The sequence below is a fragment of the Nocardia sp. NPDC003999 genome, from assembly GCF_053604885.1.
On sequence record NZ_JBSGIB010000028.1, the window covers coordinates 1 to 80,781 of the forward strand.

Here is an 80,781-nt window from a genome sequence, read left to right on the forward strand (position 1 = left end):
CGCTGCAGTTGTGTCAGTGGCCGCTTGCTCCTTCGTCGCGTACGCGGCGGCCGCGCAAACGCGAGCCGGGCCGCGAACGGAACAGGCCCGGTCTCGCTTCGCTCGAAAGACGTGGTTGGGGTGCGCTGGGCGCGTTGGTGGTCGAGGCCGGGCGGGGCGCGCGGTTCGGGAGTTGTGCTGGCTCGGCCACGGCTTCGTCGCGCGTGAGTTGTCGCCCCCTTTGTGGCTCGCGAACGGCGGATGCTCGGTCTCGCTTCGCTCGAAAGACGTGGTTGGGGTGCGCTGGGCGCGTTGGTGGTCGAGGCCGGGGCGGGGCGCGCGGTTCGGGAGTTGTGTTCGCTCGGCCACGGCTTCGTCACACGTGCGAGTTGTCGCTGCCGGAGTCGTCGGGGAACCCGGGTCGGCGGGGCTGTTACGGCTGCGGGCTCGGTTGCAGGGCGTCCCAGCCGTCGGCGTGGCCGTCGTGGCGTTGGGCGAGACCGGCCATGCGGGAGCGCTCCTGGGAGCAGTGCAGGGCGTCGAGCAGTTGCACGCGCCGCAGGATCAGCGGCTCGAACTCGTCGGTGCCCGGGCCGCTCACCTGCGGTGCGGGGGAGTAGCCGTCCTGCGCGGCGATCGCGCAGACGGCCTGTACGTGCCGGGGCGGGATGCGCAGGTGATGCCGCAGCACGGCGGGAGCATCCGGTGCCAGCCCCGTCGCGCGCGCCAGCGCGGCCGAACACGCCTCCGCGTCGTCGAAGCTCGACGCGACCACGACCAGGTCCGCCCGGTCCGGGTCGAGAGCGGTGTCCCGGTCCCGCCGGAACAGTCGTCGCCACAGTCCCGGCGTCGCCTTCACCTTCATCTCAGCTTCTCCTTACCCTCGCCTGTCATGCTGGCCGGGCGTTCGTCCGCGCGTGCGACTCGTTCCCGGTTCGCGCATCCGGCTCGTACCGGCCCTGCCTGGTCGAGAGCCCGCTCTCCCTGCGTTTTCCGACACGGAGGAACGAGTTTCGTACCCGGCTACTGCCGTCGTACTACGACGAGTCATACTTACCCCCGTGACGACCGCAGTAGGGACCCCAGGATCGGCCATTACCCAGCGTGTGCATTCGCTGAACCGGCCCAACATGGTCAGCGTCGGTACCATCATCTGGCTGTCGAGCGAGCTGATGTTCTTCGCCGGCCTGTTCGCGATGTACTTCGTCGCCCGCGCCCAGGCGCACGGTAACTGGCCGCCGGAGCCGACCGAGCTGAACCTGAAGCTCGCAGTGCCGGTCACGACCGTGCTGGTCGCGTCGTCGTTCACCTGCCAGATGGGCGTGTTCGCCGCGGAGAAGGGCGACGTGTTCGGCCTGCGCCGCTGGTACGTCATCACTCTGATCATGGGCGCGTTCTTCGTCGGCGGCCAAGGCTACGAGTACATGAACCTCGCGCACGAGGGCACCACGATCTCCAGCAGCTCCTACGGCTCGGTGTTCTTCATCACCACCGGCTTCCACGGTCTGCACGTCATCGGCGGTCTGATCGCGTTCGTGTTCCTGCTCATGCGCACCAAGGTCAGCAAGTTCACCCCCGCGCAGGCCACCGCCGCGATCGTCGTCTCCTACTACTGGCACTTCGTCGACATCGTGTGGATCGGGTTGTTCGCCACGATCTACTTCGTCCGCTGATCGTGGTCGCCGCGCCGCCTCGGCGGGCGCGGCGCGACCCGAGATCTTTCGCACAAGTCGGTTCCGTCTACTCCAAAGGGACACAGATGAGTTCATCTCCCCCGTCAGCGCCAGAGCCCGCCAGCCCCGGGAACGGCCAGGCCAGCAAGACGCGCAGGCAGCGGCGCGTTCGCCGTCGCATCGCGGGCGGACTTGCGCTGCTGGTGGGCCTCGTCGGAGCAGGCTTCCTGGCATCGGCCCTCACGCCGGACCCGCAGCGGGCCACCGCGCACGAGGACCAGTCCGCGCTCATCCGCGAGGGCGAGCAGCTCTACGACACGTCCTGCATCACCTGCCACGGCGCGAACCTGCAGGGTGTGGCCGACCGTGGTCCCAGCCTGATCGGCGTCGGCGAGGCCGCGGTCTACTTCCAGGTGTCCTCCGGCCGCATGCCGATGGCCCGTAACGAGGCCCAGGCGCAGCGCAAACCGCCGAAGTTCGACGCCCACCAGACCGACGCGCTGAGCGCGTTCGTGGCTGCCCACGGCGGCGGTCCGACCGTGGTCCGCGACGCCAACGGCGAGGTCGCCCAGGAGTCGATGCGCGGCGACGACATCGCCCGCGGCTCGGAGCTGTTCCGCATGAACTGCGCGTCCTGCCACAACTTCACCGGACGCGGCGGCGCGCTGTCTTCCGGCAAGTTCGCGCCGCCGCTGGAGCCGGCGAGCGAGCAGCAGATCTACGCCGCGATGATCACCGGCCCGCAGAACATGCCGAAGTTCTCCGATCGCCAGCTGAGCGCGGAGGAGAAGCGCGACATCATCGCCTACGTCAAGAACGCGACCGAGGAGCACAGCCCGGGCGGCTGGGATCTCGGCGGGTTCGGTCCCGCGACCGAGGGCCTCGCCATCTGGGTGGTCGGCATCACGCTCGTCGTCGGCGCCGCGATGTGGATCGGATCCAGGTCATGAGCAATAGCGAGAAGGAGCGAGACGACATGGGTCGGCCGGATGAGGGCCACGACGCGCATCTGTCGAAGGAGCAGTCGGTGAACGCCAACCCGGCGGAGCCCACCGAGGCGGACCTCGACAAGATGTCGCGTGACGAGCTGGTCAAGCTCGGTACCGAGCGCGACGGCGTCGACGTCGCCTACCGCCGCGAGCGCTTCCCGATCCCCGGGACCCGGGCGGAGAAGCGCGCCGAGCGCGCGGTCACCTTCTGGTTCGCCGTGTCCGGCATCGCGGCCGCGGCGCTGGTCGGTGTGTTCCTGTTCTGGCCGTGGGAGTTCAAGGCCAAGGACGAGGAGGGCCACGGGCTCTACTCGCTGTTCACCCCGCTGGTCGGCCTGACCTTTGGCATCTCGGTGCTGGTCATCGGCGTCGCGGTCGTGCTGATCCGCAAGCTGTTCATCCCCGCCGAACTCTCCATCCAGGAGCGGCACGACGGTCCGTCGCCGGAGGTCGAGCGCCGCACCCTGGTCGCCGAGCTGCAGGACGCGCTGGACACCTCCACGCTCGGCCGCCGCAAGATGATCACCCGCACCGCGGGCGCGGGCGTCGGTGTACTCGGCGTCGGCGCGCTGCTGGTGTTCGTCGGCGGTCTGATCAAGAACCCGTGGGCCAAGGGCGACAAGTCGCCGCTGTGGGTCTCCGGCTGGACCCCGGACTACCCGGGCGAGACCATCTACATCCGCCGCGACACCGGTCGCCCGGAGGACGTGGTGCTGGTGCGTCCGGAGGACCTGGACGCGGGCGCCATGGAGACGGTGTTCCCGTGGAAGGAGAAGTGGCGCGGTGACGAGCACGCGACCCTGCAGTCGCTGCGCGGCATCCGCAACGCCGTCATGCTGATCCGCCTGCGTACCGAGGACGCGCAGAAGGCGATCAAGCGCAAGGGTCAGGAGAGCTTCAACTACGGCGACTACTTCGCCTACTCGAAGATCTGCACCCACCTCGGCTGCCCGACCTCGCTGTTCGAGCAGCAGACCAACCGGATCCTGTGCCCCTGCCACCAGTCGCAGTTCTCCGCGACCGAGTGGGGCAAGCCGGTCTTCGGTCCCGCCGCTCGCGCGCTGCCGCAGCTGCCGATCACCGTCAACGCTGAGGGCTTCCTGGTCGCCAACGGCGACTTCATCGAGCCGCTCGGCCCGGCCTACTGGGAGCGCCGTTCATGAGTCCTTCAGTCGCAGCCCAAGCCAGCGAGGCGGACGAGCGCTACCGCGCCGCCGCGTTCATGAAGCGGTCGATCAACAAGGTCTTCCCGACGCATTGGTCGTTCCTGCTCGGCGAGATCGCGCTCTACAGCTTCATCATCCTGCTGCTGTCGGGCGTCTACCTGACCTTGTTCTTCGATCCCTCGATGAGCGAGGTCGTCTACAACGGCGCCTACCAGCCGCTGCGCGGCGTGACCATGTCGCGCGCCTACGAGACCGCGCTGAACATCACCTTCGAGGTCCGCGGCGGTCTGTTCGTCCGGCAGGTCCACCACTGGGCGGCCCTGCTGTTCGCGGCGTCGATCATCATCCACCTGTTCCGTATCTTCTTCACCGGCGCGTTCCGCAAGCCGCGTGAGGCGAACTGGGTGATCGGCTCGCTGCTGCTGATCCTGGCGATGTTCGAGGGCTTCTTCGGTTACTCGCTGCCCGACGACCTGCTCTCCGGCACCGGCCTGCGGGCCGCGTTCGGCGGTATCACCATGAGCATCCCGATCGTCGGTACCTGGATGCACTGGCTGATCTTCGGCGGTGACTTCCCCGGCGAGATCATCATTCCGCGGCTCTACATCGCGCACGTGCTGTTGTTCCCCGGCATCATCCTGGCGTTGATCGCCGCGCACGTGGCGCTGGTGTGGTACCAGAAGCACACCCAGTTCCCCGGCCCAGGCCGCACGGAGAACAACGTGGTGGGCGCCCGGATCGTGCCGGTGTTCGCCGCCGACCAGGGCGCGTTCTTCGCCTTCACCCTCGGCATCGTGGGCATCATGGGTGGCGTGTTCCAGATCAACCCGATCTGGAACCTGGGTCCGTACAACCCGTCGCAGGTGTCGGCGGGTTCGCAGCCGGACTTCTACATGATGTGGACCGACGGCATGGCGCGATTGATGCCGCCGTGGGAGCTGTACCTGGGCCGTTACACCGTGCCCGCCGTCTTCTGGGTCGCGCTGATCATGGGCCTGGTGTTCACGGTGCTGATCGCCTACCCGTGGATCGAGAAGCGGCTCACCGGCGACAACACCGCGCATCACAACCTGTTGCAGCGTCCGCGTGACGTCCCGGTCCGGACCGCGATCGGCGCGATGGCCATCGCGTTCTATGTGGTGCTCACGCTGTCGTGCGTCAACGACATCCTCGCGCTGAAGTTCGACATCTCGCTGAACGCGACCACCTGGATCGGCCGCATCGGCCTGCTCGTCGCCCCGCCGGTGGCGTACTACCTCACCTACCGGTTCTGCCTCGGCCTGCAGCGCAGCGACCGGGCGGTGCTCGAGCACGGTATCGAGACCGGTGTGATCAAGCGCCTGCCGCACGGCGAGTACATCGAGGTGCACCAGCCGCTCGGCCCGGTCGACGACCACGGCCACCCGATCCCGCTGGAGTACCAGGGCGCGCCCGTGCCGAAGAAGATGAGCAAGCTGGGTTCGGCCGGCAAGCCCGGCACCGGCAGCTTCCTGCGCGCGGATCCGCGGGACGAGAGCGCCAAGCACTTCGAGATCGAGCACGCCGAAGAGCACAAGCAGCTGAAGGTGCTGCAGCAGGCGCAGGAGGCGGCGAACGGCAAGCACGGCCACTGACGCCCCGGCCACGGAAAGGCCCCGAGTCGAATACGACTCGGGGCCTTTTCGCGTCTATGCCGCCTATGTCAGAGGCGTGGCGCCGCGCGGCGTGCGGCCTCGATTGCCTCGAATTTGGCAAGGTTGTGCCGGGCGTCGGCGAGCGCGTCGTGCGCGTCCGGCGGGATCGGCGGAAGTTCGGGACGGCCGTGCGACTCCCAGTGCTGGCGCAATTCGTTGGTGTAGCGCGGCAGCGCGTTGGGCAGATCGACCATCGAGCCCCACAACTGGCACAGGGCGACGTGATCGTAGGCGGACACCCAGGCCCACAACTCCGGCTGCACGGTCGGCCGCGGCACCAGGAACGCGTACAGCTCGTCGCGGATCCGGTCGCGGCTGCGCCACAGCGGAGAGGAGGGCGAAGGCAGCTGCGGCAGTACGAATTTGCGCACCCAGGGCCCCGCACGTTCGGCATCGAATTCGGTGGACACCGCGTAGTACTCCCGGCCGTCCTCGCAGACGACGCCGATGGAGACCAGATCGATGGTCACTCCGTCCTCGATGAATTCGCAGTCATAAAAATATCTCAAGCACTGTGCCTCTCTGATATCTGCGCTGGCAGGGATTTCGGCAGCAATTGGGTGCGGAATGGCTGGTGTTCTCGTATGCAGTGTAGAAGGTCGTGCACGGAGGGTACGAGCGCGAGGGCCGTGTGGCAAGGAGAGAATCCTGCCCTGGAAACTGGATAGAAGAATCCTTCGGAAATGGATTTTCGTCATATCGCCGGTATCAAGTCGGGCAACCGAAAATCCTCGAATTCCGCGATGGCGCTGAAGACGACAAATCGAACCACACGGTGTTGCTCCGCGGCGGCACCCGCTGGGCAGAACACATTCACCCTGGGTGGAGCGATTCCAGCCCTGGGACTGGGTGTCCCCACGGGGCGTGCGGTCCGTATTCTGAACTCGTGAACTGGACCGTCGACGTACCCATCGATCGCCTGCCGGAACTGCCGCCGCTGCCCACCGAGCTGCGCAGGCGGTTGGACGACGCGCTGGCGCGGCCCGCGCTGCAGCAGCCGTCCTGGGATCCGGAGCAGGCGGCCAACATGCGCACAGTGCTGGAGAGCGTCCCGCCGATTTGCGTGCCCGCCGAGGTGGAGGAGCTGCGTGGCCAGCTGGCCGAGGTGGCCCGCGGTGAAGCGTTCCTCCTGCAGGGCGGCGACTGCGCGGAGACCTTCGCCGACAACACCGAGCCGCACATTCGCGGCAATATTCGTACTCTTCTGCAAATGGCGGTGGTGCTCACCTACGGCGCGAGCCTGCCGGTGGTGAAGGTCGCGCGGATCGCGGGCCAGTACGCCAAACCGCGCTCCTCGGACACCGATTCGCGCGGGCTCAAGTCCTACCGCGGCGACATGGTGAACTCGCTGGTCGCCGACGCCGCGCTGCGCGAGCACGACCCGTCGCGCCTGGTCCGGGCCTACGCCAACGCGAGTGCGGCAATGAACCTGGTGCGCGCGCTGACCGGCGCGGGCATGGCCGACCTGCACAAGGTGCACGACTGGAACCGCGACTTCGTGGCCAAATCGCCCGCTGGCGCGCGCTACGAGGCGCTGGCCGAGGAGATCGACCGCGGCTTGAGGTTCATGACCGCGTGCCGGGTGAACGACCCGAGCCTGAAGTCGGCCCGCATCTACGCCAGCCACGAAGCGCTCGTGCTGGACTACGAGCGCGCCATGCTGCGCCTGAGCGAGAACGCGATCGGCGAGCCGGTGCTCTACAACCTGTCGGCGCACTTCCTCTGGATCGGCGAGCGCACCCGCCAGCTCGACGGCGCGCACATCGCGTTCGCGGAACTGCTGGCCAACCCGATCGGCCTGAAGATCGGCCCGTCCACCACGCCCGAGCAGGCCGTGGAGTACGTCGAGCGGCTCGACCCGAACAACGAGCCGGGCCGGCTGACCATCGTGTCCCGCATGGGCCACAGCAAGGTCCGCGACGTGCTGCCGCCGATCATCGAGAAGGTGCAGGCCACCGGTCACCAGGTGATCTGGCAGTGCGACCCGATGCACGGCAACACCCACGAGTCGTCCACCGGCTTCAAGACCCGCCACTTCGACCGCATCGTCGACGAGGTGCAGGGCTTCTTCGAGGTGCACCACGCGCTCGGCACGCATCCCGGCGGCATGCACATCGAACTCACCGGAGAGGACGTCACCGAATGCCTCGGCGGCGCCCAGGACATCTCCGACCTCGATCTGTCCGGCCGCTACGAGACCGCCTGCGACCCCAGGCTGAACACTCAGCAGTCGCTGGAGTTGGCGTTCCTCGTCGCCGAAATGCTGCGCTGAGGTCCGATCCCCGGCCGCGCGGTCTTCCCTGACCCGCGGCCGGTGCGCTTTCCGCTAGGGAAGGGCCACGATGGTGACCGTGTCGCCCGCCTCCAGGTTGACCCCGATGGCCGGAGTCTGTGAGACCACCAGGGAGCTGTCCGCGCGCGCCAACTGCTTCACCTCGACCCGCAAACCGAGACTCTCCAGCTTGGCGCGGGCGTTGGCCACGGTCCACCCGCGGACGTCGGGCATCTTCAAAGCGTTGGAGATCAGCAGGACGACGCCGTCGCCCGATTGGATGGTTGCGCCCGCGCCCGGCTGGGTGCCGATGGCCTTGTCCGCCTCGACGCTGCGGTCGAACTGAGGTTTGGTCTCACGCACCGCGATGCCGGCGGCGGTGAGGATCTTGGTGGCTTCGTCGGTCGACTTGCCGCGCACGTCGGGAACCTTCACCGGCTGGGAACCCTTGCTGCGGTATACCTTCACCTGCGCGCCAAGAGGCAGCACGGTCCCCGGGTTCGGTTCCACCCGGGCGACCGTCCCCTTGGGCGCGGTATTGGACACCTCGCCCGCGTCGACCGGTTGCAGGCCGTTGTCCCGGATCAACTGGTTGACCTTCGACACCTGGTCACCCGCTTTGACGTCCGGCACCTTCGGCTTGCCGTTGGAGACCAGGACGGCGACCGTCGACCCTTTGGTGATCTTGGATCCGGCCGAAGGGTCGCTGCCGACCACGCCGCCGACCGGGATCGCGTCCGACGCCTTCTGGCGGATCTCGGTCTCGAAGCCGGCATTCTGCAGGGTGGCGACCGCCTTGTCGGTGTCCAGCCCCGCGATGGGTGGCACCGCCGAATAGCGGCCGACACCGAGCCACCAGCCGCCGATGCCGACCAGCAGTGTGAGAACCGCGACGATGGCCACCCACACCCAGACCGTGCGCCGCGAGCGGTTGATGTCGTCGGAATACGGCGGATACGGCGCCGCGGGATGCGCTTGGCGCACCGGTTGCGGCCGGTCGTAGGCATCCGGCGCGTCGTGGTCGATGCGGGGCCGCTGGGCGGTGACCACTCTGGTGTGCTGCACCGGCTGCGGCGGGTGGGCAGACGCCCCGGCGAAGCCGGGCTGGTCGTCGCGATCCGGCTGCACGGCTCGGTAGCCGGCGCTGAGATGCTCGGCGGAGTCCTGCGGCGCGGGCACCCGATAGGCGGGTAGCCGCAGCTCGGCGCCGATCAGCCGCAGCGCGGCCGCCATCTCGTTCGCGTCCGCGAACCGGTGCGCGGGTTCGCGCGCGGTCGCCTTGGCGACCAGTTCGTCGAACTCGGGCGGTACCCCGGAGATGAAAGCGCTCGGACTCGGCACATCGTTCTCGATGCGTTGATAGGCCACCGAGATCGACGTGTCGCCGGTGAACGGAACCCGGCCGGTGAGCAACTCGAAGATCAGCACGCCGAAGGAGTAGACGTCGCTGCGCGAGTCGGCGGAACCGCTGGTGACCTGCTCGGGCGACAGATAGGCGGCGGTGCCGAGGATGACGCTCGCCGATGTGGTGTTCGCCGCCGCCACCGCGCGCACCAGACCGAAATCGGCGATCTTCACCTCGCCCGCGTCGGAGATCAACACGTTCTCCGGCTTGATGTCGCGGTGCACCAGTCCCGCGGAGTGCGCGACGCCGATGGCCGCGAGTACGGGTTCGGCGACAGCGCGCACGGCGTGCGGCGGCATCGGGCCGCGTTCGCGCAGCAACTCGCGCAGCGTGCCGCCCTCGACCAGCTCCATGATCAAGAAGGGGTGATCGCCGTCGATGCCCTGGTCGTACACCGCGACCAGAGAAGGATGCTTGAGTTTGGCGACCGCGCGCGCCTCGAACTCGAATCGGGACAGGAACTGGGGGTCGCCCGCGAACTTCGGATCCATCACCTTGATGGCGACCGGCCGGTCCAGGCGGGTGTCGACCCCGCGGAAGACCATCGACATTCCGCCGCGGGCGATCGGCGCATCGATCCGATAGCGCCCTTCCAGCATCTGGCCGATCAAGAGAAGTCCTCCGGCTTTCACAAAGTCAGCCGCTCCGTGCGGCCCCCACGATGGTATCGACTCGCACCACCCCGGGTGTCTCACGACGTGCGGCGCGCGACCGTCTACCGTTGTCCGGGTGAGTGCATTTCCCTGCAGTGACGACGTCCTTCCGCAGTCGGTGACCCTGGTGTCGCTGCCGGAGGTGGCCGAGCGACTCGGGCTTGTGGTAACCCGGGTGCACCAGATGTTGCGCGACCATCAATTGATCGCCGTCCGCAGAGAAGGCGTGGCGGGTGTCCCCGAGCGGTTCTTCGACGACACCGGCGCGGTCGTGAAGCCGCTGCCCGGCCTGATCACCGTGATGCGCGACGCCAAGTACACCGACGAGGAGATCCTGGAGTGGATCTTCACCGACGACGACACCCTGCCCGGCAAGCCGGTCGACGCCCTGCACGGGCCCCTTGCCCGCGAAGTCCTGCGCCGGGCCGCCGCGGATCCGTTCTGAGTTTTTGGCCGCGCGGGCGCGGCGTGTTCGCGGCCCTCTTGTGGCTCGCGGGCCGCGAACGGAACAGGCTCGGTCTCGCTTCGCTCGAAACCTGTGGTCGAGGTGGTGTGCTTGCGTCCGGTGTGACCTCGCTACCAGGGGTTTCGCTGTTGCCGCGGGCCCGAGGTCCGCGCTGGTGGGATTGCTGCCCCTGTTGTGCCGGTTCTACCGGGCTTGCGCGGCGCATGCGCGGTCTCGCTGCGCTCGAATCCTGTGGTTGAGCTGGTGTGCGTCGGGTGGTGACCTCGCTACCAGGGGTTTCGCGGTTGTCGCAGGGCTGATTTCCGTGGGGGTGGCATCGGTGCGGCTGCTGTGCCTGTTCTATTGAGCTTGCGTGGTGGTGCTCGGTGTCGCGTCGCTCGGATCCTGTGGTCGAGGTGTGTGTGGTTGTGTCGGGTGGTGACGTCGCTACCAGGGGTTTCGCGGTTGCCGAGCGGCCTGGAGGTCCTCGCTGGGGGCACCGCGGCGCGGCGTGTCGGTTCGGCCGCGCTCGGAGGTTGGGCTGGTGCTCTTACGTTGGACAGGGCGAGGCCTCGTTGGCGGTGGCGGGGCGCTGATGGTGGCGTCTTGTCTGGGCCGTCGCTCGGAGGAGGGATGGATCGTGAAGCTGCAATCGGACCAGTGCCGAAAGAATCGGGGCCGTGGTCAGCGGGTGAGGCGGCCACGGAGTGTGGCGGTGGTGAATTCGGTGGCGGCTATGCGGAGGCGGTGGTGGCGGGGGACTACCGCGCGGTGGCCGAAGACGGCGTAGTCGCTGCGCTCGATGTGGTGCAGGATGTCCGAGTAGAGGGTGGCCGCGGTGCGGATGGCGGGGCGTACTCGCGGTTCGAGCAGGTCGATGCCGGGTTCGGCGCGGCGGTAGAGGTCGCGGTTGACCGCGATGAGATGGGCGAGGGCACGTCGGACGCGCGGATCGGTCCGGCCGGTGCGGCGACATTCGAACAGCAGGGCGTCGTCGACGCCGAACGCGGCGAGGGCGTCGGCGGGTAGGTAGACGCGGTCGCGGTCGAGATCCTCCGCGACGTCGCGCAGGAAGTTGGTCAGCTGGAACGCCTCGCCCAGCGCGGCGGCGGCGGGCTCGGCCGCGGACACCGGGACGACCGTGCCGAGCACCGGCAGCAGCTGCAAGCCGATCGCGGCCGCCGAGCCGCGCATGTATTCGCGCAGCTGCGCCATGGTGGCGTAGCGATTACGGAACGCCGGGGCGCCAGGCGCGTCCATTCGCATGGAATCCAGGAACGTCCAGAAGTGCTGCGCGGCAATGTCGTAACGGTGGATGGTGTGGGTGACCGCCGCCAGGACGAGGGCGCGCGGCCGCGGACCCGATTCCCAGCTCCGGTCGTTCTGCCGGTCGGCGGAAGAAGCGTGCGGTGCCGCGCTCGCGCTGCCGGGGCGCGATTCCAGTGCGGCCCGCAGGTCCCGTTCGATCAGATCGAGTTCCGCGGCCGGGTCGCGATCGTGTGCCGCGGCGGGACGGCCCGCCCGGTCGACGACGTCGTCCACCATGCGCGCGAACGCGTACAGCGCGTGCACGGCGGGTCGTCGTTCGGCCGACAGCAGCCGGGTGGCCAGGAAATAGGTGCGGCCATGGGTGGCCGCGATCTGCCTGCACTCGCGGTAGGCGAGCGGCAGCAGCGCGGAACCCGGTAGGCGGTCCTCGGTCATGGTGTGGCGGCGCGCGAAGCGGTGGCCTCGCCGGGCGTGGCCGCGACATCGCCCGGCGGCGTGGCGCGCAGGCGCAGCGGGTCCACCGTGCGCAGCGACAGCGCCGCCACGACCGCGGCGAACGTGGCGGCGACGACGTGCCAGAAGTTGTACAGGCCGATCGAACCGTCCGGCTGGAAGACCAGCATGAGCCAGGTGCACAAGCCGACCAGCGCCATCAGCGTCGTGGTGGACAGCGCGAACCCGGCGGCCAGCGCCAGCGGCCACGAGTAGTACCAGGGCAGTGCGGCGGGCGACAGGATGACGATCGCGACGAACGCGATGAGGATGCCGAGCACCGCCTCCCGCTCGCTGTGCCGGAACCGCCACCAGGTCCACGCGAGCACCGCGACCAGGGCCAGCGCGCACATCGCGCGGGTCACCTCGAGCACCGATTCCAGCCGCAGCGGGGTGATCCAGGTGACCGCGTGCGCCATCACGGTCGGCAGCGACAGCCAGTTGATGATCTTCTTGGACCCGGACAACGCCGTCAGCCAGCCGATGCCGACGCCCGCGATGGCCGAGGCGGCGACGAAGACGACCGCGAACACGCTCAGACCGAGCCCCGCGATCTTGCCGAACATGAGTGCGGGATGTGGCATGTCCTCGGTGGGCTCCGCGGCGTCGCCGGGTTGCTCACTGGCGGGCAGGTGCGCCGGGTCGCGCCCGACCCGCTGCGCGGCGCGGCGTTCGCGTTCGTGCAACATCCAGATCCAGACCAGGAACGGCAGCGCCACACCCGCGGTGGCCTTGATGGCCACGCCGATGGCGACGACGACGATGCCCGCAACATGGTGGCGCTCCAGCACCAGCGCGATACCCGCGCACATCAGGCCGACCATCAGCATCTCGTTGTGCACGCCGCCGATCAGGTGGATGAGTACCAGCGGGTTGAGCACCGCCAGCCACAGCGCGACGGTCGGCTTGCCGCCGAGGTGCTTGGTCAGATACGGCACCGCCCACATCATCAGCGCCAGGCCGGGCAGCATGACCAGCCGCATCGCGATGGTGCCCGCCACCACGTTGTCGCCGGTCACGGCGGTGATCGCGCGCCCGAGCAGCAGGAACACCGGGCCGTACGGCGCGGTGGTGGTGGTCCACACGGGGCTCACGTTGTCCAGCAGCACACCGGGATTCGCCACCGGACCGACCTGGTATGGGTCGAAGCCGTCGCGCAGCAGCGCGCCCTGTGCGAGGTAGGAGTAGGCGTCGCGGCTGAACATCGGCACGGCGAACAGCAGCGGCGCGATCCAGATGCCGACGATGGCGCGCAACTCGTTCAGCGTCACCTCGGCGTCGGTCCGGTCGCCCGTGCCGATCGTGGCGCGCCCGAGCCGCACCCACGCGGTGATCATGAGCAGCACGCCGATCCAGATGCAGATGGTCGACAGCGCGTAGCCGTGGCCGAACCGCAGCCAGGACAGGTGCATGGCTTCGAGCAGCGGGTCCCGCTTGCGGACGCTGCCCGCGCCGAACCCGCCGAACATGATCATGATCGCGCCGAAGAAGCCGAGCAGTGCGGCATGGCCCTCGGGGCTTCTGGCGAAGTCGGCGGAGGTGCGGACCCACCACAGGACACCGCGAGGGGTGGCCGATTCGCGACCTGCGGAGGCGGGCGACGAGGAGCGGACGTCACCGGCGGAGGCGGCCTCTGCGGTGCGCGTTTCGGGGGATGCCATCTGGTGTCGGTCCCCCCGAATGGTCGGCGGTCGCAACCGCGAGCGAATAGGTCGGCGCTTAGTTTACGGCGTCGCCTCGAACACTATCCGGCTGGTGCGCGGGGTTCCAGGCGAAGTGGGCGCGATCGCGCGGGCAATACGGTTTGCCGCCAGTTTTCCGGAGAGCAGGGCGGTCGGCACGCCCACGCCAGGAGTGGTGCCGCAACCAGCGATAACCACGTTGTCGCTGGAACGCGGGAAATTGCTCGGCCTGAAGGGACCGGTCTGGCGGAAGAGGTGAGCGGCGGAGAACGGTGTGCCCGCGAGCATGCCGCGGTCGAGCCACGTCCGCGGTGTGTCGAGCCGGTCGACGGCGAAATGCTCGGCGATGCCCCGATAACCGCGCGCTTCCAGCACGGCGAGCAGCTCGCGGAGATAGGCGGGGCCGAGACGCGGCCAGTCCAGCGGCGCCGCCGAAAGATTCGGGCACGGCGCCAGCAGGGAGAACGGCTCGTGACGTCCGTCTGCGCGTTCGATGAACAGGCTCGGATCGGTCAGCGCGGGCCGGGTCAGCAGCAGCGAGGGGTCGCTCATCAGCCTGCCGTGGCCCCGGCGGGCCGTGATCTCGGCGAATGTCCGATCCCAGGCCTGCCCGAACTCGATGGTGTGGTGGGCCTGCACCGGCCAGTCCGCCGCGACGGCGGCGGGGACGGTGCCGTGCGCGACGACCGCCGACGGCGAAGCGCGCAGCCCGCGCCGGGGCCGCACGCCGAGCCGGTCGAGCGAGCCGAGATCTGCGGTGAGCACCAGCGCGTCACAGTCGAACGAACGCCCGTCGGCGGTGCGAGCGCGCCGGGCGCGGCGGTCCGCGTAGTCGATCCCGACCACTTCGGCGTTCAGTTCCAGCGTGCCGCCCGCCTCGGTGAACGCCTGCGCCAGCGCAGCGGCGATCGCCCGCATCCCGCCCTCGGGGAAATACACGCCGAGCGAGGTGTCCATGTGCGGGATCGCGCCGTACACGGCGAGCGCCCGCGCGGGCGGCATGCCCGCGTAGAGCGCCTGGAAGGTGAACAGTCGCGCCAGGCGCGGGTCCCGCAGGAACCCGCGCACCCGGGGACCGAGCCTGCCGAAGCCGCCGAGTCGCACCAATTCGGCCAGGGCGCGGCGCTTCTCGGGGACGCGCACCATATCCAGCGGCGAGTCGAAGTTGGTGTCCATGAACTCGGTGAACTCGGCCGCGTAGATCCGCGCCAGCCAGGCGCGCAGCCGCCGGTATCCCCGTGCCTCGGCCGGGCCGCAGGCCCGCTCGACTTCCGCGGCCATCGCGTCCGGATCGGCGAAGACCCTGATCTCGGCGCCGTCGGCGAACCGGGCGTGATAGCCAGGAGCCAGCCGGTGGATGCGCAGCGGGGGCACGCAGGTCTCCGGGGCGCGGCCGACGGCGGCGAGCGCGTCGGTGATCAGTTCGGGCAGCGTGAGGACGGTGGCGCCGGAATCGATGTCGTAGTCGGCGCCCCGGTAGCGTCCGACCCGGCCACCGGGGTGGTCGGCCCGCTCGAGCAGCGTCACCGTGCGACCCGCACCGGTCAGATACAGGGCGGCCGAAAGCCCGGCCAGTCCCGCACCGACCACCACGACGCGATCGGTCGGTCCCGCAACGGTTCTCATCGGAGTCTCCTCGCCGTGGCGCTCACGCGGCACGCTTGGTGGCGGCCAGCGCCATGGCGCGCAGCCGTTCCTTGGCCGCGGGCGTCGCCGAGCTGGCCTCGATGGCCGCCAGGCCGGTGTCGGTGAGTTCGGTGATGCGGCGCTCCACTTCGTCGACCGCGCCGAGTTCGACCAGCAGAGCGCGCAGCCGCTGCACCTGCTCCGCGCTCAGGTCGGTGCCGATGCTCGAGCGCAGCAGCGCGGCCGCGGCGGGATCGGCGTCGTCGGCGCGTCGCAGCGCTTCGGCCAGCAGCACGGTGCGCTTGCCCTCGCGCAGGTCGTCGCCGGAGGGCTTGCCGGTGACCGCCGGATCGCCGAACACGCCGAGCAGGTCGTCGCGCAGCTGGAAGGCGATCCCGATCGCGGTGCCGAACTCGCGGTAGGCCTCGATCAGCTCCTGACCAGCGGCGGCGATCGCGGCGCCGAGATGCAGCGGGCGTTCGACGGTGTAGGCGGCGGTCTTGTAGCGGTTGATCCGCAGCGCGGCCTCGACCGATTCGTCGCCGCCCGCCTCGCCGCTGATGTCGAGCAGCTGGCCGCCGAGCACCTCGGTGCGCATGTCGGCCCACACCGGCGCGAACCGGGCGATGGCCGCGGGCGCGAGGCCGGACGCGTGCACCATGTCATCGGCCCAGGACAGCGCCAGATCTCCGATCAGGATGGCCACGCTGGCGCCGAAGTGCGCCGAGTCGCCGGACCATCCGCGGTCGCGGTGGCGCTGCTCGAAGTCGACGTGCACGGTGGGGAATCGGCGGCGGGTGCGGGAGGAGTCGATGATGTCGTCGTGGACCAGCGCGCACGCCTGGACGAGCTCGAGCGCGGAGCACGCGGTGAGCACCGCGGCGGCGTCGGGGGCGTGCGGATCGCCGCCCGCTCCGAGCCAGCCGGTCCACGCGAACGCCGGCCGGGTGCGTTTCCCGCCGCGGAGCACGAACTGCTCGAGTGCGTCGGTGGCCTCGACGAAGACCGGCCCGAGGCGCTCGGTCGTCGAGCGGCGGGTGGCGAAGAAATGGGTCAGGGCGTCTTCCACGGCGGTGACGAAGGCGGGGGTGCCCGGCTGCGGCACCGCTGGGCGCGGCGTCTGAGTACCGGTTGCGGCGGACAGAGGAGCCTCCAAGGTCGTGCGGATGGTGGACGCACGGGGTCGCGGAGGGTGCCCGGGCGCTGCGGATGATTCGGGGCCGAGCGAGGGGCGGTCGCGCGTGTCGCTCGGCGTGGCGAACAACTCGCCCGATGCGAAGAATACGCGGAGGGTCCGAGCGACCCGACAGGGCCGCCACCGGCCACCTCTACACTGAACCGGTGACTTTCGACAACGTGCGGGGCGGCTCGACCCCTGGCCGGGCGTCCCGGACGCACCCGAACGTCTCCGCCACACCGTCGGTCGTGGAGAGTCTGCGGGCGCACGCGGGGCACGCGGTGCCGTTCTCCGTGGAGTTCAATCCGCCGCGCGACGCCGCCGCCGAAGCGCGGCTGTGGCGCGCCGTCCGGCAGTTCGAGTGCATGCACCCCGCGTTCGTATCGATGACCTACGGCGCGGGCGGTTCCACTCGCGACCGCACTGTCCGCGTGACCGGGCAGCTGGCGCAGGAGACGACGCTGCTGCCGGTCGCGCACCTGACCGCGGTGGAGCACAGCGTCGCGGAGCTGCGCTCGCTGGTCGGCGCGTACGCCGACTCGGGCATCCGCAACATCCTGGTGCTGCGCGGCGACCCGCCCGGTGACCCCCTCGGCGAGTGGCACAAGCATCCCGACGGCGTCTCCTACGCCGAGGAGCTGGTGCGCATCGTGCGCGACCTCGGCGATTTCCACGTCGGCGTGGCCTCCTTCCCACAGGGCCACCACCGCTCGCCGGACCTGGCGACCGACACCGCGTTCCTGGCCGCGAAACTGCGTGCGGGAGCGGAGTATTCGATCACTCAGATGTTCTTCGACGTCGAGCACTATCTGCGTCTGCGCGATCGTCTCGTCGCGCTCGACCCGATCGAGGGCGCGAAGCCGATCATTCCGGAGCTGATGCCCATCACGTCGCTGCGCACGGTGCAGCGCGCCGAGGAGCTGTGTGGCAGGCCGCTGCCCGCCGCCGTGCTGGACCGGCTGCGCAAGGCGGCGGGCGACGACGGTGAGGAGAACGCCGCGGCGGTGCGCGCGGCGGGCATCGAGATCGCCACCGAGATCGCCCAGCGGCTGATCGACGAGGGCGCGCCCTGCCTGCATTTCATCACGCTCAATTTCGCCAAGGCGACCAGTGAGGTACTGACCAACCTCGGTTACGGCGTCACGGCTACTCCGGTCAGCGCCTGACCGCGCACGGGGTCCTCTGATCACGGCGCGTCGAGCCGGCGGTGTTCAGCGGTGCGCGTACGGGTGGTCGTCCGGAATGCGTGTCGAGTCGAACGGCCGATCACCGGTCGGGCGGTCGTCCGGAACGTGCGCGTCGAGCCGAGTGGGCGATCACCGGTCGGGCGAGTGTCCGGAACACGCGTCGGGCCGAATCGGCGTTCAGTGGTAGCGGGCGGTGCTCCGGTGCCGGTGCGGCCGAGCCGAGTCGGCGATCACCGGTCTGGTGAGTATCCGGAACACGCGTCGAGCCGAGTCGGCGTTCAGCGGTAGCGCGCGGTGCCGGTGCCGGTGCGGCCAGCCGGACGCCGATCGACGGAACCCGGGCGAGATGATCCCGGAGTCTGCCGGTGCGCACGAGGACGCACCGGCAGGGCCCTGGTCAGGCGGCGCGAGCCGCGCGCAGTCCCCATGCCTCGGCGAGCAGCCGATACGATTCCAGCCGATCGGCGTGCTGATGAGTGATCGTGGTGACGAGCAACTCGTCCGCCCCGCTGACGCGTTGCAGCGCGGCGAGCCGTTCCGCGACCGTGCCGGGTGATCCCACGAACTGGGTGGCAAGGCGGTCGTCGACCAGACGCCGCTGCTCCGCGGTGAGCGGCGCGATGGTCGCCGGATCGGGATAGTCGGCCGCTCCCGCCCCGCTGCGGATGCTGTGCACCCAGTGACCGTAACTGGCGGCCAGCCGCTGTGCGGTCGCGTCGTCCTCGGCCACGACCACGTCCGCGGAGATCACCACGTACGGCTCGGCCGAGTCGGCGGACGGGCGGAACGCCGCGCGATACGCCTCGATCGCGTCCAGCGCGGTGCCCGGCGAGACGTGATATGCCGCGGCGAACGGCAGCCCCAGCCGCCCGGCCAGCTCCGCGCTCTCGCCGCCGGTACTGCCGAACAGCCACAGCCGTACCTGTGCGTTCTCACCGGGAACAGCGTGCAGCGCAACGCCTTCCGGGCTGACGAAACTACCGGCCAACAGGGCGCGCACCTCGCCGATCTGCTCGGCGAAATCCAGCGGCTCCGCGCCGCGCTGCTGCAACGCGCCCACCGAGGCGATGAATTTCGACCGGTCCAGGATGCGGCCCGGGTCGAACGGCGGCGGAACGACCACGCCGTCGCGGATCTCGGTGCGCCCGGTCACCGCGTCGACCACCGGTTTACCGCCCTTGTTGCGCCCGGCTTCGGCCCCGAACTGGCTGCGCCGATGACCCGACCGGCCCAGCCCCAGGTCGAGCCGGCCCGGGTACAGCGCGTCGATCGTGCCGAACGCCTCCACGATCGAGGCCGAGGTGTGATGACCTACCTGCACGGCCGCCGAACCCACGCGGATGCGCTTGGTGGCCGCGGCGACCAAGCCGATCAGGGTGATCGAGGAGGAACTGGCCACCCTGACGAAGTGGTGCTCGGCCAGCCAGTACCGGTGGTAGCCCCACTGTTCGGCGTGCTGGGCCAGATCGACGGTGTTGCGCAGCGCCTGCTGCGCGGTGGAGCCCGCGCTGATCGGGGACAGGTCCAGGATCGATAGGGGAACGGACCCGCTCACGCCGCACGCCCCTGCCGCGGATCCTGCTCGCCCGCTTCGATGGCCACGCGCAGCCGGTTCTGCGCGGGCGCCACCGGGCAGGTCGCGAAATCGGTGAACGCGCACGGCAGATTCGCCGCGCGGTTGAAGTCCAGCACCACCGTGCCGTCCGCCTCCGGTGCGCCCACGGTCAGTGACCGTGCGGCCGGGTAGGTCGTCACACCGCTGGTCGCGTCGGTGAACAGCACGCGCAGGTCGTTCCGGTCGCCGAACGCGACGACCCGTTCGGTCACCTCGCCGATGCGGAATTCGATGGTGCCCGCGGCGCTGTGGTGGTGTTCGAGTCCCTCGATCACCGCGCCGGTGACCACGGTCCGCTGTTCCTCGAACGGGGTGAACCGCCCGGAGAGCACCCAGCGTGGATCGGGTCGATACGACGGGATGCCGTCGAAGGTGAGCAGGGCGGGGGAGGCCGGGTCGTGCACCCGGACGGCGTAGCGACCTGCGCGGCGGATCACCTCGAGCACCCGGCGCTCCTGCCGGACGTGCAGTCCGGGCGCGCCTTCGGCGGGGGTGACGATCTGCACGCCGGCGATGCCGAGCCCGTCGTACTCCAGCCGGTCGGCGGGCTGGGCGGTGATGAACACCTTCTCGTCGGTGACCCACCAGGTGCCGGGGACATCCGGCAGCCGCTCGGGGCGGTCGGTGAGCCAGTGCAGCCCGGTCAGGCTGAGAAAGCCGAGCGGGTCGCGCAACTGGTCCTCGCGCGCGTGGTGCCAGCGCGCCCACTCGGTCTCGAAAACGCTGGTGATGCTGGTGGTCATGACGCTATGGCTCCTTCGTGGGCGGTGGTGCGACGGTGGGGATGGCGCAGGCCGAGGTGGTCGCGCAAGGTGGTTCCGGCGTACTCGGTGCGGAAGCTGCCGCGCTCCTGGAGTTCCGGGACGACCCGGTCGACGAACTCGTCGAGCCCGTGCGGGGTGAGGTGCGGGACCAGGATGAATCCGTCGGCGGCGTCGGATTGCACATAGGTGTCGATCTGCTCGGCGACCGACGCGGGCGTGCCGATGAACTGCTGGCGCGCGGTGACCTCGATGATCAGCTCCCGGATGCTTAGCCCGCCCGCTTCCGCCTTGGCCCGCCAAGCCTCGGCGACCGCCCGGGGGTCCTTGGCGTGCCGTACGCGGCCGCGGGTGACGGTGACGTCGTCGGCGGGCTCGACCTCCGGCAGCGGGCCGTCCGGGTCGTAGCCGGAGAGGTCGCGGCCCCAGACCTGCTCGAGGAAGGCGATCGCGGTCTGCGGACCGACCTGCTGCAGGCGGATGTGCCGGGCGCGCTCCTCGGCTTCGGCCTCGGTGTCTCCGAGGACGAAGGTCGCGGCCGGGAGGATCTTCAGCTCGTCGGGGGTGCGCCCGTATTTGGCCAGGCGGCCCTTGAGATCGGCGTAGAAGCGCTGCCCGTCCGCCAGGGCGCCGTGGCCGGTGAAGATCGCGTCGGCCGTGGCCGCGCCGAATTCCCGGCCGTCGTCGGAGTCGCCCGCCTGCAGCAGCACCGGGTGGCCTTGCGGGCTCGGCGGGAGCACGAATCGGGCGGCGATGTCGAATTGCGTTCCGCGATGCCGGGTTTCCGGGATGTCGCGGGCGAACACCCCGGCCTCCCGATCGACGACCAGGGAGTCCGCGGCCCAACTGTCCCACAACGCCCGGGTCACCTCGACGGTCTCGGCCGCGCGGCGGTAGCGCTGCCCGTGCTCGAGATAGCCGCCGCGCCGGAAGTTCGCACCGGTGAACGCGTCGGAGGAGGTCACGACGTTCCAGGCCGCGCGCCCGCCGGAGAGGTGGTCGAGCGAGGCGAATTGCTTGGCCAGCTCGAACGGTTCGTTGTAGGTGCTGTTGATGGTGCCGGCAAGGCCGAGCTTCTCGGTCACCCCGGCCAGCGCGTTGAGCACGGTGAAGGTGTCCGGCCTGCCCACGACGTCCAGATCGTGGATGCGGCCGAGGTGTTCGCGCAGACGCAGTCCTTCGGCGAGGAAGAAGAAGTCGAACAGGCCGCGCTCGGCGGTCCGCGCCAGATGCTCGAACGACGCGAAATCGATCTGGCTGCCCGACTCGGGATCGCTCCAGACGGTGGTGTTGTTCACGCCGGGGAAGTGGGCGGCGAGGTGGACGGGCTTGCGGGGCTTGTCGGTCACGACAGCGTGCCTTCCGTGCTGGTGGCGTAGCGGCTCGCCGGGCGGGGCAGGCCGAGGCGAGCGCGTAAAGTGCCCGCGGGCAGCGGTTTCCGGTCCAGTGCGGGCAGCTGGCGCACGGCGGCGGGAAGCGCGAGGGGGCGCAGGACCACGCCGTCGGCGGCCTCGGCGGCGGCCACGTCCGCGAGCAGTTCACGCAGCGTCGCGGTGGTCCCGACGTGGCGCAGGGCGGTCGGCGCGGGGGTGCGGACCGGGTCGGCCCAGCTGTCCAGAGTGTGGACATCCACGCGTGCCGTGTCCGGGGAGTCCGCCAGATGGATGTCCAGATCCAGCAGCACCTGCACGCTGTCGGGGTCGCGTCCCGCGGCCGTCAGCGCGGCACGCACTTCGGTGCGCCGCGTCCGTGCCGCGTCGAGATCCGCCGCGTCGATCCGGATCAGGTCGGCGCGGCGCAGCGCGACCTCGGTGTCGGCCGCGCCGTCTGCGCGCACCGCGACGATCGGCTGACCTTGGGGCGAGCGCGGAGTGATCGATGGCCCCTTCACCGCGAAGTTGTCGCCGGTGAAGTCGATGTAGTGCAGTTTGTCCCGGTCGACGAAGCGGCCGGTCGCGGCGTCGCGGATCTCCGCGTCGTCCTCCCAGCTGTCCCACAGCCGGGTGACGACATCGATCGCCTCGTCGGCCTCGTGCCACAGCGCGGCCGCCTCCTGTGCCGGTTTGCGTCCGAACGCCCGCGCCTGCTCGTCTCCTTCGGAAACGGTGACCTCCCAGCCCGCCCGGCCGAGCGTGGCGAAATCCAGGCTCTGGAACGCCTTCGCCAGATGGAACGGCTCGGTGTGGGTGACCGGCGCCTGCGGGATCAGGCCGACGCGGTGAGTGGCGGCGGCGACGCGGGCGGCGATCGCGACCGCGTCGAGCCTGCCCCGGGTGGCGCCGGAGCCGCCGGGCTGCAAGCCGAACGAGTCGGGCAGGAACACCGCGTCGACGCCCGCCCGCTCGGCCGCGACGATCAGATCGACCCAGTACCGCCCGGTGAACAGGTCTTCGGCGCGTGAGTCGGCACGCCGCCAGGACGCGGGGTGCGCGCCGGTCCCCGCCGCCTCGACGGCGAGGAAGAGGCCGGAATCCGTCATCAGGCCGTGCCCTCCGCGTCGATCTGCTGCCGCAGCGCCGGGTGCGTGCCCGCTCCTGCGACATCGGGGGCCGAGAACAACGCCTGCTGCCACAGCGCGGCGCGTATGCCGGGCGAGGAGCGGACGACGCGGCGGTCCCGCTCGGCGCGGACCGGTGCGACCGCGTGGACCCGCGCGTTACCGGAGATCTCGGCGGCGCGCGGGGCGCGCAGGCGGGTGCGCCACCAGCGGGCCGGGTCGGCTTCGAAGGCGGCGGGGTCGGCTGGAACGTCCGGCGCGGCGGCCGGTTCGGCGTCGGCGTCGGGCTTCCGGTTGAAGGCGGAGTACACCATCAGGGCGATCCTTTTCGGTCGGTGCCACCATGTGCTCGGCTTGTGGCCGGTGGTGGGCTCCGGTGAGCGGGGAGGGGTAATCGCGGAGGACGAGACGGCGGGTTCCGGGCGGCTGCGGCACGGAGCCCAGCGCCGCCGGTTCAGCACGCGGCTGTGGCGGTAGGTCGGATTCGGCATCAGGACGCGCCTTTCGCCAGGGCGGGCGCCGGTATGGCCGACAACAGTTCACGGGTGTACTCGTGGCGCGGATCGCCGAAGATCTCGGCGGTGCGGCCGGATTCGACGATGCGGCCGTGCCGCAGCACCGCGACGTGATCGCTGATGCGGCGCACCACAGCCAGATCGTGCGAGATGAACAGGTAGCTCAGCGACAACTCGGCCTGTAGCCGGTCGAGCAATTCGAGAATCTGCGCCTGCACCGAGGCGTCCAGCGCGGAGACCGGTTCGTCGAGCACCAGCAGTTCCGGATGCAGCGCCAGCGCCCGGGCGATGGCGACGCGCTGACGCTGTCCCCCGGACAACTCGGCGGGCCTGCGCTGGGCGAAACCGGGCGGGAGCGCGACCTGCGCGAGCAGTTCCGCCACGCGGTCGCGGCGCTGCGCGCGGTTCCCGATGCCGAACGCGCGCAACGGTTCCTCGACGATCGCACCGACCCGCCAACGCGGATCCAGTGAGGCGTAGGGGTTCTGGTACACCACCTGGAAGCGTTTGCGCAGTGCGCGCAGCCGCGACCCGCGGGCCCGCGACAGCGACTGCCCGTCGAAGGTGACCTCGCCGCGGTCGGGTTCGGTGAGCCGCAGCGCGATCCGCGCGGTGGTGGACTTGCCCGATCCGGATTCGCCGACCAGCGAGAGGGTCTCGCCGCGACCGAGTTCGAAACCGACCCCGGCCACCGCCGTCACGCTGTCGCCCCCGTGCGCCCGGAAGGTCTTGTGCACCTCGCGCAAGACCAGTAGCGGCTCGCCCGTCCTGGGCTTGGGCTCGCGGTAGCCGTCGGCGGGCGCGAGGCTGGGTGAGGCGGCGAGCAGGCGCTTGGTGTACGGGTGGTGCGGCGTGGCCAGCAGTTCGGCGGTGGCGCCGCTTTCCACCACCTCGCCGCCGTTGAGCACGACCAGGCGGTCCGCGCGTTCGGCGGCGACGGCCAGATCGTGGGTGATCAGCAGCACCGCCGTGCCGCGCGCCGCGATCTGCTCGGCGAGCCGATCCAGTACCCGGCGCGCGACGGTCGCGTCGAGCGCGCTGGTCGGCTCGTCGGCGATGACCAGGTCCGGTGCGCAGGCCAGCGCCGAGGCGATCAGCACCCGCTGGCGCTGCCCGCCGGAAAGCTCGTGCGGGTACTGGGTGGCCCGTAGTTCGGGCCGGTCCAGTCCGGCGTCGGTCAGCAGCTCGATCGCCCGCGCCCGTGCCGCTTTGCGGTCGGCCAGTCCGTGTACCAGCAGCGATTCGGCGACTTGGTCGCCGATTCGCCGGACCGGATTCAGCGACAGCCCGGGGTCCTGCGGGACGAAGCCGATGCGCGCTCCCCGAAGCCGACGCAGCGCGCGTTCGGAGCCGGTGTCGACCACGGCGCCGTCGAAGGTCACGGTGCCACCCGCGATCTCGGCGTTCGCGCCGAGCAGGCCGATCACGGCGTGGGCGAGCGTGGACTTGCCGGAACCGGACTCGCCGACCAGCGCCACCACCTCGCCGCGGGCCACGGTGAGTGACACACCGTCGAGCGCGGTGACCGGGCCGGTGTCCGAGCGGTAACGAACCCGCAGGTCCTCGACGTGCAGCAGTGGAGATGCCGGGGCGCTCACGCGCGTTCTCCCTTCCCGATCGCGCGGCCGAGGCGCTGCGCGGCGAGCACGACGGCGATGATGACGAGACCGGGCAGGGTGGTCATCCACCACGCGGTCGCGAGATAGTTGCGGCCCTCGGAGATCAGCGTGCCCCACTCGGGCGTGGGCGGCTTCGCGCCGTAGCCGAGGAAGCTCAGCGCCGACACGGCCAGCACCGCCATGCCGAATTCCACCGCGGCCAAGGCGAGTACGGGCTGGATGGAATTGGGCAGCACGTGCCTGGCCAGCACCGTGTACCAGCGTGCGCCCGCGGCGTGGGCGGCCTCCACGTACACCGCCTGGCGCACCCGCAGCACTTCCGATCGCATCACGCGGGCGAAATTGGCCACCAGCGAAATGCCCACCGCCAGCGCTACGTTGCGGGTGCCGAAGCCGAGCGCGGTGACCAGCGCGAGCGACAGCAGCAGCGAGGGCACCGACAGCAGCACGTCGACCAGCCGCATGACGATGGCGTCCACCACGCCGCCGACCGCGCCGGACAACAGCCCGAGCAGCGCCCCGGCGACCAGCGCTATGCCCACCGCGGCCAGGGTGGCGGTCAGCGAGAGCCCGGCGCCGTGCACCATCCGGGTGTACAGATCGCGCCCGAGATTATCGGTGCCGAACCAGTGTCGAGCGCTCGGGCTCTGCAACTTCTGCGCGGGCACGCCGGTCAGCGGGTCGCCACCGGCGAAGACCGACGGCGCCAGCGCCCACCCCACGGCGAGCAGCGCGACGGCGCCCGCCACCAGCAGTCCGGCATTGCCGCGCAGAGTCTTCCACCGCACGGCCGGTCGTCGCAGACCGGTCAGCACCGCTGCGCGCTGTTCCTCGGTGACGTCAACCACGGGTCCGTACCCCCTCGGCGAGTGGTGCGCCGAGCAGGAGCCCGGCGTTACGAATGACGGGAGCGTGGTCAGGCACGGACGATCGCCTCCTCGGCGGTGTCGGCGGCGGTCTGCTCGGACTCGCCGCGCACACCGCGAGAGCGGGCGGCGATGCGCGGGTCGAGCAGCGGATACAGCAGGTCCACCGCCAGATTCACGCTGACGAACACCACTGAGGTGAGCAGCACGATGCCCTGCACCACGGGGATGTCCTGCGCCAGCACCGCGGTCTGGGTCAGCCGCCCGACGCCTTGGCGGGCGAAGACGGTCTCCACCACCACCGATCCGGCGAGCATGTTGCCGACCAGGACCCCCGCGATGGTGAACGCGGGCACACTGGCCGGGCGCAGCACGTGCGTGCGCCGCACCCACCAGCGCGACCCACCCTTGGCCAGGGCCACGTCGACGAACGGCTGACGCCAGGTCGTCTCCAACCCGGCGGTGAGCACTTGTGCGATGACCGCGCCGATCGGCAGGGCCAGGGTGAGTGCGGGCAGCACCGTGCCGGCGAAACCGTGTCCGCCGAATGCCGGAGCCAGCCGCAATTGGAACGAGAACACTTGCAGCAGTAGCAGTCCGGTCCAGAAGGTCGGCACCGAGACGCCGAGCGACGGCAGCGCGGCCAAAGCGTTGCGCAGCCAGGGCCGCCGGGTCTGGGTGGCCGCGAACGCCAGCGCGACGCCGCCGACGACCGCGAAGAGCAATGCGGTGCCGGTCAATTCGAGCGTGGCGGGCAGCGCGTCACCGATCGCGCCGGTGACCGGCTGCCCGGTCGCGATGGAATGCCCGAGGTCGCCGCGCACGGCGTGCCCGAGCGCGGTCGAATACTGTTCCCACAGCGGCCGATCCAGCCCGTAGCGGGCCTGCATCTCGGCGATGGCGGCCTTGTCCACCGGCGTGCCTGCGCCGCCGCCGTCGGCCGCGATCGAGATCGGGTCGGCGGGCAGCAGGTACAGCACAACGAACGACAGCGTGAACGCCGCCCACAGCACCCAGATCGCCTGCAGTGCCCGCAGGGCCAGATAGCGCGCCATGACTACCGTCCGCTCAGCCAGGTGTCGAAGAACTGCAATCGGGCGGAGGCTTCGAACTTCAGATCGCGCGTGTTCGCGCTCGCGCCGATCGCCTGGGACAGCTCGACGGTCGGCAGCTGCAGTCCAGCGTCGAGCACCTGTTCCTGCGCGGTGCGGATAAGCCCGTTGCGTGTCGCGGCGTCGACGGTGCTGACCTGCCCGTTCAGCGCGTCGTCCAACGCGGGTACGGGGCCGCGCGCGTTGAGATTGCGCCCTTCGAGGCCGAAGGTGGTGCGCAGGATGTCACCGTCGGCGCGAGTGGTGTTGCCGTAGAAGGAATCGAAATCCTTGCTGCTCTGGCGCGCCGTGGCCTCCGCCGACGACACCAGGTCCAGCTTCAGCTCGACGCCGACCTGCCGCAACTGCTGCTGCACCAGTTCGAGGATCGCCTGGTTGCCCGCGAACACCTGGCTGAACAGCACCGAGAACGACAACCGCTCGCCGTTTTTCGTCCGGACGCCGTCCGCGCCGGGCAGCCACCCGGCCTGATCCAGGAGCGTGCGCGTCTTCGCCGGGTCGTAGGCCAGACGCGCGGAGAGGTCGGTGTAGCCGGGTGTGGTGCTGGCGAGTGTGCTGGTGGCGGGCTTGAATTGCGGGCCGAGCACGGTGTCGACCAGTTGCTTGCGATCGATGGCGGGCAGCAGGGCCCGGCGCACCGCCGGATCGCGCAACGGACCTCTGGTGACGTTGAGCTGCAAGCCGAACGGCACACCCGGGTTGGCGGTGCTGAGCACCCGGCCACCCGCCGCTTCGATCTGCGGAGCGTCCTGCGGCAGCGCGTCGCTGATCGCGTCCAGCTGCCCGGAGGCGAGACTGCCGGTGCGGACGCCGGATTCGGGCACCACGGTGAACTCGATCTTGTCCAGGTAGGCCTCGCCCCGATGGGCGAACACCGCCGAACCCCAGTGGTAGCCGGTCCGTTTGGCCAGCGTCACCGCGGCGTCCTGGCGGTAGGCCGCGTAGGTGAACGGTCCGCTGCCGACGTTGTCGCCGAGACAACGCTGCTCGGCAGGCTTGGCCGTGGTCACGTCGGCCAGGATGCCGAGCGCCGCGGTCGAGGACGCCTGCAGGAACGGTGCGTTGGGCTTGCTGAACTCGACCCGGGCGGTGAGCCGGTCCACAGCCGTGGTCCCGACGTAGCCGGTGAGGTAGCTGCTGCCCAGCGGCGCCTTGCCCGAGCCGATCTTCACTACCGAATCGAACGTGTTGCGCACCGATTCGGCGGTGAGCGGCGTGCCGTCGCTGAAGGTGACGCCGTCGACGAGGTGGAAGGTGAAGACCTTCGCGTCGGGGCTCGTCTCCCAGCTCTGCGCCAGCCACGGCTTCAGCTCGCCGGTGGCCGGGTCCTGGTCGGTCAGCGAATCCACGATCTGCCGGGCGACGTACAGCGTCTGATTGGTGCCCGCCTGGGCGGGATCCGAGCAGGTCGGTGCCTGCGACAGGCCGTAGCGCAGTACACCGCCCGGCTGGGGCGGGCCCGCGTCGCCGCCGGGCGCGGCCGAATCACTGCCGCAGGCGGCCACGGTGGTGGCCGCGGCGAGCGCGCCGGCCAGCGCGACGATTCGGTGACGGGTTCGGATCACGGGGCAACTCCAGATACTTCGGGGCGGGGGAGCTCCTCGCCCTGGTCGGGGTCGGTATCGGCGACACCGGTCGCCAACGGTCGGCTGGGGATGCGGCGGCGCAATTCCGGCGCCACCTCGGCTTGGAACAGCTCGAGGCCGTCCAGGTACTGCCGCTCGGGGCGGCCGTCGCGTTCGGCGGACAGGTGGATCACCTCGTGGCCGAGGTGCTCGTGCTGGCGGCCGACCTTGTCGATCACCTGCTCCGGGCTGCCGATCAGCGCCGAACTGCGGGCCACGTAGTCGTCGAGGGTCTCGAACACCACCGGCAGCCCGCGTTCGCGCGCCAGCGCCAGCCGCGCTTCGAAGATCGGCGCGTAGGCCGCGAGCGCCTCCTGCGAGGTGCGCGACACCTGGAATCCGGCGGTGCCCGCGCCGACCAGCGCGTCGGCGGGGTCGTGGCCGTGGAACGCCCAGCGCTCCCGGTAGTGGCGCACCAGCTCGGCATACGGCTCGATCGGGTTGGTGACGTTCGCCGAGAACAGTGGATCACCGTGGCGCGCGGCCAGTTCCACCGATTCGCGGCTGGTGGCGCTGCCGTGCCAGATCCGGATCTTCGGCTGCCACGGCCGGGGCAATGCTTTGGCCTCGCGCAGCGGCGGACGGAAGCGCCCCGACCAGGTCACGCTGTCACCGGCCCACAGGGCGCGGAACAGTTCGTAGCCTTCGCGATTGCGGGCCCACTGGTCGTCGGGCGTGACGTGGTACAGCTGCGCCTGTGCGGCGCCGTTGCCCTTGCCGATGATCAGCTCGAGCCGCCCGCCGGACAGGTTGTCCAGCGTGGAGTAGTCCTCGAAAGCGCGCACCGGGTCGAGCAGGCTCAGCGTGGTCACCGCGGTGAACAGCGTGATCCGCGAGGTGAGGGCGGCCAGGTGGGACAGGATGACCGGCGGCGCGGCGGACAGGAACGGCTCCTCGTGCCGCTCGCCGACGGCGAACCCGTCGTAGCCCAGTTCCTCGGCCAGCCGCGCCTGGCCGACGACGTCGCGCAGGCGTTCCCGGGTGCCGGGCAGGCGGCCGGTCCGCGGGTCGGGTACCCGGGTCACCAAGGTGAACAGCAGGAACTTCACGCGATCGCTCCCAGCGCGGGCAGCTGCTTCTCGAAGGGATGCGGCCCGATCTGTTCCGCGGGCAGGTCCGGGTCGTAGAGCGCGCGGTAACCGGCGGCGAGATAGAGGCCGACCGCTTCGGGCTGACGCGGTCCGGTGGTCAGGTAGATCCGCCGGTAGCCGCGGCGCGCGATCTCGGCTTCCAGCTGCTCGAGTACGAACAGTCCGAGCCCTTGCCTGCGGTGCTCCCGCGAGGTCCAGATCCGCTTCAGCTCCGCGGTGTGCGCGTCGTAGCGCTGGAAGGCACCGCCCGCCACCGCTTCTCCGTCGCGGGTGACGACCAGCAGGGCGCCGTGCGGCGGCGCGAACGCGGTGGCCGGGTGCTCGCGCAACGAGGCGTGCACCTCGCCGGGCGTGCGACCGTAGCGGCTGCTGTACTCGAGGGCGAGTTCGGCAAGCAGGGGCGCGGCCAGGGGGTCGTCCTGGGCCACCCGGTGCACGCGCAGCGTCGGGGTCGAGAGCGGTTGTGTCATCGGCTCAGCGCTTCTTCGGCAGGCCGGGCGGGTTGATCCGCGATTCGGTGACCGTCTCGCTCTGCAGGCCCCAACGGTCGATCACCTGCTGATATGTGCCGTGCTCGATGGCGTAGGCGAGCGCGTGCTGCACGGCGGTGATCAGCCCGTTGTCCTTCTTGGTGAGCACCGCGATCTCGCCTTGCAGCGCCTCGCCCGCACCGGAGAAGGTGCCCACGATCCTGGTCTGCTTCGCGGTGGCCGCGTGGTAGATCGCCGTCGGGTTCGGGCCGAGGTAGCCGTCGAGCCGCTGCGAGGCCAGCGCCAGGTAGTAGTCGGTGGTCTGCTGGAAGTAGGCGATGTCGATCGGAGGCAGGCCCTCGGCCCGGTTCTGCTCGTTCCACTTCACCAGCAGCTGCTCCTGGTTGGTGCCGCTGCCGACCCCGATCCGCTTGCCCGCCAGGCTCGTCCGATCCTTGTATGCCAGCTTGCTCTGGATCGGCACCTCCAGCGCGACGTTGTCCTTGCGGTAGGTCGCGAAGTCGTACTTCTCCTTGCGTTCCTCGGTGACGGTGACGTTGGAGATGAACGCGTCCACCTCACCGGAGTCCACCCGCACGAAGTTCTGCGACCAATCGGCCACCTGCGCATCGAGTTTCAGGCCGAGGATGTCGGCGACCAGCGAGGCGAAGTCGATCTCCGAGCCGACCACCGTCCGGTCGTCGGTGGCGTAGAACCGCAGCGGCGGCGCTGCCCCGGACGTGCCGGTCACGACCAGCGTGCCGCGGTCGCGGATCGCCTTCGGCACCTCGGCGGCGATGGCATCGACCTTGGCGGCCCGAACGCGGCCGGACTGGGCGGGGGAGAGGTCGAAGGTGACCGAACCGGCGGGCTGCGCGGCGTTGTCCGCCTCGGGTTCGGTGCAGCCGGTGGCCAGCAGCACGACCGCGGTCGCGGCGGCGGTGACCAGGGCGGAGAACTTCATCGGATACCTGTTCGTCAACGGACTCGGGAAAGGAACGCGCGAGTGCGCGGGTGTTCGGGATGGTCGAGAACGACCGAGGGCGGGCCCTGCTCGACGATGACGCCCTCGTCGAGGAACACCACGGTGTCGGCGACCTCACGGGCGAAGCCGATCTCGTGGGTGACGATCACCAGCGCGGTGCCGCCGTGCGCCAGATCGCGGATCACGTCGAGCACTTCGCCGACCAGTTCCGGGTCCAGCGCGGAGGTGGGCTCGTCGAACAGGATCACGCGGGGGCGCAGCGCCAGCGCGCGGGCGATCGCCACCCGCTGCTGCTGCCCGCCCGACAGCCTGCGCGGATACGCGTCCGCCAGGTGCCCGATGCCGACCCGATCCAGCAGCAGGCGTGCCTCGCGCTCCACCTCGGTCCGATCGCGCCGCTGCGCGGACAGCGGTGCGAGCGTGACGTTGTCGAGCACGGTCAGATGCGGGAACAGATTGAACTGCTGGAAGACGAAGCCGATCCGGGAGCGCTGCTTGCGCACCGCGTGGTCGGGCAGCGCGTGCAAGCGGTCGCGCCGCAGCCGATATCCGATCAGCTCGCCGTCGATGTGCACGGTGCCCGCGTCCAGCGTCTCCAGATGGTTCACCACGCGCAGCAGGGTCGACTTGCCCGACCCGGACGGGCCGATCACGGCCACCACCTCGCCGGATCGCACGGTGAGATCGATGCCGCGCAACACTTCGTGCGAGCCGAAGGATTTCCGGACGCCGCGGACCTGCACGGCGGGTGTGGCGCTCATCGGGTCGCTCCGCGCGGTGCGGCGGGACCGGCCTCGGCGACCTCGCGCAGCTTCCGCCACGCGCGTTGCAGCGGCGTCGGCGGCGGCGTGCGGTGCGCGCCCTTGGCGTAGTGGCGTTCGATGTAGTACTGCGCCACCGAGAGCGCCGTGGTGAGCACGATGTACCAGACCGTCGCGACCATCAGCAGCGGCACCACCCGTCCGTTGCGCCCGTAGATGACCTGGACCTGGTAGAACAGCTCGGCGATCGCCATCACCGACACGATCGAGGTGCCCTTGAACAGGCTGATCACCTCGTTGGCCGCGTTCGGCAGGATCGAGCGCATCGCCTGCGGCACCACCACCGTGCGGAATTGCCGCAGCCGTGGAATCCCCAAGGCGGCGGCGGCTTCCAGCTGACCAGCGTCCACCGAGATGAACCCGGCCCGGATGATCTCGGCCGAATACGCCGCCTGATGCAGCGCCAAGCCGATCACGGCGGCGGTGAAACCGCTGATCACCCCGTTCACCTCGAAGGTGAACAGCGCGGGCCCGAACGGGATGCCGACCGAGAGGGTCCGATACAGGTAAGCGATGTTGAACCAGAACAGCAGCTGCACGATCAGCGGGATCGAGCGGAATGCCCAGATGTAGACCCACGCGATCACCCGCAGCACCGGGTTGTTCGACAGCCGGGCGATCGCGAGCGCGGTGCCGAGCAGAAAACCCAGCGCCGTGCCCCACGCGGTCAGCTCCAAGGTGACCCGCAGCGCCGACAGCACCGACTCGGCCGTGATGTACCGCGCGAACGTCGGCCAATCCCAGCCGGGATTGGTGGCCAGCCCGTGCACGAACTGGGCGAGCAGGATCAGCGCGACGGCACTGATCACCCAGCGCCAGGGATGCCGGGTCTTCGCGACGGTCGGCGTCGTGCCGGTCTCGGCGGGGGCCGGTGTTCCGGTCGGGTCCGGTTCGGTCGGCGCGGCGGCCTCGGGGGCGGCGTCCGGCGCGGTGGACGCGCTCATGACGGGTCCTCGATGATCACTTCGGTTCCTCCATCGGTCCCGGCGGAAGCACCCGCACCCGGTGACCGGGGGGTTGCTGCGACGTCGACGAGCCAGGTCTCTCGGTCGCTCTGGATGGTTGGCGCCGACCCCCCTTCAGCGGATGTCAGGGGCGAGCCGAATCATGATGCCCAGCAAGGGAAGCCTGGAACAAGAGAAGTAATCACCGTGAGCGTAGATCTTGTCGACGCCGATTCATCGGATCTTTGTAGTAACCGGGCGTGCGCTGCTCTGCCGAGGGCGAGGTGAGTTTCCGCGCTTCGCCGATCCAGGGCGCGTGGCGCCGGACTGGGATGGTCCGATGCAGCATACGGCTATCGCCGACGCGGGGGAACGCCGGTGGGCGACGCGGAGGTCCGTTCCGGGCAAACAGGACTCGCCACGAAATTGCTGTGTGCAATCTCGGCTGCTGATTGCGTTTGCCGGAGTACTGTCCCCCTCGATCGTTCCGCCGATGAGGAGGTTTCGTGACCATATTGCGCCGTCTGACCCAGTTGTCCGCTGTCGCGACCAGTTCGATCGCCTTCGTGCTCGCCGGGCCGGGGGTCGCGTTCGCGGCTCCGGATGCCACGATTCCCGCGTTTCCCGAGGACTCCGTGCCGATCGCCGCCCCCGGTGACCTGTTCGGCGCGTATCAAGCCGCGCTCGACGCGTTGCGCGCGCTCGGTATCCAGCCGTTCGCGTACCCGAGCGCGTCGGCGTTCTGCCTCGACAACACCACGGCCGGTCTGGCGCCCGCCGTGGCAGGCGCCATTCCGGGGCCGTGGCCGAAGACCACCGTCCAGATTCCCGGCCAGGACCTCAGCGCCGTCAAGGCCGGGCAGGCCATGTTCACCTTCGTGCCCTACGGGCTCGGACCGGACGGCCCGAATACCGCCGGAATGCAGGTGAGCTGGCTGAATCTGAGTACCGGCCGCAGCGGCACCGCCGCCATGGGGCCGCTGCCCGAGGTCGCGCGTTCGATGGTTCCCGCGGCCGTTCCGCCGGACCAGCGGCCCGCGGCCGAGCAGGCGATCCGGGACTTCCTCGTCGCGTCCCTCCCGATGGGCGGGGTGCGCGCGGTCCCGGTGGACACCGGGAAGGGCACCGTGCTCGCCGCGATGTTCGGCACGGTGCAGAACGGCGCCAAGTCCTGCTTCTTCCTGCCGACGGTGGGAATCACCCCGGTGCCATGAGATTTCCGTCACCGCGGCACGGCTGCTCAGGGAAGCGGCCGACCTTTCCAGCGCGCCGTGCCGCGGCGACGGGCCAGGTGTGACCGCACCCACAAAAGCAGATACACCGCCACCGACACCGGATGCGCGACGGCGGCAGGCAGATCCGAAGGTTTCAGCGGGCCGCCGGTTTCGGTCGAGCGGGCCAGCAGTCGCCCGGCGACGGCGGCGAGCCAGCCGGCCAGGCCCGCCCGGCGGTACGCCCCGCGGCCGAACACCGCCACTGCGGGCGGCACCCAATAGGCAAGGGCGGCAACCAGTCCCACCGCCGCTCCACCCGTTATCGTGCCGTCGTAGGCCGACCAGAGCCAGCGGGAGTAGCCCGCGTCCAATTCCGCGGCGTCGCGATACATCCTGGTGCGGGCCAGCGGTCCCGCGGCCACCAGAACCGTGGAATGACCGGCTCGCCGCAGCGTACGGGCGATGTCGAGGTCTTCGGTGACGCTTCCGGCCACCGCCGTGTGGCCGCCCACCGAGCGGTACGCGGCGTTGTCGAACACGAGGAACTGCCCGCAGGCCACCGCCGTGGCGGGCCGCAGGCTCCGGTCGACCGCGGTGACCGGCAGCGTCGAGGCCCACGACCAGCACAGCAGGGGCTGCACCAGCGCCTCCGCCACCGAGCCTGCCACCTGCAGCGGCCAGGGGGAGACCAATGCGGCGCGTCGTTCGCGCAGCGCGCCGACCGCCGCCGCGAGCGCCGTCGGGGCCAGCCGCACGTCGGCGTCCAAGAAGATCAGCACCGGCGTCGACACCTCCTCGGCCAGCCGGACGCAGGCGGCGGCTTTTCCGGTCCAGCCGGGGACCGGATCGGACTCACTGTGCAGCAAGGTGAAACGCGGGTCGCCGTCGATCGCCGCGCGGGCCGCGGCGCCGGTGTCGTCGGTGGACGCGTCGTCGAGGACGCGTACCGCCATGCGCGGCACGCCCACCTGGGCGCGCAGGTCGCCGATCAGCTCGGGTAGCCGGTCGGCCTCGTCGCGCGCCGGGATACAGACCGTGACCGGTTCGATCACCGTCGTCGGGGTGTTCGTCAACCGCCGTACGGTGATCCGGTTGTACAGCGCGATGCCCGCGCCCAACACGGCGACCGCGGCGGCGAAGGACGGCAGGATCGAGTTCGCGCGCAACGTCTTCGGCAGGTCGGCACTCACCATGAGGGCCACGCTATCGCGGCACACCGACCTGTCGCTCAGCGATTCTGCGTCACCGAGCGCCACCAGCGGCTGAGCGAGAAGCCGACCTCCGGCGCGCCGGGCGCGGCGGGGTTGCGGTCCATGTACGCCATGGCCGCGACGATGGCGGCCACCGCGAGCGTGATGCCGCCCGCGATGCCCGCCCAGCCCGCGAACGAGCGGGTGTTCGGGTCGGCGTAACTGACCTCGGCGCGCAATGTGGAGACATCGCCGGGCGGCAGCTTCCAGGAGACGACGTTGTCGCCCTCGCGGCTGCCGTTGGTCTTTGCGACGCGGGCCGGGAACGCGATGGTGAACTGCACGTCCGAGCCGTGCGGCGGCACCGATTTCAGATCGACCCGCCCGCTCAGGCTGACCAGGTCGCCGGTGCGCTGGAATTGCAACTGGAACATGCCCTGAGTCTGCTCGGACAGCCCGCCGAGCTGCTGCACCTCGCCGAACGACAGATCCTCGAAGAAGACCTGGCTGCCCATATATCCGTCCTGGGCGTACGGCTCCACCCGCACCTTGGCGACCAGCGTCTCGGGCGCCTTCAGCTGCGGGCCCTTGTCCCCGGCGTCGGCGGGCACCACGGCGGCGACGATCCGTCCGGACACCCGGTCGTTGGACGAGACCCCCATCGAAACCTGGACCCGCAGGCACGCTGCGAGCATCGGGACCAGCATCGCCGCGAGCAGGACGACCGAAGCGGCACGCGCGGCACGGCGTGGGACCCGCCGCAGCGGGCGATCCGGGGTATCGAGCTTCGTGGTGACGGGACTCGGCTGCACGGGTGACATCGTGCCAGGCCGTCCGCCCGGAATGAAACGCGCCACTCATCGCGCGCGTCGGCGCGCCGAGTGCGGGGAATCACGCCGGGTCAGCGGCGCGCGCGAGCCAGGACGACGAGCAGGGGAACACCGAGCACACCCATACCGGCGAAACCGTATCCGGCCGACGGCAGGAGACCGAGGAACACCGCGTGGGCCAGCGCCGACCCCAGCCAGGTCCACAGGAAGAAGGCCACCGGTACGGCGACCGCGATCGCGCGGCCACCCGGTCGCGCTACCCGTACGGGATCCGGAGCCGCTCGCTCCCAGAGCGCCAGCAAGCAGCCCATCACGAGCGCGACAGCGAACCAGCCCAGGTAGTTGGTCACCGGAATCAGGTCCAGCCCGGGCAGGCCGGAGTGGGTGTCACACCAGGCCCACTGCCCGTCGGTCACCATCTGCGAATCCAGGAAAAGATCCCAGCCCACCGCGCCCACCGCCGTCGCGAGGACCCGCGTGACCGTGTGCCGTGACAACAACCTGGCCACCACCCACACCGGATACATCCCGCCGGTCCAGGCCAGCGGGACGAGCAGCGGGACCGTGAGCAGAGCGGGCCCGAGCCGGTCGGTCGCGTACTCGTAGCAGCCGAACGGAATGCCGGTCGCGGTACCGATCACCTCGGCGGTGAGCCCGACGCCGGAGACGATGATCAGGAAACCGACGGCATAGCGTAACCCCCTGGTCGCGGTCGCGTGCGCCAGCGCGGCGGCGGCGGAGAGCAGCACGACCGCGACGGTGACACGGTCGCGCGCACCACCCGCGGCGAGTGGGTAACCGATCTGCGCGACGATCGTCAGCACGATCAAGGCGAGTGGCAGCAGAAAACGCGCGGAGCGGTATCGGAACCGTTCTGTCGCCTCGGGCGGCAGTTCGCCCGAATCCGTCATCTTCGCAGCCACCGCGACAACCTGGGCCGGTTCAGGTCGCGCAGCGCGAGTGCGGCGGCCGTCCGTCCGCTGGCGCCGGAGACGCCGCCGCCGGGATGGGTGGACGCGCCCGTCAGATACAGTCCCGGCGCGCCGGGCACCCGCTGCCCCGCCAGCTCGGGCAGCGGACGCCACAGCATCATCTGGTCCAGCGACATCTCCACGTGCATCACGTTGCCGCCGACGAGCCCGAGTTCGCGCTCCAGGTCCACGGGTGTCTGTACGTGTCTGCGCAGCACCGTCTCCGCGAAACCGGGCGCGTAGGAATCGACTTCGGCGATGATCCGGTCGCCTTCCCGCTGCGCGAGGCCGGCCCAGTCCGCCCCGGAGGCCGGTCGGTACGGGTGCCATTGCGCCCACAGCGACAACTGGTGCTCGCCGGGCGGCGCGATGGTCGGATCCACGGCGCTGAAGCTCATGGCCAGCACGACCGGTCGCGGCGGGAGGTCACCCGCCAGCGCCGCGCCGTGCGCACGACGCAACTGCGCGCGATCGGACACCAGCAATTGCAGGCCGCGGGCGGAGTGATCGATCGGACTGCCGGGATAACGGGGCAGCGCCGAAGTGGCGGCCCGCACCACCATCCCGATCCCGGGACCGACGCGGATGCGCGTGCGCCAGTCGTCGAGCACCGCGCCGTCGAAGCCGCCGTCGCGGAGCAGGTCCAGAGTGGTCAGCACGTGGCAGCCCGCGATCACGGTGCTCGCGCGCAACTCTCGGCCCGAGGCGGTGCGCACCCGCCAGCGGTCCCCGTCGCGACGCAGGGCGGACACCGCGTCGCCCGCGGTCACCACCCCGCCGTCGGACCGCAGCCGCGCCACCAGCGCGGTGGTCAGCGCCCCGCTGCCGCCGACCGCGCGCCCCGGCGGCAGTGTGTGCATGAGCGCGGCGAAGCCGACCATCGGCGCCGTGCCCGGCTCCGACATCGGCGGCCCGGACTGCGCGCCGAACCAGGCCAGCGACGCCTTCAACCGTTCGTCCTCGAAGAACGCGTCCAACAGGGCGTCGCCGGATTGCAGGAACTCGCGCGAGAGTGCGCTGCCGCCGTTCCTCGCGTCCAGTCCCCAGAACGACCGCACCAGCCTGCCCGGCGTAGGTGCGCCGCCGAACGCCCGCATCACCCTGGCGCTGCGCGGACCCCACACCCGGACGAACCGGCGGTAGGCGTCCGCGTCCCGCGGGCCGCAAGCCGAGGCGATGGAGGCGCAGGTCGCATCCAGGTCGCGATGGAACACCAGGGCGGGGCGATCCGCGTGCGCGGGCGTGAAACCCCATGGGTCGCAGTCGATGTACCGCAGGCCGAAACGGTCGAGTTCGAGATCCTCGACGATGCCGGTGTGGCGGATCATGATGTGCGCCGACGAGCCGCGATCGACCCGGTGGCCGGGGAACCGCTCGACCGTCGACACCGCTCCGCCGAGGACCTCGTCGCGTTCGAGCACTTCGACCTCGTGCCCGGCGCGGGCGAGGTAGCACGCGGCCACCAAGGCGTTGTGGCCCGAGCCGACGACGATCACCGTCACGTGATCCTCACAGCGGCAGCCGCCTGCCGAGGATCGCGAACGGCCGGTTGTCGCCCGCGAAGACGAAATTGCGGACCACATCGGTGAATCCCTGCCTGCGATACAACCGCCAGGCGCGGTTGTCCTCACCGGCGACCTCCGGCGTCGACAGCAGCACCGCCCGCTCGGTGCGGTCGCGCAGCAGCCGTTCCAGCAGCGTGCCGCCGATGCCGCGGCCCTGCGCGGCTGGATGCACATGCAGCTCGGTGAGCTCGAAGTAGTCCGAGAGCAGTTCGCGCGCGGAATGTTCCGGCCAACCCGAACGCCGCATTCCGCTGTGCACCTGCTGATGCCACCACTGGTGCGCGGCGCCGCGATAGCCGTAGGCGATCGCCACGATCGGCGCGTGGCGCAGATCGATCCGGCCGGAGTCGTCGGGCAGCACCGCGGCGACCGCCTGCCAGCCGGGCCGGGTGGTGTGCTCGGTCCACATCGGCGCGCGATGGTTCTCGGTCCCGCGCGGATAGTCCATGGCGGCCACGTAGACCGCCAGCGCGTCGTGCAGCCGGGAGCGCAGGGCCGCCACCGAGAGATCGATGACGGCGGGTGCGGGAGTGTGATTGGGCTTGACGGCGGTCATGGCTCTCGTCGGTCGCGCGGACGCGGAAAGTTGTCGGTGGGCGTCTCTATATTGAAGCTCAATTCAAACGTTCGAATACCTGTTCGGTCCGGGCGGTGCTGGAAAGCGGTGGGGCACGCCGTCTCCAGCGCCGCATACGGGCCAAGGTACGCGAGGGTGGAGGGACGGCGATGTCTGGTCGAGTGGAACATCCGGGCCGGCCCGGCCGGGCCGGCAAGTTGCTGGAGCGCGCGGACGGGTTGCTCATGCAGGCGGCGGGGGAACGAGATCCGCGGGAACGGTTCCGCACCGCCTACCTGGCGGCGCTGCGCGGGGCGGGCGCGGTGATCGCGCTCACGGGCGCCGACACCGCGCCGAGGGCGCGCTCGCGCAACGCGTGGGTGCTGATGCAGCGCGCCGCGCCGGAATTCGTGATGTGGGCGGACTACTTCAGCGCGCGGTCGGAGATCCGGGCGGCACTGGAGGCGGGCCTGGACCGGAATGTCGACGAACACGAGGCGGACGAGTTCTCTTCGCGGGTGGCGGCATTCCTCCACGACGTGGAAGATCTCCTCGCGGCATCGGCCCGGTTGCGGCCCGCCCCTGGAATGACCGGCGGTATGACCGCTTAGTTATCGGCGTGTTGGCCTACCTTCACCTTCGCCCCGGCGACGGGCGGGCTGGTTACGGACTGGCTCTGACTGTGCCCATGAGGCGTACCTCCGCCTTCGCTCCGGCCATGCGCGGGCTGATGACGGACTCCGTCCGACTGTGCCCATTAGGCGTACCTCCGCCTTCGCTGCGGCCGTGCGCGGGCTGATGACGGACTACGTCCGACTGTGCCCATTAGGTGGTCTGGCCCTGATCGAACTCGTATCATTGGTGACAGATGGCCGCCAAGGTCGGCTATCTGTCGTCTACCCGGAGGCGACAGCCACGTCCTAGTGCCGGGGGAGGTACCGTGCCACTCTCCGAGCACGAGCAGCGCATGCTCGAACAGATCGAGAGCGCTCTCTATGCTGAGGATCCCAAGTTCGCCTCGTCCGTCCGCGGCGGACGGCTACGTTCGACCTCGAGTCGTCGCAGACTCCAGGCCGCGGCGTTGTTCGTCCTCGGCCTCTTTCTCCTCGTCGCAGGCATCGCAGCGCCCGTGAAGCCCGGCGGCTTTCCGATCATCAGCCTGATCGGCTTCATCGTGATGTTCGGTGCAGGCGTGCTCCTGCTGCTGGGCACCTCCAAGAGCATCGCCAAGAACGACCGGTCCGGCGGGCAGGCGTCCTCCGGCGGCGGGCGAGGGCGCCAGCGCAAGTCCGGCGGTTTCTCCGAGCGTATGGAGGATCGCTTCCGGCGGCGGTTCGAGCAGGAATAGCTCGCCCGTAGCCTGACAACTTCAGCACGACCGGCGACGCCGCACCGCGATGGTGCGGCGTCGCCGGTTCGTGTGTGTAACCGATCACGCCGCGAATGATCTTCGGGTCCGACTTCCCCCTCGCCCCACACCTCCCCACGAACTTCCCCACTTCGCCCCCTCCGGTGCCACACCAGGGGGTTTGCTGGGTGTTTTCGGGCGTTTGTCGCCTGGGGCGGCGCGTGTCGGCAGAACTCGCGAAAGTTCTCCACGCCGGTGATAGCTGACATGACCTGCGGAATCGTCTGAGTCGGGAGCCAGATCACCGCTTGTTTCGATTGAAAGTGGGGGAAAGTGGGGTAATGTGGAGCGCGCAGTACTGAAGGGCCGACCATCGAGGTGATCGAATAGGGAGGTATCGAGATGTTTCTCGGTACCTACACACCTCGCTTGGACGACAAGGGGCGACTCACGTTGCCTGCGAAGTTTCGAGACGATCTGGCGGGAGGGTTGATGGTCACGAAGGGGCAGGACCACAGCCTTGCCGTGTACCCGAAAGAGGAGTTCACCGCGCTCGCCCGGCGGGCCGCGGCCGCGTCTCGAAGCAATCCGCAGGCCCGTGCGTTCGTCCGGGCACTCGCGGCCGGAACGGACGAGCAACGTCCGGACGCGCAGGGCCGGATCGTGTTGTCCGCCGACCATCGTCGCTACGCCAACCTGGACAGGGATTGCGTGGTGATCGGTTCGGTCGACTTCCTGGAGATTTGGGACAAGCAGGCGTGGGAGTCCTACCTCGCCGAGCACGAGGAGGACTTCTCGCAAGCCAGAGACGAGTCGCTGGGCGGAATCTTCTAGCCGCGGGCGCGCGAGTGCCACGCGGTCTCTGCCCGGACGCGGACCCTGACGTACTTCCCCGACGCCAGGTGCCGAAAGTTCGGTCAGAGACCACGGGGCATTCGTGTCCGTATGGAAAGCACTGTGTATCAAGGCGACCCGTGTGCGGTGCGCGACGACGCGAGGCAGACTCCGGGAGGTCTAGGTGAACCGTGAACAGCGCGGTCCCCGCCATGTTCCGGTTCTGCTGGAGCGAGCCGACGCGCTGCTCGGTCCGGCCTTGGCCGAGCCGGGCGCGGTCTACGTCGACGCGACACTCGGCCTCGGCGGTCACGCCGAGCATTTCCTGAGCACCTACCCGGGCCTCCGTCTCGTCGGGCTCGACCGCGACACCACCGCGTTGAAGCTGGCTGGCGAGCGGCTCGAGCCGTTCGCGGACCGAATCACGTTGGTGCACACCCGCTACGACGGCATCGTCGACGCGTTGGCGGAGGCCGGCTTGCCAGCCACCGGTTCGGTCTCGGCGATCCTGATGGACCTGGGCGTCTCCTCCATGCAGTTGGACGAGGCCGACCGCGGCTTCGCGTATTCCGTCGACGCCCCGCTGGACATGCGGATGGACCCGACCAGCGGGCCCACCGCCGCCGATGTGCTCAACACCTACAGTCACGGCGATCTGACCCGGGTACTGCGGACCTACGGAGAGGAACGCTTCGCGAGCCGGATCGCCGCCGAGGTGATCCGGCGTCGGCAGAGCAAACCGTTCCACACCAGCGCCGAGCTGGTGGAGCTGCTGTACGCCACGATTCCCGCGGCGACGCGCCGCACCGGAGGGCATCCGGCCAAGCGCACGTTCCAAGCGCTGCGGGTGGAGGTCAACGGGGAGCTCGACTCGTTGCGAGCCGCGCTGCCCGCCGCGCTCGCCGCGCTGCGGGTGGGCGGCCGCATCGTCGTCATGTCCTACCAATCGCTGGAGGACAAGGTGGTCAAGCACGAGCTCACCGCCCACACCGCGTCCAGGACGCCGGTGGGCCTGCCGGTCGAGCTTCCCGGCATGGGACCGGAGTTCCGGATGCTGACCCGTGGCGCGGAGAAGGCGACCGAGCAGGAGGTCGAGGACAACCCGCGGGCGGCCCCGGTACGCATGCGCGCCGTCGAGCGGATCCAGGAGGCGCGGTGAGCGATCAGTGCCCGCATCGCGCCGGCCGGGTGCGGATGTCCCGCAGCGGTAGCGGAGGCCGGATGAGACAGCGGAGCGCTGTGCTCGCCCGGCATCCCCGGAGGACAGAGGAGGGGAATCTATGAGCGTGCGGACGAGGACCGTCGAAGCGCCGGGCCGGGTCGCCCGGCGGGTCCAGGACGCCGAGCGGGTGAAGTCGGGCGCGGCGCAACGCGCCTATGCCCGGCGGCGAATGCGCGAAAGTGGTTCGGACAGCGCGTTCCTGCCCACCGTGCGGCGCTCGGCGATGGCGGCGCGCATCCCGTTCGTCACGGCGATCATCGCCCTGCTCGGTTGCGGCCTCGCGCTGACCTTGCTGCTGACCACCCGTGCCGCCGAGGACAGCTATCAGCTCGGCGACGCGCGGGCGACGAACCGGCGGCTGGCCGACGAGCGCGCGGCCCTGCAGCGCGAGGTCGAGGTCGCCGATTCGGCCCCCGAACTGGCCCTGCGGGCGCGTGAACTGGGCATGATCCCGGCCAAGGACCCGGCTCGCCTGCTGGTCGGTCCCGACGGCTCGGTCACGGTGATCGGCAAGCCCGCCCCGGCCGAGGGCACTCCCGTGCCGCCGCTGAACGCCTCGCCTTCCGCGCGGTCGCCGAGAGGGGAGCGGGTGGTGCCGGTCACCACCACGCCCGGTGCTCCGGCGCCGGGTCAGCCGAACACGGGATCGCAGAACAACGCGCAAGTGAACTCGGCGCCCACGGCCGCGAGCCCGGCCCCGACTTCGGCGATCAACCCGCCGCAGCCCGGAGTGCCCGCGGCTTCGGTCACACCGCAGGTCACTTCGCCCCAGCCGCCCGCGGAAGCGTCGCCGCAGCAGGAAGCCGCGCAGGCCCCGGAGGCGGTGCCCGGCGGAGCCCCGCAGTGACGCATCCCAGGCCCGCGCCGCGCAGGCGCGGGCCCTCGGCGCCCCGCACCACGGGCGGGCCGCGGCCACCGCGCTCAGCTGTCTCGGACGGCCCGCTCCGGTTGCGCCTCGGCGTCGGACGAGTGGTCATGTTCGTCGCGCTCGCGGTCGTCGCGCTGCAACTGCTGTGGGTGCAGAGCGTCGCCGCGCCGGGACTGTCGGCCCAAGCGGCCAGCCAGCGCACCACCCATCAGCCCGACCCGGCCATCCGCGGGCCGATCACCGACCGCTACGGCAAAGCGCTGGCCTTCACCGTGTCGGCCAAGGCGCTGCATTTCCGGCCGGTCGCGGTCCGGAAGGAACTGGCGGACGCCAAGGCCAAGAACGACAAGGCGCCCGATCCGGATCAGCGGCTGCGCGACATCGCGCGCACCATCCACGAGAAGCTCGGCAAAGACGCGCCCGCGGAAGCGGACCTGCTGGCCAAGCTGAACAGCGACGAGCAGTTCGTGTTCCTCGCCCAAAATGTCGATCCACGCATCGCGGACGAGATCACCGATAAATATCCGCAGGTGGGCTCCGACCAGCAGAGCCCACGGGTCTACCCCGGCGGGTCGCTGGCGGCGAATGTCGTCGGCGCTGTCGGTTGGGACGGTCACGGGCAGATCGGGCTGGAGTCGTCGCTCGACTCGGTGCTGGCCGGTACCGACGGATCGCACACCTACGATCGCGGCTCGGACGGCGCGGTCATTCCCGGCAGTTGGCGCGACGAGCAGCCCGCGGTCAACGGGTCCGCCGTGGAGCTCACCTTGGACTCCGATCTGCAGTACTACGTGCAGCAGCAGGTACAGCAGGCCAAAGACGTCTCCGGTGCGGGTTCCGCTTCGGCCGTCGTCCTGGACGCCAAGACAGGGCAGGTCCTGGCGATGGCCAACGACAACACCTTCAATCCCGACCTGGGACCGCAGAAGTGGGCCAATGCCCAGCTGAGCAACCCGTCGGTCACGGACGTGTTCGAGCCCGGCTCGGTGAACAAGATCGTCACGGCGGCCGCGGCCATCGACTACGGCCTGACCGATCCCGACGAGGTGCACCAGGTGCCCGGCGCGATCCAGATGGCGGGTGTCACGGTGCACGACGCGTGGTCGCACGGCGTCGAGCCCTACACGACCACCGGAATCTTCGGCCGCTCTTCCAATGTGGGCACGCTGATGCTCGCGCAGCGCGTGGGCGAGGATCGCTTCGCCGACATGGCGCACCGGTTCGGGCTCGGGCAGCGCACGGGCATCGGCCTGCCGGGCGAGAGCGCGGGACTGATGCCGGACCGGGATCAGTGGTCCGGCGGCACCTTCGCCAACCTTCCTATCGGCCAAGGTCTTTCGATGACGACGCTGCAGATGGCCGGGATGTATCAGGCGATCGCCAACGACGGTGTCCGCATTCCGCCGCGGATCCTGCGGGCGAGGATCGCGCCGGACGGCGCCCGCACCGAGGAGACCCAGCCGGACGGCGTGCGGGTGGTGAGCAAGCAGACCGCCGCCACCTTGCGGACGATGTTCCAGGCGGTGGTGCAGCGTGACCCCATGAACGCCAACCAGAACGGCACCGGATGGCCCGCGGCCATCACGGGCTACCAGGTGGCGGGCAAGACCGGTACCGCGCAGAAGGTCGATCGCAATTGCCGGTGCTACTCCACGTCGTCGTTCTGGATCACGTTCGCGGGCATGGTTCCCGCGGAGAATCCTCGGTACGTGATCGGCCTCATGCTCGACGCGCCCGTGCGCAGTTCGGACGGCTCCGGGGGCGGTTCGGTGGCTCCGCTGTTCCACAACATCGCCTCGTGGGCCCTGCAGCGCGACCGCATCCCGCCGTCCGTCCAGCCGTCCAGGCAATTCGTCTTGCAGGCAGGGTGATCGATCCGCTCCGGGGATGTGCGGTCGGTAGCGAAGACATCGGATCGGTGTGGAGGAAGCAGCAGGTGAGTGCGGTGTTCGAGGGGCAAAGGCCGACGACGGCCCGCCGTGCGCGCCGCGTCCTCGCCCGGCGGCGTCCGAGTGCCGCGTGGCGCGGTCCGGGCCGGGCGGGCGAACCCGTAGGGTGCGGTGGGCGACCTCCCCGGCGTTGCGACGGGGCGCATGGTCCCGCCGTGACCGGTCGCCGGTAACCTGACACGTCGATCGCCGCCCCCGAAAGGAGCCTGGTTTCTGTGCAGTCCGGTCAACCGCGCGCATTGCGGCCAGAGCATTCGCCGTCAACGCCGCTGGCGTCGCTGGCCGCCGTCATCGGGGCCACGACGAGCGCCGAATCGGACGTGGCGGTCACCGGCATCGAGCAGCGCTCGGATGCCGTGCTACCCGGTGACCTGTTCGCCGCACTGCCCGGGGCCCGCGCGCACGGGGCGCGTTTCGCGCGCGACGCCGTCTCCCGCGGCGCGGTCGCGGTACTGACCGACGCGGCGGGTGCGGAACTGGCCGGTCCGCTCGAGGTGCCGGTGCTGGTGCGGGAGAATCCGAGGGCGGTGCTCGGCGAGCTGTCGGCCACGATCTACGGCAATCCGTCCGAGCGGCTGCGCATCGTCGGGATCACCGGAACCTCGGGCAAGACCACGACCTCCTACCTGGTGGAGGCGGGCCTGGCCGCCGCGGGGCTGTCCACCGCGCTGATCGGCACGATCGAGACCAGGATCGGCGGCAGGCGGGTGCCGAGCGCGCTGACCACTCCGGAGGCGCCGCAGCTGCACGCGATGTTCGCGCTGATGGTCGAGCAGGGCGTGGACGCGGTGGTGATGGAGGTATCCAGCCACGCGCTGACGCTGGGCCGGGTGGACGGAGTGCGGTTCGCGGTGGGCGCGTTCACCAATCTGTCCCAGGACCACCTCGACTTCCACGCCGACTTCGAGGACTACTTCGCCGCCAAACGCAAGCTGTTCGAACCCGATTCGCCGGTCGCGGCCCGCACCGCCGTCGTCTGCGTGGACGACGAGTGGGGGCGGCGGCTGGCCGCCGGCCTGCCGAACCCGGTCACCGTCTCGACCACCAGGACCGCCGCCTGGAGCGTCACCGGCGCGGTGTCGGCGCACGGCGGCGAACAAGACTTCACCGCGGCCGGTCCGCAGGGCGAAACTCCCGTACGCCTTCGGCTTCCCGGCCGCTACAACGTCGCCAACGGCCTGCTCGCGGTGGCGGTGTGCGCCGCGGCGGGCGTCGAGCCGTCGATCGCGGCTCCGGCGCTGGCGACCGTGGACGTGCCCGGCCGCATGCAGCGGGTGGAGCGCGGACAGGACTTCTTGGCGATCGTCGACTACGCGCACAAGCCCGCGGCGTTGGAGTCCGTGATCGCCACGCTGCGTGGTCATCTCGCGGCCGACACCGCGGGACGGCTCGCGGTGGTGGTCGGCGCGGGTGGCGACCGGGACGCGGCGAAGCGGCCGCTGATGGGCGCCGTAGGCGCGCGGGGCGCCGATCTGCTGATCATCACCGACGACAACCCGCGCACCGAGGATCCGGCGGCCATCCGCGCCGCCCTCGGCTCCGGTGCACTGGAGGTCCCGGAGGCCGAACGCGGCGAGGTGCGGGAGATCGGAGACCGAGCGGAGGCCATCGCCGCGGCGGTGGCGTGGGCGCGCCCCGGTGACGTGGTGCTGATCGCGGGCAAGGGACATGAGGCAGGGCAGGAGATCCAGGGCGTGAAGCACCCGTTCGACGACCGCGACGTACTCGCGGCCGCATTGGAAAGACGCAGTCCGCAAGGTAACCACGCGGAGGACTTGACGGTTTCATGATCGAGATGACACTGCGGGAGATCGCGGAGGTCGTCGGCGGCACGCTGCACGACGTCGCAGACCCGGAGGTGCGAGTGACCGGCGCGGTCGAATTCGACTCGCGCCGAATCGGTTCCGGCGATCTGTTCCTGGCGCTGCCGGGTGAGCGCTCCGACGGCCACGACTACGCGGGCGCGGCCGTCGCCGCGGGCGCGGTGGCGGTGCTTGCGGCGCGGCCGGTGGGCGTGCCCGCCATCGTGGTCACGCCAGGCGGCGGCCACGTGCCGTCGAGTTCGGTCGCGCTCAGCCACGATGCGGACGGATCCGGCGCCGCCGTGCTGACCGCGCTCGCCGCGCTCGCCCACGCCAGCGTGTCGCGTCTCGCCGCCGACGGCGGGCTCACCGTCGTCGGCGTCACCGGCTCGTCCGGCAAGACCTCCACCAAGGACCTGCTGGCCGCCGTCCTGGCGCCGCTGGGCACGGTGGTGGCCCCGCCTGGGTCGTTCAACAACGAACTCGGCCACCCGTGGACGGCGTTGCGCGCCGACGCGGGCACCCGCTTCCTGGTGCTGGAGCTGTCCGCGCGCGGGCCCGGGCACATCGCGGCGCTGGCCGAGGTGGCGCCGCCGAGCATCGGCGTGGTGCTCAACGTCGGCACCGCGCATCTCGGCGAGTTCGGCAGCCGCGAGGCCATCGCCAAGACCAAGGGCGAGCTGGTCGAGGCGCTGCCGCCCACCGGTCTCGCCGTGCTCAACGCCGACGATCCCCAGGTCGCCGCGATGGCCTCGCGCACATCGGCGCGGGTGGTGACCGTCGGGCAGGCCGCGACCGCCGACGTGCGGGCCACCGACATCCGGCTCGATGACCAGGCCAGGGCCGCGTTCACCGTGCACACGTCCGCGGGCAGCGCCCAGGTGCGCCTGGCCGTGCACGGCGAGCACCACGTGGGCAACGCGCTGTCGGCGATCGCGGTCGCGCTGGAATGCGGCGCCGATCTGGACACCGCCGTCGCCGCGCTGTCCGACGCGCGCGCCGCGTCCGCCCGCCGGATGGACGTACGGACCACCGCGGATGGGATCACCGTCGTCAACGACTCCTACAACGCCAATCCGGACTCGGTCCGCGCCGCGCTCAAAGCGCTGGTGAGCATGGCGCGCGCGGCCGAGACGCCGCGGCGCAGCTGGGCGGTGCTCGGCGAGATGGGCGAACTCGGCGAGGAATCCGTCCTGGAGCACGACGCCATCGGGCGGCTCGCGGTGCGGTTGGACGTCAGCCGGGTGGTCGCCGTCGGCACCGGCAGGCCCGCCCGCGCGCTGCACCAGGGCGCGGTGATGGAAGGGTCCTGGGGCGAGGAATCGGTCCTCGTGCCCGACATCGCGGCCGCGATCGCGCTGCTCGAGCAGGAAGTGGCCCCCGGCGACGTGGTGCTGGTCAAGGCATCGAAGTCGGTCGGCCTGTGGGAGGTCGCCGAGCATCTGACCGACCCGGCCGCCGTGGCCGCACGCGGCGGCGCGGCGGACAACGGGGTGGGACAGGACACGGAGGCAGCAGGATGAGACAGATTCTCTTCGCCGCGGCGATCGCGCTGACGGTCTCGATCCTGCTCACCCCGCTGCTGATCCGGTTGTTCGCCAAGCAGGGCTTCGGGCAGGAGATCCGGGTCGACGGTCCCGCCAGCCATCAGGCCAAGCGCGGTACGCCGACGATGGGCGGCGTCGCCATCCTGGTCGGCATGTGGGCCGGTTACCTGGGGTCCCACCTGATCGGCATCGGTTACGACGCCGACGGGCCGTCGGCGTCGGCGTTGCTCGTGCTCGGGCTGGCCACGGCGCTGGGCGCGGTGGGTTTCGTCGACGATTTCATCAAGATCCGCAAGCAGCGCAACCTGGGCCTGACCGCGGCGGGCAAGTATCTCGGCCAGCTGTCCTCGGCCGTGATCTTCGGCATCCTCGCCTTGCAGTTCCGCGGCGGCAGCGGGCTGACGCCCGCCAGCAGGCACCTGTCCTACGTGCGCGACATCAGCACGGTGACCATGGGCGTGGTCGTGTTCCTGGTGTTCGTCTGCTTCGTGGTGGTCGCCTGGTCCAACGCGGTGAACCTCACCGACGGACTCGACGGGCTGGCCGCCGGATCGATGAGCCTGGTGCTGGGCGGATACGTGATCATCACGTTCTGGCAGTACTACCACGCCTGCGAGACCAAGCCCGAGACCGGCTGCTACAACGTGCGCGATCCGCTGGATCTCGCGCTGGTCTGCGCTGCGGGCGCGGCGGCGTGCGTCGGGTTCCTGTGGTGGAACGCCGCACCGGCCAAGATCTTCATGGGCGACACCGGTTCGCTCGCGCTGGGCGGCCTGCTGGCAGGCCTGTCCATCACCACCCGCACCGAGCTGCTGATGATCGTCATCGGCGCGCTGTTCGTCGCCGAGACGGCGTCGGTGGTGCTGCAGGTCGCCGTCTTCCGCACCACGCGCAACCGGCTGTTCAAGATGGCGCCGTTCCACCATCACTTCGAGCTCAGCAAATGGGCCGAGACCACGGTGATCATCAGATTCTGGCTGCTGGCCGCGATGGCCTCCGCCGTCGGGCTCGGGCTGTTCTACAGCGAATACCTCTCCGCGGTCGGGTGAACGAGATGGTCGAACATTCGCCGCGGGCTCTGCGCACCCCAGGGCCCATGCTGGAATTCCTACGCGGACGCGACGTTCTGGTCGCGGGCTGGGGCGTGTCGGGACGCTCGCTGGTGGAACCGCTGCGCGACATCGGCGCGCGTCCGGTGGTGACCGACGGCGGCGCAGCGGCCCTGGCCGAGGCGGCCGGGCTCGGGCTGGACGTCGCCACCACCGCGGAACTGGAGAACGCGGACTGGAGCCGGTTCGCGCTGGTGATCACCAGCCCGGGCTGGCGGCCGGACTCGCCGGTGCTGGCGTCCGCGGTCGCGGAGGGTACGCCGGTGTGGGGCGACGTGGAGTTCTCCTGGTGGGTCGATCAGGCCAGGATCTACGGTCCGGTGCGCAAATGGCTGGTCGTCACCGGCACCAACGGCAAGACCACCACGACCCAGATGACCCACGCGATCCTGCGCGCGGCGGGCATCGCCAGCGTCGCGTGCGGCAACATCGGCCTGCCCATCCTGGATGCGTTGCGGCGCAACCCCGGTCCGCAGGTGCTCGCGGTGGAGCTGTCGTCGTTCCAGCTGCACTGGGCGCCGTCGGTGCGTCCGGAGGCGGGTGTCGTGCTGAACGTGGCCGAGGATCACCTGGATTGGCACGGCGGCCTGGACGCCTACGCCGCGGCCAAGGCCAGGGCGCTGGTCGGCCGGGTCGGCGTGGTCGGCCTGGACGATCCGGTCGCGGCCTCGCTGGCCCGCAAGTCCAAGGCGCGCCGGACCGTCGGGTTCCGGGTGGGCGTGCCCGCCGACGGCGAGCTCGGCGTGGTGGACGGCAAGCTGCTCGACCGCGCGTTCACCAAGGCCGCGATCCTGGCCGAGGTCGGCGACATCAGCCCGCCCGGCCCCGCCGGCGTCGCCGACGCACTCGCCGCCTCCGCGTTGACCAGGGCGATCGACGTCGCGCCGCAGTTCGTCCGGGAAGGCTTGATCGAGCACAAGGTCGGCCCGCACCGCGCGGCGTTCGTCCGCGAGCTGTCCGGCGTCGAGTTCGTCGACGACTCCAAGGCCACCAATCCGCACGCCGCGCGCTCATCGATCCTGGCGCATCCGCAGGTGATCTGGGTGGCCGGTGGCCAGCTGAAGGGCGCGCACGTCGACGACCTCGTCGAGGAGGTCGCCGACCGCCTGGTCGCGGCGGTGCTGATCGGCGCCGACGCACCGGTGCTCGCGGCCGCGTTGGCGCGACACGCGCCCGAGGTCCCCGTCGTCGAGCTGATCGCGGGAGACGATGCAGGGATGGGTGATGAAGCGTCGAGGGCCGCCGCGGCCGACGCTGTCATGGCGCGGGCCGTGCGAGCGGCCGCCGGGTTCGCCCGCCGCGGCGACACCGTGCTGCTGGCTCCGGCCGCCGCGTCGCTGGACATGTTCGCCGATTACACCCACCGGGGTCGCAGTTTCGCCCAGGCGGTGCACGCCCTGGAAGACGGTGACCTCGGAACCACCGATATCGGGGGTTTGCGATGACTGCCGACCGGGGCGGGCGGGGTATCGACACCCGCCCCGGTCGGTCGAGTCGCTTTCGCGGACGCGCAAGCATCCTCCGCCTCCGCTGGTTCGCTGTGACAGTGGTGCTACCGGCGCGGGCCGCGGGTGCCTCGTGACTTCGGGCAACGGCAGGCGGTGGACCGGTAAGGCGGCCCGGACCTCGGGCGCACGAGAAGCCGGGACGCCATCCCGGCGTGGCCGCGGCGTAGGGACGGGTCCCGGTTCGTGGCTGGCACGGCCGCTCGCGTCCTTCCATCTCGTCGTCACCATCGCCACGCTGCTGACGGCCCTCGGACTGGTCATGGTCCTGTCCGCGTCCGGCGTCGTCGAGTACGCCGAGGGCGGGTCGGCGTACTCCCTGTTCATCCAGCAGACGTTGTTCGCGGCGATCGGCGCGGTGCTGTTCTATCTGGCCCTGCGCGTTCCGCTGCGCCTGTTACGCCAGGCGTCGTTCCCGCTGTTCGCGATCTCGGTGCTGGCGCTGGTGCTCGTGCTCATTCCGGGCATCGGCACCAGCGTGCAGGGCGCGCGCCGCTGGCTGATCCTCGGTCCCGTCTCGGTGCAGCCGTCCGAGGTCGTGAAGGTGACCTTGATCGTCTGGGGCGCGCACTTGCTGGTTTCCCGGCGAGCGATGGGTTCGAGTCTGCGCGACATCCTGGTGCCGCTCGTCCCGGCGGGTGTGCTGGTCTGTCTGTTGATCGTGGTCCAGCCGAATCTCAGCACCACGGTCGCGGTGGGCATCATCCTCGGCGCCTTGCTGTGGTTCGGCGGACTTCCGATCCGGCTGTTCGTGACGATCGCGGTTTCCGGCGTCGTCGCCGCGGGCGTGCTCGCCATGTCCGCCGGTTACCGGTCGAATCGGGTCCGGTCCTTCTTCAATCCGGGCTCCGATCCGCAGGGCGACAACTATCAAGCTCGACAGGCCCTGTATTCCCTTGCCGACGGAGGGATCTGGGGCAGGGGCCTGGGACAGAGCCGGGCCAAGTGGAGCTACCTGCCGAACGCCCACAACGACTTCATCTTCGCGATCATCGGGGAGGAGCTGGGCTTTCTCGGTTGCGCACTGGTGCTGGGCCTGTTCGCCTTGTTCGTCTACACGGGACTGCGCATCGCCAGCCGGTCGGCGGATCCGTTCCTGCGGCTGCTGACCGCCTCCGCGACCACGTGGATCGCCGGACAGGCCATGATCAACATCGGGTATGTCGTCGGTCTGCTGCCGGTCACCGGGCTGCAGCTGCCACTGGTGTCCGCCGGCGGCTCATCGCTCGCGATCACCTTGCTGATGTTCGGGCTGATCGCCAACGCGGCCAGGCACGAGCCGGAAGCCGTCGCGGCGCTGCACGCCGGACAGGACGGTCGTTTCAGTAGGCTGTTGCGGTTGCCCAAACCCGAGGTGTACGCGCCGGCTCGGGCGAGCGCCCGACGTGGCCGGGCGCCGCGGCCGTCCGATCGCGGATCCTCGGCGCTGCCGCAGGGCAGGCGGGGGCGTGCGGAACCGGCGCGCCGCCGCTCGCCGGAGAGTCGCGGCACCAGCTCGGCGCGTGCCACCAGGGCTTGGGAACCCAGTTATCCGGTCAATCACGCAAGAGAACGGGGAAGATCCAGGTGATCTCGGTAATCGTCGCGGGCGGCGGCACGGCGGGCCACATCGAACCGGCACTGGCGGTGGCCGACGCGTTGCGGCGGCTCGACGATTCCATCCGGGTGACGGCGCTGGGCACCGAACGCGGTCTGGAGACCCGCCTGGTTCCCGAGCGCGGCTATCCGCTCGAGCTCATCCCTCCGGTTCCGCTGCCCCGCAAGCCCACCGCCGATCTGCTGCGGTTACCCGGTCGGGTGCGCGCCTCGGTGGCGGCCACCAGGGCGGTCATCGATGCGGTCGAGGCCGACGTGATCATCGGTTTCGGCGGGTACGTTGCGCTTCCGGCGTATCTCGCCGCCGGCGCGGGTGTGCTGCGCCGCAGACGCCCGGTGCCGGTGGTGGTGCACGAGGCCAACGCCAAGGCCGGTATCGCGAACAAGGTCGGCGCCCGCCGCGCCGCTCGGGTGCTCGCGGCGGTCCCGGACTCCGGCCTGGCGGACGCGCGGGTGGTGGGCATTCCGGTGCGCGAATCGATCACCGGACTGGACCGCGCCGCACTGCGGGCCGAGGCGCGGGAGCACTTCGGCCTTCCGTCCGAAGGCCCGGTGCTGCTGGTCTTCGGCGGTTCCCAAGGCGCGCGGACGCTGAACGACGCGGTCTCGGGCGCCGCGCCCCAGCTGGCCGCCGCGGGCATCTCGGTGCTGCACGCGCACGGGCCCAAGAACACCATCGACGTGGACGGATCCGCCGCGGACGGCGCTCGCTACGTCGCCGTGCCGTACCTGTCCCGGATGGACCTCGCCTATGCCGCCGCCGACGCGGTGGTCTGCCGATCGGGCGCGATGACCGTCGCGGAGGTCTCGGCGGTGGGGCTGCCCGCGTTCTACGTGCCGCTGCCGCACGGTAATGGGGAACAGGAACTCAACGCTCGGCCCGTGGTGCGCCAGGGCGGTGGCAGAATTGTCCCCGACTCCGAGTTGACGCCGAAGTACGTGATCGATGAGGTGATTCCGCTGCTCATGGACTCCGCACGGCTGACCGAGATGGGCCGGGCCGCCGCAGGCGCCGGGCACCGCGACGCCGCCGACGAGGTGGCGCGGATCGCGCTGGAGGTGGCGCGCCGATGAGCGACACGACCGCAGATCGGGTGGTCCAGGACGCGGGCGTCGAACGGACCGCGCTGCCCCCGGAGCTGGAGCGTGTGCACATGGTCGGCATCGGCGGGGCCGGGATGTCCGGCATCGCGCGGATCCTGCTCGCACGCGGCGGCGCGGTGTCGGGGTCGGACGCCAAGGAGAGCCGGGGCGTGCTGGCGCTGCGCGCTCGCGGCGCTCAGGTGCGGATCGGGCACGACGCCACCGCCTTGGACCTGCTACCCGGCGGCCCGACCGCGGTGGTCACCACTTACGCCGCCATTCCGAAGACCAACCCGGAGCTGGTCGAGGCCAACCGGCGCGATATCCCGGTGCTGCTGCGCCCCACGGTGCTGGCCTCGCTGATGCGGGGGCATCGCACCTTGCTCGTGTCCGGTACGCACGGCAAGACGTCCACGACCTCCATGCTCATCGTGTCGTTGCAGCACTGCGGGTTCGATCCGTCGTTCGCGGTGGGCGGCGAGCTGAACGAGGCGGGCACCAACGCCCACCACGGCACCGGTGACATCTTCGTGGCCGAAGCCGACGAGAGCGACGGCTCGCTGCTGCAATACGACCCGGACGTCGCCGTGGTCACCAACATCGAGTCCGATCACCTGGATTTCTTCGGCTCCGACGAGGCCTACGTGCAGGTCTTCGACGACTTCGCCGACCGCCTCGCCGCGGGCGGCCTGCTGGTGGTGTGCCTGGACGATCCGGGCTCGCTGGCGCTGGCCGAGCGAGTCGGTGCGCGCTTGGCCGAGCGAAACGTCCAAGTCCTCGGCTACGGCTCCGGCGAACTCGCCGACGCGCCGGTCCCGGTGGGCGCCCGGCTGCACAGTTGGGAGCCGCGGGACGTCGGCGGCATCGCGCAATTCCAGCTCACCGACGAGGCCGCGCCGCGCACGCTGCGCCTGTCGGTGCCGGGCAGGCACATGGCGCTCAACGCGCTCGGCGCCCTGCTCGCCGCCCGGGCCACCGGCGCCGATGTCGGCGAGATCATCCAGGGCCTGGAAGGGTTCGGCGGTGTGCACCGCCGGTTCCAGTTCGCCGGTCGGGAGAACGGGGTGCGGGTGTTCGACGACTATGCCCACCACCCCACCGAGGTGCGCGCCGTGCTCGGCGCCGCCGCCGAACTGGTCCAGCAGGAGGCGCGCGACGGAGCCCGGTCCAGGCAGGGCCGGGTCATCGTGGTCTTCCAGCCACATCTCTACAGCCGGACCGCGACCTTCGCCCAGGACTTCGGCTCCGCGCTCAGTCTCGCCGACGAGGTCGTCGTGCTCGATGTCTACGGCGCGCGGGAGAAGCCGCTGCCGGGCGTGAACGGAGCGCTGGTGGCGCAATCGGTGACCAAGCCGGTGCACTACCAGCCGGACATGTCCCGGGTCGGGCGCCAGGTCGCGGGGCTGGCGTTGCCGGGCGACGTGGTGATCACCATGGGCGCGGGCGACGTGACGATGCTGGGCGGTCAGATTCTCGACGGATTACGGGCGCGTCCCCAGCACGGACGGTGACCCGGCGTGCGCGGGGTCGGGTCGGCGCGCGCGGCCGGGCGCCGCGCGGGTGATCGGTTCGGCGAGCTCGACTGGCGCCGAATTCGCCTGTGGGGATTGCTGAGCGTGTGCGTCCTTGCAGTGCTCTGTGTTCTCGCCTGGTTCACCCCGGTGCTCTCGGTGCGCACCGTGCGAATCGAGGGGGCGGTGGCGGTGCCCGAGCAACAAGTGCGGGATGTGCTCGAAATTCCTTCCGGCCGCTCGATCTTGCGGATCGACACCAATGCCGTGGCACGCCGGGTGGCGAGCATTCCGAAGGTACGCACGGCACGGGTGCAGCGGGTTTTTCCGTCCACGGTTCGGGTGACGGTCGTCGAGCGCGCCGCGGTGTTGTTCTACGACAGCAGGGAAGGCGCGCATCTGCTGGACGCGGACGGCGTGGAATTCGCGGTCGAGCCGGCTCCGATCGGCGTGCCGAAGTTGATCACCGATCATCCCGGCGGCGCCGATCCGGTGACCAGGGCTGCGGTCTCGGTGATCGCCATCGTGCCGCCTGCGCTGGCGGTTCAGGTGAGCGAGGTTGTGGCACGGTCCATTTCGGATATTTCGCTGAATCTGAAGGGCGGCCGCACGGTACTCTGGGGCGGGAGCGACGACGCCGAACGAAAGGCGGCGGTCGTGTTGCCGTTGTTGACGCGCCCCGGAACGGTGTTCGATGTGTCGAGTCCCAATCTGGTCACGGTAAAGTGATCCACACCCATTGCGCCCAGGTAATTTTCGGCGGTCCGGGAGTTGTTCCGGCGCCGAGACGGGAGCCGGGGGGCAACCGTTCACCATACGACGTGTGGAGCGGCGAGACGAGCGGGATCACGCAAGATTCTGGCTCTCGTTTCGGCGCGCCTGCGCGCGTATCGCGTCGGCTGCGAATAGCGTTCCGCACCAGTCGGATACTTGACATAACGCTAACCCTATGGTTGAGCTTTAGGGTTTGCCCGAGCCGCGGTTCGCTCCTCGTAGCGACCCGACCCCCGGACCGGGCCGAAAAGGCGGTGTGCCGAGCATCCGGAAACGACAGGCTTTAGATCGAAGGAAGGCGAGAGCCCATGACGCCCCCGCACAACTACCTTGCGGTGATCAAGGTCGTCGGTATCGGCGGCGGCGGTGTGAATGCCGTCAACCGGATGATCGAGCAGGGACTCAAAGGTGTCGAGTTCATCGCGGTCAACACCGACGCCCAAGCGCTGCTGATGAGCGATGCCGACGTCAAGCTCGACGTCGGCCGCGAGCTGACCCGAGGTCTCGGAGCAGGCGCGGACCCCGAGGTCGGCCGTAAAGCCGCCGAGGACCACAAGGACGAGATCGAAGAGGTGCTCAAGGGCGCCGACATGGTCTTCGTGACGGCGGGTGAGGGCGGCGGCACCGGCACCGGTGGCGCCCCGGTCGTCGCGCAGATCGCGCGCAAGCTCGGCGCGCTCACCATCGGCGTGGTCACCCGCCCGTTCTCCTTCGAGGGCAAGCGGCGCGGGAACCAGGCCGAGGTCGGCATCAATCTGCTGCGCGAGTCGTGCGACACGCTGATCGTCATCCCGAACGACCGGCTGCTGCAGCTCGGCGACGCGGCGGTGAGCCTGATGGACGCGTTCCGCTCCGCCGACGAGGTGCTGCTCAACGGTGTGCAGGGCATCACCGACCTGATCACCACCCCGGGTCTGATCAACGTCGACTTCGCCGATGTCAAGAGCGTGATGTCCGGCGCGGGCAGCGCGCTGATGGGTATCGGCTCGTCGCGCGGCGAGGGCCGCTCGGTGAAAGCGGCCGAGGCGGCGATCAATTCGCCGCTGCTGGAAGCCTCCATGGACGGCGCGCACGGCGTGCTGCTGTCGATCGCGGGCGGGTCCGATCTCGGGCTGTTCGAGATCAACGAGGCGGCTTCGCTGGTGCAGGAGGCCGCGCACATCGAGGCCAACATCATCTTCGGCACCGTGATCGACGACTCGCTCGGCGACGAGGTGCGGGTCACCGTGATCGCGGCGGGCTTCGACGGCGGCGGCCCGGCCCGGCGCACCTTCGAGACGTCGGGTCGCAGCACCATCGGCACGGCGCGGTCCGGTGAGATCGGGCAGAGCCGAACCAGCGAGTTGACCGCGCGAAGCAGCGACAGCACGCCGAGCACGTCCGTCACGGGTACGGCTGGCCGCGGCACGTTGCCGAGCTACCGGGACACCGAACGGCCGCGCACCCTGGGCGAGCCGTCGGTGACGAGCGGCACGCGACCGCACATCACGCCGCCGGATGCCGACGACGATGACGACGACGTGGACGTGCCGTCGTTCATGCGGAGGGGCTAGGCGTACCTCCGCCTTCGCTCCGGCCATGCGCGTGCTGCGTACCTCCGCCTTCGCTCCGGCCATGCGCGTGCTGCGTACCTCCGCGTTCGCTCCGGCCATGCGCGTGCTGCGTACCTCCGCGTTCGCTCCGGCCATGCGCGTGCTGCGTACCTCCGCCTTCGCTCCGGCCATGCGCGTGCTGCGTACCTCCGCCTTCGCTCCGGCCATGCGCGTGCTGAAGACGGACTGCGTCCGGCAGCGCCCATTAGGCGTACCTCCGCCTTCGCTCCGGCCATGCGCGTGCTGCGTACCTTCGGCCTTCGCTCCGGCCATGCGCGTGCTGAAGACGGACTGCGTCCGGCAGCACCCATCAGGCGCTGGAATCCGGTTCCGGCGCGGGCCGGGACCGAGCTGGAAAGAGCGATCCCGGCCCGCGCCGGGACGCGTCGGAGGGATACGCCGAAGCGGTCCCGAAGCACGACTGTGCACAGGAATTCGGGGGACGCCGGTGCGGGGGCCGGCCGGGCGGGACCGGGCGCCGAGGCGCCCGATACGACGCGACTGATTCCGTCCCGGGGGAATATTCGCTCTCTACCTGGGCATTTCGACGCCCTTCACCGAGCGCCACTACGCTCGTCGCCATGACTATCGCGCCGACCATCACTGTCCGACGGGTCACCACGACCAGGTCCGGAGGCTTCTCGGCGCCACCCTACGACTCGTTCAATCTGGGCGACCACGTCGGCGACGATCCGACGGCCGTGCGGCGCAACCGCGACCGGCTGGCCGAGGGCATCGGCCTGCCGCCGGAGCGCCTGGTCTGGATGGAACAGATCCACGGCCGCAACGTGGAGATCGTCGACGGGCCGCGCGCCGAACCGGTCCCGGCCACCGACGCGCTCGTGACCACCGTGCCGGGTCTCGCGCTGGTCGTGCTCACCGCCGACTGCGTGCCCATCCTGCTGTCCGACGACGAGGCGGGCGTGATCGCCGCGGTGCACGCGGGGCGGATCGGCGCTCGCATCGGCATCGTGCCGCGTGTGCTCGACGCGATGGTCTCGGTCGGCGCGCGCCTGGATCGGGTCGGCGCGCTGCTCGGGCCCGCCGCCTCCGGCCGTCAGTACGAGGTTCCCGCCGCCATGCGCGCCGACGTCGAAGCGCATCTGCCCGGCAGTGCGACCACCACGGTCCGCGGCACGCCGGGCCTGGATCTGCGCGCGGGCATCTCCCGGCAGCTCACCGAGGCAGGCGTCGGCGCGATCGCGGTGGACCCGCGGTGCACCATCGAGGACCGCACCTTGTTCAGCCATCGCCGTGGCGCGCCGACCGGCCGGATCGGCGGGGTGATCTGGATGGAGGCCGCCGCGTGACCGCGCGAATCGCCCGTCTGGTCGACGCGCCGTGCGCCGGGGAGGCGCGCGCATGAGCGCCGAAGCCGGGGCCGCGGTGGACGGCGCACTCGCCGCCAGGACCGCCGAGCTGTCGGACAACCTTGCCGGTCTGCTCGCTCGCATCGACGCGGCGTGTCGCGCCGCGGGTCGGTCGCCGGATTCGGTGCGGCTGCTGCCGGTGACGAAATTCTTCCCGGCTTCGGACGTGGCGATCCTGCATCGGCTCGGCCGGCGCGAGTTCGGCGAGTCGCGGGAGCAGGAGGCGGCCGCCAAGGTGGCGGCGTTACGTGAGGAAGACCTCTCCGGCATCCGCTGGCACATGATCGGGCGGTTGCAGCGGAACAAAGCGCGCAGTGTCGCCCGCTGGGCGCACACGGTTCACTCGGTCGACAGCGAACGTCTGGCAACCGCTCTGGACGCCGGCGCGGTGGCTGCGCTGGAGGCGGGCGAACGCACCGAACCGCTGCGGGTGTTGCTCCAGGTGAGCCTGGACGACGACCCCGCGCGAGGGGGTGTCACGGCCGCTGATCTTCCCGTGCTCGCGCAACGGATTGCGGACGCTCCGGGATTACGTTTGTCGGGTCTGATGGCCATTCCACCCTTGGGTTCGGAGTCCGATGCCGCATTTGCGCGACTTGCGATGTTGCACACGTTGTTGGTCGCCGATCATCCGGACGCGACAGAGCTTTCCGCGGGAATGTCGGGTGATCTGGAATGCGCGATCGAACATGGTTCGACGGTTGTGCGTGTCGGTACCGCCTTGATGGGTATGCGACCGATAACCTCGGGCTAGCAAAGAAACCTCATCAGTCACATTCGACACATATGCTGGGATCTGACGAGGGCTGAGCAAGACTTCAACACCCGGCCGCCACCGGGGCCGAAGGAAGGTCGACCAATGAGCACGCTGCACAAGTTCAAGGCGTACTTCGGCATGGTTCCGCTCGAGGATTACGAAGACGACTACGTCGACGATCGCGCTCCCCGAGGGGTGGACGAGCGCGGCGCTCGCAGGCCCCGGCCCCGTGACTACTCCGACCGCGACGGCTACGTCGATCGCTACGCCGACGATCGGTACGGCGCAAGCCGTTTCGACGACGTCGACTATCCCGAGCCCGCGTACAAGTCGCCCTACAAGGCGGGTTACTCGGTGTCGCGGCGCGACGACTACGCCGACGAGCCCTACGGCGACGACCGCTACGATGCGCCCCGGCGTCCGACCCGGATCGACTCCGCGCCGTCGGGCCGGTTCCGCGCGGGCGGGAGCCCGCCTCCGCTGCGCGGTACGACCCGTGGCGCGCTCGCCGTCGATCCCGACGCCGAGGAGCGCAGGCTGGAGGAGCGCGTGCGTCCCGAGCCCGCCCCGGTGCGGCGGCCCGGGATCTTCGAGGACGGAGGCCCCTTGTCCAAGATCACGACGCTGCGCCCGCGCGATTACAGCGAGGCTCGGATCATCGGCGAACGCTTTCGCGAGGGCAATCCGGTGATCATGGACCTGGTGGATCTGAGCAACGCCGACGCCAAGCGGTTGGTCGACTTCGCCGCGGGCCTGGCCTTCGCGCTGCGCGGATCGTTCGACAAGGTGGCGACAAAAGTGTTCCTGCTCTCACCGGCCGATGTCGACGTATCAGCGGAAGAACGCAGACGCATCGCGGAAACCGGCTTCTACAACCAGAAATAAGCTCGTGATCTGGGGGGTGGAGCAGACCGGTCGCAGGTTGTGCGGCGCGGTCATTTTGCGCGAAGCGATTTTTGCGGCAGAGTGAACTCGTGGCCTTGTTCGCGGTGCTGTACTTCGTACTGTTCATCTTCTGGCTGTTGCTGATCAGCCGGGTGATCGTCGAGTTCATCCGTAGCTTTGCCCGAGACTGGCGTCCTACCGGTGTCGTGGTCGTCGTCCTGGAGGTGATCTTCACGATCACCGATCCTCCGGTGAAACTGCTCAGGCGCTTGATACCTCCGGTGTCACTGGGCGGAATTCGCCTGGATCTGTCGATAATGGTCCTGCTTTTCATCGTCTTCATCCTGATGTCGATCGTGGGCAGGCTCGGGCAGCCGGTAGCTCCGGTGTGACAGAATGGGCCGTGAAGACAGCTTGCTAGATCTGCTAGATCTCCAAAAGACGCGTGAAGGGATCCTTCCATGCCGCTGACCCCAGCCGATGTGCACAACGTCGCGTTCAGCAAACCGCCGATCGGGAAGCGCGGCTACAACGAGGATGAAGTCGACGCGTTCCTGGATCTGGTGGAGCAGGAGCTCTCGCGTCTGATCGAGGAGAACGCCGATCTGCGCCAGCGGGTCGCCGAACTCGACGCGGAATTGGCCGACGCGAAGAAGAACCGCGGCCCGGCCGGAGTGAACAGTCCGAAACCGCCGATTCCGCAGGCCCCGCCGCCGCAGCCGGAACCGATCAAGCCCCCGGTTCCCGTCGCCCCGCCCGCTCCGATGCCCGCCGCGCCGGTGGCCAAGGACGCGCCGGGCGCGGACGCGAACCTGCAGGCCGCCAAGGTGCTCAGCCTCGCCCAGGAGATGGCGGATCGGCTGACCAGCGACGCCAAGAGCGAGGCGGAGAGCTTGCTGTCGAATGCCAGGGCGAATTCCGAGCGACTGGTCGGAGACGCCAGGACGCGGTCGGAGGCCATGATCGCCGACGCCCGTCAGAAGTCGGACGCGATGCTGACCGACGCGCAGAGTCGTTCGGACAGCCAGCTGCGCCAGGCCAAGGAGAAGGCCGACGCGCTGCAGGCGGACGCCGAGCGCAAGCACACCGAGATCATGGCGACCATCACCCAGCAGCGCAGTGTGCTGGAGAGCCGGATCGAGCAGCTCAAGACGTTCGAGCGGGAGTACCGGGTGCGGTTGAAGTCCTACCTGGAGTCGCAGCTGGAGGAGCTGGAGAACCGTGGCTCGGCCGTTCCGGTCGACGGTGGCGAAGCCTTCGCGGATGCCAACACGGCGAACAACCTCGCGCCGGCGTCATTCGCCAAGGGCGGCAAGTAGCGCGCCGCGCCCCAGCACAGCAGTTCGCATACCGTTTAGAGGAACTGTCGAGCCGCCCGGCATGCCTTGGGGGTCACCATGCTCGTCTTGACACTCGTCCTTGCCGCGATCGGCTTCGCCCTGCTCGTGGCCGCGCTCACCACCGGATCGGTGATCTGGGCGTGGGGCTGCATCGTGGTGTGCGTCATCGGCGCGATGCTCTTGTTGGTGAGTGCTTTGTCCATGCGGAGTCCGGATAGTGATTCCCCGCCGCCTCCTGGTCGTCATGCCAAACGCTGACCTGCCTCACAAAGTGAGTTGACCGCTCGGGCTAGAATCAAACATGAATACGGCGTCGATCCGGCCATCACCGGGGAGCCTTCGGAAGAACGGCGGCACGGCCTGCGGGCCGGGCGCTCAGTAGAACCGAACGGGTGAGCCCGTCACAGCTCGCGAATGAGAGGTCCGGTGTCGCCACGCCGGACAAGCGGGGTGGTACCGCGGTTTCGGCGCACCGGGCGCCGTCATCGTCCCCGTGCCAACGACTCGGCACGAGGAGACGTATCCGCAATGGCGGACCAGACTTCCAGCAACAGCGCGTACCCGCGCGTCGACCTGAGCGTCGGCAGCGGGGCGTCGTTCCCCGAGATGGAGCGCCGCGTGCTCGACGCGTGGGCGGCCGCCGACACCTTCCGCGCGAGCATCGAAAACCGTTCCGGCGCAGCCGAATTCGTCTTCTATGACGGGCCGCCCTTTGCCAACGGTCTGCCGCATTACGGACATTTGCTCACCGGATACGTCAAAGACCTCGTCCCGCGTTTCCAGACGATGCGCGGCAAGCGGGTCGACCGGCGATTCGGCTGGGACTGTCACGGATTGCCCGCGGAAATCGAAGCCGAAAAGCAGCTCGGTATCACGGACAAATCACAGATCGACGCGATGGGGCTCGCGGAATTCAACGCGGCCTGCAAAACATCGGTGCTGCGCTACACCGGGGAATGGCGCGACTACGTGACGCGCCAGGCTCGCTGGGTCGACTTCGACAACGACTACAAGACGCTGGACACCGACTTCATGGAGTCGGTGATGTGGGCGTTCAAATCGCTGTACGACAAAGGGCTGATCTATCAGGGCTTTCGGGTGCTGCCCTACAGCTGGTACGAGCAGACGCCGTTGTCGAATCAGGAAACCCGCCTCGACGACGCCTACAAGATGCGCCAGGACCCGGCGGTCACCGTCGACATGGCGTTGCGCGTGCCCGCGGAGCATCCGCTGCACGAACTCGACGGCGCCAACGCGCTGATCTGGACCACGACGCCGTGGACGCTGCCGTCCAACTTGGCGATAGCGGTGCATCCCGACGTTCGCTACGTGCACCTGCGCGCGGCCGACGGCAAACGCTATGTGCTCGCGGCCGAACGGGTTTCGCACTACGCGCGGGAGTTCGGCGCGGAGCCGGAGGTGCTCGCCGAGTTCGATGGCGCCGCGCTGGCGGATTTGTCCTACGCGCCGCCGTTCGACTTCTTCCTCGGCCATCCCCACGCCCACCGCGTGCTCACCGCCGACTACGTGACCACCGACTCCGGCACCGGCATAGTGCATCTCGCACCCGCCTTCGGTGAGGAGGACATGGACGTCGCCTCCGCGCACGGCATCGAGCTGGTGCAGCCGCTGGACCCGGGCGGCAGGTTCACCTCGATGGTTCCGCCGTACGAGGGCCTGATGGTGTTCGACGCGAATCCGGTGATCATCAAGGACCTCAAGGCCGCGGGAAAGCTGTTGCGGCACGAGACGATCGAGCACTCCTACCCGCACAGCTGGCGCTCCGGACAGCCGCTGATCTACATGGCCGTGCCGTCCTGGTTCGTGGCGGTCACCAAGTTCCGCGATCGCATGGTGGAGCTGAACAAACAGATCACCTGGGTGCCCGAGCACATCCGCGACGGCCAGTTCGGCAAGTGGCTGGAAGGCGCGCGCGACTGGAACATCAGCCGCAATCGATACTGGGGCAGCCCGATCCCCGTGTGGGTGTCCGACGATCCGGCCTACCCGCGCGTCGACGTGTACGGCTCGCTGGACGAGCTGGAGCGCGACTTCGGGGTGCGCCCGGCCGATCTGCACCGCCCGATGATCGACGAGCTCACCCGGCCGAATCCCGATGACCCGACGGGCCGCTCGACCATGCGCCGGGTGCCGGAGGTGCTGGACTGCTGGTTCGAGTCCGGCTCGATGCCGTATGCCCAGGTGCACTATCCGTTCGAGAACAAGGAGTGGTTCGACAGCCACTTCCCGGGCGATTTCATCGTCGAGTACAACGGCCAGACCCGCGGCTGGTTCTACACGCTGCACGTGCTGGCGACGGCTCTGTTCGACAGCCCGGCGTTCAAGACCGTCGCGGCGCACGGCATCGTGCTCGGCGACGACGGCCTGAAGATGAGCAAGTCCAAGGGCAATTACCCGGACGTCAACGAGGTGTTCGACCGGGACGGCTCGGACGCGATGCGCTGGTTCCTGATGAGTTCGCCGATCCTGCGCGGCGGCAATCTCATCGTCACCGAGCGCGGCATCCGCGAGGGCGTGAGTCACGCGCTGCGACCGCTGTGGAACGCGTGGACGTTCCTGCAGCTGTACGCCTCGAAGCCCGGTGTGTGGCGCACGGATTCGCCGCACGTGCTGGATCGATACATCCTGGCGAAGCTGGCGCGCACCAGGGACGTGATCACCGAGGCGCTGGAGACCTACGACATCGCGGGCGCCTGCGATGAGCTGCGCTCGTTCGCCGACGCGCTGACCAACTGGTACGTGCGGCGCTCCCGCTCGCGGTTCTGGAGCGAGGACCGCGACGCGGTGGACACCCTGCACACGGTGCTCGAGGTGGTCACCCGGCTGGCCGCGCCGCTGCTGCCGCTGATCACCGAGGTGATCTGGCGCGGCTTGACCGGCGGTGAGTCGGTGCACCTGGCCGACTGGCCGAAGGAGGGCGAGCTGCCGGACGATCCGGAGCTGGTCGCCGCCATGGACGAGGTGCGCCTGGTGTGCTCGACGGTGCTGAGCCTGCGCAAGGCGCAGAACCTGCGGGTGCGGCTGCCGCTGGCCGAGGTCACCATCGCCGCGGCCGACGCCGAGCGGCTGGCGCCGTTCGCCGACATCGTCGCCGACGAGGTCAACGTCAAGAAGGTCGATCTGACCACCGACGTGGACGCGCACGGCCGGTTCGAGCTGGTGGTCAACGCCCGCGCCGCGGGGCCGCGGCTGGGCAAGGACGTGCAGGCGGTCATCAAGGCGGTGAAGGCCGGTGACTGGGCCGAGGACGCCGACGGCACGGTCCGGGCGGCCGGCATCGCCCTGCTGCCGGAGGAGTACACCCAGCGTCTCGTGGCGGCCGAGCCCGAGTCGACCGCGGCGCTGCCCGGGAACGCGGGTCTCGTGGTGCTGAATTCGGTGGTCACCGAGGAGCTGGAGGCCGAGGGCTGGGCGCGGGACCTGATCCGCGACCTTCAGGAGACCAGGAAGTCCGCCGGGCTGGACGTCTCCGACCGCATCACCGTGGTCCTGGACGTTCCGGCGGACCGGGCCGCGTGGGCCGAGACGCACCGTGACCTGATCGCGGGGGAGATCCTCGCCACCACGCTGACCTTCGGCGACGCCGGAGCGGAGGCCGCCGATCTGGTCGGCGGAGTGCGGGCGCAGATCGCCAAGGCCTGAGCGCCGGGTTTCGAGCCGGGGCGGGACCGAAAGGTCCCGCCCCGGTTGCTGTTCGAGCGGTCTTGGTGCCGTTTGTTCCGAGCCGATCGGTGGCAGCGATCCGAGCCTGCCGGAATCGGTCCGCTCGATGTTCTCGGCGGGGCCGGACAGGTCCGGGCGCGGTCTGTTCGGTCGCCGATGCCCCGGGTCGCTCACCTGGCGCCCGCGTACCGCACGCGACCGGCCGGCAACACGATGGCAGGGTTTTCCGATCTCAAACCTGGCATTCACGGCGAGTCTGGTGATTTAGATCACATGCTGAGAATTTGCTGATTCCCGACAATTCGCCGATATCCCAGGCACAATCTGCGGTGTCGCTGCTGTTACCCAGGTGATCTCCGGGGCTGCAGTTTCTCTTTTCAGTGTGTCCTACTTGGAATTTGGCCGTGCTGGGAATGTGACCGGCGCGGGTGGCCGCGGCTCCGCATCGGAGGCCGCTGCTGATGCCATGTATTAGCCAGGCTGCCGATCGGCGGCCAGTCAACCGCGCCCATGGAAGGGGCGAGCACGTGCCGAGAAAATCGTTGCACCGCATCGCACTCGGATTCCTGCTCTCGATCATCACGATCCTCCTGTTCGCCGGACCCGCCTGGGCCGACACCGGCAGCGCCTCCGGCAGCGGGCCGGGCAGCGCGTCGTTCGGCTCGGCGGGTAGCGGCAGTTCCTCGTCCGGCAGCGCCAGCGGCTCGGCCGACCTGCCGATACCCAGTGTGTTCGGCGTCGGCGCGCTGGCCGCGGCGACGACGCAGATCGGCAAGCCGTACGAATGGGGTGGGACCGGCCCCGACAGCTGGGACTGCTCGGGCCTCGTGCAGTGGGCGTACCGTCAGGTCGGCGTGAGTCTTCCGCGGACCACTTGGCAGCAGGCGAAGGTGGGCGCGCCCGTCCCGCGGGGCTCGCTGTCGCTCGGCGACGTGATCGTGCTGAACAGCGATGGCTCGCACGTCGGTATCTATGCCGGAAACGGCCGGGTGCTCAACGCGTACGGTCAGGGCGTGCCGGTCGGCTTCACTCCGCTGGACGAATTCGACATCTACGCCATCCGTCGCTTCTGAGCGCGGCTACTCCGGCGCAGAAACGGCCCCGACCCGCGAATTCGGGTCGGGGCCGTGGCGAATCGGCCGCGGGCGTCACATGCACCCCAGCCCGCCGGTAGGAACCGAATGGGCGGCGTGGACCGGGACCGGTGCGCCGACACCGGAAGCCGCCCTCGTCACCCTCCGGTGTCAGGCGCGCCGCCGCATTCCGGTGTGCGGGAGCCGCGATACGGCCCGGACGTGCGCTAGTCGCCGAGCCCGTCGGCGAGGGTGCGCAGCAGCGGTCCGTACTGCTGATGGGCCAGCGCCGAGGCGAATTGCGCCACCAAATAGTCGGCCGGGTTGCCGGTGTCGTACCACCGGCCGCGGATCACCTGGCCGAAGACCGGACTGTTCGCCGCGTGCACGTTGATCGCGTCGGTGAGGTACACCTCGCCGGTGCGGTGTTCGTACCACTCTTCGGTCTGCCTGCGCAGCTCGTCGATGATGCCGGGGGTGACGACATAGCCGCCGATCGCGGCGAAGGACGACGGCGCGTCCTTCGGCTTCGGCTTCTCGCGCAGGCCGGTGATGCGCAGCAGGCCGTTGCCGTGGTCGTCGGCGACCACCGGCACGCCGTAGCGCTGCGACTCGGCGGGATCCATCGGCATCAGCGCGAGGACGGGGGCTCCGGTGGCCTCGTAGGCGTCGATGAGCTGCTGAGCTCGGGGCACCTCGGCGACGAACACGTCGTCCGGCCACAGCACCAGCATGGGCTCGTCGCCGAGGTTGCGGGCGGCGTTGAGCACCGGGGTGCCGTTGCCGTACGGCCCGTGCTGGTCGAGGTAGGTGATGTGGCCGAGCCGGGACAGCTCGCCGACCTCCTCGACGGCATCGGCGAACGCGGTCTTGCCGTCCGCGCGCAGCTGGGCGACCAGCGCGGGATTGGGTCGGAAATGGTCCTGGATCAGTGATTTTCCGCTGCTGACCACGATGGTGATGTCGGTGATGCCCGAAGCGACCAGCTCGCGGACCGTGTGCTCGATCACCGGCTTGTCGCCGACCGGCAGCATCTCCTTGGGGATGGCCTTGGTCAGCGGAAGCAGCCGGGAGCCGATACCGGCGGCCGGGATGACGGCCTTGCGGATATTCATGGGTCCGATCATCACATATCGGACCGTGGGTCAGGCCCCGTCCCCACGGCACGTCGGCGGTTATTTCGAGACCGCCCGGTACTTGTTCCGGCACGGAAAAGCGCAGATCAAAGCCGTCGCGACCGGGCCGGACGGTCCCCGGGGCGCGAGACGGAGGCGGCCCCGATACCGGCAGGTAACCGGCAGCTAGCGCACAGCCACCTGACAGCGTCACCGCCTGCTCCGCACTGTCGGTGGACGGGCGTACATTGCAGCCGTGCGTACCGAGAAGCCGAGCGTCGAGTGCCCGGTCGCGCCCTCGACCGGGGTCGGGACCACCCGCGCCGAAAGCTCGGTGGGTCGGCGGGCACCGGTGCTCGCCGACGCGGACAGCGCCGCTCGTCGCTGGGTTCTGCACATCGACATGGACGCGTTCTTCGCCTCGGTCGAGCAGCTGACCCGGCCGACGCTGCGGGGCAGGCCGGTGCTGGTCGGCGGGACCGGCGGGCGCGGCGTCGTCGCCGGAGCCAGTTACGAGGCGCGCGTGTTCGGCGCCCGGTCGGCGATGCCGATGCATCAGGCGCGCCGGTTGGTCGGCGTCACGGCGGTGGTGGTGCCGCCGCGCGGCGCCGTCTACGGCGTGGTCAGCGGGCAGGTCTTCGACGCGTTGCGCAGCCGGATCCCGGTGCTGGAGACGCTGTCGTTCGACGAGGCGTTCGGCGAACCGGCCGAGCTGGCCGGCGCGACGGTCGCCCAGGTGCACGCGTTCTGCGCGGACTTGCGCGCGGTGGTGCGGGAACGGACCGGGTTGACCGCCTCGGTGGGCGCGGGCACCGGAAAGCAGCTGGCCAAGATCGCCTCCGGCTTGGCCAAACCCGATGGGATCCGGGTGATCTCGCCGGTCGAGCAGCCGCGACTGCTGGCAGGTCTGCCGGTGCGCAAGCTGTGGGGGATCGGCCCGGTCGCGGAGAGCCGGTTGCGCTCGTTGGGCATCGAGACCGTGGGCGCCTTCGCCGCGCTGCCGGAGTCGGAGGCGATGTCGATTCTCGGCGGCAGCGTCGGCGCCGCGCTGCACCGACTGGCGCGCGGCATCGATGACCGTCCGGTCGCCGAACGCACCGAGGCGAAGCAGATCAGCGCCGAGACAACCTACGAAACCGACATCGTCAGCCTGGAGCAACTGCGTCCGGCCATCGAGGACATGGCCGTCGCGGCGCACCGGCGCCTGACCGGTGACGGGCGCGCCGCGCGCACGGTGGTGCTCAAATTGAAGAAGTCGGATATGAGCATCGTCACCCGCTCCTACACCCTGCCCTACGCCACCGAGGATTTGGCCACTCTCGCCGCCGCCGCGCAGCGTTCGGCGCTCGATCCGCGGGAGCTGGGCCCGATCCGCCTCGTCGGCGTCGGCTACGGCGGCCTGTCGACCGTCCGTCAGGAATCGCTGTTCCCCGAACTGGATCGCGGCCCGGTCCCCGAGATCGCCGCGGTCGAAACGGAATCCGAACCGGCGCACGCCCCCGAACTCGGCGATGCCGCGCACACCGCGCCGGTCCTACCGGTCGCCCTCTGGCGTCCCGGCATGGACGTATCGCATCCCGAGCACGGTCACGGCTGGGTGCAGGGCGCCGGGCTCGGCGTGGTGACCGTCCGCTTCGAAACCCGTTCCACCGGTCCGGGTCCCGCGCGCACCTTCGCCGCCGACGATGCCGCCCTCACCCGTGCCGATCCGCTGGGCAGTCTGCTCTGACGGCCGGGGCCCGAGGCTCGACATCGCCGGGCCGGACGCGTACGTTCGCTGCCGACGACCATCGCCGGTCCGATGTGGATCCGGGTGCCGCCACCCGGGGCCGGTAGCCTGGGACCTCGTGCAGCGCCGCCGGTTCGGGGGCGGCTGCCATGGTGGAACACGACACGGACCTCTCGAACGCAAAGGACGAGCAGTTGAAGCTTCGTAAGACTGGACGCATCGCGATCGCCGGACTGGCCATCGTCGCCGCGCTTGGCCTGACCGCCTGTGGTGGCGACGACAAGGACAGCAAGCCCGCCGCCAAGACGTCGACCAGCGCCAAGGCGTCGGCGACCGCGAGCGCGAACCTGCCGCCGGTCCCGACCCCCGCGGAGCTGAACACCGCCCTGGCCCGTGCGCTCGACCCGTCGGTGCCCGCCTCCGAGAAGCTGGACAACGTCCAGGGCGCCGAGGCCGATCCGACGCTGCCGGACCGCTTGTCGCAGGCCGCGGCCGGCGCCGACGTGAAGATCGTGGTTACCGACGTCACCTCCTTCGGCGACAGCGTGAACGCGAAGGCCAAGTTCATCCTCAACGGCCAGGAGAACATCGTCGACGTGCCGTTCGTCGCCGACAACGGCAAGTGGAAGATCCAGAAGACCTGGGCCTGCACCATGCTGACCAACCTCGGTCAGCAGTCGGCGGCCTGCAGCTGAGTTCACCCGACGGGCCGGTCGTCGCGCTTCGCGGCGCCCGGCCCGTCGTCGCGTGAAATGCTCTGCCGCATTTTGTAGTACGCGCAGGTCAGAGCATGCGCAGAATCGCGTACATCGAGGTGGCGTGCGCGTACAGTTCGCCGTCTTCGGCGCCGACCAGGCGGGCCTCGGCGCTGGCCGTGGTGGTGCCGACGTGGATCGCGGTGCCCTCGCAGCGCAGCGTGCGCGTGTCGCTGCGCACGGCACGATGGATGTCTATGCCGATCTTGACCGAGGTGGAGCGCGTGCCGCCGGCCAACTGCGTCAGTACCGCCGAGCCGAGGGCCGCTTCGAGCACCGTCGCCACGAAGCCGCCGTACACCCCGCCCGCCGGGTCGAGCAGTTGGTCACCCGGCTCGCCCTCGAAAACCACGGTCCCATCGCCGACCTGGGCCAGCCGGAAACCCAGCGCGCTCAGAATCGGTGCGCCCGGGAATCGTCCGTCGAGCGTTCCCTGCAAGATCTCCCGTCCGGTCATACCGAGCGGGTCGGGTGTCTTCTCAGCCGGTGGCCGCCCCGCGTCGGTGCGGGCGCGAAGGGGTCTGGGCGCGGTCATACATCGACGCTACGGAGAAGGCGAAGCCCGCAGAAGTGTCGGATCCGACACCTTCGCGACCAATTCCGACGAACTCGAGTCGCCGGAAAGCGGGAAGCTCACGGTGTGGACCGTGTTTCGCTCGCTTGGGAGCCGGATTCGCTGGTGACAGGGCGCGATGTGCGCCGCGCGCGACGGGTTCGTAGCAGGGCGTCGGTGGTGAATATCACCAGCGCCGCCCAGATGAGGGCGAAACCGGCCCAACGGGAGGCGGGCATCGGCTCGTGCGCGACCGCGACGCCCCAGGCCATCTGGAGTGCGGGGGTGAGGTATTGCAGCAGGCCCATGGTGGACAACGCGACGCGCTGGGCCGCGACGGCGAACAGCAGTAGCGGAACCAGGGTGACCGGTCCGGTGGCCACCATCAGGGCGGTATGCGCGGGGGCGGAGGCGAATTCGCTGTGCCCGGCGAGCGCGAGCGCGATCGCGAACGCCAGCGCGAAGGGTGCGGCGACGACGCCCTCGGCGGCGATGCCGCGCAGCGCGTCCAGCGGGATCACCTTCTTCACCAAGCCGTAGGTGGCGAAAGAGCAGGCCAGGGCCAAGGCGATGATCGGTGGTCTGCCGTAGTCGACCGTGAGCACGGCCACCGCGGCCGCGCCGAGCCCGAGGGCGGCCCATTGGGCGCCGGTCAGCCGCTCACGAAAGAGCACCACACCGAACGCGACGGTGACCAGAGGGTTGATGAAATACCCGAGCGCGCACTCCACGACGTGGCCCGAGGTGACCCCATAGACGTACACGCCCCAGTTGAGCGCGATCGCGGCGGAGGCCACGGCCGCCAGCCGCCAGACTCGGCCGTCGATGCCGCGCAGTTCGCGGATCCGGCCGCTGACGGCGAGCACCGCGAGCACGACCACCAGCGTCCAGACGATCCGCTGCGCCACCACTTCACCCGGACTGGCGAACGCCAGCAGCCCGAAGAACGCGGGGAAAAGTCCCCACAAGAAGTACGCGCTCGCTCCGAACGCTACACCGGGGATGGACCTGCTTCGCCGCACGATGACGAACGTAGTTGTCCCGTAGCCTTGCGGTCATGTCGATTACCGTGCAGGCATCGGGCGCGACCGGGCTCACCGCGACCGAGGTCGAGCAACGTCGTCACGACGGACTGACCAACGACGTCCCGGATCGCGCGAGCCGATCGGTTCGCGACATCGTGCGCGCGAACGTCTTCACCAGGATCAACGCCATCCTCGGCGTCCTGTTCGTGCTGGTGCTGGCCACCGGATCGATCATCGACGGCATGTTCGGCCTGCTGATCGTCGCCAACAGCGCGGTCGGCATCATCCAGGAGATCCGCGCCAAGCGCACCCTGGACCAGCTGGCCATCGTCAGCCAGGCCAAGCCGACCGTCCGCCGGGACGGCAGGGCCGTCGAGATCGCGCCGCGCGAGGTGGTGCTCGACGACGTGATCGAGCTCGGTCCCGGCGACCAGATCGTGGTGGACGGCACGGTAGAGGAGTCCGCGCAGCTCGAGGTGGACGAGTCGTTGCTCACCGGCGAGGCGGACTCGATCGAGAAGGCGGTCGGCGCCACGGTGATGTCGGGTAGTTATGTGGTGTCCGGGTCCGGCGCCTACCGCGCCACCAAGGTCGGCCGGGACGCCTACGCGGCGCGGCTGGCCGAGGAGGCGAGCAAGTTCACGCTGGTGCACTCCGAACTGCGCAGCGGTATCGACAAGATCCTGAAGTTCATCACCTACCTGCTGATTCCCGCCGGACTGCTGAGCATCTACAACCAGCTGGTCTCCAGCAAGGAGTCGTGGCGGCCCGCGCTCACCGGCATGGTGGCCGCGCTGGTGCCGATGGTGCCCGAGGGGCTGGTGCTGATGACGTCGATCGCGTTCGCGGTCGGCGTGGTGCGGCTGGGCAGGCGCCAGTGCCTGGTGCAGGAGTTGCCCGCGATCGAGGGGCTGGCCCGCGTCGACGTGGTCTGCGCGGACAAGACCGGCACGCTGACCGAGAACGGCATGCGGCTGTCGGACCTGAAGACGCTGGACACCTTCGACGACACCGAGGTACGCACCGCGCTGGCCGCGCTCGCGGCCGACGACCCGCGCCCGAACGCGAGCGTGCAGGCGATCGCCGAGGCTCTGCCGGACGGTCCCGGCTGGCAGCGCACCGCCGTCGCGCCGTTCTCCTCCGCCAAGAAGTGGAGCGGTTGCTCCTACGGCGAGCACGGCGACTGGCTGCTCGGCGCGCCGGACGTGCTGCTCGACCCGGGATCCGCGGACGCGCGGGTCGCGGAGGAACTCGGCGCATCCGGCCTACGCGTGCTGTTGCTGGCGCGCGGCGACCGTCCGGTGGACGCCGCGGACGCCCCGGGGGGCGTGCGGCCCGCCGCCTTGGTCGTGCTGGAGCAGAAGGTCCGGCCCGATGCGCGCGACACACTCGATTACTTCGCCAGCCAGAGCGTCTCGATCAAGGTCATCTCCGGCGACAACGCGGTGTCGGTCGGCGCGGTGGCCTCCTCGCTCGATCTGCCGGGCGGTGACCACCCGATCGACGCGCGGGAATTGCCGGAGGACGGCGACGAATTGGCCGCCGTGCTGGACGGCAACACCACCTTCGGCCGGGTACGTCCGGATCAGAAGCGCGCCATGGTGTCGGCGTTGCAGTCGCGCGGGCACACGGTGGCCATGACCGGCGACGGTGTGAACGACGTGCTCGCCTTGAAGGATTCGGACATCGGCGTGGCGATGGGCTCGGGCAGTCCGGCGACCAGGGCGGTGGCGCAAATCGTGCTGCTGGACAACAAGTTCGCCACGCTGCCGTACGTGGTCGGCGAGGGACGCCGGGTGATCGGCAACATCGAGCGGGTCTCGAATCTGTTCCTCACCAAGACCGTGTATTCCGTGCTGCTCGCCTTCCTGGTCGGCATGGCCGGCATCGGCTCGCAGATCTTCGACTACGAGCCCATCGGCTACCCGTTCCTGCCGCGCCACGTCACGATCGCGGCCTGGTTCACCATCGGCATTCCGGCGTTCATCCTTTCGCTCGCGCCCAACAACGAGCGTGCCCGCACGGGTTTCGTGGGGCGCGTCATGCGGTTGGCCATCCCCTCGGGCGTGGTGATCGGCGCGGCCACCTTCGTCTCGTACCTGATCGCCTACGCCGGGCCGCACGCCACCGAGGAGCAGAAGGTGCAGGCGGGCACCACGGCGCTCATCACATTGATCATGATCGCGGTGTGGGTGCTCGCCATCGTCGCGCGGCCGTACGTGTGGTGGAAGGTGATGCTGATCGCGGTGTCGGTGGCGGCGTACGTGTTCCTGTTCACCGTTCCGTTCACCCGCGAGTTCTTCAAACTCGACCCCTCCAACCTCGCGCTCACCGGTGCGGCGGTGGTCTGCGGCGTGGTCGGGATCGTGCTCGTCGAGGCGGCCTGGTGGGTGAGCGCGGCGCTGCGCGGCGAGAAGCCGCAACTGCTGCCCAGCTCGCCCGGCGGAGCCGACTGACAGACTGGACGCCTGACTCGCCGCGCCACGAGAAGCCTTGTGCGAAGCGGCCATTCAGACTTGGAGTACCTTCTGGAGATTATGGAGGTACTGCTGCACCAGATCGACGCGTTCGCCGACGCACCGTTCTCGGGCAACCCGGCCGCGGTGATGCCGCTCCCGTCGTGGCTGCCGGATGCGTTGCTGCAACAGCTGGCCGAGGAGAACAACCTCGCCGAGACCGCGTTCTATACCTCACGGTTACCTCCAGAGGCGGGCGTGCCGCCGGGTGAGTGGCCCGCCTTCCACCTCCGGTGGTTCACCCCGAGGGTGGAGGTCGCGCTCTGCGGGCACGCCACTCTCGCCAGCGCCGCGCAGATCCTGGCCGACATGCACCCCGGTGAGGACCGGGTGAGCTTCTACACGCGCAGCGGCTGGCTGCACGTCGACCGCACCGACGACGACGAGTTCGTCCTCGATCTGCCTGCCGTGCCGAGCATTCCGGTGCAGCCCGATCCGGCGCTCGTCGCGGCGCTCGGTGTGCGTCCGGTGGGCGCGTATTCCGGCACCGACGAGGTGATCGTCGTGGCGACCGAACAGGAGGTGCGCGATGCCGCGCCCGTGCTGGCGGCGTTCCCCGCGCTGCCGCGCGCCGCGATCGTCACCGCGCCCGGCGATTCGGTCGACTTCGTCTCCCGGGTCTTCGCCCCGGCCGTGGGCGTCCCGGAGGACCCGGTGACCGGGTCCGCGCACGCGCAGCTGGTTCCGCTGTGGAGCGAGCGGCTCGGCCGCACCGAACTGCACGCCAGGCAGCTGTCCCGCCGCGGCGGAAGCTTGCGCTGCGAACTGACCGGCGACCGCGTGCTGTTGTTCGGACGGTGCCGCCGCTACCTCGACGGCGTCGTCACCCTGCCGGACTAGCTCCGGCCGCTCACGGCTCCGGAACCGGTCCGTCGTCGGGGCCGGGCGCGACGACGTCGCGGTAGTCGGGCAGCAGCGGGGCCACCGCGAAGCTTCCCGCCACCGCGTCGGCGGGCAAAGCCTGGACCGCGCGGACATCGTTGTGCCCGGACAGGTTTCGCAGTCGCGCCGGGGTGTCACGCACGACGAGCCCGACGACACAGCCGCAGCCGCTCCGCAGTCGTGCGGCCGAGAACGCGACCACGCGGGCGGAGCGGTCATCGACGGGGCGGGGAAGCAGCCAGGCCGCGTACGACGCCGAATCCGCCGCCGCCTGAACGCCTTCCGGTACCGGCACGGCCACCAGCGGCGTCTGCACGCCGGGCGCGGGCACCCGGTAGAGCACCTGCGCGATCCGCAATCCGCCGCTGTGCTGCGGAATCTCGCCGGGCACCAAGGGTTCGACGAACGACACCAGCGCCCAACGCGGTTCGTCGCCGCCCGTGTCCAGCGAGTCACGAGACCGGGCGAGGTAGTCCGCGACCTGCTCACCCTGGTCGGGCCCGAGCCGGTCGGTGGACACCGGGGCGCGGTACGGCGGTTGCAGCGCGCCGAGCGCGAAGACGAGTGCGATCAGCGCGACGGCCGCCGCGCCGAGCAAGATCCCGCGCCAGGGCGGCACCCGGCGGTCAGGCATCGCGCAGGACGTCCAGCGCGTGCTTCAGGTCGTCCGGGTATTCGCTGGTGATCTCCAGGTAGCGGCCGTCGGCGGGGTGCTGGAACCCCAGCGACCGAGCGTGCAGCCACTGCCGTTGCAGCCCGAGCCGCTCGGCCAGCCGCGGGTCGGCGCCGTAGGTGAGATCACCGCAGCACGGGTGGCGGATCGCGGAGAAATGCACGCGGATCTGATGGGTGCGGCCGGTCTCCAGGTGGATGTCGAGGAGGCTGGCCGAATGGAACGCCTCGACCGTGTCGTAGTGCGTGACGCTGGGACGGCCGTCTGCGGTGACGGCGAACTTCCAGTCGTTGCCGCGGGCCCGCCCGATCGGGGCGTCGATGGTGCCGCTGCTGGGGTCCGGATGCCCCTGCACCAAGGCGTGATACCGCTTGTCGACGGTGCGCTGCTTGAACGCGCGCTTGAGCACCGTGTACGCGTGCTCGGACTGTGCGACCACCATCACGCCGGAGGTGCCGACGTCCAGGCGGTGCACGATGCCCTGCCGCTCGTGGGCGCCGGAGGTGGAGATGCGGTATCCGGCGGCGGCGAGTCCGCCGACGACGGTCGGGCCGCTCCAGCCGACGCCGGTGTGCGCGGCCACGCCGACCGGCTTGTCGACCGCGACGATGTCGTCGTCGGCGTAGAGGATCTTCATGCCTTCCACCGGTTCGGCCTCGATGGTCAGCTCCCGCTTCGGCTCCGGGAAGATCACCTCCAGCCAGGCTCCCGCGGTGAGCCGGTCGGATTTGCCCGCGGCGACGCCGTCGAGCTGCACCGAACCCTCCTCGGCCAGCGTGGCCACCGCGGTGCGGGACAGGCCGAGCAGACGGGACAGGCCCGCGTCGACGCGCATGCCGTCGAGCCCGTCGGGGACGGGCATGGTCCTGGTCTCCCTCATGCCGCGCTGCCCTCGCTCGCGCCCGTCTTGCCGTGGCCCACCCGGGTGCCGTTCGGTTCGAAGCCGAACACGGTGAGCACGACCAGCAGGATCGCGCCGCACACGATGGCCGAGTCCGCGACGTTGAACACCGGCCACCAGCCGATCGCGACGAAATCCACCACGTGCCCCTGCAGCGGGCCGGGCGCGCGGAACAGCCGGTCGCCCAGATTGCCGACCGCGCCGCCGAGCACCATGCCCAGTCCGATCGCCCACCACAGCGAACGCATGGTGCGGCCGATGCGCACCACGCCGATGACGACGGCGGCGGCGACCAGGGTCAGCAGCCAGGTCATGCCGGTGGCCATGGAGAACGCGGCGCCGGGATTGCGCACCAGGCTCAGGCGCGCGAAGTCGCCGATGATCGGTACCGGATCGCCCGGCGTCAGCTTCGCCACCGCGAGGGTCTTGGTGAGCAGATCCAGGCCGAGCACGACCGCGGCGAGGACGAGTAGCGTACGCAGCCGCTGCGGCGGAGCCGGCTCGGTCGTCGGGTCGGCGGTGTTCGCTGGGTTTTCCTCGGGCGGCCGGTCGTCACTCACACCGACCATCATCTCTCGAGCGGAATCGAGTCCGGTGCGCGCGTCCGATTGCCCCGGCCCGCGCCCGCGGCGTTCGCGTGCCACGCCGATCGGTTCGCGGTCGAATGTCCCAGCTGACACTCAGGAATCGGTCGTACCCTGTTGCTCGTGACGGTGTTGTCTTCCCCCCGCCTGGCCCGAAGCGCGAGCCTAGCCCGGAGCGCGCGCTCGGGTGTGCTGCTCATGGTGCTCGCGCTCGGGCTCTCGGCATTCGGGGTCGGTTGCGGCGACGGCGCCGAGTCGAGCGGTGAGGCCGACGGAACGGAGCCGCTCGGCATCGGCAAGGAAGTGACCGTGCCGATTCCGGCCGCGGTGACCACGGTCGAATCGGCCGGTGCGGAGCCCCGATCGATGCTGCGGCCGGAGTATCCGGCGGGCACCGTGCAGCGGGTCACGCTGTACACCGCCCATCACATCCAGCAGCAGATCGATGGGCAGCCCAAGCCCGACTTCTCCACCCCGGCGCTGACCATTCCCATGACCGCGGAGACCACCGTGGAGGGCATCGATCTCACCCTTGGCTCGGTCACCTCGCCCGATCCCACGCTGGCCAAAGCGCTCACCAAGATCGGCGGCTCGCACGCGGGCTTCGACCTCAGCGATCTGGGCGCGATCACCGCACTGCGGCTCGAGCCGGCGCCCGACGCGTCCAACACCGCGCGCGCCGCGCTGGAGCAGGCGTTCTACCAGGCCGTCTACCGTTCGATCGCGTTTCCCGACCAGCCCGTCGGCGAGGGCGCGGTCTGGACGGTGCGCCAGGAGGTCAGCGGCGGCGTCCTGCTCGACCAGGTGACCACCGCGACGCTGAGCAAACGCGACGGTGACCGGCTCACCATCGAGCTGCACGTCACCCAGAAGCCGAAGTCGCCGGTGTGGAACCTGCCGAACAACGCGGGCACGCTGGACATCGACGACTACGTCATGCAGGGAGCGGGCACCATCACGGTGGATCTCGGCTTGCCGCTGCCGGTGGCCGGGTCGATCACCGTCGGCGGGCACCAGGCCTACCGCGATCCGCACAGCGACAGCACGCTGCAGCAGGCGATCGAGACGCAGGTGTCGTGGACCGAATGATCCGTGCGTGCGGACTGCTGGCCGCGGTCGCGCCCCTCGTCGTCGCCACCGGATGCGGCTCGGGGGACCACGCCGCACCAGGACAGCCCGAGCTTCCCACGCTCGGATCCGTCGTGGCCGCGGCCCCGGTGACCACCGCCCCCGAGACCGATTCCACTCGGCTGCGCGGGCTGTTGCTCGCCGACAGCGATCTGCCCGCCGGTTTCACCGCGCTCGCGCCGCCCGCCGACACCGGCGGAGGCGCTGCCGGCGCCTCGCCGACGAATCCGGCCGAATGCGTGAAAGTGCTCGCGCCGCTCGGTGCGCAACGCTCCGGCGCGCTAGCGCGGGCGTCCACGCAGTACACCGGGCCGAATTTCTCCAGCATCGATATAGACGCGGCCAGTTATCCACCGGACGCGGTCGCGGCCGCTTTCTCGGAAGTGCAGGAAATCCTGCGTCGCTGCGCGCACTATGCCGGGGCCGACGGCTCCGACATTCCGATGGACTACCGCGTCGGCGGGCTCGTCCAGCCGCCCGCGGGCGATGCCTCCGCGCCCTTCCAAGTGCGCACTACCAGTGACGACCTGACCCTCCGCTCGTCCGTCGCGATCGTTCAGGTGGGGAGCACGTTGGTGCAGGTCGCGGTGACCGCGCCGGAGGCGGTGGACCCGGGTGTGCTCAGCGCGCTGACCGCGGCCCAGGTGCGCAGGCTGCAGGGCGTCGCCGGACCGTGATTTCCTGCGATCCGGCCGAATCGCGCCTGTCGCCGGAATAGGCTCGGCATGATCCGACACAACGCCTCGACCGGAGGTTCCCCATGTCTGATGTCAAACCCGTTCCCGATGGATATCCGGTGGTGTCGCCCGGGCTCGCGGTCGACGGCGCCGCGGCGGCGATCGATTTCTACAAGAACATTTTCGGTGCGACCGAGCGTATGCGGATGCCCGGTCCGGACGGCAGAATCGCGCATTGTGAGCTGATGTTCGGCAATTCCGTCGTCATGCTCGGCGATTCGGCGCCCGATATGGACTTCCTCGACCCGAAGACGGTCGGCGGCACCCCCGTCAACCTGTATGTGTACGTCGAGGACGCCGACGCCGCTTTCGCCGCCGCGTTGTCCGCGGGCGCCAGGGAACTCACGCCCATGACCGATCAGTTCTACGGCGATCGCAGTGGCGCCTTCGAGGATCCGTGGGGACACCGATGGACGGTGGCCACCCACGTGGAGGATGTGCCGCCCGACGAGATGGACCGCCGGATGGCCGAGCGGTTCGGCGGTTCCTGATCCCGGCGGATCTGCTCATTCGGCGACGACCGAATCCCCGTTGACCCGGATGCCTTTCGGGGCGAGTGGTTTGCTCGCCGGGCCGTGGGCCACCGAACCGTCCAGCGCGAACTTGCTGCCGTGGCAGGCACAGTTGATGGTGCCGCCGGACACCGTCGCGACCTTGCATCCCGCGTGCGTGCACACCGAGGAGAGCCCGACGAAGGTGCCCGCGCTGGGCTGGGTCACCACGGTGTCGCCCACGATCACGCCGCCGCCGACGGGAATGTCGGCCGTCTTGGCGAGCGCGTTCGCGGGACTGTTCGCATCGACGGGCCGGTCTGCCTGCGCTGCGGTGGCGTCATGCGGCGCGGGAGCGTCGTCGCCCTTGCCATGGGCGGTGCAGGCGGTGACCGCCGCCGCGGCGGCGACGCCCGCACCGGCGACGACCACACTGCGGCGGGTGCGGAGTTGTTCGTGGAATGTCATGTCGGTCGGATCTCCCTCGAAGGCGCGGCCGGCCTTGCGCCGGTTTCCGCTTCGCCTTGTTCACGGAGATAGTGATCAGGCGGTTCAATCGACGATCCGATTCGATTCGTATGACAGAGCGGCGGACCCGGACCCCCTCATCTGTTTGTGGCCGGGTCCGCCGTTCTTTGTGGTTACCCGCGGGCGATCGATTCGAACACCTTCGGGTCGACGAGGGTGGAGGTGTCGCCGAGTTCGCGTCCTTCGGCGACGTCGCGCAGGAGTCGGCGCATGATTTTGCCGCTGCGGGTTTTGGGGAGTTCGGGGACGATGTGGATTTCGCGTGGTTTGGCGATGGGGCTGATCTCGCGGGCGACTTCGGTTTTGAGGTCGTCGATGAGGGTGTCGGTGGGTTGGGCTTCGGCGGTGAGGATGACGAAGGCGACGATGCCTTGTCCGGT

The 80,781-nt window shown here is 70.0% G+C and carries 72 protein-coding genes and 1 riboswitch; of the genes, 38 read left to right on the forward strand and 34 right to left on the reverse strand.

From position 1 onward, the window contains the following. Positions 1–412 precede the first annotated feature (412 nt). Positions 413–844 carry a hypothetical protein gene (locus ACWESM_RS33085; RefSeq protein ID WP_355079579.1) on the reverse strand — a complete coding sequence of 144 codons (432 nt, stop codon included), beginning with the start codon at positions 842–844 and terminating at the stop codon, positions 413–415. A 196-nt stretch (positions 845–1,040) separates the two neighbouring features. Between ACWESM_RS33085 and ctaE the strand changes: the two genes are divergently transcribed. The 4 genes from ctaE (at position 1,041) to qcrB (ending at position 5,420) form a co-directional block, all read left to right on the forward strand. Continuing rightward, entirely contained in the window at positions 1,041–1,652 is a 612-nt protein-coding gene (gene ctaE / locus ACWESM_RS33090) for an aa3-type cytochrome oxidase subunit III (protein ID WP_039797061.1), read from the forward strand. Between the two features lie 86 nt (positions 1,653–1,738). After that, entirely contained in the window at positions 1,739–2,602 is an 864-nt protein-coding gene (gene qcrC, locus ACWESM_RS33095; RefSeq protein ID WP_355079581.1) for a cytochrome bc1 complex diheme cytochrome c subunit, read from the forward strand. Positions 2,603–2,628: 26 nt separating this feature from the next. Beyond that, positions 2,629–3,804: a cytochrome bc1 complex Rieske iron-sulfur subunit gene (qcrA, locus tag ACWESM_RS33100; protein ID WP_355079687.1), complete on the forward strand. Its 1,176-nt coding sequence runs from the start codon at positions 2,629–2,631 to the stop codon at positions 3,802–3,804. After that, positions 3,801–5,420: a cytochrome bc1 complex cytochrome b subunit gene (gene qcrB / locus ACWESM_RS33105; protein WP_452495131.1), complete on the forward strand. Its 1,620-nt coding sequence runs from the start codon at positions 3,801–3,803 to the stop codon at positions 5,418–5,420. The genes qcrA and qcrB overlap by 4 nt, the downstream gene beginning before the upstream one ends. Before the next feature lie 68 nt (positions 5,421–5,488). Here qcrB and ACWESM_RS33110 read toward each other — a convergent pair whose 3' ends face one another. After that, positions 5,489–5,989 (reverse strand): polyadenylate-specific 3'-exoribonuclease AS, encoded by a 501-nt coding sequence (locus tag ACWESM_RS33110; RefSeq protein ID WP_355079585.1) that lies wholly within the window; start codon positions 5,987–5,989, stop codon positions 5,489–5,491. 377 nt (positions 5,990–6,366) lie between these two features. Here ACWESM_RS33110 and ACWESM_RS33115 point away from each other — a divergent pair, with 377 nt between their 5' ends. After that, on the forward strand, positions 6,367–7,752 hold the full coding sequence (locus ACWESM_RS33115; RefSeq protein WP_355079587.1) for a class II 3-deoxy-7-phosphoheptulonate synthase: 1,386 nt from the start codon (positions 6,367–6,369) through the stop codon (positions 7,750–7,752). A 54-nt stretch (positions 7,753–7,806) separates the two neighbouring features. On the opposite strand, the gene pknB is transcribed toward ACWESM_RS33115, so the two are convergent. Then, complete coding sequence (pknB, locus tag ACWESM_RS33120) at positions 7,807–9,768, reverse strand: Stk1 family PASTA domain-containing Ser/Thr kinase (protein ID WP_364437197.1); 1,962 nt, start codon at positions 9,766–9,768, stop codon at positions 7,807–7,809. A gap of 118 nt (positions 9,769–9,886) precedes the next feature. On the opposite strand from pknB, the gene ACWESM_RS33125 reads away from it, so the two are divergent. After that, the gene (locus ACWESM_RS33125; protein WP_355079591.1) at positions 9,887–10,255 is read left to right on the forward strand and encodes an Rv2175c family DNA-binding protein; all 369 of its coding nucleotides are present in this window, start codon (positions 9,887–9,889) and stop codon (positions 10,253–10,255) included. 684 nt (positions 10,256–10,939) lie between these two features. On the opposite strand, the gene ACWESM_RS33130 is transcribed toward ACWESM_RS33125, so the two are convergent. The 4 genes from ACWESM_RS33130 to ACWESM_RS33145 form a co-directional block, all read right to left on the reverse strand. Beyond that, positions 10,940–11,959: a phytoene/squalene synthase family protein gene (locus ACWESM_RS33130; protein WP_355079593.1), complete on the reverse strand. Its 1,020-nt coding sequence runs from the start codon at positions 11,957–11,959 to the stop codon at positions 10,940–10,942. After that, on the reverse strand, positions 11,956–13,677 hold the full coding sequence (locus ACWESM_RS33135; protein ID WP_355079595.1) for an alpha-(1->6)-mannopyranosyltransferase A: 1,722 nt from the start codon (positions 13,675–13,677) through the stop codon (positions 11,956–11,958). The genes ACWESM_RS33130 and ACWESM_RS33135 overlap by 4 nt, the downstream gene beginning before the upstream one ends. Before the next feature lie 63 nt (positions 13,678–13,740). Beyond that, complete coding sequence (gene crtI / locus ACWESM_RS33140; RefSeq protein WP_364437191.1) at positions 13,741–15,324, reverse strand: phytoene desaturase family protein; 1,584 nt, start codon at positions 15,322–15,324, stop codon at positions 13,741–13,743. Positions 15,325–15,346: 22 nt separating this feature from the next. After that, positions 15,347–16,480, reverse strand: coding sequence for a polyprenyl synthetase family protein (locus ACWESM_RS33145; protein WP_397281772.1), 1,134 nt, complete (start codon positions 16,478–16,480; stop codon positions 15,347–15,349). Between the two features lie 185 nt (positions 16,481–16,665). On the opposite strand from ACWESM_RS33145, the gene ACWESM_RS33150 reads away from it, so the two are divergent. Beyond that, positions 16,666–17,667 (forward strand): methylenetetrahydrofolate reductase, encoded by a 1,002-nt coding sequence (locus ACWESM_RS33150; RefSeq protein WP_355079598.1) that lies wholly within the window; start codon positions 16,666–16,668, stop codon positions 17,665–17,667. Positions 17,668–18,085: 418 nt separating this feature from the next. Here ACWESM_RS33150 and ACWESM_RS33155 read toward each other — a convergent pair whose 3' ends face one another. The 14 genes from ACWESM_RS33155 to ACWESM_RS33220 all read right to left on the reverse strand — a co-directional run bounded on the left by ACWESM_RS33155 (position 18,086) and on the right by ACWESM_RS33220 (position 32,609). Next, positions 18,086–19,243, reverse strand: a complete 1,158-nt coding sequence (locus tag ACWESM_RS33155) for an LLM class flavin-dependent oxidoreductase (RefSeq protein ID WP_355079600.1) — start codon at positions 19,241–19,243, stop codon at positions 18,086–18,088. Beyond that, a complete protein-coding gene (locus ACWESM_RS33160) occupies positions 19,240–20,046 on the reverse strand; it encodes a DUF1684 domain-containing protein (RefSeq protein WP_452495135.1) in 807 nt (268 codons plus the stop codon). Before ACWESM_RS33160 ends, ACWESM_RS33155 begins: the two co-directional genes overlap by 4 nt. Continuing rightward, the gene (locus ACWESM_RS33165; RefSeq protein ID WP_452495137.1) at positions 20,043–21,413 is read right to left on the reverse strand and encodes an NtaA/DmoA family FMN-dependent monooxygenase; all 1,371 of its coding nucleotides are present in this window, start codon (positions 21,411–21,413) and stop codon (positions 20,043–20,045) included. The genes ACWESM_RS33160 and ACWESM_RS33165 overlap by 4 nt, the downstream gene beginning before the upstream one ends. Further along, the gene (locus ACWESM_RS33170) at positions 21,410–22,543 is read right to left on the reverse strand and encodes an LLM class flavin-dependent oxidoreductase (RefSeq protein WP_397281765.1); all 1,134 of its coding nucleotides are present in this window, start codon (positions 22,541–22,543) and stop codon (positions 21,410–21,412) included. The genes ACWESM_RS33165 and ACWESM_RS33170 overlap by 4 nt, the downstream gene beginning before the upstream one ends. Beyond that, positions 22,543–22,875: a hypothetical protein gene (locus tag ACWESM_RS33175; protein ID WP_355079607.1), complete on the reverse strand. Its 333-nt coding sequence runs from the start codon at positions 22,873–22,875 to the stop codon at positions 22,543–22,545. Before ACWESM_RS33175 ends, ACWESM_RS33170 begins: the two co-directional genes overlap by 1 nt. Before the next feature lie 176 nt (positions 22,876–23,051). Continuing rightward, the gene (locus ACWESM_RS33180; RefSeq protein WP_452495139.1) at positions 23,052–24,674 is read right to left on the reverse strand and encodes a dipeptide ABC transporter ATP-binding protein; all 1,623 of its coding nucleotides are present in this window, start codon (positions 24,672–24,674) and stop codon (positions 23,052–23,054) included. Continuing rightward, positions 24,671–25,468 (reverse strand): ABC transporter permease, encoded by a 798-nt coding sequence (locus tag ACWESM_RS33185; protein ID WP_452495163.1) that lies wholly within the window; start codon positions 25,466–25,468, stop codon positions 24,671–24,673. Before ACWESM_RS33185 ends, ACWESM_RS33180 begins: the two co-directional genes overlap by 4 nt. Before the next feature lie 143 nt (positions 25,469–25,611). Then, the gene (locus ACWESM_RS33190; protein WP_355079611.1) at positions 25,612–26,616 is read right to left on the reverse strand and encodes an ABC transporter permease; all 1,005 of its coding nucleotides are present in this window, start codon (positions 26,614–26,616) and stop codon (positions 25,612–25,614) included. Positions 26,617–26,618: 2 nt separating this feature from the next. Continuing rightward, a complete protein-coding gene (locus ACWESM_RS33195; protein WP_355079613.1) occupies positions 26,619–28,238 on the reverse strand; it encodes an ABC transporter substrate-binding protein in 1,620 nt (539 codons plus the stop codon). Beyond that, on the reverse strand, positions 28,235–29,347 hold the full coding sequence (locus tag ACWESM_RS33200; protein ID WP_364437168.1) for an LLM class flavin-dependent oxidoreductase: 1,113 nt from the start codon (positions 29,345–29,347) through the stop codon (positions 28,235–28,237). Before ACWESM_RS33200 ends, ACWESM_RS33195 begins: the two co-directional genes overlap by 4 nt. Next, the gene (locus ACWESM_RS33205; RefSeq protein ID WP_364437165.1) at positions 29,344–29,859 is read right to left on the reverse strand and encodes a GNAT family N-acetyltransferase; all 516 of its coding nucleotides are present in this window, start codon (positions 29,857–29,859) and stop codon (positions 29,344–29,346) included. Before ACWESM_RS33205 ends, ACWESM_RS33200 begins: the two co-directional genes overlap by 4 nt. 4 nt (positions 29,860–29,863) lie before the next feature. After that, a complete protein-coding gene (locus ACWESM_RS33210; RefSeq protein ID WP_355079619.1) occupies positions 29,864–30,823 on the reverse strand; it encodes an ABC transporter substrate-binding protein in 960 nt (319 codons plus the stop codon). 14 nt (positions 30,824–30,837) lie between these two features. Further along, complete coding sequence (locus ACWESM_RS33215) at positions 30,838–31,605, reverse strand: amino acid ABC transporter ATP-binding protein (protein ID WP_355079621.1); 768 nt, start codon at positions 31,603–31,605, stop codon at positions 30,838–30,840. Beyond that, positions 31,602–32,609 carry an amino acid ABC transporter permease gene (locus ACWESM_RS33220; RefSeq protein ID WP_356965186.1) on the reverse strand — a complete coding sequence of 336 codons (1,008 nt, stop codon included), beginning with the start codon at positions 32,607–32,609 and terminating at the stop codon, positions 31,602–31,604. Before ACWESM_RS33220 ends, ACWESM_RS33215 begins: the two co-directional genes overlap by 4 nt. A 27-nt stretch (positions 32,610–32,636) precedes the next feature. Continuing rightward, positions 32,637–32,730, reverse strand: a riboswitch (SAM riboswitch). A 385-nt stretch (positions 32,731–33,115) separates the two neighbouring features. Between ACWESM_RS33220 and ACWESM_RS33225 the strand changes: the two genes are divergently transcribed. Continuing rightward, positions 33,116–33,823, forward strand: a complete 708-nt coding sequence (locus ACWESM_RS33225; protein ID WP_355079624.1) for a hypothetical protein — start codon at positions 33,116–33,118, stop codon at positions 33,821–33,823. Between the two features lie 26 nt (positions 33,824–33,849). Here the strand turns inward: ACWESM_RS33225 and ACWESM_RS33230 are convergent, their stop codons facing one another. The 5 genes from ACWESM_RS33230 to ACWESM_RS33250 form a co-directional block, all read right to left on the reverse strand. Continuing rightward, a complete protein-coding gene (locus tag ACWESM_RS33230; RefSeq protein ID WP_452495143.1) occupies positions 33,850–35,016 on the reverse strand; it encodes a glycosyltransferase in 1,167 nt (388 codons plus the stop codon). Positions 35,017–35,051: 35 nt separating this feature from the next. After that, a complete protein-coding gene (locus tag ACWESM_RS33235) occupies positions 35,052–35,834 on the reverse strand; it encodes an LppM family (lipo)protein (RefSeq protein ID WP_452495145.1) in 783 nt (260 codons plus the stop codon). A gap of 80 nt (positions 35,835–35,914) precedes the next feature. Then, positions 35,915–36,754: a carotenoid biosynthesis protein gene (locus ACWESM_RS33240; RefSeq protein WP_397281752.1), complete on the reverse strand. Its 840-nt coding sequence runs from the start codon at positions 36,752–36,754 to the stop codon at positions 35,915–35,917. Then, positions 36,751–38,316, reverse strand: coding sequence for a phytoene desaturase family protein (locus ACWESM_RS33245; RefSeq protein WP_452495146.1), 1,566 nt, complete (start codon positions 38,314–38,316; stop codon positions 36,751–36,753). The genes ACWESM_RS33240 and ACWESM_RS33245 overlap by 4 nt, the downstream gene beginning before the upstream one ends. Positions 38,317–38,323: 7 nt before the next feature. Next, a complete protein-coding gene (locus ACWESM_RS33250) occupies positions 38,324–38,935 on the reverse strand; it encodes a GNAT family N-acetyltransferase (protein ID WP_355079632.1) in 612 nt (203 codons plus the stop codon). Between the two features lie 170 nt (positions 38,936–39,105). Between ACWESM_RS33250 and ACWESM_RS33255 the strand changes: the two genes are divergently transcribed. The 23 genes from ACWESM_RS33255 to ACWESM_RS33365 all read left to right on the forward strand — a co-directional run bounded on the left by ACWESM_RS33255 (position 39,106) and on the right by ACWESM_RS33365 (position 66,784). Beyond that, entirely contained in the window at positions 39,106–39,546 is a 441-nt protein-coding gene (locus tag ACWESM_RS33255) for an SAV_6107 family HEPN domain-containing protein (protein ID WP_355079634.1), read from the forward strand. 329 nt (positions 39,547–39,875) lie between these two features. After that, positions 39,876–40,283: a DUF3040 domain-containing protein gene (locus ACWESM_RS33260; RefSeq protein WP_039797093.1), complete on the forward strand. Its 408-nt coding sequence runs from the start codon at positions 39,876–39,878 to the stop codon at positions 40,281–40,283. A 402-nt stretch (positions 40,284–40,685) separates the two neighbouring features. Continuing rightward, positions 40,686–41,117 carry a division/cell wall cluster transcriptional repressor MraZ gene (mraZ, locus tag ACWESM_RS33265; RefSeq protein ID WP_355079635.1) on the forward strand — a complete coding sequence of 144 codons (432 nt, stop codon included), beginning with the start codon at positions 40,686–40,688 and terminating at the stop codon, positions 41,115–41,117. Between the two features lie 184 nt (positions 41,118–41,301). Continuing rightward, on the forward strand, positions 41,302–42,276 hold the full coding sequence (rsmH, locus tag ACWESM_RS33270; protein WP_452495148.1) for a 16S rRNA (cytosine(1402)-N(4))-methyltransferase RsmH: 975 nt from the start codon (positions 41,302–41,304) through the stop codon (positions 42,274–42,276). A 121-nt stretch (positions 42,277–42,397) separates the two neighbouring features. Next, the gene (locus tag ACWESM_RS33275) at positions 42,398–43,186 is read left to right on the forward strand and encodes a hypothetical protein (RefSeq protein WP_452495149.1); all 789 of its coding nucleotides are present in this window, start codon (positions 42,398–42,400) and stop codon (positions 43,184–43,186) included. 128 nt (positions 43,187–43,314) lie between these two features. Then, complete coding sequence (locus ACWESM_RS33280; RefSeq protein ID WP_364437227.1) at positions 43,315–45,078, forward strand: peptidoglycan D,D-transpeptidase FtsI family protein; 1,764 nt, start codon at positions 43,315–43,317, stop codon at positions 45,076–45,078. A gap of 293 nt (positions 45,079–45,371) precedes the next feature. After that, complete coding sequence (locus ACWESM_RS33285) at positions 45,372–46,946, forward strand: UDP-N-acetylmuramoyl-L-alanyl-D-glutamate--2,6-diaminopimelate ligase (protein ID WP_397281743.1); 1,575 nt, start codon at positions 45,372–45,374, stop codon at positions 46,944–46,946. Beyond that, the gene (locus tag ACWESM_RS33290; RefSeq protein ID WP_364437143.1) at positions 46,943–48,481 is read left to right on the forward strand and encodes a UDP-N-acetylmuramoyl-tripeptide--D-alanyl-D-alanine ligase; all 1,539 of its coding nucleotides are present in this window, start codon (positions 46,943–46,945) and stop codon (positions 48,479–48,481) included. The genes ACWESM_RS33285 and ACWESM_RS33290 overlap by 4 nt, the downstream gene beginning before the upstream one ends. After that, complete coding sequence (gene mraY / locus ACWESM_RS33295) at positions 48,478–49,554, forward strand: phospho-N-acetylmuramoyl-pentapeptide-transferase (protein ID WP_039797126.1); 1,077 nt, start codon at positions 48,478–48,480, stop codon at positions 49,552–49,554. The genes ACWESM_RS33290 and mraY overlap by 4 nt, the downstream gene beginning before the upstream one ends. Before the next feature lie 47 nt (positions 49,555–49,601). Continuing rightward, on the forward strand, positions 49,602–51,059 hold the full coding sequence (murD, locus tag ACWESM_RS33300) for a UDP-N-acetylmuramoyl-L-alanine--D-glutamate ligase (protein ID WP_355079697.1): 1,458 nt from the start codon (positions 49,602–49,604) through the stop codon (positions 51,057–51,059). 133 nt (positions 51,060–51,192) lie between these two features. Then, on the forward strand, positions 51,193–52,689 hold the full coding sequence (gene ftsW / locus ACWESM_RS33305; RefSeq protein WP_397281739.1) for a putative lipid II flippase FtsW: 1,497 nt from the start codon (positions 51,193–51,195) through the stop codon (positions 52,687–52,689). Further along, positions 52,686–53,789 (forward strand): undecaprenyldiphospho-muramoylpentapeptide beta-N-acetylglucosaminyltransferase, encoded by a 1,104-nt coding sequence (gene murG, locus ACWESM_RS33310; RefSeq protein ID WP_355079645.1) that lies wholly within the window; start codon positions 52,686–52,688, stop codon positions 53,787–53,789. The genes ftsW and murG overlap by 4 nt, the downstream gene beginning before the upstream one ends. Next, positions 53,786–55,309 (forward strand): UDP-N-acetylmuramate--L-alanine ligase, encoded by a 1,524-nt coding sequence (gene murC, locus ACWESM_RS33315; protein WP_452495152.1) that lies wholly within the window; start codon positions 53,786–53,788, stop codon positions 55,307–55,309. The genes murG and murC overlap by 4 nt, the downstream gene beginning before the upstream one ends. A 6-nt stretch (positions 55,310–55,315) precedes the next feature. Continuing rightward, entirely contained in the window at positions 55,316–56,038 is a 723-nt protein-coding gene (locus ACWESM_RS33320; protein ID WP_452495154.1) for a cell division protein FtsQ/DivIB, read from the forward strand. Positions 56,039–56,391: 353 nt separating this feature from the next. Then, positions 56,392–57,636 carry a cell division protein FtsZ gene (gene ftsZ / locus ACWESM_RS33325; protein WP_355079649.1) on the forward strand — a complete coding sequence of 415 codons (1,245 nt, stop codon included), beginning with the start codon at positions 56,392–56,394 and terminating at the stop codon, positions 57,634–57,636. 620 nt (positions 57,637–58,256) lie between these two features. Further along, on the forward strand, positions 58,257–58,985 hold the full coding sequence (gene pgeF, locus ACWESM_RS33330; RefSeq protein WP_356965199.1) for a peptidoglycan editing factor PgeF: 729 nt from the start codon (positions 58,257–58,259) through the stop codon (positions 58,983–58,985). Between the two features lie 52 nt (positions 58,986–59,037). Next, positions 59,038–59,799: a YggS family pyridoxal phosphate-dependent enzyme gene (locus ACWESM_RS33335; protein WP_364437132.1), complete on the forward strand. Its 762-nt coding sequence runs from the start codon at positions 59,038–59,040 to the stop codon at positions 59,797–59,799. A gap of 105 nt (positions 59,800–59,904) precedes the next feature. Next, the gene (locus ACWESM_RS33340; protein ID WP_355079655.1) at positions 59,905–60,687 is read left to right on the forward strand and encodes a cell division protein SepF; all 783 of its coding nucleotides are present in this window, start codon (positions 59,905–59,907) and stop codon (positions 60,685–60,687) included. Positions 60,688–60,776: 89 nt separating this feature from the next. After that, the gene (locus ACWESM_RS33345) at positions 60,777–61,079 is read left to right on the forward strand and encodes a YggT family protein (protein ID WP_039797136.1); all 303 of its coding nucleotides are present in this window, start codon (positions 60,777–60,779) and stop codon (positions 61,077–61,079) included. A 69-nt stretch (positions 61,080–61,148) separates the two neighbouring features. Continuing rightward, positions 61,149–62,006, forward strand: a complete 858-nt coding sequence (gene wag31 / locus ACWESM_RS33350; RefSeq protein WP_355079657.1) for a DivIVA-like cell division protein Wag31 — start codon at positions 61,149–61,151, stop codon at positions 62,004–62,006. 78 nt (positions 62,007–62,084) lie between these two features. Continuing rightward, positions 62,085–62,285, forward strand: a complete 201-nt coding sequence (locus ACWESM_RS33355) for a hypothetical protein (protein WP_355079659.1) — start codon at positions 62,085–62,087, stop codon at positions 62,283–62,285. Between the two features lie 270 nt (positions 62,286–62,555). Beyond that, the gene (gene ileS / locus ACWESM_RS33360) at positions 62,556–65,690 is read left to right on the forward strand and encodes an isoleucine--tRNA ligase (protein ID WP_397281731.1); all 3,135 of its coding nucleotides are present in this window, start codon (positions 62,556–62,558) and stop codon (positions 65,688–65,690) included. A gap of 548 nt (positions 65,691–66,238) precedes the next feature. After that, the gene (locus tag ACWESM_RS33365) at positions 66,239–66,784 is read left to right on the forward strand and encodes an NlpC/P60 family protein (protein ID WP_355079663.1); all 546 of its coding nucleotides are present in this window, start codon (positions 66,239–66,241) and stop codon (positions 66,782–66,784) included. A gap of 227 nt (positions 66,785–67,011) precedes the next feature. Here ACWESM_RS33365 and ACWESM_RS33370 read toward each other — a convergent pair whose 3' ends face one another. Further along, positions 67,012–67,899 (reverse strand): UTP--glucose-1-phosphate uridylyltransferase, encoded by an 888-nt coding sequence (locus tag ACWESM_RS33370; RefSeq protein ID WP_355079665.1) that lies wholly within the window; start codon positions 67,897–67,899, stop codon positions 67,012–67,014. A 352-nt stretch (positions 67,900–68,251) separates the two neighbouring features. On the opposite strand from ACWESM_RS33370, the gene ACWESM_RS33375 reads away from it, so the two are divergent. Beyond that, positions 68,252–69,628 carry a DNA polymerase IV gene (locus tag ACWESM_RS33375; RefSeq protein ID WP_355079703.1) on the forward strand — a complete coding sequence of 459 codons (1,377 nt, stop codon included), beginning with the start codon at positions 68,252–68,254 and terminating at the stop codon, positions 69,626–69,628. 194 nt (positions 69,629–69,822) lie between these two features. Next, positions 69,823–70,323 carry a hypothetical protein gene (locus ACWESM_RS33380; protein ID WP_355079667.1) on the forward strand — a complete coding sequence of 167 codons (501 nt, stop codon included), beginning with the start codon at positions 69,823–69,825 and terminating at the stop codon, positions 70,321–70,323. Positions 70,324–70,411: 88 nt separating this feature from the next. On the opposite strand, the gene ACWESM_RS33385 is transcribed toward ACWESM_RS33380, so the two are convergent. Together ACWESM_RS33385 and rarD are read right to left on the reverse strand one after the other, a co-directional pair. Beyond that, positions 70,412–70,918 (reverse strand): PaaI family thioesterase, encoded by a 507-nt coding sequence (locus ACWESM_RS33385; protein WP_355079669.1) that lies wholly within the window; start codon positions 70,916–70,918, stop codon positions 70,412–70,414. 98 nt (positions 70,919–71,016) lie between these two features. Beyond that, positions 71,017–71,961, reverse strand: coding sequence for an EamA family transporter RarD (gene rarD, locus ACWESM_RS33390; protein WP_397282352.1), 945 nt, complete (start codon positions 71,959–71,961; stop codon positions 71,017–71,019). 32 nt (positions 71,962–71,993) lie between these two features. Here rarD and ACWESM_RS33395 point away from each other — a divergent pair, with 32 nt between their 5' ends. Continuing rightward, complete coding sequence (locus ACWESM_RS33395; protein WP_355079673.1) at positions 71,994–74,417, forward strand: HAD-IC family P-type ATPase; 2,424 nt, start codon at positions 71,994–71,996, stop codon at positions 74,415–74,417. A gap of 81 nt (positions 74,418–74,498) precedes the next feature. After that, positions 74,499–75,317 (forward strand): PhzF family phenazine biosynthesis protein, encoded by an 819-nt coding sequence (locus ACWESM_RS33400; RefSeq protein WP_355079675.1) that lies wholly within the window; start codon positions 74,499–74,501, stop codon positions 75,315–75,317. Positions 75,318–75,327: 10 nt separating this feature from the next. On the opposite strand, the gene ACWESM_RS33405 is transcribed toward ACWESM_RS33400, so the two are convergent. From ACWESM_RS33405 to lspA, 3 genes are read right to left on the reverse strand one after another with little or no spacing between them, the layout of a single operon-like run. Next, on the reverse strand, positions 75,328–75,993 hold the full coding sequence (locus ACWESM_RS33405) for a hypothetical protein (protein ID WP_452495157.1): 666 nt from the start codon (positions 75,991–75,993) through the stop codon (positions 75,328–75,330). Further along, positions 75,986–76,912: an RluA family pseudouridine synthase gene (locus ACWESM_RS33410; RefSeq protein WP_355079679.1), complete on the reverse strand. Its 927-nt coding sequence runs from the start codon at positions 76,910–76,912 to the stop codon at positions 75,986–75,988. The genes ACWESM_RS33405 and ACWESM_RS33410 overlap by 8 nt, the downstream gene beginning before the upstream one ends. Then, a complete protein-coding gene (gene lspA / locus ACWESM_RS33415; RefSeq protein WP_397282347.1) occupies positions 76,909–77,505 on the reverse strand; it encodes a signal peptidase II in 597 nt (198 codons plus the stop codon). The genes ACWESM_RS33410 and lspA overlap by 4 nt, the downstream gene beginning before the upstream one ends. A 210-nt stretch (positions 77,506–77,715) precedes the next feature. On the opposite strand from lspA, the gene ACWESM_RS33420 reads away from it, so the two are divergent. From ACWESM_RS33420 to ACWESM_RS33430, 3 genes are all read left to right on the forward strand, one after another. After that, complete coding sequence (locus ACWESM_RS33420; protein WP_379253122.1) at positions 77,716–78,606, forward strand: hypothetical protein; 891 nt, start codon at positions 77,716–77,718, stop codon at positions 78,604–78,606. Further along, positions 78,603–79,322: a hypothetical protein gene (locus ACWESM_RS33425; protein WP_452495159.1), complete on the forward strand. Its 720-nt coding sequence runs from the start codon at positions 78,603–78,605 to the stop codon at positions 79,320–79,322. Before ACWESM_RS33420 ends, ACWESM_RS33425 begins: the two co-directional genes overlap by 4 nt. Positions 79,323–79,405: 83 nt before the next feature. Then, the gene (locus tag ACWESM_RS33430) at positions 79,406–79,873 is read left to right on the forward strand and encodes a VOC family protein (RefSeq protein ID WP_355079683.1); all 468 of its coding nucleotides are present in this window, start codon (positions 79,406–79,408) and stop codon (positions 79,871–79,873) included. A 15-nt stretch (positions 79,874–79,888) separates the two neighbouring features. Here the strand turns inward: ACWESM_RS33430 and ACWESM_RS33435 are convergent, their stop codons facing one another. Then, positions 79,889–80,341 carry a QcrA and Rieske domain-containing protein gene (locus tag ACWESM_RS33435; protein WP_364437109.1) on the reverse strand — a complete coding sequence of 151 codons (453 nt, stop codon included), beginning with the start codon at positions 80,339–80,341 and terminating at the stop codon, positions 79,889–79,891. Positions 80,342–80,514: 173 nt separating this feature from the next. Further along, positions 80,515–80,781 (reverse strand): AMP-binding enzyme (locus ACWESM_RS33440; protein WP_452495161.1); only part of this gene is annotated, 267 nt, incomplete at its 5' end.

Excerpts from the sequence above, each read along its gene's own strand:
- ACWESM_RS33085 (WP_355079579.1), bottom strand. The coding sequence starts at position 844 with ATGAAGGTGAAGGCGACGCCGGGACTGTGGCGACGACTGTTCCGGCGG.
- qcrC (WP_355079581.1), top strand. The coding sequence starts at position 1,739 with ATGAGTTCATCTCCCCCGTCAGCGCCAGAGCCCGCCAGCCCCGGGAAC.
- qcrA (WP_355079687.1), top strand. The coding sequence starts at position 2,629 with ATGGGTCGGCCGGATGAGGGCCACGACGCGCATCTGTCGAAGGAGCAG.
- qcrB (WP_452495131.1), top strand. The coding sequence starts at position 3,801 with ATGAGTCCTTCAGTCGCAGCCCAAGCCAGCGAGGCGGACGAGCGCTAC.
- ACWESM_RS33130 (WP_355079593.1), bottom strand. The coding sequence starts at position 11,959 with ATGACCGAGGACCGCCTACCGGGTTCCGCGCTGCTGCCGCTCGCCTAC.
- ACWESM_RS33135 (WP_355079595.1), bottom strand. The coding sequence starts at position 13,677 with ATGGCATCCCCCGAAACGCGCACCGCAGAGGCCGCCTCCGCCGGTGAC.
- crtI (WP_364437191.1), bottom strand. The coding sequence starts at position 15,324 with ATGAGAACCGTTGCGGGACCGACCGATCGCGTCGTGGTGGTCGGTGCG.
- ACWESM_RS33160 (WP_452495135.1), bottom strand. The coding sequence starts at position 20,046 with ATGACCACCAGCATCACCAGCGTTTTCGAGACCGAGTGGGCGCGCTGG.
- ACWESM_RS33170 (WP_397281765.1), bottom strand. The coding sequence starts at position 22,543 with ATGACGGATTCCGGCCTCTTCCTCGCCGTCGAGGCGGCGGGGACCGGC.
- ACWESM_RS33175 (WP_355079607.1), bottom strand. The coding sequence starts at position 22,875 with ATGGTGTACTCCGCCTTCAACCGGAAGCCCGACGCCGACGCCGAACCG.
- ACWESM_RS33190 (WP_355079611.1), bottom strand. The coding sequence starts at position 26,616 with ATGGCGCGCTATCTGGCCCTGCGGGCACTGCAGGCGATCTGGGTGCTG.
- ACWESM_RS33205 (WP_364437165.1), bottom strand. The coding sequence starts at position 29,859 with ATGACACAACCGCTCTCGACCCCGACGCTGCGCGTGCACCGGGTGGCC.
- ACWESM_RS33210 (WP_355079619.1), bottom strand. The coding sequence starts at position 30,823 with ATGAAGTTCTCCGCCCTGGTCACCGCCGCCGCGACCGCGGTCGTGCTG.
- ACWESM_RS33215 (WP_355079621.1), bottom strand. The coding sequence starts at position 31,605 with ATGAGCGCCACACCCGCCGTGCAGGTCCGCGGCGTCCGGAAATCCTTC.
- ACWESM_RS33220 (WP_356965186.1), bottom strand. The coding sequence starts at position 32,609 with ATGAGCGCGTCCACCGCGCCGGACGCCGCCCCCGAGGCCGCCGCGCCG.
- ACWESM_RS33230 (WP_452495143.1), bottom strand. The coding sequence starts at position 35,016 with ATGGTGAGTGCCGACCTGCCGAAGACGTTGCGCGCGAACTCGATCCTG.
- ACWESM_RS33235 (WP_452495145.1), bottom strand. The coding sequence starts at position 35,834 with ATGTCACCCGTGCAGCCGAGTCCCGTCACCACGAAGCTCGATACCCCG.
- ACWESM_RS33240 (WP_397281752.1), bottom strand. The coding sequence starts at position 36,754 with ATGACGGATTCGGGCGAACTGCCGCCCGAGGCGACAGAACGGTTCCGA.
- ACWESM_RS33250 (WP_355079632.1), bottom strand. The coding sequence starts at position 38,935 with ATGACCGCCGTCAAGCCCAATCACACTCCCGCACCCGCCGTCATCGAT.
- ACWESM_RS33255 (WP_355079634.1), top strand. The coding sequence starts at position 39,106 with ATGTCTGGTCGAGTGGAACATCCGGGCCGGCCCGGCCGGGCCGGCAAG.
- mraZ (WP_355079635.1), top strand. The coding sequence starts at position 40,686 with ATGTTTCTCGGTACCTACACACCTCGCTTGGACGACAAGGGGCGACTC.
- ACWESM_RS33275 (WP_452495149.1), top strand. The coding sequence starts at position 42,398 with ATGAGCGTGCGGACGAGGACCGTCGAAGCGCCGGGCCGGGTCGCCCGG.
- ACWESM_RS33280 (WP_364437227.1), top strand. The coding sequence starts at position 43,315 with ATGTTCGTCGCGCTCGCGGTCGTCGCGCTGCAACTGCTGTGGGTGCAG.
- ACWESM_RS33290 (WP_364437143.1), top strand. The coding sequence starts at position 46,943 with ATGATCGAGATGACACTGCGGGAGATCGCGGAGGTCGTCGGCGGCACG.
- mraY (WP_039797126.1), top strand. The coding sequence starts at position 48,478 with ATGAGACAGATTCTCTTCGCCGCGGCGATCGCGCTGACGGTCTCGATC.
- murD (WP_355079697.1), top strand. The coding sequence starts at position 49,602 with ATGCTGGAATTCCTACGCGGACGCGACGTTCTGGTCGCGGGCTGGGGC.
- murC (WP_452495152.1), top strand. The coding sequence starts at position 53,786 with ATGAGCGACACGACCGCAGATCGGGTGGTCCAGGACGCGGGCGTCGAA.
- ftsZ (WP_355079649.1), top strand. The coding sequence starts at position 56,392 with ATGACGCCCCCGCACAACTACCTTGCGGTGATCAAGGTCGTCGGTATC.
- pgeF (WP_356965199.1), top strand. The coding sequence starts at position 58,257 with ATGACTATCGCGCCGACCATCACTGTCCGACGGGTCACCACGACCAGG.
- ACWESM_RS33335 (WP_364437132.1), top strand. The coding sequence starts at position 59,038 with ATGAGCGCCGAAGCCGGGGCCGCGGTGGACGGCGCACTCGCCGCCAGG.
- ACWESM_RS33340 (WP_355079655.1), top strand. The coding sequence starts at position 59,905 with ATGAGCACGCTGCACAAGTTCAAGGCGTACTTCGGCATGGTTCCGCTC.
- wag31 (WP_355079657.1), top strand. The coding sequence starts at position 61,149 with ATGCCGCTGACCCCAGCCGATGTGCACAACGTCGCGTTCAGCAAACCG.
- ACWESM_RS33355 (WP_355079659.1), top strand. The coding sequence starts at position 62,085 with ATGCTCGTCTTGACACTCGTCCTTGCCGCGATCGGCTTCGCCCTGCTC.
- ileS (WP_397281731.1), top strand. The coding sequence starts at position 62,556 with ATGGCGGACCAGACTTCCAGCAACAGCGCGTACCCGCGCGTCGACCTG.
- ACWESM_RS33370 (WP_355079665.1), bottom strand. The coding sequence starts at position 67,899 with ATGAATATCCGCAAGGCCGTCATCCCGGCCGCCGGTATCGGCTCCCGG.
- ACWESM_RS33385 (WP_355079669.1), bottom strand. The coding sequence starts at position 70,918 with ATGACCGCGCCCAGACCCCTTCGCGCCCGCACCGACGCGGGGCGGCCA.
- ACWESM_RS33395 (WP_355079673.1), top strand. The coding sequence starts at position 71,994 with ATGTCGATTACCGTGCAGGCATCGGGCGCGACCGGGCTCACCGCGACC.
- ACWESM_RS33400 (WP_355079675.1), top strand. The coding sequence starts at position 74,499 with ATGGAGGTACTGCTGCACCAGATCGACGCGTTCGCCGACGCACCGTTC.
- ACWESM_RS33405 (WP_452495157.1), bottom strand. The coding sequence starts at position 75,993 with ATGCCTGACCGCCGGGTGCCGCCCTGGCGCGGGATCTTGCTCGGCGCG.
- ACWESM_RS33410 (WP_355079679.1), bottom strand. The coding sequence starts at position 76,912 with ATGAGGGAGACCAGGACCATGCCCGTCCCCGACGGGCTCGACGGCATG.
- lspA (WP_397282347.1), bottom strand. The coding sequence starts at position 77,505 with ATGATGGTCGGTGTGAGTGACGACCGGCCGCCCGAGGAAAACCCAGCG.
- ACWESM_RS33420 (WP_379253122.1), top strand. The coding sequence starts at position 77,716 with ATGGTGCTCGCGCTCGGGCTCTCGGCATTCGGGGTCGGTTGCGGCGAC.
- ACWESM_RS33425 (WP_452495159.1), top strand. The coding sequence starts at position 78,603 with ATGATCCGTGCGTGCGGACTGCTGGCCGCGGTCGCGCCCCTCGTCGTC.
- ACWESM_RS33430 (WP_355079683.1), top strand. The coding sequence starts at position 79,406 with ATGTCTGATGTCAAACCCGTTCCCGATGGATATCCGGTGGTGTCGCCC.
- ACWESM_RS33435 (WP_364437109.1), bottom strand. The coding sequence starts at position 80,341 with ATGACATTCCACGAACAACTCCGCACCCGCCGCAGTGTGGTCGTCGCC.